Below are 115343 nucleotides of genomic sequence, written 5' to 3' on the forward strand. Positions count from 1 at the left end.
ACGGTGGCCGTCGAGCTCGTTCCGGGCGCCGGCGGAACCGCAAGGAAGTACCGCAGGATTTCCGTCCGTGCGCCGATGCCGAACATTGCACGGAGCCGAAGCCATACCCGGGATTGCCGATCGAGGGAATCGAGATTCGATCGACCGGTCGGCTGGTACCGATCCTCCTGGGTGGCCATCGGCCACCGAACGTTCGAGTGGGCATTGATCGTCGCCGCGAACCGTCCCCAGGCGTTGTTCGGGTCAGGATGATCTCGTAACAGATTCCTTAGCCTCGCCAGGGAGACGTACCGCGGATAGCGAATGCACCAGTCCAGCGCCTCGTCCCGCAGGCGCGGCTCGTCCTCGCCGAGCGACGCAGTACGGATGATGAGGGGTTCTGGATCGACGGCCCAGGCACCGTGCGTTCGCTGCCACCCCGATACCCCCAGTTCGACCCAAGCACCCCAGACAAGGTTCAACTCCTCCTCGGCCAGCAAGTGTTCGGCGGTTCCGCCGCTAGACATCGACATCGTCCAGACCCATCAGGATCAGCATCTTGATCAGCTCGGCCTCGAAGCCTTCGGACGCGTCATGGGTTCGGGTCCACCGGGCCGCCGACCGCAGTTCGTCGGCACTCGGTTCCAGATCTTTGAGATCAGACAGGTGTTTGCTGGTGCGGTAGCCCGACTGATCGACCGCCGCGTAGAGCTTGAAGCAGATCAGGTCGAAGCGTCCGACGACATGGATCTCGAGCGGACCGTATGCACGAACCGAGACGCGCGTTTCGAACCCCGGTGGCAGACCGAAATCGAACAGCGAAGCCGGCCCGTTGTTCAACCAGTTGTCAGGAAGTCCTAGTGCCAGTCCTACATCACGGGCTGCCTCGGCGAGCGGAGCAGGAATCGTCTCGGCCTTCACATAGCGGTCACTGCGAGCGATACCGAGCACGTCCAGGTCTGCGGTGGGACGATCGATCACTCCGAGCAGTAGCAGGCTGCTGCCGCCCGCAACAAGGATCCGACTCGACAGCTTCCTGCTCTCGAGTACGGCGCCGAGGGTCTCCAACGCTTCCTCAAGCTGTTCCCGGCCCATCATATGAGCAGCATACTCGCGCATATCGAGCATGTAAATTGCTTGATTCGCGCGATGAAGCTGCGCGGACCGTTCTTGCTGCGGTCGAGTCCCACTCGACTCCCTGAACACTCGCTCTGGCCAGTCAGTGGTGGAACTACTGACTCCCGGCGTTACGAGAGTTACCGTCGGTGCGTGTTGGGTCTTCGGGTGGGCGGGGTGTTCGACGGGGAGCAGTACGCCGGCGGTGATGCTGTGGTGCTTGTCGATGGGCAGCGGATCGAGGCGGTGTTGCCGGGCGACGCGGATCTTCCGGCTGGGTGCGAGGTGGTGGCGTACGACGGTGCGACGGTGGTGCCCGGGTTGGTCGACGTACATGTGCATCTTTGTTGTGACAGTGGGCCTGCGGCGCTGGATCGGATCCCGGACTGTAGCGATGACGAGCTGGACGCGGTGATCGAGAAGTCGCTGGCGGATCAGCTGGCGGCCGGGGTGACGGCTGTGCGGGATCTGGGCGATCGTTCGTGGGCCGTGGTGGACTGGCGCGGCGGTGGTGATCGGTCCGGGTTCCCTGCTGTGGTGGCGAGCGGGCCGCCGATCACCGTTCCGCAAGGGCATTGCTGGAACATGGGCGGTGCGGTGTCCGGCCCGGACGAGCTGCGGCAGGCGGTTCGCGAGCGGGCCGAGCGAGGGGCTGATCTGGTGAAGATCATGGCCAGCGGCGGCGTCAACACTCCGGGGACGGACCCAGCGGCGGTGCAGTTCGACGTCGAGGAACTCCGGCTCGTGGTCGACGAAGCGCGCGCGGTCGGGCTGCCCGTCATCGCGCATGCGCACTCCCTCAACTCGATCAAGTACGCCCTGGCCGCAGGGGTCGACGGAATCGAGCACTGCTCCTTTCTGGGACCGGACGGCCTCGACGTCGCGGACTCGGTCGTCGCGGACCTGGTCTCCTCCCGTACTACGGTCTGCCCGACCCTCGGCGCTCGGCCCGGCGCCGTTCCGCCACCCGCAGTACTGGAACTGATGCGCCGCACCGGGCTGGACGTCGAGACCCGCGGGCGCCTGTACGCGGACCTTTATCGGGCCGGCGTGCACCTGGTCTCGGGGTCCGACGCGGGCATCAACCCTGGGAAGTACCACGGCGTCCTTCCCGAGTCCGTGATCGCGATGGTCGCCGGAGGAATCCCCTCGACCGCTGCCCTCGCCTCGGCCACGTCCCAAGCAGCCATCGCGTGCCGGTTTCCTCGCAAGGGCCGGGTCGTTCCCGGCTACGACGCCGACCTGGTCGTTGTGCCGGGCAACCCCGTCGACGACATCACCGCGCTGCGCTCCCCGGTAGCGGTGTATCTGATGGGTACCAGAGTTTCCTGACTTTCTTGTCTGTGGGGCTCGTTAGGGTGGCGCTGTGGTTCGAACTGTGGGGCCGTTGAGTTATCACCGGAGCGTGCTGGGGCATGTTCGCCGGGTGGATCAACGCGCGTGGCAAGCCCTGCTGCCGACCGCGGGCAGTGACCCCGGGCTGGACGAAGCGTTGCTGCGCCACACCTACCGGCTCGACGAGGACGGCCACGCCGAGTTGCACGCCGCAGGGCGACAGGCTGCGGAGGCGCTCGGGCTCGACGTGCCGATCGAGTACTACCAAGGCGAAGGGTCCGCGGCCCCCAACGCGAGGTTGCTGCACCAGCCGTCCAAGGCGGTCATCCTGTTCGAGGGTCCGCTGCTGGAGCGTCTGGACGCCGGCGAACTGGCCGCGATCTGCGGTCACGAACTGGCCCACCGGCTGCTCTGGACCCTGGAGGACGGCGCCTATCTCGCCGTCGACCGGTTGCTCGACGCCGCCGCGGGTGACGCCCGGACGCCGGGGCAGTATCTGGAAACCCATCGGCGCTGGGTGATGGCATCGGAGCTGTTCGCCGACCGTGGTGCCCTGGTGGCCTGCGGTGATCTCAGTACTACGGTGCGCGCGCTCCTCAAGACCCAGACCGGCTTGGCCACTGTCGATCCCGAGGCCTATCTGCGGCAAGCCGACGAACTCGACCTGAGCACGGGCTCGCGAGGCACCAGCCATCCCGAGGGAGTCGCGCGGGCCTGGGCGTTGAAGAACTGGCTGGCCGACGAGGATGTCGAGGTCTTACTGACCGGCCCGCTCGATGTGGACTCGCCTGATCTCCTCGATGCCGCCTTGTTGCGTGAGCTGAGCACGGACTTCGCCGCCCATATCGCTCAGACCGAAGGACTGCGGACGGACGCCGTCGCGACGTACGCGGCCGGCTTCGCCGATCCACCCGGGCCTCTCGGCGTACCGGGCGGGGTGATCACCAGGTTCGACGAGCCGCTGGCTGTGCGGCCGGTCGACGGGGCGCCGATCCCGCGGCCGAGGTCGTTGACCCCGGCAACCAAGCAGTATCTGTGCTATCTGCTGCTCGATCTGGCGACGGCCGATCCCGAGACCGGTGACGCAGGGTTGATCGCCTCGATGGGCGTTGCCCGCAAGGCAGGGCTCACGCCGTACGACGATCTCGCGGACGACGAGCTCGGCTGGTCCGACAAGCGTCGCGCCGAGCTCGCGGCCGCCGCGGAGGCGCTCCGATGAGCGGCGCGCGCGACCTGGTGGCCTTGGCGGTTTCCCGGGGTGGGCTGGGCAGCGACGCCTTGCTGGCGGCTGTGTTGCCGTTGTTCCACGCGACGGCAGAGGTGCACGAGCGCGGCCTGGTGGCGCCGTTGCGCGGGCTCGACAAGCTGACCGTCGACGATCACAGCCGGCTCGGCTTCGCACCGGAGTACGCGGCGCGGCCTCGCCTGGTGGCAGCGGAACTCGAAACCAGGCAGGGACATCGGTCCGATGCGGTCGACGTGATCGCGCACCGGCAGGAGGAGATCGACCTCGGCGCGAGCGGCGGCCGGCGCCGGGTCCAGGTCACCGATCCGATGCCGGAGGCCATCACCGCACCGGTGCTGGTTCCCGGCTGGCAGAGCTGGGAGCACGTGATCGGGCATCACGACCCGCTGACCGACATCTTCAGCCTCGGCCAACTGCTGATCGGCCTCGGCGGTGGCCTCGACCTCGACCGCGCCGACGACGTCGCCCGGCTGATCGATGCCCGAGGCAACTTCTACTCGCTCGGCTCAGGGCTGCATCCGGTGATCCTCTCGGTGGCGGCGCAGATGGCCGAGCCGGACCGGCACCACCGCGCTCAGGATCTCCGCTCACTGATCGAGCAACTCGAGAACTATCGCGACCAGCCGCTCGATTTCGATGTCGACGCCATCACCTCCGGCGCCGCGGACCGCCGGGCCGCCGTACTGCGGGCGCTGCGCGACCGGCTGTTCGATCTGTCCCGCCGCAACCGGCTGGTCAACTTCCGGCACACCGCACAGACCGTGAACCTGACCGAGGTCTCCGTCCCGTTGATGCTGGACCTCCGGACGATCCGCGCGGAGCAACTGTTCACCTGGAACGCCGACCTCGCCGCCCGGCTCGTCGGCGGCTCGGCCCAGTCGCTCGGCAAATGGATCCGGTACGACGAGGCGCCGTACGCCGCCGGCTCGCTCGACAAGCTGATCTCGACGGCGCGCCGCGACCGGGCGGAGTACGGGCAGGATCAACTCAGGCTCGTGCCGGCCTTCCTGCGCTGGCACGATCTGAAGAACGACCCGGAGACCCGGCTGACGTCGCCGCTGGTGCTGGTCAAAGTCGAGCTGGCGAAGAAGCGCGGCGTACGGGATTCGTACACGCTGCGGATCACCGATCCGGTCGCGGAAGTGAACCCGACGCTGCGGCACCATCTGCACCAGCTGTACGGGATCACGCTTCCGGTGACGGTCGATCTGACTGAGCCCGACGCCATCGCAGTACTGCATGAGCGGCTGGCCAAGGAGATCCAGGCATCCGAGCCGGGGTTGCAGCTGCACCTGCGGGAAAAGCCGCGGATCGATGTCGTCCGGCAGCGGGCGATGGTCAAACTGCGCAACTACCGGCGTCGCCAGCACGGAAACACGGCGAACGAGTTCGGCGGACGGCACTACTCGTACTCGTATCGCCGCTCCGACTACGAGCCGCTGGGCGTGCAGATCTTCCGGAATCAGCTGGCCGCGCAGGAGTTGCCGCTGAGCATCGCACTCGGTGCCGATCCCGCGCCGCGGCAACCGGGGGCGCTCGAGACGGACACGTACACGATCGACACGGACGGCGGACCGTACTCGTGGGACGTCGACCTGTGCGCGGTCGCGCTGGCGAACTTCAACTACCGCACGCTCGGGCTGGTCCGCGACTACGACGAACTGCTGGAGACAGGCCGGTCCTGCGCTTCCTTCGAGCAACTGTTCTCGGATCGGCCGCGGCCGATCAGCAGTGAGCCGCCTGAGTTGCCGGTTGAAGCAAGGCATCTGGTGGTGCCGGCGGATGGTTCGCAGGTGGCGGCTGTCGCGCGGGCACAGCGTGGTGAGAGCTTCGTGATCCAAGGGCCGCCGGGGACGGGGAAGTCGCAGACGATCACGAACATGATCGCGGACTTCGTCGCGCGCGGGCAGCGGGTGCTGTTCGTGTGCCAGAAGCGCGCGGCGCTGGATGTCGTGCACGCACGGCTCGCGAGTAGGCGGCTGGACGGGCTGTGCACGCTGATCCACGACTCGCAGGCGGACAAGAAGGCGTTCGTCCACGGGCTGCGCGACACCTACGAGACCTGGCTGACCGCCGAGGACGACGCCGACGAACTCTCCGTACGCCGGGATGCCCTGTTGTCCCGCGTCAACCACCTCCTCACCACCGTCGCCGAGTTCGAAACCCTGCTGGAACAACCCTCGAGCACCCACGCGGGATCGGGTAGCCGGTCGGGAACCGGCGATTCGGCCGGGTCGGGTGCTCCGACGCCCTCGCATACCCACGCGGGATCGGGTAGTCGGTCGGGATCTGATGGTCCGGCCTTGCGAGTGGTGGTTGGCAGGCTGGCGGAGTTGCGGGATTCGCGGTGGGGCGACGGACTGGGAGCCTCGGAGCGGCGGTTGGTTCCGTCGGCGGGCGAGTGGTGGGCAGGGCGGGATGCGGTGGAGCGCTTGGGGCAGGCGCTGCAGACGGCTGACCCGGCGAGCGGCGGCGTACTGGCTCGGAGTCCGCTCGCCTTTGTCGCGCCGGAGGTCTGGGCGGCTCCGGCTGCGGACGCCGAGATTCCTGCTCGCGCCGGCGAGCTGCGCGACCACTGGGACGCGGTTTTCGCTGCTCTGCAAGGCGCGGCGGCAGATGAAGAGGTCGGCGACCGGCCGTTGGAGTGGGTGCGGAAAGTTGCCGACCTCGGCGTCGTGTTGCTGCCGCTGGTCGAGCGAGGACTGGGTACGGCGATCGAGCCTTCGTCCAGCGCCGGGCAGAAGTTGGCAGAAGCTGTCGAGCGCCGGGAGGCGCTGATCGCGGCGGAACAGCGCGCTTGGGAGGCGGCCGGTGAATGGCAGGATCCGCTCTCACCTGCCGACGCGCGCTCGGCCCTGACAGTTGCCCAAGGCAAGGAAGGCGGGCTGTTCTCCTTCCTCAGCGGGGACTGGCGCCGGGTGAAGGCGCTGGTTCGTTCGCGGCACGACTCGTCCGGGCGAGCAGTTCAGCCTTCGGTCACCGAGTTGCTGACGAAACTGGTGGCCGCGCACGACGCGGCGGCCGCGGTCACGCAGTACGAGAGTGAGACCGAGCGCGTGTGGGGGACGCGCGATCCTGGCGAGTTGGCCGAGCGGCTTCAGCGGTTCCGGAGGGATCCGTCGCTCGTCGGGCTCGCCGTTTCCGAGCGAGCCGCGAAGCTGGCCGCGGTAGCGACCAGCCTGGAGGCGGCGGACGAAGCGACCCGCGGATTCCTGATCGAGGCGTACTCGGGGTTGACGCTGGCCGCAGTACGGGAGGTTTCGTCGGCTTTGTCCTCGGCGCAGTTGGTGCCGGCGATCCAGGCGCTGGTGCCGGCGATGCGTGCGCTTGCGGAGTGCCCCGCTTCCGTGGCAGTCGCAGTACGGAGGTTGGAGGCGACGCCTGCGCAACTGGAGTACGCCGTGTGTGCGCTGCACTGGGAGCGCGCTCGGGCGACCGGTCCGCGGTTGACGTCCGCTCAGCTGGACGACGTGGTCGGTGAGCTGGGCATGGTGTACGACGAACTCACCGGGGTCAACGCCGATGTGGTCGTGGCCGGCGTACGGCGGCGGTTCCTCGCCGAGGTCGCGCACTCCGAGTTGAGCGTGACCGGGATGTCGGCGGAGGATCGCGCGCGGAAGAAGACCTTCAGTGCCGGTCGGCGGGAACTGGAGCACGAGTTCGGCAAGGTGATGCGGTACAAGTCGATCCGCGAACTTGCTTCGGGCTCGCCCGGTTCGGTGGTGTCGTTGCTGCGGCCGGTGTGGCTGATGAGCCCGTCGTCGGTGTCGGACACGTTGCCGCTGGACGCGACGTTCGATGTGGTGATCTACGACGAGGCGAGTCAGATCCCGATCGAGGAGGCGATCCCCGCGCTGCACCGGGCGCCGCAGGTGATCGTGGTCGGCGACCAGATGCAGTTGCCGCCGACGCAGTACTTCCGGGTGACGACGCCGGCTGTGGACTCGGAGGAGGACGCCGATGACGCGGTCGGGGTTGCGCTGACCGACGACAGCTTCCTTGCGATCAGTGCATTGCGGCTGGCGTCGACGATGCTGACCTGGCACTACCGGAGCCGGTCGGAGGCGCTGATCTCCTTCAGCAACGCCGCTTTCTACCAAGGCAGGCTGGCCACGATCCCGGACCGGCTGCCCGCAGTACCGGCGCCGCCGTGGACCGTACGCGCCGGTGCGCCGGTCAGTTCCGAGATCGCGGACGGCGTACTGGCCGGCAGCATCACGTCGGTGCGAGTCGTCGACGGCACTTACGTACGGCGTACGAATCCGGCGGAGGCGGACTGGATCGCCGGGTTGGTGCGCGAACTGCTCAATCGCGAGACGGGTAAGAGTCTTGGCATCGTGGCGTTCTCGGAGGCGCAGCAGGGCGAGATCGAGCGGGCGCTGGATGAGTTGGGCGAGCAGGACCCGGAGTTCGGCACGCGGTACGAGGCCGAACAGGTGCGGACCCGCGACGACCAGGACGCCGGGCTGTTCGTGAAGAACCTGGAGAACGTGCAGGGCGACGAACGCGACATCGTCATCATGAGCGTCTGCTACGCCGCCGGACCGGACGGGCGGATGCTGATGAACTTCGGCCCGATCAACACCTCCGGCGGTGAGAAGCGCCTGAACGTCATCTTCAGCCGCGCCCGCGAACACATGGTGATCGTCAGCAGCATCGAACCCGAAGCGATCACCAACACCTACAACGACGGCGCCAACACCTTGCGCCGCTTCCTCACCTACGCCAACGCGGTCTCCCAGGCCGACCCCGAAGCCACCCGAGCAGCCCTGGCCCCGTACGCCGTCACGCGCCGCGCGCCGGCCGGCCGCGCCTCAGGCGGCACCGGTACTCCCGCCGGCCGCCACCGCACCGTGGACCGGTCCGCCGTCATCGAGCAACTGGCGCAGCGACTCGACGAACTCGGAGTCGTGGTGGCAACACAGGTCGGCGAATCGGTCTTCCGGTGCGACCTGGCTCTCCGCCGCCCCGAAGACGAGGGGCACCGAATCGCCGTACTGGTCGACACGCCGCAGCGAGTAGCCGCCGACTCGCTCCTGGAGCGCCTCACCACCCACCCCCGCACCCTCACCACCGGCGGCTGGCAGGTCCACCACGTCCTCACCACAGAGTGGACCGACTCCCCCGACAAGGTCCTCAGCCACCTGACCGAAGCCCTGAACCGACCCACCGACCGATAAGTCCGCCATCAGCCGAAGATGCGAGCCACCTCGGTCTCCGGAGCCAGTTCGCGCTCAGAGCACGACTTCGTGGGTCCATTCCGTGGGTGGTTGGCTGTGGAGGCGCCAGTAGTGGTCCGCGATGTCGTCCGGGTCCCACACCGAGCCGGGCGCGACTCCGCCGCTGACGGTCACGGTTGCTGCGTGGATGCCTGCTCCGCCGTACTGCTGGTCGAGCATCGTCACGAGCGATCGCACCCCCGCCTTGCCGAGAGACAGGCTCAAGTAGCCGGCCTTCGGTTGCGGCATCCCGCCGGTGATGATGAAGGTTCCGCCGCCGCGCTCGACCATGGCCGGTACGACGTGCGCCGCGGTGGTGATCGCACCGACCACGTTGACCGCCCACGCGTCCAGGTGCTGCTGGGCCGTCAGGTCGCCGATCGCGTCGGCTTGGATCACCGCCGCGTTGTAGACGACCACATCGGGGACGCCATGTTCCGCGATGATCCGATCCAGCGCCGCCCGCAGCCGGTCCTCGTCCGAACTGTCCGCCGCGACGGCGACGACCTCGGCGCCCGCCAGAGCATCCGCGGCGAGCTTCAGCTTCTCCTCGGACCGCGCGATCAGCCCCGCGCTCATCCCTTCCCGGACGAACCGTCCGGCCACCGCGACGCCGATCCCCGGCCCAACTCCGACAACAACGACTCCGCCCATCCCCCGACCCTAAAGCCTGCCCCCGAGGTCAAGGTCAAGAGTGGGCGGGGAACTACAGCGAACTGCGGAGGTGCCAGAGGTGGGGGTAGTAGCGGAGGTCGAGGCGGGAGCGGAGGTAGCCGGCGCCGGAGGAGCCGCCGGTGCCTGGTTTGGTGCCGATCATGCGCTCGACCATGACGACGTGGCGGGCGCGCCAGGCGGCGGCCAGTTCGTCGTGCTGGAGCAGGGCTTCGGCGAGTTCCCAGGTGGCGGCGTACTGCGCGCGGTCGGTCGCCACCGTCTGCAGGGCCTTGCGCAGGTCTTCGTCGGAGCCGACGGAGAAGCCCGCCGCCTCCAGGACGACGAGGAAGGCCTCCCACAGCGTCGGCTCCTCCAAGCGCCGCTGCAGCCGGACCTTCTCGTCCTCCGACAAACCGCGGAACCGCTTGACGAACGAGGGGTCCTTGGCCCCGGACAGGAACTCGATCTCCCGGAACTGCACCGACTGGAACCCGCTCGCCGGTGACAGCCGGTGCCGGAACTCGCCGAAGTCCTGCGGCGTCATCGTCTCGAGGATGTCGACCTGCTGGGTGAGGGTCCGCTCGATCGTGTGCACCCGCCGGAGCAGATGCTGGGCGAGCCAGAGTTCGCCGGACAGCATCGCGTCCCGGGAGGCGGTCAGCTCGTGCAGGACCTGCTTGAACCACAGCTCGTACACCTGGTGGATGGTGATGAACAGCAGTTCGTCATGCGCGGGCGGATCGGATTCCAGCCGTTGCTGGTCGAGCAGAAGCCCCAGCCGCAGGTAACTACCGTAGGTGAGCCGGCCGCCTTCTTCGCCGAAGTTGACGTCGACCCCGTCCCATCGCCCGGTCACCGCTTCGCCGCCGGTATCGGCTCCCTCTGTCTCGCTCACGCTGGTCACGAGGCCGAGGATAGCCGTCTCACGGAGAGTGAACGCGCGGAGCGAAAATCGCGACCCGGGTGACCGCAGCCTCAGTCGCTCGTTGCTTCGGAAGAGAGTTTGTTCGGGCAACGAGGAATGGCGAGCCGGTCATGAGCGACACCACCACCCTGCAAAGGCCCCTGCTGACGGCCCGCTCCCCGATCAGCTCAGCCGACGTCGAGGCGATCAGCCCCGCGGACGCCGAGGCAGCTCTGCTCGCCAACTATCCCGACCTGGTCCGCATCGCCTACGCCCTCTTGCCGGCGTACGTCGGACGCCATCGCCGTGTCATCGCGGCTCACGGCGTGGTCCAGCGCGCACTGCCCGATCACCGGCGCCTCGAAAGGCTTTTGCGCGGCGCCACCGACGCCAGGTCCTTCGTCCGCGACCGCGTGCGACAGGAAGCGATCAAACAAGCACAAGCCCGTACGCCGTGGTGGGTGCTGCCGCAGGTCTGGGGACTTCGCCTCCTCGCGTGGTTCGCGGCACCCGACAACACCTCGTTCGACCCGTGCTCGCTCCAGCCGGTTCGTCGTACCGAGCTGGCCCGCCGCAACGCCTGCGGCCGCACGGTGGCGATCCTCGTGACGTCATTGCTGGCGCTCGGAATCCTGGCAACGCTCATCGCCGAGGCAGTCAACAGCGCCTGATCAACCAGCGCTGTCCTCTGCGTTCTTGTCTCACGTTTCCCCCGAGCTGCCATCACGCGACGTATTGACCCCTTCACGAAACGCGCCTTACCTTTCGATGGAAGCGCTCTCTTCCTACCGCCCCAGGGAGAACGACCATGATCGTCGCAGTCGTCACCACTGCCTTGCTGACAGCGTTGTCGCTTCCGGCCGGCGCGCCACCTCCCCCAGTCCCCTCCACTCCGGCGGTGCCGATGAGCTCGAGTGCGACCATTTGCAACAAGTACTGCGACGCCCGCGACCCCGCGCTCTCCCCCGGCGACCGCACCCCGGTCAGCGCGACGATCTTCGGCCGCACGCTCCGGCTGCACTTCGACGACGCCGACGCGATGGGCTGGGCCTCGATCGAGAACGGCAGCCCCGGCGACGAGGTGTGGCTGGACCGCTCGATGGACGGCGGCCGCACCTGGTCCGGCGGCAGCCGCCTCGGCAACACCGCGATCCCGTCCGGCCAGAGCGGCTGGCGAACGCTGATGTACAACGTCGACGACTGGAACAACCTCGGCGTCGGCGCCCTCCGCGCCTGCGGCAAGGCCGGCGATCGCCCCGACATCGCCTGTACTGCGTGGGCCCGGACCACCTGGAACGCGGGCGACCGGCGTACGGCGGCCGCGACCGCGCAGATGCAGTTCTACAACCTCTCGACCGGCAGGTTCGACACCACCGGCTGGTGGAACACCGCCAACGCCCTGAACGCGATCATCGACAACGCGCGCATCACCGGGATGCCGAGCTACAAGTACGCGATCGCAAAGACCTACGACCTCAACGTCAACGCAGCGGAAGGCCAGTTCCGCAACGACTACCTCGACGACACCGGCTGGTGGGGGCTGGCATGGATCGCGGCGTACGACCTCACCGGGGAAGCCCGCTACCTGCAGACCGCGAGAGCCGACGCCGACCACATGGCGGCGTACTGGGACGGTACCTGCGGTGGTGGCGTCTGGTGGAGCGAGGCGAAGACGTACAAGAACGCGATCTCCAACTCGCTCTACATCCAGCTGAGCGCCGCTCTGCACAACCGGATCGCCGGCGACACGACGTACTTGCAGCGGGCGCAGAACGGGTGGACCTGGTTCCAGCAGACCGGGATGATCAACAGTGCGCACCTGGTGAACGACGGCATCAACCTGTCCACCTGCAAGAACAACGGCGACACGGCGTGGACCTACAACCAGGGTGTGTTGCTGGGCGCGCTCACTGAGTTGTCCAGGGCAACGAACAACACGGCGTACCTGACCACTGCACGCCAGCTCGCGGATGCCGCGACGACTTCGAGCAGCCTCAACACCTCCGACGGAATCCTCAGGGAGCCGTGCGAATCCGGCGACTGCGGCGGCGACGGACCCACCTTCAAGGGCGCCCACGTCCGCGGCCTCGGCAAGCTGAACGCGGCCCTGTCCGATCACCCGTACACAACCTATCTACGCCGCAACGCCGACCGCGCCTTCGCAGCCGACCGCACAGCAATGGACCAGTACGGCCTGCACTGGTCCGGCCCCGTCGACAAACTCGACGCCGCCCGCCAACAAAGCGCCCTGGACCTGATGAACGCCGCCTCCTGAACTCCCGCCCACACGCACTCCAGCGTCGCCCGCGGTTCCGCACCTGCTTCGGCGGACCCCATTTGCCAACTGTTGCTGTTAGCAATTGATTGCAGGACACACCACCTCAGGCCCTCCTTGCCCGGATGACTCCTGTCGCGCGGGGAGCTACGGGAAGACAGGGGGCTGAAGTTCAACTACTCGCATGAGATGGTTCGAGGCGGCCGGGGTGCCGGCCGCCTCGGGTACTTGGTCGTGGATGAATTCCGTCTGAGTTACTTGTCCAGCTTGGGATCGGTGAGGAGTTTGAGGAGCTGGTCCTTGCTGATCGCGCCGGCCGGGACCTTGTTGCCGGGGTAGAGGATGCGGACGTGCGCGGAGTCGCCGTCGGGTTGAAGGTAGGTGCCGCCCATCACGTACATCGGGCCGCCCTGATAGGTCATCGCCCGCTCGCCGAACATCACCTTCTTCCCGTTCGGCAGGGTGATCGGACCGCACTCGACCAAGATCGAAAGCTGTTGATCACAAGGGCTGACGCCGGTCGACGCGTCGACACCGACTTCGATCGTCGCCGACACCGTGCCCTGACGCCAGGTCAGCTTGTAGTCGACTTCCTCCGTGACCTTCTCCAACGCCCCGCCGGTCAGCGTGCCACCAGGCACCGCCCGCACCACAGCGGCGCGGAACTCCTTGGCCGTCGGGTAGAAGCCCCTCAGCGCGTTCTCGTGGTTCTGCTCGTTCCCGGTCAACTTCGGCAGGTTGAGCCGGTCGTCCTGGACGAGCGCGAGCAGCATCTGGTCGGTGATACCCATGTTGTGCACGGGAATCTCGGTGTTGTTGCCGAACAGGGTGCTGACCGAGACGCTGACCCATTCCCCGTCCGGCTGCTGGTACAGCACGTCCGCGGCGTCGCCCTTGCGGCCGAGTTGTGCCGTCCGGCCGTTCGGCAGGTTGACCGCGTGACAGGTCATCCGAGGCTCGGAGGTGGTGCCACACGGCCTGGGCGTCCTGTTCTTCGGCTCGATCGAGAGAGCGACGTACCCCTCGGCTCCCATCTGGCCCGGCATCCGCCAGCCGATCCGGTTGCCGCCGCTCAGGATGGTGCCGAGCTGCCGGTCGACCTTGAACCCGCCCGAACTGAAGTCCAGGTGCACCTTCTGCGGATCGAGCCGGGCGTAGATGGCAGCGTTCAGGTTCCGGACGAACACCGCGTCCGCACCGGACCCTTGCACCGGAGTGGCCGGTACCGGCTTGTCCCCCGTCGTGTCGGGACCAGGGCCGATGCTGGTCGGCGGGATGCTCGGCGTCGCCGACTGGCCGGCGACGGGTCCGCTGTCGGGGGCCGGGCTCGCGTTCGGCGTCAGCCAACTCGTGACGCCGACGGCCAGTACGGCGACCGCGGCCGTCGCGCCGAGCACGCTGCCACCGGCCAGTACGCGGCGGCGGCGGAGCCGGCGGCGACCGGCGGAGAGGTCGTCGTCGAGTGCCCTTGGCAACAGGTCGTCCTGCTCGGCTGCAGCCGCTGTGAGGCGTTGCTGCAGTAGTTTCTCGTCGATCATCGGTCGTTTCCTCCTACGGCCCCGAACTGCGGGGCGAGCAAGTCGTTGAGGCGCGCGAGAGCGCGCGAGTTCTGGCTTTTCACCGTGCCGGGACTGCACTGCAGGTCCCCCGCGGTCTCCTCGATGGACATCCCGAGGAAGTGCCGCAGGACGACCACCCGGCGCTGGCCGAGCGGCAACGTCGCCAATGCGTCCATCAGCGCGGTTCTGTCCTCGACCGCCGGGCCCTGGCCCGCTTGGGGATCCAGGCCTTCCAGCCCGGCCTCCTCGCGGCGCCACGGCCGGCGGCTCTCGTCGATACCGGAGTTCACCAGGATCCGGCGTACGTAGGCATCGACGTTGCCGGTCCGTTGGACCCGCGGCCAGGCGACGTACAGCTTCATCAAGGCCGTCTGGACCAGGTCCTCGGCCTTGTGCACGTCGCCGCAGAGCAGGTACGCGATCCGCCGGAGCTGGGTTCTTCGTTGCACGACGTACTCGCTGAACTGTTCGTCGCGTCTCGTCTCAGCCATCCACTGTCCCCTCGATCGTCCCGTCACCGATGAATACGGAACTCTCAGGCGTGAGGTTGTCAGGCTCTCACGACGGTGGTGACCGACGGGCAATGCCATGATGTCGGCCATGGAGCTGAAGATGTCGGCGTCGTACGACGCGACCCCCGAGGAAGTATTCGCCATCGTCACGGACGCCACGTTCCGCGAGCAGGCCTGCGAGAAGACCAAGGCGCTGTCGTACGACGTGAAGGTCACCACGTCGGGCGGCGACACGGTGGTGCGGGTGCAGCGTGAGATGCCGTCGGACGACGTACCGGACATCGCCCGCAAGTTCGTCGGCCAGACGCTGACCGTGGTGCAGACCGAGACCTGGCACCCGGCGAACGCCGACGGTTCGCGCAACGCCGACGTGAAGGGCGAGATCGCCAACACCCCGGTCACCCTCAAGGGCACGGCGACGATCAGCTCCACCGGCGGCGAGACGGTTCAGGCCATCGACCTCGACGTGAAGGTGGCGGTGCCGCTGATCGGCCGCAAGATCGAGCCGTTCGTCGTCGAGGCGATCCGCAAGGGCCTGCAGAAGGAGCACGAACTCGGCCGCGACTGGCACGACGGCACCAACTGAGCTGGCCGGTGGCCGGTCGCTGGTGACCGCCGTGTCGCTGCGCTGAGTCCGGGCCCTCCGGTGGCACTCTGAAAGTGACGAGTTGCCACCGGAGGTGAGCCTGCTATGCGGAAGCGCCGGACCGTCGCGCAGTCGGAGGATTCGCAGTACTGCGTGTTCTGCGACGCTGTCATGCTCTTCGAGCGGATCGAGGCGGCCGATCACCCGGTGGACGATCCCGCCGGCGAGTGGATCTGCGTCAGTTGCGGTACTGCCTTGCTGATCGGCCCACCCGTGCAGTACCTGCACCACACCGCCTGAGGAGTTACAGCGGCGGACCGAAGCCGCAGATCACCGGGTGCGCGTGCGCAGGATCGAGCGCGTTCGCGACCAGTTGGGCGACGCTCGGGTCGAAGGCGAGGCCGACATGGCCGACCGGATCGAGCGGGCAGGAGTCCTGGACGAACTCGTTGCGTACGCCGGGCTCCCGGATGAACGAGGTCTCGTGCGGCGTCACGAGCGCATCGAAGCGCGACGCGATCACCGTGTATTTCACGCCCGGCTGAGCGATCGGGCCGGCGGTCAGCTTCTGTACTTCGGAGCCGCCGACGATGATCTCGTCGCAGGCGGGGCAGCCGAAGTCGCGTAGTACCTGGTCGACCTGCGGCCGGAGACCGAGGTAGTCGCCGACGCTGACCAGCCCTGCGAACGTCGTACCGTGCGTGGGCGGCGCGAGCGCGACGACGCTGGCGACCTTGCCGGCGTACCCGCGGACCTTCGGGCCGTAGATGCTCTGGAAGCCGCCCTCCGAATGACCGACGATGCTCACCTTCGCGGCGCCGGTCGCCGTCCGGACCCGGTCGATGAAAGCCTCGATCTCGGCGGCGGACTGGACCACCGACACGGTGCCGCCGACCGGGATGGCCGGGGTCACCTGGCCGTAGGTGAGGGTGAAGGCGCAGTACCCCTTCGCGGCGAGGTACGGGCCGAGGTACGAGTAGTTGCCGCCGAGGCCGTGCAGCAGGACCAGGGGTTCCGGGTGCGCGGCGGATGGTTTGCAGGACCAGTCGTCGAAGCCCGCGGCTGTCGATGACTGGGTGGCGGCAGTCGCCGCCGTTGCTGAGGTGGCGAGCATCGCGGTGGCCACGAGGGTCACGGCGGCTCGCCTGAGGACTTTGCTCATGACGGCTCCCGGAATGGCGTACAGTCCTGTGCCTGAGGGTAGTGACAGGATGACGGACAGTTGAGCACGGGGTTCGGGTTACGAACAAGACCTCGTGTTCATAACAGACCAATTGGTTACCGGGCGTGGCAGCCGGGTAACGTGCACGCATGGGGCGACTGATCAGAGGACTGGACGCGGACGAGCGCCGTGCGGAACGCCGCGAGCAACTCCTCGACACCGCGCTCGACCTGTTCGCGGCCAACGGTTACATCAACACCACCATCGAGCAGATCTGCACGACGGCGTTCATCGGGACGAAGAGCTTCTACGAGGTCTTCGAGAACCGTGAGTCCTGCTATCTCGCCCTGCTGCAGCGCACGTCGGAGCGACTCGAGGCCGACATGATGGCCGTCGCCCAGAAGGGTGTGGGCAACGAGAAGCAGGCGGTCCCCTCGCTGATCGCCGCCTTCGCGCACGCGCTGGTCGACGACCCGAGGGTCGCCAAGGTCACCTTCGGGATCGCCGCGGGGATCTCGGAGACGGTCGAGCGGCAGCGCCGGGCGAACCGCCGCTGGGCCGCCGCATTCCTGGAGGGCATCTGGGACCGGTACGACGAGGTGCCGGTGCGCGACCCGGCCGACCAGCGAATGCGGCACGCCGTCGCGATCGGCCTCGTCGGCGGCCTCTTCGACCTGATCTCCGACTGGCTCCTGGACGCGAACCTCAAGTCCCCGACCCAACTCGAAGCCCTCATCGACGACATGACGACCTTCTACATCGTCGTCCGCCGAGGCCTGGGCACCTAACCCGGCCCCGGCGGCACGCAGTACTGACCAGCTTTGGTTGGCCCCGCCTCATTCAGCCCTGGCGGGACCCTCCACCACGCCTTTCTTTCTTCCCTTGTTCAGCCCTGGTGGGGCCCTGCACCACGCCTTTCTTCTTCCCTTGTTCAGCCCTGGTGCGGGTAGCGGTAGTCCGTGGGCGGAGCGAAGGTCTCCTTGATCGAGCGGGGGCTGGCCCAGCGGATCAGGTTCCACATCGAGCCGGCCTTGTCGTTCGTACCGCTGGCCCGCGAACCGCCGAACGGCTGCTGCCCGACGACCGCGCCGGTCGGCTTGTCGTTGACGTAGAAGTTGCCCGCCGCGAACCGCAGATAGTCGCTCGCCTCCGCGACCGCGTGCCGGTCCTGCGCGATGACCGCACCCGTCAGCCCGTACGGCGCTGCGCTCTCCATCTGCCGCAGGACCTTCGAGTAGTCACCGTCCTCGTACACGTGCACGGCCAGGATCGGCCCGAAGTACTCGGTCGTGAAGATCTCGTCGGTCGGGTCGTCGGAAACCAGCAGCGTCGGCCGGACGAAGTACCCCTCGCTGTCGTCGTACGTGCCGCCGGCCAGCACCTCGATCCCGTCGACCTGCTGAGCCCGGTCGAGCGCCGCCTTGTGCTTGCCGAACGCGCGGTCGTCGATGACGGCACCGATGAAGTTGGACAGGTCGGCGACATCGCCCATCGTCAGCGAGTCGGTCTCCGCCGCGATCTCGTCGCGGATCTTGCTCCACACGCTGCGCGCGACGTACGCGCGGCTCGCGGCCGAACACTTCTGACCCTGGTACTCGAACGCGCCGCGGACCATCGCGGTCTTCACGACAGCGGGATCCGCCGACGGGTGCGCGAGGATGAAGTCCTTGCCGCCGGTCTCGCCGACCAGCCGCGGGTAGGTCTTGTAGCCCGCGATGTTCTGGCCCACCGTGGCCCACAGGCTCTGGAACGTCTTGGTCGAACCGGTGAAGTGGATACCGGCCAGGTCGGGGTGGGTCAGCGCGGCCTTGCTGACGTCGATGCCGTCGCCGGTCACCAGGTTGATCACGCCGGCAGGCAGTCCGGCCGCCTCGAACAGCCGCATCGTCCAGTGCGCCGCGAACTGCTGGGTCGGCGACGCCTTCCACACCACGGTGTTGCCCATCAGCGCGGGCGCGCTCGGCAGGTTGCCGGCGATCGCGGTGAAGTTGAACGGGGTGATCGCGTAGACGAAGCCCTCGAGCGGGCGGTAGTCGGTGCGGTTCCACACCCCCGGCGAGGAGACCGGCTGGTCGTTGAGGATGGTGCGCGCGAAGGCGACGTTGAAGCGCAGGAAGTCGATCAGCTCGCAGGCCGCGTCGATCTCGGCCTGCTGGACCGTCTTCGACTGACCGAGCATGGTCGCCGCGTTGAGGGTGTCGCGCCAGGGACCGGCCAGCAGGTCGGCCGCCTTGAGGAAGATCGCCGCGCGGTCGTCGAAGGACAGCGCCCGCCACGACGGCGCCGCCGCCAGCGCCGCGTCCACGGCAGCCTTGCCGTCGGCCTCGGTCGCGTTGCCGAGCGTGCCCAGCACGTGGGCGTGCTTGTGCGGCTGGACGACGTCGATCCGCGCACCGCCGCCGAGCCGCTCCTCGCCGCCGATCGTGCAGGTCAACTCGATCGCACCGGCCGCGTTGAACTCCTTGACCTTCGCCTCCAGGCCGGCCCGCTCGGGCGAGCCGGGCGCATAGCCACGGACGGTCTCGTTGACAGGTGTCGGGACGGCGGTGACGGCATCCATGGTGCGGTGCTCCTCGATCAGCTCAGGTGTACGCCGGGACAGGACAGCGGGTCGCGCGGGGATCGCCCACGCAGGTCCGCGCACCCCTCATGCTGCCACGCGAAACCCGCAGACCACGAACCCGACTGGTCCGGTCAAGGTAATTATCAACGACGCTTACACCCCTGGCACCACCGGCCCGGCGTCAGGTCACCCGGACCGTTCCCGCGATCGGATGAGTAGCGTTGGTCCACCACCGCAGCGACCCGTCCGCGTCACTCCCCGTCAACGTCCACGAATACGTCCCTTTCGGCACGAGATGCCCCGCCGAGTCGAGCCCGTTCCAGCCGGGGCGCGCCGATCCCACGCTGGTCGGACAGGTGAGGACGCGGCGCACCGTAGTACCGGACCTGATCGTCAACAGGCACGTCGTGAGCGCCTTGCTGATCCCGAACTCCGGCCGCCAGCTACCGGTTGCCGGATGGAAAGAAGTGGGCCCGATGGCGTTGCCCAGGAAGCGCGGCGCCGCAACGAAGGCCGAGTTCGGCCCGATCCGCGCCACGTCGTCAGCCCCGACCCAGCCCAAGGTCTCGTCGTGGACGTCGAACCTGGCGTTCGCCTTGACCGGACCGACGACCCCGGTCGCCGTCGTGCCGAGCCGAAGGACCTTGAGCGTTCCGCTCTCGGGGTAGTTGCCGACGTAGTCGTCGAACACCACATGTCCCCCGGAGAGCGAGATGTGCAGCGTGCTCGTGGTGGTGATCTTGATCGCGGCCGCCTTGGTAGCCATGTTGCGGAAGGCAACGGTCGACGGTGCGCAGTAGTTGCTGGTGCCGGACACACAAGTCGACCAGGCGACGTAGTCGTCGTGCACGGCGATGTTGGTCACTGCCGGACCGCCCGCCGCCTTCACCTGGATGAGCGCGTTGCTCGACAGATCACGCCGCCAGATGGCGTTCGAGTTGTCGGCGTACGCAAGGTAACTCCCCCACAGCGAGGCAGGTTTCTCAGGCACTGGTCCGGTCAGCTGACTACTCGTACCGGTGGCAAGGTTGTAGACCATAGGCACTGCCGCCCGGTAGTCGGGCCAGCAAGCCGCTAGGTCGCACGCCTCGCCGTCGTACGCCATCCGCGACCACAGCAGCCGGCTGCCCGACAACTCCAGGTAGGAGCCGACGATCGCCGTCTTCGTCTCGCCGTCGAACACGCGGGTCTTGACCCCGTCGTCGGTGACCAGCCAGAGATCGCCCCCGTTGTCCACGTACGCCGTACGCCGGCCGTCCCGGGACAGCTGCTGTTGCCAGCGCGACCCGGACTGAGCGAGCCGTAGCTGGCTCCCGAGGGCGATCGTGGACCCGGACTTGGTGTACGTCCTGCGGTTCACCGAGGGTGCCGCGAGCTGGCTGTCCACATACGCCACGCCACCGGCTCCGAGCGAGACTGCGTAGGCCAGCGGCGGCAGGTAGGGAACCGTGACGATCCGGGTCCGTGGTGTGGTCGCGTCGACCGCGAGGGCCGCATCGATCGCGTCCGGGCTGCCGTGGGTGTCGAAGACGAATCTGGTCCCGTCGGCGGCGACCGTCACAGTCCCGCTCAGCTGGTGGTGAGTCCCGTTGGCGTCGATCGATCCGCCCGTACAGGTGTCTTGGACGCAGGAGGACCAGCCGGTGGCGCCACCCAGGATCGCGGTCGACATGATGGCGCCGTCGATGGTGTCGAGCAGGATTGTCGAGGTTCCATCGGTCTTGGCCCGGACGAGGTCGGAGCGCAGCACCGGCGCGGTGACCCGCTCGAAAGATCGCCAGGTGATCGTGGCGCCCCGCAGCGACACTGCTTCGATCCACCAGTTGGAACTGCCGGTCGGAATCTGCCGCGGGTGCTCCGGGTCGGCGTACGAGTAGTAATACAGCGCCCTGGTGCCGGTGCCGTCGAGGTCGCGACGGTCGACGTACCCGACGTCGTCGGCGGCGACCACCCGTCCCTGGTGCGGGAGCTGCGCGATGACCTCACAGCCGGAGGCACCGGCACGCACGCGCTGCCCGCCATCGTCAATCCAGCCGTCGGGGGTGACCGCGACGGACGCTCCGGACACCTCACAGGTCTGGGTGGCCGGTGTCCCGATGAGCTGGTAGCTGACTTTGGCGGAGCCGTAGTCGTCATTGATGACCACGTTTCCGCCCAGCTTGTCGAAGCCCCGGGGCACCACGTACGCCGGTGCGCCGGCCGGCTTGACGTACGTCGTCTGCTCGGCCGTGCCGCGGTCAGCCGGAACGACCTGGTACAGCACCCCGGCGGCCGACGCCCCGAAAATCTCGATGCGGGGCGGCCGGGTCGGAACCCGGTCGAGATCGAGCACCGCCCCGCTCGCCGGACCGGCCCCGCTCGCCGTCATCACCACAGCGACAACCAAACACCTGACACCGCGACGCCTCATGGCGATCACCACCCCTTGCTCTCACGATGCGTAAGAGCGGGCGGAAGTTGCGGTGATCGCTCGGGGCGAGCGAAGCTCAGGCGGACTTCTTGGCGGTTTTCTTTGCGGCGGTTTTCTTGGCGGGAGCCTTCTTGGCGGCTGCCTTCTTTGCCGGGGCTGCCTTTTTGGCGGGGGCCTTCTTGGCGGCAGGTTTTTCGTCGGTGGCGTCGCCCTTGCCGCCGCCGCCTGTGCCGCCGCCGGCGCGGCGAGCCTTGGCTGCTTCGACCGAGGCGCGGAGTGCGGCCACCAGGTCGACGACCTCGGCGCCCTCCTGCTCCTCCTCCTCGGCTTCCGGGATCGGTACGCCGGCGGCCTTCGCCTCGACGACCTGCTCGAGCGCGGTCCGGTACTCGTCGTGGTACTGGTCCGGGTCGAACTCGCCGCGCAGGGTGTCGATGTACGACTCCGCCATCGCCTTCTCCTGCTTGCGGATCTCGACGTCCTCCGACGGCGCGGCGAACGAGGAGTCGCGGACCTCGTCCGGCCACAGCATCACCTGCAGGACGAGCACGTTGTCGTGCGTACGCAGCAGACCCAGCGATTCCCGCGAGCGCAGTGCCACCTTGACCAGCGCATACAGCTCGGAGCCTTCGAGCGCGTCGCGCAGCAGCACGTACGGCTTGGCGCCGGGGCCACCGTCGGCGGCCAGGTAGTACGACTTGCCCAGGTAGAGCGGGTCGACCTGGTCGGCCGGCACGAACTCCAGGACGTCGATGACCTTCTTGCTGGACAGCGGCAGGTCGGCGAAGTCCTCCGGCTCGAGCACCACCATCCGGCCGTCGGCCATCTCGTAACCCTTGCCGATGTCGGAGTACGGCACCTCCTCGCCGCACTCGGAGCAGACCCGCTTGTACCGGATCCGGCCGCCGTCGGCGACATGCACCTGACGGAACGAGATGTCCTTCTCCTCGGTCGCGGAGAACACCTTGATCGGGATCGTCACCATCCCGAACGAGATGGCACCCTTCCAGATCGCCTGCATCGCCATCAGCTCCCTAGCTCAGCCCGTCAAGCCTTCGTTCCCCGCGGTCCCTCGGCGGCCAGCAGATCCGGGATCTCCTGCGTCGCGTACCACAGCAGGTCTTCACCCTCGCACGAGTCGAGGGCGAAAACAGCGTCCTCGTCGCCGTTTCGGGCGGCTTCCCACAGCTCCGCCGCCTTGCCGACCACGTCGGTGGCCCTGGTCGCGTCGAGGTGCACCGCCGCGACCGCGGTCCACGGCACCACCACGTGCAGCTCCAACTGGGCGTCGCCGAGCTCCATCGTGCCGTTGGCCGGCGGGATCGCGCTCACCTCACACGCCACCACCACACGCCGCCGTGGTGCGTTCGGATCCGCCGCGAGCAGGCCGACCGACGCGCGGGCCGCCTGCGCCATCGCGGCGTACTCGAGCTCCTCGTCGTCGCCTTCGGTGTACCACTCGCGCAAGGCCGGCGTCACGGCGTACACGGTCAGTGGTGCCGGGCCGAACTCGCCCGCGTGGCAGGCGAGATCGAGGAGCGGAAACGTGCTCGGGATGTAGACCCTCATGAGCCTGCCTTCTTCGGAGTGCGAGGTTTCTTCCGGCCGCGCGCAGCACGGCTCCTGCTCCCCTTGGTGGTGTCCAGCAACTCGTCCAGCGCATCGGTGACGCACTGGGCGAAGACGACGAGGTCCGGCATCGCGGTCCGGTCCGCGTTCAGCCCGAACGAGACCTTGCCGTCGTACGACGTGACGCCCACGGACAGACCTTGCCCCGGCATCAGCGGCACTACCGGGTACGACGCCAGCATCGGCGCGCCTTGTGCGTACAGCGGGAACTGCGGCCCTGGCACGTTCGTGATCACCACGTCGTCGATCGGCCGGACGGTCGCCGTGGCGACCCGGGCGGCAAGCGCGTGCAGCGTGGTCGGCGCGAACCCGGCGATCCCGACCAGCGAGCGGGCGCTGACCGCGCGACCGGTGTCCTTGTGCACCTTGGTCTGGTAGGAGATCTGGTGCAGTCGCATGACCGGCGAGTTCTCCCCGACGGGCAGGTTCACCGTCGAGGCGATCACCCGCGAGCCGAGCGAGGTCGGCTCCTCGTCATCGTCGTCGCGGATGCTCACCGGAACCACCGCGCGTACGCCGCGGGTCGGGCTGACCGACTCGCCCCGGGTCATCATCCAGGCGCGCAGCGCGCCCGCGACGACCGCCAGGACGACGTCGTTGACCGTGCCGCCGTGCATCGCGCGGACCGTCCGGTAGTCCTCGAGCTCGGTCTGGACCGTGCTGAACCGGCGCTGCCCGGACGTCTTCACATGCAGCGAAGACTCCTGGACATGCCGTTGCGCGACCACCGAACCGACCACGTCGCCGAGCACCTCGCGGACCGAGGTCGATCCGGTCAGGCTGGCCATCTCGGCGCGCGCCAGCTCCAGCACCGCGGCCGGATGACGGGTCGCGTCGGCGAACACACCGGCGAGCAGCTCGAGCGCGGACGGCGGATGGGCCGGCTGCCAGGTGTCGGTCGGGGTGTCGCGCGGATGCGCGGTGGAGTCGAGCACCACCTGGCCGATGTCGACCGTACTGTTGCCGTCGACAAGTGCCTGGTGCGACTTCGCGATGATCGCGAACCGGTCTCCCTGCAGGCCCTCGACCAGGTACATCTCCCACAGCGGCCGGGCCCGGTCGAGGCGTCTGGACATGATCCGGGCGACCAGCTCGAGCAACTGGGCATGTGTGCCGGGGCGGGGCAGGGCGGACCGGCGTACGTGGAAAGTCAGGTCGAAGTCCTCGTCGTCGACCCAGATCGGACCGGCGAACCGGCCCGGGACCTGCTGGATCCGCTGCCGGTACCGCGGGACGAAGGCGATCCGGTCCCGGATCAGCGCGACCAGGCTCTCGTAGTCGAAGCCGTCGTCACCGTGCACCGGCGGCTCGAAGATGTCCACCGTGCCGACGTGCATCGGCGTTGCCGCGCTCTCGGCCTTCAGAAAGGTGAGGTCCAGCGATGTCAACCGGTCCGGCATCCGGGTCCTCCCTGTCCTGGTCGTTCTTTGTGCAGTCACCCTAACCGGGTCCGCCGACAGCGGCTCGCGACCTGGCCTGCCACACTGGCTCCGCGTGGCGACTGTCGCCCTCAGCGATCGTGACAGAACCGATGGTGCATACCGGGAACACTGGACCGGGCACGTTCGTCAGGCAAGAGGGCGTGCTGCACGCCCTGACCACTGAACCGTTGTGTTGCTGTTGTCTGAATCTCTGGTGAAAGGGCCCCTCGTCTCATGCGTTCGACGCTCTCCCACGGCACCGCGCTCGCGCTCCTGCCCGCTCTCGGCATGCTCGTCCTGGCCGGCTGCGGCGGTTCCGACAGCGGTTCGAGCCCCAGCCCGTCGAACACGCCGACATCGGTCCCGACCTCCGTCCCCACCTCGGCGCCGACCTCCGCGCCGACGCCGGGTGGCCCCAAGACGGACACACCGTCGAACACCGCCGACCCGTCCCATGACCAGGCCGACGTGACCATCAACGTCACCGTTGCCAACGGCAAGGTCAGCCCGAGCGGCGCCTCCATCAAGGTGGCGGCCGGCCAGAGTGTCCTGGTCACCGCGGTCTCCGACACGGAAGAGGAACTGCATATCCACGGGTACGACAAAGAGCTCGAGCTCTCACCCGGCAAGACGGCCTCGGTCAAGTTCACCGCGAACATGAAGGGCACCTTCGAGGTCGAGACGCACAAGAGCGGCAAGCTGGTCGCCAAGCTCGTCGTCTCCTGATCCGCCGTGATGCCTCTTCTCCTGCCGCTCCACGGGATCGGCGGCCGCCAGGACCTGCCCATTCCGTTCGGCCTCGCCGTCGGTGGCGCGGCGGTGGCGATCGCGCTGTCGTTCGTCATCCTCGGCTTCGCCTGGCGCAATCCGAAGTACCGCGGCAACGCCTCCGGCAAGCCGTTGCCGGAGGCAATCACCCGGACGGTCGACTCGAGCGGGTTCCGCTGGTTCGTCCGGATCGTCGGGCTGGCCACGTTCCTGTACGCGATCGTCGCCCTGATGTTCGGTGTCGACCGGCTGACGAACCCGATCTTCGGCTTCATCTACATCCTGGTCTGGGTCGGCCTGGTACCGATCTCGCTGCTGCTCGGCCCGGTCTGGCGCACGCTGAACCCGCTCCGCACCCTGCACCTGCTGCTCTCGAAGGCGCTGCGGCAACCGCCGTCGAAGGGGCTGTTCGAACTGTCGCCGCGGCTCGGACTCTGGCCGGCCGCGCTCGGCATCTTCGCCTTCACCTGGCTCGAACTGGTCGCCCCCGACCGCGCCACGCTGCCGGTCCTGCAGGGCTGGCTCGCCCTGTACGTCGTGATCACCATGTTCGGCGCCATCCTGTTCGGGGACCGCTGGTTCTCCACCGCTGACCCGTTCGAGGTCTACGCCACCCTGATGGCCCGGTTGTCTCCGTGGGGCCGCCGTACCGACGGCGCGCTGGTGATCCGCCGCCCGCTGGAGAACCTGGACGGCCTGAAAGCACAGCCCGGCCTTGTCGGCATGGTGGCGGCACTACTCGGCTCCACGGCGTACGACGGCTTCTCCAACTCGACGGCCTGGATCGGCTGGGCGCAGAACACCGACTACTCGATGACGACCCTCGGCACGCTCGCGCTGATCTGCTTCATCCTCTTCGTGCTGGTGACGTACTCGAGTGCCACGCTGCTGGCCGGCCGGTTGTCGAGCAGCTCACGTACCTCGCTGCCGGGGTTGTTCGCGCACTCCGTCGTCCCGATCGCCTTCGGGTACGTCGTGGCGCACTACCTCACCTTGTTCATCCTCGAAGGCCAGCGGACCCTGATCTACCTCAGCGACCCGCTCAGCAACGGCGCCAACATCTTCGGCACCGGACTCCTCGGCCTCAACACCTCGATCACCAATCACAGCACGACAATCGCGGTGATCCAGGTGCTCGCGGTCGTCGGCGGTCACCTCATGGGCGTCATCTCCGCCCACGACCGAGCAGTAGCCCTCTTCCCCCGCCACAAAGCCCTAGCCGGCCAACTCCCCCTCCTGGTAGTCATGGTCGGCTACACAGTGGGCGGCCTGATCCTGCTGTTCTCTGCTTAGTACTGGGCGCCTGGCTTCGGGACGTCGTGGGCCAGGTCGTAGGAGTAGTCACCGTCGTACTCCGGTGTGGCGGTGGCGACGGCCTCGCGCTGCGCGGCGTCACGTGGAGTCTCGGCCGGGCCTCCGACGCCTGCCTCGTGCGCAAGGTCGTAGGCGAAATCATGGCCGAGGTCCGGAGCGGGCTCCTTGACCACCTCTGGATCCAGCCGCGGATCTGTCGCCGGGCACGGCTCGAACGCTTGATCACTCACCACTGACCCCCTCCGGTCGGTTCCGTCCAGTATGAGCCACCGCGGGTTTCGGCAGGTTGCGGCTGGTGAAGGCCAGCAGGAGAAAGGCAAGCATGCCGAGGATCAGGTGCGAGTTGCCGGGGATGGACTGCCAGAAGCTCCAGGACAGCTCGCGGTCGTCGCGGAACGGGACCCACCAGATCGAGCGCAGTACGAACAGCCCGTACCAAAGGACCCCGGTGACGACCGCCGGGTTCAGGCCCCACTGCCGGTTGACCGCGCGGATCAGGCTGACGCCGAGCGGGATGATCCACACCCAGTGGTGGCTCCACGAAACCGGCGACGCGTACAGGACGGCCAGCGCCATCACGGAGATCGCCGTCACGCGCTCGTCGGCCAGCCAGAACCGGCGCGCCAGCCACAGCACGGCGAGGCCGAAGACGGCCGACAGCACGAACCACGTCGGCTCGACCCAGGACGAGTCGTCGCCGAGCCGACTGAGGAACCCCATGAACGACTGGTTGCCGGTGTAGGCCAGCCCGCCGACCCGGTTCGCGTCGCGGATCACGACGGTCCAGTAGTGCCAGGACTGGTTCGGCACCACGGCGAACCCGATCGCCATCGTGGCCAGCAACCCCAGTACGGCGTTGCGGAAGGCGCGCCACTGCTTCGTGATCAACAAGAAGGCCAGGAACGGCAGCGGCGTCAGCTTCACCCCGATCGTCACGCCGACCCAGAACCCGCGCCACTTCGCTCCGGCCGGCCGGATCAGATCCAGCAGAATCATTGCCGTCAGCAACAGGTTGATCTGGCCGAACTGCAGCGTCTGCCAGACCGGCTCCAGCAGCAACGACGCGGCCGTCAGGGCAACGAGGATGACCACCCGCTTGCGCTCGGGGAAGTACGACCATGCCGACGCCGGCAGGCTGTTGCGCCAGATCGCGGCGATGCAAAGCACTGAGAGCGTCGTCCAGGCGACGAGCGCGACGCCCCACGGAACCGCCGCGAGCGGCAGCATCGCGATCGCCGCGAACGGCGGGTAGGTGAAGGGCAGACCCGAGCCCGCGAGCTTGGCGTCGTACAGGGATCCGCGATCGAGCAGCACCGAGCCGCCCATCCGGTACACCCGCAGGTCGATCATCCCGTCGAACAGCCCGTACGCCCAGGCGCCGAGCGCGACCAGGGCCGCGCAGACGAGGACGCCGATGACGATCCGGCGCGGATTGGCGGTTCGTACAGTGGTGGTCACGCTCACGTCAGCTCTACTCCGAACACCGATTCCAGTTCCTGCCGCGTCTGTTCGTACGACGTGTGGTGGACCGCGGTCATGCCGAGTTCGCGGGCACCGACGACGTTCGGCTCCATGTCGTCGATGAAGACGCACTCGGCCGGGGCCAGCCCGATCCGCTCGGCGGCAAGCAGGAAGATCTCCGGCTCTGGTTTGCGCAGGCCGACCTCGCCGGAGATGACGATCTCGTCGAACATCCCGTCCCAGGTTTCGCGGGGATAGGAGTTGCCCCACGAGTTCGACAACAGCGCGGTCCGGATGCCGATCGCCCTCGCCCGGCGGATCAGTGCCGACATCTGCGGCTGGTGCTCGAAGTGCGCGAACATCCGCTCGATCAGTCCTTCGGCAGGCACGTTGGTGCCGTCCTCGCGGACCAGCAGGGCGGCAAGTTTGCGCTCGAAGTCCGGTACGGCGAGCTGCCCGCGTTCCAGCGCGTGGATCGGGTTGACCTCGGCCTCGACCGGGCTGGCGCCGAGCCAGCCGACCATCGCGCGGTAGTACGCGTCGAAGTCGAGACCGTCCAGGTCAGCCCAGCGACGTAGCGCCTCGTCGAGACCGGAAGTGAGCACTCCACCCCAGTCCACCAGCAGGCCACGCGGCACAGGCTTGTCGTCAGACATGCGCGCAAGACTACTCAGGACAAACAGTCCACCTTGCCCCCGGTCAAGCGCCGCACTACGGAACCCAAGCGTCGCAATGGGCGGTGAGTGTCAGTTGTCGTAGTCGATGGTGGTGTCGCCGGAGGACGATTTGGCTCTGATTTCGCGGGCGGACGCCGGGTCGGTCTTCACGGTGGTCTGTTCGTCGCCACTGCTCGTCTTGGCGTCGACCTTGTAGGTCTCGGAGCCGTTCGGCAGGTGGATCTCGACGTCGCCCGAGCTGGTCTGCGCCTCGACTTGCTGCGGTGCCAGGTCGAAAGCCAGCTCTACATCGCCGGAGCTGCTCTGCCCGGTCACCGCGGAGGCGCTCAGGTTCTCCCCCTTGATGCTGCCGGACGACGATTTCAGCGTCACTTGACCGCCGATGTGGTCCACGGAGATGCGGCCCGACGACGTCCGCACTGTCGCGCCGCCGGACAGCTCACTGACCTTCAGATCGCCGCTGCTGCTCTCGATCGTGACCTTCAGGTCCTTCGGCACGGTGATCTCGTAGTGGGTGTCGCACCCGAAGGAGAGGAACCCGCAGCCGGTGTCCTTCAACTGCAGCTTGCCGTCGCTGTAATCCTCCTTCGGATCCGAGCCGAACAGGTTCCGGTTGTACTTCCTGCTCACGGTGACCTCGGAGACGTCACCGGTACGCAGCTCCACGTCGGCCGAGACCGCCTGGATCGTGATCGCGTTGTTCTCCACCTGGTACGAGCCGTTGCTCGTCCGGCTGTCGTCGGTGAGACCGGTCAACGCCCAGTACACCCCGCCGAGGATGAGGGCGACCGAGATCGCGATGCCGTATCTGCGCTCGGTGCTCATGGTGCCGGCCGGTCGGCCCTGGACCTCGGACATGCTTCTCCCCTGGTGCTGCGTGGTGCCGGAGCCACTGGCGGTGCGCTCCGTACCGACGGTGCTGGTGGGGTCAACCCTGGCATATCCCGGGCCACTTGTCGGTGGGGTTTACCCCCATCTTCAACTGAGGAGATCCGCCGTAACCCCGGCTGCCAACCCTTGCATCGCCTTGCGCAGCTTGCTCGATTTCGCCGCATCGGCCAGGCTGCGCCCGTGCGCCGTCGCGGCATCACAGGCCGCCTGGTCGAACGGCAGCAGCGCGGCGGCCTGCACACCGGCGTACCGGCTGAGGGCCTCGGCGACGGCGTCGGCCGGGGCGTTGCCCAGTGGGCCGGATCGGAGCCGGTTGACGACGACCCTTGGATTCGCCGAGGGCACGGCCGCGCGCAGCTCGTGGAGTGCCCTGATGAGGCGGGTCAGGCCGATCGGGTCCGCAGTACCGACGACTACGACTTCATCGGCCTCTTCGAGCGTTGCCAGAGTTGCGCCGTTGCGGCGGGGTGCGAGCGTGTCGAAGGAGATCTCCTCATCGCTCTCGATACAGAAGCCTGCGTCGACAACGGTGCATGGAGCGAGCATCCGGGCTGTGAGCCATACCGACTCGATCGCTGTCGGCCGCAGCTCGGTCCACCGATCGGCGCGGCTCAGTCCGGTCAGCACCAGGAGATGCGGGCTGAGTTGGCGTGCGTGGCGTGCGAGCACGGTGACATCGAGCGATCCGCCACCAGCTGAGCGGGCAGCAGCGGCCAGCCCGGAGGTTTCGTCGAGCATGCCGAGCTGCTGCGCCACGGTCCCGCCGTACACGTCGGCATCGGCAAGCAAGGTGGGCATCCCACGTGCCGCCAACTCCGTGGCCAACCCGACCGCGACCGTACTACGGCCTGGTGCGCCCGTTGGTCCCCAGACGGCGATCACCCGGCCGGTCCCTTCGCCGTACGGGCGGGGCGGCTCGTTCGGCGGGGTGTCGCCCTGGTACGGCACGAATCCGCCGGCGAAGTGGGAGACGGTCGCCGGTGGGCCCGACTCGACCGCGTCGACGATCGCCCGGCCGAGGTCTTCGGCACTGACGTCCGCCGGGAGAATCCGCTCGATGCCCATCCGGCTGAGGCGGTCCTCACCGCCGGCGAACTCGCCGTTGTCCGATGGATCGACCATGGCGACCACCGCGATTCGCCGGGAGTGCAGCGCGGCTACAGCGTCGGAGGTCAACCGTGGAAGGTCTTCTGCGAGCAGCACTGCCCTGGCCTGCCCGCTGGCGGCGGCTGCCATCACATCGGCGATGTCGACACATCTGCGAACGATCCGGATGCCCGGAGCGCGTTCGGCCCGGCGTACGACGTCAGCCTCCCAGGGTGCACCGGTCACCGCGAGGAGGAGCGGAACCGCCATCAGCGGCCTCGCCGGACGAGCACCGGCTCGCCTGTGCTCATCGCTGCCAGCGCGGCAGGAAGCTTGGGCAGATCCGCAGGATCGAGGCCGACCAGGACCTGCCGACGCGCGGATCCACCGGCCACGCCCTTGACCGAATCGACCTGGACCACACGGATGGTGTCCCACAGCTTCTTGGCTGGTTGCTCCGCGTCTTTGGGGACGACCCAGACATCCACCTGATCACCAGCGGCGGTGTCGCCGGGCAAGCGACCGGCCGCGATGGACAGCGGCAACTCGGTGCGGTCGTTCTCGGTCTGGGTGACGGCGGCTTCACGCGGTACGAACTCGCCTGCTCCGACTGACCTGACGATCACCAGGCCCTTCAGGTTCGCGGCTGCGTCGACGTACCGACCGGCTTCCTCGCTGGTGGTGAAGCGGACCCGGACAGAGGTGAGGTCGTCGCTGGTGAGCTTCGTGCCGGCCGGGAGATCGCGGTCGGCGGCCCAGACGGTCGTCGTGTCGTCCGCGGACGCGAGCAGCTTGGCACCCGCCAGCGCGGTGATCGCCACCAGCAGCACGCCGAGGACGAGCCTGCCGTCCTTCCACCGGGCCCGCCGGTTCCGCACGGTCGGGATCGACGGTGCGGCGAATCCGCTCCGCACCGCTGGATTGTCGGCCACTCGAACTCCCCAGTCATTCGCTGTCATCGCTTGGTCGCGCTCAGAGAGCGTCATTCTGCCGTGTCCGCCGGTTCTCCGCAGATCGTCATCCACAGCCTGCGCCGCTGTGGACAAACTGGCTCATCCGGAGGCCAACCGTGGCAAACTGAAGCAAGCAGCTCCAGTCCACTCCCTCCCGAAAGGGCGGCGCATGCCGGCACCGCGCTTCCTCCAGCTCTCCGACGTCGCGGAGGTGCTGAACATCTCCGCCAACCAGGTGTACGCACTGGTCCGCCGCGGTGACATCCCCGCGGTGAAGATCGGCGGTCGCGGTCAGTGGCGGGTGGAGTCGTCCGAGCTGGAGAAGTACATCGAGCGGCTCTACACCGAGACCAAACAATTCATCGACACCCACCCCTTCGGCGAAGAAGCCGACCTCCCCGAAGACGCCAACACCTGACCCCTTCCCTCCCCGGCGGTGTTTCGGCGGTGGACTGGGCGGTGAGCGCTGCCTCGGGTCGGCGCTGGCGGACTGGTGGCGCTGCCGCAGGTCAGCGGCGGCGTACTGCGGTGAGGGCTGTAGTGGGGACGAGGCGGGAGCTGTAGACCTCGGTACGGCGGCGGGGCGCGTCCAGGGGGTGTTCGGCGATCTCCAGGAAGTCGGCGCCGACGCGGTCGATCGTGCCGGTGATGGGGTGCGCCCCCGAGGCGGCGCTGAACAGCGTCACCGGTGAGCGGTCCCGGGCGATACCGCGGAGCAGATGGGCCAGGCCGAGCTTCGCCGCGATGGCGCCTTCGGCTGGTTCGGCCCACGGTCCGAGCCCATGCACGGAGGCCAGTGCGGTGACTGGGATCAGCCATTCCTCGTAACGCTCGGCCTCCAGCAGCAGGCAGTCCTTCCCGACCCTGCTGAGCGTGCCGGCGACCGGCTCGGCGTGAGTCAGCTCGACCCGTACGACGGTGCCGACCGCGCCCCGGAGACGGTCGAGCACCGTGATCTTGCCGACCTCCGCGCGGATCCGATCCGCCACCTCGCCGTACAGGTCGCCGTCCTGCAGCGCGTCGAACTGCGACTCCAGGTCCTCGAACAAGGCATCCAAGCGCATGACCCAAACCTACTTCATCAGCACTCTGCGTGGTCGCTCTCACCTTGCGTGACGCCCCGATCGCAGATCGGGCTTGCCAAAGCGTCGGTAGGTAGGTCTATATTGATCAAGCGGACGCAAACTCAAGCAAACTCATAGATCCGAGGGTAAAGCAGATGAACGCGATGATCCGAGGGTTCAAAGGGCTCCTCGCGCTGGCCACGCTGACTTCAGTGGGGCTTGGGTTGCGCTGGGCGACCGCTGGTTCGATCGAAGCGGCGACGACGCGGGATCTGATCTCGATGGCGGTGTTGACCGTCGGCGCGGTCGCGTGGGTCGCCTATGTCTGGCTGTTGATCGCCGTCCTCGCGACCGTTCTCGAGCAAGCACCCGGCGTCGTCGGGCGGGCCGCCGCGCAGATTGCAGCCCGGATCACCTCGCAAACCTCGCGAGCCTTGCTCCGCTCCGCGCTGGGCGTTGCTGCGGTGACCCCACTCACCATCGGAGTCGCGCACGCCACACCCACCGACAACTCCCATCCCGACTGGGCTCCCCTCGAACCCGCCTCGTCCCTCCGCCTCACCACTCCCACCGACTGGCGAGCAACCGAGAAGCCCTCAAGCGTTCGGCTGACCGACGAACCGCGCCTGGCACCCCACGCCGACCAGCGCTTCCGAGCTCTTCCCACCACAGACGCCCAAGACCACCGCACCGCCGTACCAGCCAAGCCAGCGCAACCGCGCACCTCCGAAACAACGGAGGCCGGGCAGCGCACCGACGTACCGGGAAAGCTGCCCGCGCAGCCGCGCACCTCCGAGACGGCGAGCGACTGGCGCGCGACGGAAAAGCCCTCGAGCGTGCGGCTGACTGACGAGCCCCGCCTGACAGCGGACGCCGGGCAGCACACCGTCGTACCGGGGAAGGCGCCGGCGCAACCGCGGACCTCCGAGGCGGCGGGTGACTGGCGGGCGGTCGAGAAGGCGTCGAGCGTTCGGCTGACTGGGGAAGGACGTCGGTCGGAGCAAGGCGACTCGTTGGGTGAGCGGTCGGGGCGGCCGAAGGCGGGGCGGGTTGGGGTGCCGGATCGGCCGACGGTGGGGGCTCCTACTCGCTACACCGATCTGCGGTCCGGGCATCCGGTGCGTCCTGCGACTCGGGTCGTCCAGTACGGCGACACCTTGTGGGACCTGGCCGCCGCCGAACTCGGGCCGGAGGCGACCGACGCGGCCGTCGCGGCGCTCTGGCCGCAGTGGTACGCCGCCAACCGGGCGCTGATCGGGCCCGACCCAGACCTGCTCTATCCCGGCCAGGTGCTGCGTATCCCAGCCACCAGCCATCCCGTGCCGCCAACCCACCAGGAGAAGTGACATGAGTGCCCACGCAACCCTCGCTACCGTTCATTCCCTTCCGGAAACTGATCCGCCGTCCGCCGGCCCGGCCGTCGCGGGTACGACGCACGCGGATTCCGTTCGCACCGGGCCGATGACGCAGGGCGCCTTGGCCTTGCGGTACGAGGTCGAGCTCGACGTCGTACCGGCACCGTCGTTGCGATTGGTACCGGCGGGGCCGCGGTTGCCGGATCCGCAGGCGTGGGCATCGAAGTTGGTGCAGGCGGTCGCGGAGGTCCTGGCCGGGGATCGTCCGATCTCGCAGCTGGTGCGATTCACGGACTCGATCGTCTTCGGTGAGCTGAATCGTCGGGTCCGGCTGCTCGGACTGACCACCACGGCTACCGCTCGCGGCTCGAAGGAGCGCAGCTCGATCCGCTCGGTGCACGTGTCGACCCCAGCGACCGAGGTCGCCGAAGTCGCCGCCCACGTCCGGTACGGCGAACGCTCGCGCGCGATCGCCCTCCGCCTCGAGGTCCACCGAGGCCGCTGGATCTGCACCGCCCTCCAACTCGGCTGACCCCAGCCGTTCGTCGATCCAGAGCACCTGAACCACCCCGAACCCGGGCGACTCCACCAGGTCTCCGTCCACCGACGGGCGACGGGCGCGCCGAGGCGGCTGATCGATCCACCAGGATTCCGTCGGCTCCGAGCCGGTGAACTGCTGCGGAGTCGGCTGATCGATCCACCAGGACTCGGTCGACCGGGGGCGGGTGAGCTGCTGCGGAGCGGGGTGACCGACCCACCGGGTCCCCGTCGGCCCGAGCCGGTGACTGATGCGGAGTCGGGTGAGCGGTCCGTTGAGGGCGGTCGGTTGGGGGTGGGGGAATTGATTCGAACTTTGGTTGGGGGAGGTGGCGTCATACCTGGCGCAACTCGATCGTGTGCTTGCCGTCATGTGGCTGGTACGCGGCCGGGCGTAGCGTTTGCCGGATCGATCAGGGGGATCGATCGTGTCCCGTTCCGGGGGAACGAATGACTGAGAGCATCATGATGACGAACCTGCAGGCACCCGAGGTCGGCGAGACCGCGGAACTGGGGCTGGCCGAGAAGTTGGGCCGGGCTGAGGGATCCGAGCCGGTTGCGGAGCTGAGCGCGGCCGAGCCGGCTGCGGAGTTGAGCGCGGCCGAGCCGGCTGCGGAGTTGGGCGCGGTCGAGCCGGTTGCGGAGTTGAGCGCGGCTGAACTTGCGCGGGTGTTGCCGCGGGTGGGGGCGCGGCGTTGGTCGCAGCGGATCCCGGCGCTCTATCCGGTCGCGGTCAGGTATCACCGGGCCCGGCGGCGGATCGAGTGGATGCGTTCGGACACCGCGTTCGCGCAGACGCGGCAGAGCGCGGACCTGCCCGTGCGGGTGAAGCGGCACAAGTCGCTGTTGCTCCGGCAACTCGGCGAGACCGAGATGTGGATGCAGCACAACAAGGTCACCAATCTGAAGCTCGCGTGCGCCCAGGTCGACGGTCTGGTGATCCGGCCGGGTGAGACGTTCTCCTTCAACAAGCTGGTCGGGAACGCGACCCGGCGCAAGGGATACCTGAAGGGCATGCGGCTGTCCAACGGCCAAGCGCGGCCGGGCATCGGCGGCGGCATCTGCCAACTGGCGAACTTGCTGCACTGGATGGTGCTGCACTCCCCGCTGACTGTGACGCAGCGGTCGACGCACAGCTTCGACCCGTTCCCGGACAACGGCCGTGTGCTCCCGTGGGGTGTCGGTTGCAGCATCGTCTACAACTACGTGGATCTGCAGTTCCGCAACGACACGGACCGGACGTTCCAGCTCAAGGTCGGTGTGGGCGAGCGGTACCTGGAAGGTGAGATCCTCGCCGACGAGAGCACTTCCTCGTCGTACCGCGTGTTCGCGCGGGGCGAGCGGTTCTTCCGGGCCGGTTCGGAGTACTTCCGTCGCAACGAGATCTGGCGCACCGTGATCGATCGGCGGACCGGAGCTCAGGTCCGCGACGAGCTGGTGCGGGAGAACGTTGCCTTGGTCAAGTACATCCCGACGGGTGTCAGCGTGATCGACATCGACGTCACGCAGTACCCGCCGGCGAGCTGACCGCCCGGCGCGCAGCCGGGCGACGACCTCGTACGGCGGTATCTTCTGGGACGCCTCGCGTTTCCCGGAAGGATCCCAGCATGTCGTCCCACGGCCCGACCGGCCAGCCGCCCCAGCAACCACAGCAGCCCTACCCGCAAACTGGTTGGCAAGGGCAACAACAACAGCCCAGCCCCTGGCCGGCACAAGGCGCTCCAGCACAAGGCGGCCCCGGCTACAGCGGGCCGGGGCCGAGTGGACAGGGGTACGGCGGGTCCGGCGCACCGGGGCCGGGCGGACCGGGGTACGGCGGACCCGGCGCACCGGGGCAGGGCGGACCGGGGTACGGCGGACCCGGCGCGCCGGGGCGGGGTGGGCCTTTTCGGGGGGCTCGCGGGGTGGGGGTGTGGTTTGGGGTTGGGTTGGTGCTCATTTTGATTGTGGGTGGCGTTGCGGTGTGGTTGACGCAGCGGGGTGGCGACGACGGTGGGTCTGCGGCGGCGCCCGCGCCGAATGTCGCTCAGGCGGGTGGCGAGACCACAGGTCAGGCGAAAGAGCTGACCGACGCGCTCATCGGCAAGGGCCTGGAGTGCAGTGTGCGGTTCACGATCGCGGCGGGCGGGAACGCGGGCTGCTTCAGCTGGGCGGACAAGGGGACGACCTCGGCTGAGGTGCTCTTCCAGTACGACAGCGGCGGCACCGTCATCGGGCTGAACCTCAAGACCTTCAGCCAGAAGGAAGGTGTGGCGTTCGTGACGCTGGCACCTGTGCTGCGGACGGTTTCGGAAGTGGTGTTCGGCGCCGATCAGGACAAGGTGGCTCGGGCCGTCGCCGAGCTGCCGACCACCGACGACGCCACGTTCGACGGGGCGTGGGGCAAGTACCACGTTCGCGAGGGCGCGAGCGGGACGACCGTGAGCGCGGCGAAATCGGGGAAGTACCCGCTCACTGTCCCGCGCATCGAGATGGCCAGTTCGCCGGCCAAGCTTGCCGACGCCCTGACCGCCAAGGGCTTCACCTGTGACGCGGCTCGGGAGGACTGTTCCGGCAGCTTCCGCGACGGCAAGGGGCGCACCTCCGTTCTGAGTGCCGGACTGGGTTCGGGCGGCATCTCCACCCTGATCATCGGAGCCGCCGACACCTCGCGTGACGCGGATGCGGAGACGACCAAGGAGACCTTCGCTGAGCTGGTGGGCAACACCCTGGGGACCGCCGGGGGCAACGGCCTCTCGGACGTGCAGAAGTGGTCCGCGGATCACTTGGACGGGCAATCACACAGCGCTTATGTCGGAGGCTGGCGCGTGGACCTGGTGGTGAAGTACGGAACGGCCTACGGCGACGCGGAGCTGGCAAGCAGCTTCGGGCTGACGGTGTCGACCGACAGCCTCTGGACCGTGCCCGGCCAGTAATTGTCGGTGGGGCGCGCAACACTGACAGGGTGAGCCACGAACCAGAGCCGTACCGCGAGCGCGCCGCCCGGTTGCCCGGCGCCGTGCTGTGGACCCGTACGGCGGATGGCGGGGCGTACCGGATTCTCCCCGACGGCTGCATGGACCTGCTCTGGATCGAAGGCGAACTGCTCGTCGCCGGCCCCGACACGAAGGCGTACGTTTCGTCCTCCGCGCGCGGAGCCCGATGCGCGGCGATCCGGTTCGCGCCGGGCACAGCGCCCGGCTTCCTCGGCGTACCGGCGCGGGAGGTCGTCGATCACCGGGTGCCGCTCGCTGACCTGTGGTCGCGAGGCCGGGCCAGGCGGTTGGCCGATCGGATCGCAAGAGCCGGCCACCCGGCGCCCGGGCTGGAGGAAGCTGCGGTCATGTTGTTCGACGAGCCACCGGACCGGCTGGTAGGCCAAGTGGTGCAGGGAATCCGCCGGGGAATCGCCGTCCCGGCACTGGCCGGCAGTGTCGGACTGAGTGAGCGGCAACTCCATCGACGCTGCCTGGACGCGTTCGGATATGGGCCGAAGATGCTGGATCGCGTACTGCGAATGAATCGCGCCCTCGACCACGCCCGCACCGGACTCACCCTGGCGACTGTCGCAGCACAGACCGGGTACGCCGATCAGGCTCACCTCACCCGCGAGGTCAAAGCGCTGACCGGCGTACCGCCACGCGTTCTCCTGCAGGCCTAACCGACGACAGTGAAGCCGCCCGGCAGTACGACGGCCCGCGCGCCGTACTGACGCGAGTGCAGGCGCCCCGAGCTGTCATAGCTGGCGAACGTCGCCGCGCGAGGCAGGTCCACCGATCTCGCGTGAGCGTCGACGCTCGCCAGGAGCAGTCCGCGCCCAAGACTGAGCGAGGAGATCATCGGCAGCAGAAGCACAGCATCGATCTGCACCGAAGGCCCGTTCGCAACAGCGGTGAAGCTCGTCGCACCAGCGGGCAGGACTCCACCCAGGGTGACGGGTAGCAGCGCACCAGGCGCAGCGGAGACGCCCTGTGGCCCCACTTTGCCGTGGTCGACAGCTCCCAGCGCGACAGAACCGGCCTTCCACTCCGTGCTTCCCGCACCTGGAAGCAGATTGACGACAGGCAGAACCAGCCGTGGTTGCGCGGCACCACTGACAGTCCAACTCGCGCGAGCCGCAGGCGGAAGAGAAACATAGGAGCCGTTACTCCATTGGGATTCCCCGGTCCACGCAGACGACGGTGTGACCACAACGCCACCGCCGGCAAGGGCCGCCGCCTCGGCCTCGACCCACGCCAGACCGGACAGCGTGCGCTCACCGTCACCGAGGTCTCGAGCCAGCCGGGCGACGTCTGGATGTTCGTCGAGCGCGAGCATGGACAGCAGCCCGTGAATGGTCGACTCGGCACCGGAGTTGCGATTGATCACGCCGTCTCCGGACACGCCGTCGAAGGTGCGACCCGTCGCGGGATCGTACGTCGGTTCGCCGGCCCGGTTGGCGCCGAAGTACCAGGCTGCCGCAAACGCCGCGACCTGGCGGAGACCGGGGCGACCAGCGGCGCGAGCCACTCCCAGCAACCCCTGCACCCGAGCGTCCACGCCGTACGCGATCTGCGTTCGGTCGATCGGCACCGGGAGCCAGCCGTTGTCGGGTCCGCCCGCGGTCAACAGCAGCGGGGTGAAGCCGGCTGCGTCACCGATGGCCGGTCCCAGCAGTGATCGGTCCCCCAGCGCCGTAGCCGCAGCGGCCAGCGCCGACGGCATCTGGGCGCCCCAGGCATGCCAGTCCGAGACCGACTCGCCCCAGGGCAACAGTGCACGGAACGGCCACGTCCGCGTGTCACCGGCCCCCATCGCCGCAACACCGGAGGCGAACTGAGCCAAGGCCTTCCGAGCCCGCGGAGATCCACCACAGCGCACATAGGCCGACAGCCCGAGCACAGCTTCGGAAGTAGCGTCCGCACCGGCCACTATCAACCACGCCGGTACCCGTCGGCCGTCCACGACGTTCCACTGCCCGTATCGCACCAGCACCTGCCGCTCCAGCGCCGCGATCGCCAACTCGAGCCGCGATCGCAGGAAGGCGGCAAAGCGCACGTCGACCGTCCGGAAGACCGCGTACCCCTCCCCCAACGCCCACACGGTCCGGGCCAGCCAGTACGCCGGGCCGGAGTCCGATGGGTCGGGAAGCTCCGGCGGATCGGCACTCGGGTTCAGCGTGCCGTCAGGCTGCATCCAGAGCACGACGTTCCCGGCATGAGGTCCCTCGGCGGTCTGGAGGAACGTCAACCCGCGCAGCAATCCACGGGCCGCCGCAAGGCTGTGGGAGTCGCGCCGGAGCTGGTAGTGGCGCAGGTAGACCACGGCGGCCCGGGCGATGTCGTCAGCGTTGAAGGCTCCTTGCCCGTAGGTGTTGGTAGCCGGGTCATAAGCGCCACCACCGACTCGCGCATAGGAACCGTCGTCGCGGTGGTCGGCGTACGTCCAGAGCACGCCCACCGGTTCATTGCCGTAAGCAACGTGCCCGGCTGCGGGCGGTGGTGTCACAACCGCACCGAGGAAGTCGAGATGCGCCAGATTGGTCAACCCCGCCGCGGAACCCGCCGCCGCGGAAGCCACCCCTGCAGCCGGAGCCGGGCCGGCAGAAGCCGGTATGACACCCGTCGCAGCGGCAACCGCGAGAGCGCCGCCGCCCGCCAGAACCGTGCGCCGCGAGGCGATCACGGTAACCGGTCCAGTCTGGCGACACCGATCTTCGCGTCCGCCATTCCGTAGAAGACATACCTCACGCCGTCGACCTCCTCGATGGCCGTCGGGAACACCACGTTCCCGACGGTGCCGATCCGTTCCTCTTCGGTTTCCGGCACCAGGATGGGCTCGGCGGTGCGAGCGATCACCTTGGTGACGTCCGTGGGATCGAGCAACAACGCCCCCGCCGCGTAGCTGACCTTTTGCGTCGTCGGGTCGAAGCCCTTCGGCTGCTCCCCGGTCACCCCGTGATGGATCACCAGCCACCCCTCCGGTACTCGCAGCGGCGCCGGCCCGGCCCCGATCTTGAGTTCCTCGAACGGGTACTCCGACATCGCCACCAGCCGGTGCTGCCGAAGATGCACCAGGTTCGCCAGATCCTGTTCCACCGCGCCGACCGGAACGAACGACACCCAGATCCCCGGCCGGTCGTCCGTCACCCCGGCCGGCAGATGGATCCCTTCACCTTCGCGGAACCAGCCCAGGTCCCACATCGGCCGGTGCAACATCGCGTACGCCGGTTCGCCGTCCGGCCCCGGCACCGGTTCGGGGAAGAACACCGTGTCCTTGTTCGGGAACAGGTTCAGGTCGGTGTCGAGGTCGGCCTGGTACTCGAAGTGCAACGGACCCAATCGGGTCCAGTGCCGCAGGTCTTCCGACACCGCGAGCGCGGGCTTCGGCCCGAGCGGTCCATAGGCGACGTAAGTCATCACGTGCTGACCGAGCGAAGGAATCCAGGTGACGCGGGGATCCTCGACCCCGGCGTTGTTCAGGCCGCGCTCCCAGCCTTCGTCCGGAGCGAGCACGACCCCTTCCCGGCGTACGCCGCTGGGAACACCGTCGGTCAGCTCGACCGCCGCGAGGCCCACCCGCGAAATGTTGCCGGGTGCAACCAGCCGCGGCAGCAGGTAGAGCTGCCCGTCCGGTCCGTAGCCGCTGGCCGGATTCAGGACCCCCTCGGACTCGAGGTCGTTGCCGGGCTCCGGCGTCATCACGACACCAAGGCGGGTGAGGGTATAAGGAACAGTCACGACAAACCTTTCAAGATCTAGCCCTTGACCCCGGATTCGAGGCTGGAGGAGATGAAGCGGCGCTGGAAGACGATGAACAGTCCGACCGCCGGTGCGGCCAGTACGCAGGCGCCGGCCAGGACGGCCCCGAACGGGTTCGCCGCGCGCGCCGACACGGTGGTGATGAAGTTCGTCAGCGACACCGCCAACGGTTGGAGGCCCTGCTGCTTGGTGATCAGGAACGGCCAGAGGAACTCGTTCCACGGCCCGATGAAGGTCAGCAGTACGCCGGTCAGCAGGGCCGGCCGCACCAACGGAACCGCCACCCGCCAGAGAATCGCGAGTTCACCGGCACCGTCGATCCGGGCAGCGTCGAACAACTCCTGCGGCAACTGCAGGAAGTACTGCCGGAACACGAACACCGCGGTCGAGTTGATCAGGAACGGCAAGATCATGCCCAGGTACGAATCGGCGAGCCCGTAGCTGCGCACGATCAGCACGTAGAGCGGAATCGTCAGCAACTGGAACGGGATCACCTGGACCAGCAGCATCAGGTTGAACACCGTCCCCCGGCCGCGGAACTGCAGCCGGGCGAGCGCATAGCCGGCCAGCACCCCGAACACCAGCGTGCCGAGGATGACCCCACCCGTGAAGATGCCCGAGTTCAGCAGGGACTTGCCGAGGTTGATGGCAGCGTTGATCGCCTGGTAGTTGTGCAGGGTGAGGTTGCCCGGTCTCGGGAAAGCCCCACCGACCGAGGAGTCGGGTTCGGCCTGCAGGCTGCCGATCAGCATGTAGTAGAAGGGGAACAGGAAGACGAATGCCCCCAGCAACAAAGCGACGAACCGCCACGGACTCTTCATCAGCTCTCCCGATCCAGTAGCCGGCGCTGGACCAGCGCCAGGATCAGCACGCCGATCACCAGCAGTACGCCGATCGCCGAGCCGACGTCGGGATTCCCCTGCTCGATCCCGCGCTGGTACATGATCAGCACCGGCGAGGCGGACGCTCCGTCCGGACCACCGCCACCGGTCAGCAGGTACGGCTCGGTGAACAGGTTCGCTCCGGTCACGGTGGCCAGCAGCACCACCAGCGTCGTGGCCGGCCGGACCCCTGGCACAGTCACGTTGCGGAACGACTTCCACCGCCCGGCGCCGTCCATCGACGCCGCCTCGTACAGGTCCTTCGACACGTTCTGCAACGCGGCCAGGTAGAGCAGGATGAAGAAGCCGAGTTGCTTCCAGGTGACGTAGATCGCCACGGTCGGCATGGCCAGCTTAGAGTTCACCAGCCACGACGGATCAGGAGCCAGCGGCCCCAGCACAGAGTTCACCAGACCGTCGGAGTTGAACAGGAACAACCACACACCGACCACGGCCACCGAAGCCGTTACGTACGGGACGTAGTAGCTGACCCGGAAGAACCCGCGCCACCGGATGGCTGCGTTCAGCGACCAGGCCAGTAGCAACGAGAGCACCACGGTCAGCGGCACGTTGATCAGCAGGAAGATCCCGACGTTCGCGAACGACCTGCGGACCGCCGGGTCCGACAGCACGGTCGCGTAGTTCGCGAACCCCACCCACGGCCGATCCACGATCGCGCCCGGCGCCGCGAAGAAGTAGTCGTGGAAGGACATGTAGACCGCGAACCCGAGCGGATAGGCGAACACGGCCGCCAGGAACACGACGTACGGCGTGACGAAGGCCGTCCCGATCGGCTGCTTGCCGATCACCCGGCCGACCACCCGGGTGACGCCGCCGCCGGTCGCCCGGTCGCGCGGCCTCATGATCCGGAGGCGAGCTGATCGACCTTCTGGACTGCTCCGTCGAGTGCCGCACCTGGATCCTGCTGTCCGAAGATGACCGACTTCGACCAGGCGTCGCGGAAGGTCTGCCAGATCGTGATGGAGTTCGGGACGTTCGGCACCTCGACCGTACGGGCCGCCTGGTCGGCGAACCCCTTGTAGTCAGGGTTCTTGGCGAAGTACTCCGGGTAGGCGGTGGACACCCCGTCGCGGAGCGGCATCTGGCCGGTCGCCTGCAGGAACTTGCCGTCCTGCTCCTTGCTGGTGGCGAACTTCAGCACGTCCCACGCGGTACCACGGTTCTTGCACGCGGAGTACATCGCGACGTTCTTCGCGTCACTGAACGTGTAAGTCTCGGCGGCCGGCTTGCCCGCCGACGTCGGCACCGGCACGGCGCCCCACTCGACCTTGCCCTTGTACGTCGCGATCGCCCACGGTCCCACGATCGCCATCGCGGCCTTGCCGTCGACGAACGAGTCGCCGTTGTACTTCTCCTGGGAGGCCAGCTTGTCGGCGTACAGGGTCCGCCAGAACGCCGCGACCTTCTTGCCCTCCTCCGAGGCGAACTGAGACTTGCCGTCGGCAATCAACTGCTTGCCACCGGTCTCGGCCGCGAACAGCGGATAGAAGTCGAACCAGGACTGGAAGAACTCGTTGCTCGGCGCGGGATAGATCGCGAACTTCGCGCCGCCCGCGGCGACGACCTTCTTCGAGGTGGCGAGGAATTCGTCGTACGTCGACAGCGGCGGCTTGGCGGTGTCGATCCCGGCCTTGGCGAACGCCTTCTTGTTGTAGAAGATCATCACCGGGTTGGCCTTCCACGGCAGCTGGTAGTACTTGCCGTCGGTCGACTTGTACTGCTGCGCGACCTTGCCGCTGCGTTCCTCGATGTACGACTTGCCGTCGGAGAAGCTGTCGAGCGCCACCAGGCCACCCTGCTTCTGGAACTGCGAGACCGACGCCGGCGAGGTGTTGAAGATCAGGCAGGGCGCGTTCCCGGCCGTGATCGCGGCACCGATGACCTCCTCGGACGACTTGCCGGTCGGGATCTCCTGGCCGGTCACCTTCTGGTCCGCGTGCGCGGAGTTCCAGGAGGCGACCATCTGCTTGGCCCAGGCGACTTCCTCGGCGTTGTTGGAGTACCAGACCGTGATCGGTCCCTTGGCCTGCGCGGCTGCGTCGGAGCTGCCGCCACCGCCACCGCCACAGGCGGCCGCGGTACCGGCCAGTCCCAGCGCGAGCAGGACGGATGTGACTTTTCGCTTCATTACTCCTCCAAAAGAGCCGTGGAGCCCCGGACGACCAGTTGGGCCGGTGGGAGTTCCACATCGGCGACGTCACCGTCGCCGTCGATCGACTGGATCAAGGTGGTGGCCGCGGTGGCGCCGAAGGCGAACGGATCGGCGCGCACGGTGGTCAACGCGGGATGGACGAACTCGGCGAGTTCGCTGTCGTCGAAGCCGGCGACGCTGAGGTCGTCGGGCACGGTCAGGCCGGCCTGGTGGGCCGCCCCGATGCCCGCGATCGCCATCCGGTCGTTGGCGTAGACGATCGCGGTCGGCGGTTCGGGAAGGGCGAGCAGCCGGCGGGTGGCCTCGGTTCCGCCGGCGGCGGTGAAGTCACTGACCTCGACCCCGATCGGCTCGAGCCCGGCCGCGGCCAGGGTCTCGGTGAAGGCTTGTGAGCGGGCGGTCGCGTGCACGAAGGCCGGCGGCCCGGCTACGTGGGCGATCCGCCGATGCCCGAGCTGGAGCAGGTGCTCCACGACGGCGACCGTGCCCGGGCGGTCGTCGAGGCAGACCGCCGGGAAGGGCGAGGAACCGACCGGACGGTTCAGCGTGACGGCGGGCAGGCCGAGCTCCACCAGCAGCTCGATCCTGGGGTCCTCGTGCCGGAGGTCGGACAGGAAGACACCGTCGACCCGGCCGTCCTGAGCGAGCCTGCGATACCCGGCCGCCTCGTCCTCGCCGGCCGTCACGACCTGCAGGACGAGAGCCTGCCCGCGCGGCGCCAGCACACTCTCCACCCCGGCGATGAAGGCCGGGAAGAACGGGTCCGACGACAGCACGGCCGGGTCCCGGGTGATCACCAGGCCGAGCGCGAACGCCTTCGAGACCGACAGCGAGCGAGCCCGGCTGCTGGGCCGCCAGCCGAGCTCGTCGGCGGCGGCGAGGATCCGGTCGACCGTCGTCCGGGCCAGGCCCGGACGGCCGTTCAGGGCGAACGAGACAGCACCCTTGGACACGCCTGCCCGGGTGGCCACGTCCGCGATGGTCGGCCGTTCCTTGCTCATCCGCACCTCGTTCTGAGTGTTTAAACCGGTTTAATTGCTCACTAAACCGGTGTAAACGCACACAGTCAAGAGGTCAGTCGCAACTGCGCAGTAACGCGCTCTTCGAGAAGTTCCACGCAGTCGTTTGCAGTCTCTCCCTTGACGAGGCGGCTACCGCATCGCTTAACTAGGGCGCCAGGCACCAAGGAATTGGTGCCGAGTGACGCACCCAGCCGGTAGAGGGCCCCAGCGTCCGAAGTCCGGTACTCCGGCGCCAGGGCTCGTGCCCGAGGCGGGGTAGCGTCCACGGGACCGATGGAGCCAATCGTGTCCGAATCTCGCCCGCTCTCCCGCCGCCTGCTGCTCGCCGGTCTCGCTGCCGCCCTGGCACTGACGGCCCTCGTCTCGGTGCTCAGCCGCAACGACGCCTCGGCAGCCGCCACCCTCCCGCCGACCCACGCCAAGTTCGACTACCAGATCGGCGGCGCCTACAAGCCACCGTCGGGCGTCCAGGTCGTCACCCGCGACCGGACCGCCGCACCCGCTGCCGGCCTCTACAACATCTGTTACGTCAACGCCTTCCAGGTCCAGCCCGGTGAGCAGAGCCAGTGGGACTCCGACCTGCTGCTGCGCGACGCCCAGGGCAACGTCGTGATCGACGAGGACTGGGGCGAGGCGCTCCTGGACATCCGCACCACCGCCAAGCAGACCCGGATCGCGGCCAAGGTCAACGGCTGGATCGACGGCTGCGCAGCCAAGGGCTACCAGGGCATCGAGCCGGACAACTACGACAGCTACAGCCGCTCGAAGAACCTGATCACCACCGGCCAGGCCAAGGCGTACCTGAAACTCCTGGCCACCCACGCGCACACGAAGAACCTCGCCATCGCCCAGAAGAACACCGTGGAACTGGCCGGTTCGCGTCAGTCGGTCGGCCTGGACTTCGCGGTCGCCGAGGAATGCGGTCAGTACGACGAGTGCGGCGACTACACCGCTGCCTTCGGCAACAACGTGATCGTGATCGAGTACACCGACAGCGGCCGGAAGAAGGCCTGCAGCGGTTTCGGCACCAGGTTGAGCATCGTGCAGCGCGACGTGGACGTCTCCGTCCCCGGCGACAGCGGCTACGTCCGCAAGACCTGCTGACCCCCATCCTCCACCAGTAGTCCTCTCAGGAGGTCACCCATGTCATCACCATCCCGTCGCGACGTCCTGCGCGCGGCCGCCGTCCTCGCCGCTGCCGGCACCCTCGGCGCCTGTGGCAAGTCCGGGAACGACGGAGCCGGCGCCGACGGCGTCGTCACGATCGATCTCTGGCACGGCCAGGTCGACACCGGCAAGAAGGCGATCGATGCCTTGGTCAACGAGTTCAACAAGACCCATCCCAAGATCAAGGTGGTCGGTGGTGGTGGCGGGGTGACCGCCGACAGCATGCTGCAGAAGGTCACTGCGGGGCTGGCGGCCGGGTCCTTCCCGGACATCGCGTACATCTTCGGCTCGGATCTGGCCAGCATGACCCGCAGTCCCCAGGTGGCCGACCTGACCTCGGCCGTGGATCTCAAGGACTACTGGCCGGCCGCGAGGGACGCGGTGACCGTGCAGGGCAAGGTGCGCGCGATGCCGGCCCTGGTCGACTCGCTCTGCGTTGTCTACAACAAGAAGCTCTTCGCGGCGGCCGGGGTGCCGGTGCCGAAGGCGGGCTGGACCTGGGACGACTTCATCGCCACCGCGCAGAAGCTCACCAATCCAGGGAAGGGCGTCTTCGGCACCGGCTGGCCGGGCGTCGGCGACGAGGACACCGTCTGGCGGCTGTGGCCGATGATCTGGGACCTCGGCGGTGACGTCGTCAGCGCGGACGGCAAGACCGTCGGTTTCGACAAGGTCGGCGAGCAGGCACTCGGCACGCTCGACCGCTTGCGCACCGACAAGTCCCTGTACGTCGACCCGAAGCCCGGTGGCGAGCAGCTCTACCAGGTCTTCCTCGGTGGCCGGATGGGAATGGTTGCCACCGGCCCCTGGCAGCTCCCCGACGTGATCGACAAGGGCCTCGACTACGGCGTCGCCCCGCTCCCCTCGTACTCCGGTAAGCCGCTGACGATCTCCGGGCCGGACACCTGGACCGTGTTCGACAACGGCTCCGCGAAGGTCAAGGCCGCGACCGAGTTCCTCACCTGGCTGACGAATCCCCAGCAGGACGTGCGTTGGGACATCCAAGGTGGCAGCCTCCCCCTGACCACCGCGTCGGCCGCACTGCCCGAGTGGAAGAAGCACGCCACCAGTACTACGGGGTTGCAGGTCTTCGTGGATTCGCTCGAGACCGCCCGGGTCCGGCCGACCATCACGGCGTACCCGAAGATCTCCCAGCAACTCGGCCAGGCGATCGTCGCGGTCCTGCTGGGCAAGAAGTCACCGGCCGACGCGCTGAAGGACTGCGTCGAGCAGTCCAACTCCATCCTGGCTGTGCCGAACTGATGGCCAGCGTCGTCGGCACGTTCACGATCGATCCACGAGCCCGGCGGGCCGCGGCGAAGCGTCGTACCAGGGGTGAAGGGGCGACCGCCTGGGCGTTCGTCAGTCCGTCGGTGCTGATCATCCTCGGGCTCAGCATCGTGCCGGTGCTGTGGTCGTTGTTGCTGTCGTTCCAGGTCAACGACCTCGTCTCGCCGAGCCGGTGGGTCGGATTCGCCAACTACAAGGCATTGTCCGCCGACCCGGCGTTCCAGGCGGCGGTCGAGCACACCTTGGTCTACACGGCGCTGTACGTTCCGCTCAGCGTCGTCGGCGGGCTGGGGATCGCCTTGATGCTGGACCGGCAGATCCGGTTCATCAGCATCTACCGCACGCTGGTGTTCGTGCCGTTCGTGGTGTCGGCGGCAGCGCAGGGCGTGCTGTTCTCGTTCGTGCTCGACCCGGAGTTCGGGGCGGCGAACTCGGTGCTGCACAAGTTCGGCCTGCCTGCGCAAGGGTTCTTCAGCGATCCCGGCCAGGCGCTCTACCTGCTGGTCGCGATCTCGTTGTGGAGCGGGACCGGCTTCTGTGTGATCGTCTATCTCGCTGCCCTGCAAGGGGTTCCGGGCGAGTTGGTCGAGGCGGCCAGGATCGACGGAGCAGGACGAGCCGGCGTACTGCGGCATGTGGTGCTGCCGACGCTCACTCCGGTCACCGTGTTTCTCGCGCTGTTTCAGGTGATCAACGCGTTGCAGGTGTTCGATCTGGTCTTCGTCACCACCAAGGGCGGCCCGCTGGGATCGACGACGGTGATCGTCTACTTCATCTGGGAGAAGGCGTTCAAGAGCTTCACGGCCGGCTACAGCGCCGCGGCGGCGTACGCGTTGGCTGTCGCACTACTGCTCGCTGGACTGGCTCTGCAGTTGTACCAGCGCCGACGGAAGGGGGTCCGATGAAGAAGCTGCCGTTCAGCCCGTGGCACTTCGTCCTGGCTCCGCTGGCGTTGCTGTTCGCGCTGCCGTTGATCTGGTTGCTGGTCAGCTCGGTGATGAGCAATGCGGAGATCAACAAGTTCCCACCGGCGCTGTGGCCGTCGGGGATCAAGCTGGACGGCTACCGGTTCGTGCTCGGGAACGCCTTGTTTCCCCGGTGGTTCCTGAACTCGTTCATCGTCTCGGCCGTCGCGGTGACGGCGAACCTGGTGTTCGGCTCGCTCGGCGGGTACGCGTTCGCGCGGATGCGCTTCGCGGGCTCGCGGCTGCTGCTCGGGCTGATGCTCGCGACGATGGTGATCCCGTTCCAGCTCACGATGATCCCGACCTTCCTGGTGATGAAGGATCTCGGCCTGATCGACACCCTCGGCGCATTGATCGTGCCTTCGCTGGTGACGCCGTTCTCGGTGTTCCTGTTCCGCCAGTTCTTCGTCACGCTGCCGCGCGAACTGGAGGAGGCAGCCTGGATCGACGGCTGCGGCCGGCTCCGGATCCTGGTCTCCGTCGTCCTCCCGCTCGCCCGGCCCGCGCTCAGCACGGTCGCGGTCCTGACGTTCCTGAGCACCTGGAACGACCTGACCTGGCCGCTGATCGCGATCAACCATGACTCGAACTACACCCTCCAGCTCGGACTGACCACCTTCCAGGGCCAGCACCACACCCAATGGGCGGCCGTGATGGCGGGCAACGTCATCACCGTGCTGCCGGTGCTGCTCGGCTTCCTGCTGGCCCAGAAGGCGTTCATCCGCTCGCTGGCCGCTACCGGACTCAAAGGCTGATATGAAGACTTTCGACCTGCTCGTCATCGGCGACGCCAATCCCGACGTGGTGATCGGCCCGGTGAACCAACCCCTCACCTTCGGACAGCGCGAACGCCTGGTCCCGACGGGATCGCTGTGCCTGGGTGGATCCGCCGCGATCATGGCCTGCGGTGCCGCCCGGCTCGGCCTCAGCGTCGCGTTCGCCGGCCGGATCGGCGACGACCCGGCCGGCGCCTTCGTCCGCGCGGCGCTGGAAGAACGCGGCGTCGACACCACCGCGCTGGTGGTCGACGCCATCCTGCCGACGCCGCTGACGACGGTGCTCACGTCGGCCGGGGATCGCGCGATCCTGACCGCTGCCGGCTGCCTGCCCGCCACCACGGCGTACGACGTACCGGCCGAGTTGCTCAGGTCGGTCCGGCATGTGCACGCGGCGTCGTTCTACCTGATGCCGGAGCTGGCCAGCGGGCTGGCCGGGTTGTTCAAGGAGGCGCGGAGCAACAAGGCGACCACCTCGCTCGACACCAACGACGACCCGGCCGACCGCTGGGACCGGATGGTGCTCGACCCCGTTCTGCGCGTCACCGACATCCTGCTGCCGAACGCGGCCGAGGCGCACGCGCTCACCGGCCACCCCGTCCTCGCCGACGCCGCCGGAATTCTGGCCCGGCGCGGACCGCTGGTGGTGGTGAAGAACGGAGCCGACGGGGCGATCGCCCACGACGGATCCTCCGTACTCCGGGCCGAGGCGCTGCCGATCGAACCGGTCGACACGGTCGGCGCGGGCGACAGCTTCGACGCGGGCTTCGTCACCGCCGTACTGCGTGGCTTGGGCCGGCCGCAAGCGCTCGCGATCGCGGCTGCCTGCGGCTCGCTGTCGACCCGTGCAGCGGGCGGTACCGCGGCCCAGCCCGACTGGGACCTGGCGCTGGAGAGTGCCCGATGACCAGGATCGCGTTCATCGGCGCGGGCAGTGTCGTGTTCACGCAGGGATTGCTGGCCGACCTGTTCAGCTTCACGGACCTGGGCGAGCTCGAGATCGCGTTGCACGACATCGATCCCGAGCGGCTCGACACAGCCGCCCGAGCCGCGCAGTACATCGCTGACCAGCGTGGCGCGCAGCCGCAGATCAGCGCGCACCTCGAACGACGGGCGGCGCTCGACGGCGCCGACTTCGTGATCAACATCGTCCAGGTCGGGATGAACGACGCCACCCGGATCGACTTCGAACTGCCGGCGAAGTACGGCGTACGGCAGACGATCGGCGACACGCTCGGTGTCGGTGGCGTCTTCCGGGCGCTCCGGACCTTTCCGGTGCTCAAGGGACTGGCCGAGGACATCGCCGCGACGTGCCCGGATGCCTGGCTGCTGAACTACACGAACCCGATGGCGATGAACGTCTGGTACCTCGGGGCGCTCGGCGTCCGCAACGTCGTCGGCCTCTGCCACTCGGTCTACTGGACGATGAACGACCTGTCCCACCTGGTGGGAGTCCCGTACGGCGAGGTCACCTACCTCGCCGCCGGCGTCAACCACCAGGCCTGGGTACTGCGGTTCGAACGCGCCGGCGAGGATCTCTATCCCCTGCTGGACGAGCGGATCGCGCGGGAGCCGGAGTTGGAGCGGCGGGTCCGGGTCGACATGTATCGGCGGCTCGGCTACTACCCGACCGAGACGAGCGAGCACTCCTCGGAGTACGTGCCCTGGTACTTGTCACACCAGTCCGAGGTGGAGCGGCTGCGATTGCCGATCGGCGACTATCTGCGGATCGTCGAGGAGAACGTGGCGCTGTACGAAGGGACCCGCGATGCGCTGAAACGCGGTGAACCTCTGGCGGTCGAGGGCACCATGGAGTACGCGCCGCAGGTGATCCACAGCATCGTGACGGGGACGCCCCGGACGATCTACGGGAACGTCGCCAACCATGGAGTCATCCCCAACCTGCCCGGTGGTTCTGTGGTCGAAGTCCCTTGCCTGGTTGACGGTTCGGGTGTTCAGCCCACAGCGGTCGGCGCTCTGCCGGCCCAGTGCGCGGCGCTGAACCGGTCCTATGTGAACGTCAACGAACTGGTCGTCCGCGCTGCCTTGGAGGACGACCCGCTCTCGATCCGGCAGGCGTTGCTGATGGATCCGGCCACCGCTCTTCCGGCGGATCAACTATGGGCCCTGTGCAACGAGTTGGTGGATGCTCATAGCAACTACTTACAGCCGTCGTTGCGGACTTTGCTTTAGAGGGCCTGCTCCAGATAGGTGCGATAGGTGGCGAGGTCGGCCAGGACGTCGGCGGCAGTGCTGTTCTTCCGCAGCGCGCCCACGCCCTGGCCGGCGTACAGAGAGGCGGTGGTCGGGTCGGCCGCCTTAGTGGCCGCGACGTACTCGTCGTGACCGGCGTCGTCCGACTTGAGGGCCGGCTCCTGGCCTTCCCAGCGGTCATAGAACGCGTTACGGAGAGCGCGGCCGCCGAATTCGTCCGGCCAGCCGGCTCGTGATGCGGCGTCGAAGACCGTGCCGTAGACGGTGGCGGTCTCGTCGGCCTCGATCAGGGCCCGCCGCGACGGCTCGGGCGTCAGCGCCTCCTCGGCCGTGAGGAACGCGGTACCGATCCAGCCGCCGGCCGCACCGGCCGCGAGTACGGCGGCCAGACCACGCGGGCCCGAGATGCCGCCGCCCGCGAGGACGGGGAGGTCGGTGAGGTCCAGAATCGCTTGCAGCAAAGGAAGTGCGCCGACCTCGTTGCGGCCGTGCCCGCCGGCTTCGGCGCCGCGGGCAACGATCACGTCGACACCGGCCGCGATCCCCGCCCGCGCGTCCGCGACGGTGCCGGCCTGCATCGCCACGACGATCCCGGCCGCCCGCAGCGGTTCGACGTACGGCGTGAGGTCGCCGAAGCTGAGCGACACGAGGGCGGGCCGCAGTTCGAGCACCGCCTCGAGATGCTCGGGACGGTCGGCGACGGACCAGGCCATCAGGCCGACCCCGTACGGCTTGCCACTCGCCGCGGCGATCGCGCCTTCGGTCCGGATCCAGTCGGCGGTGACCGCGGAACCGGCGCCGAGCATGCCCAGTCCGCCGGCCGCCGAGATCGCGGCCGTCAGCCGGCCGCCGCTCACGTTCGCCATCGGCGCACCGACCACCGGCACGGTGAGCCCGAACTTCTCCGTCAGCCAAGTCCCCATCAGCGGCTCCTTTCGCAGGTCACCAGAGCACCACATCGCCGCGCCCCGGGGCCATGTCGGGGGTCACAAACGGCGAAAGCCCGCCCCGATACCCGGGACGGGCTTTCGTTGCCTGCGTCAGCTCTTGTAGACGTCCGAGGCCGGGTCGCCGTGGCACCGCTTGTACTTCTTGCCGGAGCCGCACGGGCAGACCGCGTTGCGCGGCGTACCGGCGTACTCCAGGGCGCCGCCCTCGGTGGCGTCCATGTGCACGGACACCTCGTCGTCGCCATCGATGGTCGGCGCCGAGTAGGACAGCTTCTGCGGACGGCTCGTTCCGCTCAGGCCCTTGGCGCGCAACTTCGGGGCGTCCTGCGGCCGCGGCGTGTCCTGCGGCCGGTCCTCGTCGTCCTCGCCGGACTGCCGGCCCGGGAACTCGGCGACCGGAGCACCCGGCACCAAGATGTCCTCGGCCTCGGTCTCCTCGAGCTCGGCCAGCTCAGCCTGCGCGGCGAGGTCGGCCTGCATCGCCTCGATGTCGACCTCGACGTTGAAGATGAAGGCGACCGACTCCTCCTTGATGGACTCCATCATGGCGGCGAACATGTCGTAGCCCTCACGCTGGTACTCCACCAGCGGGTCGCGCTGGGCCATCGCGCGCAGGCCGATGCCCTCGCGCAGGTAGTCCATCTCGTACAGGTGTTCGCGCCACTTGCGGTCCAGCACGCTGAGCACCACCCGGCGCTCCAGCTCGCGCATCGCGTCGCTGCCGAGCAGCTCCTCGCGCCGTGCGTACGCCTCGCGGGCGTCGGTGACGAACCGCTCGATCAGGAAGTCCGGGGTCAGGCCGGCCCGGTCGCCGCCCGCCTCCTCGACCAGCTCTTCCTCGGTCAGCTCGGTCTGGTACAGCGTCTTGAGCGCGGTGAACAGCGCGTCAAGATCCCAGTCCTCCGCGAACCCGTCGGCGGTCGCGCCCTGCACGTAGCCGGTGACGGTCTCGTCCAGCATGTCCAGCACCTGCTCCTGCAGGTCCGCGCCCTCGAGCACGCGGCGGCGCTCGGCGTACACGACGTGCCGCTGCCGGTTCATCACGTCGTCGTACTTGAGGATGTTCTTCCGGGTCTCGAAGTTCTGCGCCTCGACCTGGGACTGGGCCGACGCGATCGCCTTGGTGACGACCTTGTTCTCCAGCGGCACCGTGTCGTCGTCGTTGCGCGACATCGCCCAGTCGACCATCTCGCGCTTGAACAGGCGCATCAGGTCGTCCTCGAGCGACAGGTAGAACCGGGACTCGCCCGGGTCGCCCTGACGGCCGGCGCGACCACGCAGCTGGTTGTCGATCCGGCGCGACTCGTGCCGCTCGGTGCCCAGCACGTACAGACCGCCGGCCTCGCGGACCTCGACCTGCTCGTCCTTGACCTGCTGCTCGAACTTCTCCAGGACCTTCGGGTACTCCGCCTCGTACTCCTCCGGGCTCTCGACCGGGTCGATCCCGCGGGCCCGCAGGTCCTTGTCGGCCAGGTGCTCGGGGTTGCCGCCGAGGATGATGTCGGTACCACGGCCGGCCATGTTGGTGGCCACCGTGACGGCGTTCTTGCGGCCCGCCTCGGCGACGATCGCGGCCTCCCGCGCGTGCTGCTTGGCGTTCAGCACCTCGTGCGGGATGTTGCGCTTGCGCAGCTGGTTCGAGAGCCGCTCGGACTTCTCCACGCTCGTCGTACCGACCAGGATCGGCTGCCCGGTCTCGTGCCGCTTGGCGATGTCCTCCACCACGGCGTCGAACTTGGCGTCCTCGGTGCGGTAGATCAGGTCGCGCTGGTCGGCGCGGACCATCGGCTTGTTGGTCGGGATCGGGACCACGCCGAGACCGTAGATCTTGGAGAACTCGGCCGCCTCGGTCATCGCCGTACCGGTCATGCCGGCCAGTTTGTTGTAGAGACGGAAGTAGTTCTGCAGGGTGATGGTCGCGAGCGTCTGATACTCCTCCTTGATCTCGACCTTCTCCTTGGCCTCGATCGCCTGGTGCAGACCCTCGTTGTAGCGGCGGCCGTGCAGGGTGCGGCCGGTGTGCTCGTCGACGATCAGGACCTCGTTGTCGACGACCACGTAGTCCTTGTCGCGGCGGAACAGGTCCTTGGCCTTCAACGCGTTGTTCAGGTAGCTGATCAGCGGGGTGTTGGCCGACTCGTACAGGTTGTCGATACCGAGCCGGTCCTCGACCTTCTCGATGCCGCGCTCGAGGATCGCCACCGTGCGCTTCTTCTCGTCGACCTCGTAGTCGGCGACCGGGCGCTGCTCCTCGGGGATCTTGTCGTCGGCGAACCGCGGCTTCAGCTGGGCCGCGAGGTTGGCCATCTCGACGTACCAGCGCTGCGAGTCCTCGGCCGGGCCGGAGATGATCAGCGGGGTCCGGGCCTCGTCGACCAGGATCGAGTCGACCTCGTCCACGATCGCGTAGTTGTGCTCGCGCTGCACGCAGTCGGCGATGTCGCTCGCCATGTTGTCGCGCAGGTAGTCGAAGCCGAACTCGTTGTTGGTGCCGTAGGTGATGTCCTTGGCGTAGGCGATCCGGCGCTCGGCCGGGCTCATCTCCGGCAGGATCACGCCGTAGTCGAGGCCGAGGAAGTGGTACACCCGGCCCATCCACTCGGCCTGGAAGCGGGCCAGGTAGTCGTTCACCGTGACCACGTGGACGCCCTTGCCGGACAACGCGTTCAGGTACGTCGGGAGGGTGCCGACCAGGGTCTTGCCCTCACCGGTCTTCATCTCGGCGATGTTGCCCAGGTGCAGCGCCGCGCCACCCATGATCTGGACGTCGTAGTGGCGCTGGTGAAGGGTTCGCTTGGCCGCCTCGCGGACCACCGAGAAGGCCTCCGGGAGCAGCGCGTCGAGGGACTCCCCGTTGTCGACTCGCTGCTTGAACTCGGCCGTCTGGCCGCGCAGCTCCTCGTCGGTCATGTTCACGAAGTCGTCCTCGATCGAGTTGACCAGCTTCGCGATGCCCTCGAGCCGGCGGACGATCTTGCCCTCGCCGATTCGCAGTAACTTGTCGAACGCCTTCATCGTGGGGGGTCCACTCCTTGACTGTGCAGCCTTCAATGCGGCGGGTGCCTGACCATGCGTGCCCAGTGACGAGGGCAGCACGGACTGCCCGCCTGGCGGGCACCGCCCATCGTACTGGGCCGAGCGCGTCAACCCACCGCCCGGCGTGAGCCGCACCCTTCCCCAACCCACGAGTGGGAGCCGCGAAAAGTTCCGGTACTACGGCGAGCAGGGGCGCGCGGCGCCGCGGTCAAACCAGGTGATGAGCCCTCTCGGCGTGCAGCAGTCCGGCCAGTTGCCGCTTGGCGCGCTCGCCGTCGGCGCGGGCTCAGGAGCCACGGAGGGCGTGGCTGAGGGCGGGGGCCAGGTCGCCGCCGCCTACGACGCGGACCTGCGTGAGGCCGAGCCAGCCTGCTAGCTGGATCAGCTCGGCGGCGAGTTCCTCGGGGGTCTCGGCAGGCGCCTTGGGCTCGGAGTGGGCGGATTGGACCAGTAGGACGCCTCCCGTGCGGTCCGCCTTGAGGTCCACTCGGGCGACCAAGCGGTCACCGAGCAGGAACGGCAGCACGTAGTACCCATGGACGCGCTTCTCCGCCGGGACGTAGATCTCGATGCGGTAGTAGAAGTCGAAGAGCACCTCCGTGCGGGTGCGCTCGAAGACCAGCGAGTCGAACGGGCTGACCAGCGCACGGGTGTTCACGCGCCTGGGCAGTCGCGCGTCACGGTGCAAGTACGCCGCTCGCTTCCATCCCTCGATCGGGACGGGCAGCAACTCACCCTCCTCGACCAGTTCGCGGATGGCCTGCGCGGTCGGCGCGGGCGACGTACGGAAGTAGTCCTTCAGGCATTGCGCCGTCGCGACCCCGTGGGCCCGGGCCGCGATCGACACCAGCCCGCGATGCGCCTCCTCCGACGACGGCGTCGGCGTAGCGAGCACCGCGGCCGGCAGCACCCGCTCCGGTACGTCGTACATCCGCTCGAACTGCTGGTTCCGCCGGGCCACCGTGATCTCGCCGGCGAAGAACAGGAACTCCAAGGCGCGCTTCACGTCTGACCAGTTCCACCCCCAGTTGTCCCGATCGCGCTCCACGTCGTCGTCGATCTCGCGCGCGGTCAGCGGCCCGTGCTCGCGAACATCAGCCAGCACCTGCTTGACCAGATCCGGCCGCTGCACCGCGATCGCCCGCGGCCCGCCCCACGCCTCGGTCGTCGCCCGAGCCATCCGCCACCGCATCAACGGATGCGTCTCGACGGGAATCAGCGACGCCTCATGCGCCCAGTACTCCACCAACTTCCGCGGCGCCTTCCCGGCGGCCCGGTCGAGCAGGTCACGCGGATACGGCCCCAACCGCGAATACAACGGCAAGTACTGCGCGCGGCTCAGCACGTTGACGGAGTCGATCTGGATCAACCCGATCCGCCCCAGCACCCGACTCAGGGCACGCATATCCGGCACCCCCCTCGGCCGGGCATCCATGAACCCCTGAGCAGCCAACGCCACCCGCCTGGCCTGCGCCACCGACAACCCCTGCGTAGTCACCCTCCAATCCTCTCTGCCGCCACCGACAAAACTCGCGTACGCCGACCCGCCCCGTCCCAGCTCCTACCGTCGCCGGCTCCCGCCCACCCTCCACGCGGCTCCTCCGTCGCCCGCTGAGCTGCGCCCCCAAGCGTGCCCGGCTCGCGGGGCGGCCTCCAGGTCAGGTCATAGCTTTCGTGTTACCGGAAGTGGGAGGTGCGCTACCGAGGGTGGTCGGGAGAGTGTGCGGGTAGGCCGCGACGCCCGCGCGGCCCTTATCTGCTTGGAGTGTGAGGCATGGCAAGACTTCAGCTGGTTCGCGCCCTTTTGGCGGCCGGTGTTCTGACGACGGCATCGATCGGCGCGCTGTCCGCGTCGGCCGCGCCGGCTCCCGGCGAACCGGAGACGGGGATCGTCGGTGGCGACATCGCCCACACGGCCGATGCCCCGTGGGCGATCCAGCTGTCCAACAGCGCGTCGCCTGATCCGACTGGTGAATACTGCGGCTCCACGCTGGTAGCGGCGAACAAGATCGTCACTGCTGCGCACTGCTCCACGGAAGCCGCCAGCACCTACACCGCAATACAGGGGCGTGACGTGCTGAGTGACAAGTCGACCGGCAAGGAGTCGAAGATCAGCAGCATCTGGGTGGATCCGGCGTACGGCAAGGAGGGCGGGCACGACGTCGCGGTGATGACGCTGGCCACGCCGTTCACCGGCGTACCCACCCTGGCGCTGGAGACCAGCACTGCGGCCGACACCGCCGGAGCGGCTTCGGTCGTCTATGGCTGGGGCGGCACCGAGGGCACCGGGCCGGACGACACGTTCCAGAAGGTCGCCGTGCCCGTGCTCGGTGACCCGTACTGCTCGGACGTCTACGCCGGCCAGGGCTACACGCCGGCGGGCGAGATCTGCGCCGGCTACGAGAACGGCGGCAAGGATTCCTGCCAGGGCGACTCGGGCGGTCCCCTGGTACTGAACGGGCGCCTGTTCGGTGTCGTCTCCTGGGGCATCGGCTGCGCGGACGCCGGCAACCCGGGCGTGTACGCCGAAGTCGCGACGTACGCCGCCGAACTGCAGGCGCAGATCGGCTGACGAAGACCTTCGCAGGGGAAGGAAGAGAGGGGCCCGGGCGCTGCGTCCGGGCCTTCCTCTTCGGCTCCGGACGGTCAGACGGCGCCGAACCGCTCGGTGTGGATCTTTCGCAAGGGCACTCCGAGCTCGGCCAGTTCGGTGCTCACGGCACCGACCATGGACGGCGGGCCACAGATGAAGTAGTGCAGCCGGTGCGGCCGCCGCGGCAGGTACCGGCCGAGCAGCCTCCCGTCGATCCGGCCGGTCTCGCCGGTCCAGTCCGCGGCCGGCCGGCTCAGCACTTCGACGACCTTGAGGTTCAACCGGGTGCGCAGTTGCCCGATCTCGGGCCTGAGCATCAGTTGGTCCTCGGTGCGAGCGGCGACGATCAGGCGGTGTCTGCGGCGGTCACCGCGATCCGCCAGAGTCCGGAGCATGCTGAGCAACGGCGTGATACCGACGCCGGCCGCGATCAGCACGAAGCCCGGTACGTCGTCGTACCCCTCGATCGTGAACCCGCCGTACGGGCCGTCGAGGAAGACCCTGCGACCGGGCCGCAGGGCGCCCAGCAACTCCGTGAAGTCGCCCAGCGCCTTGATCGTGAACTCGATCCGCTCCGGATGCTCGGCGGTGGAGGCGATGCTGAACGGATGCTCCTCGAAGACGAACGGGGTCGACCCGATCTTCAGCCAGGCGAACTGACCGGCGTCGAACGGCAGCCCGGCATGACCGTCGGCCAGGATCGTCAGGGTCACCCCGTCCCCTGGCACCGGGCGGACCGTCTCCACGACGTACGCGTATTTGCGGGCCCGGATCGGCAGCAGGATCCAGCGCCGGGCCGCCAGCGCGGCCAGCAGCAGACCGGAGCCGACGAACCATGCCGCCAGCAGCGGATGGCTGACGAGGTGGCCCAGCCACCAGACATGTAGCCACGCGGTCACCACGACGATCGCGACCAGCCCGTTGTGGAGCAACCGCCAGCCCTCGTACCGCGGGAGTCTGCGGGGCCGCCGGATCGCGAGCAGCACCACCAGCAGCAGGGCCGCGGTGGAGGTGATGGCCGCCCGCGCCGCCCAGGTGGTCAGGCGCAGGTCGAGGATGCTGAAGCCCCTGGGATCGACCACCAGGACCGCCGCGGCATGGAGGAGCACCAGAGCGACCGCGACGATCGCGATCAGCCGGTGGATCGCCAGCACGGTCTCGATGCCGAAGGTCGCGATCAGCCGGGGCAGCCGGGCCGGCAGTGCGACCGCCACCACGAGCGCGGAGAAGGAGACCAGTCCTGCGCTGAGCGCGATCGCTTCGCCCGGCGCGGTGCCGGGTGACCCCACCACGGTCCACGTGAGCAGCAGCGGTACCAGCAGCACCCCCAGGTACACCAGGAACCAGGCCAGTCGTGCGGCCGGACCCTGAACACGGGCGGAGATTCTGTGGCGAGGCATGGCGTTCTGCTTCCGGAACCAGGAACGATCCTTCGGAACGCTGGAAACCTACGCTCGTCTCCGACCGCCCGGAACACCTTCCGGCGCGGATGACAACACTGTCACGCAGCAGCCGCGAGAGCCGGTACGACGGACCGGGCACTCCGCTTCGCTGCTCTGTCGCTCGAGTACTCGTGGGTGGTCAGTCGCCCGTCGCCTCGTTTGTACCGGGGCACGAGCGAGCTGACCGCAGCGACCGGGCCCACAAGCCGGGCACGCTCCCGGCACAGCAAGCGGCGACGCCGGAGCCGCTTGAGGGTGGGTGGGATCCAGCACGCAAGACGGGCGCCGGGGCGGCGCACAAGCCCAGCACGCCGACAGCGCAGCACCAAGCGGCAACGCAGGAGCCGCGTGCTTGGGGTGGGTGGGAGCAGCGACGCAGGAGCAGGGACGGGGTTGGGTGTACGAGAGAGGCCCGGACCGGGGTCCGGGCCTCTCTTGTGTTGCGGCTCCTCCCAAGTACTGCTCCGGGGTCAGACGGCCAGCCGGATCACGCCGTAGTCGTAGCCACGGCGGCGGTAGACGACGCTCGGTTGGTTCTCGTCGGCGTCGACGAACAAGTAGAAGTCGTGCCCGACCAGTTCCAGCTCGTAGAGCGCCTGGTCCAGCGACATCGGCTTCGCGGTGTGGGTCTTCTCGCGCATCACCAGCGGCCCGTCCCCGGTCACCGTCAGCGAGCCGAACTTCTGGGTGACGACCGCGTCGTCGGCGGTCTCTTCCTCGACCACCGGCGCGTGGCCGTTGGGCGCCTGCTTGGCGGCGACGTGGCGCAGGCCCTCGGGGGCGTGCTGACCGGTGTGCACCCGGCGACGGTCGGCGGCCTTGCGGACCTGGGCCCGCAGCCGGTCCAGGCTGACGTCGAACGCCGCCTGCTTGGTCTCACCACATGCTTCCGCCCGGACCACCGGGCCCTTGGTGTACATGGTGAGCTCGACTCGCATCGCCCGATCGTGCTGTCGCGGGTTCTTTTCCTGACTGACTTCTACCTCGCATCGCAGTACCCGGTGATCGACCTTCTCGATCCGCTCGAGTTTTTCCTCGACGTACTGCCGGAAGCGGTCACTGACCTCGCAGTGATGACCCTTGACAACGACGTCCACGGAAACCTCCATCGATCGGCGACTCTGTTACGTCTCCGGACCCCCGTTACCTTCGGTCGGGCGCCCGAAACGACAACACCCGCTGTGTGGCCCGTCGGACTCCGTGGTGAGGATTCCGGCTGATCCGGTCCTCGCCCACATCCCTGTCCGACAAGCCCAAGCGGGTGTCATGACCCAACGCTAGTCGGCTTCGGCGAAAACCGGTAGGGAAGTTCTCATGAACCGGATGCCGTGCGTCGGGGTGTCGCGGCAACGACCGCGCAGCCGAGCACCGGAATTCCCCGCAGCGACAAGGCGCGCGCCGCCTCCACGAGCGTGGATCCGGTTGTCAGGACGTCGTCGACGAGCAGGACCGGTTGATCCGTCAGCCTTTCAGCCCAGCGCGAACGGGCCGCGAAAGCGCCGGCGAGGTTGGCCGCGCGCTCCTCTGCGGACAGGCCGGCCTGGTCCGCGGGACGCCGTACGACGGTCAGTGCGTCCGCCAACCGGACGTCGTACCCGTCTCGGCGCAGCTCCCGCGCAGCAGACGACACCAGCCGCCGCAGCGGATCGTGTCCTCGTTTCCGTACTGCGGTCCGTGCCGACGGGACCGGGCAGAGCCATGCGGCCCGCCTCGCGCCGAGCGCCGCTCGCACAGCGCCGGCGAGGACGTCGCCGAGCGGACGGGCGAGCGCGTAGTGCCCGTCCTCCTTGTGCGCGAGGATCACCTTCCGCAACGCACCGGCGTACGGCGCTGTCGCGGTCGGCACCGGCAGTCCCGCGGGCACCGGGTCGGGCCACGCCGTGAACGGCACCGCAGCGCTCAACTCCGCCCGGCACTCCCCACACACCGCCGCCCCGGGCACTCCGCAACCCGCGCACACCCCACCGAGCACGAGATCCACGAACGCATCCCGCAACCCCACCCCGACAACCCTGCGCGATCGCCCCCTCCACCCGCAACCGCCCCCGACCACCCCTGTGGACAGCCCGGCCGATCCACCCCGCGGCCGCTCACCGCCGGCCCCGCCCGCGCAGCCGGCGGCGAGGGTGTTCGGGCCGGCTAGGGCTCAGCCTGGGTAGACCGGGACGATGTACGGGGTTTTGCTGGTTTCGTCGTCCATCTGCCAGCTGAGGTCTTTCAGTTGCCAGTGCAGCGCGCCGGAGGTGTCCTCGACGACCGGGAAGGTGTCGGCGCTCGGGTTCGAGGCGATCAACTTGGTCGCGAACTCGGTGCTGGCGCCCGGCAGCAGGTGGGTCTGGGAGCCGTCGGTGTTGACCTGCCAGGGCTGCGCCAGCGCGTTCGGGCTGGAGCGGCCGGCGACCAGGATGCCGGACTGGTTCCAGGAGACGTCGGTGATGTTGGTGAGTGGCAGCTCAAGCGGGCGGAACCCACCGAGCTTCGGCTGCTTGGCGTCGTTCAGCTGGACCGTGGCGGTCTCGACGTAGTTCTGGCCGGTCGACGCCTTCCGCATCATCAGCAGTGCCCGGACACCGTCCGGTGCCATCCGCAGGGCGACCGGGGTGTCACCGTGGAAGTCGGTGACCACGTCGCTGAGCTTGCCGTCCCGGTTGCGGACCCGGAGCCGGGGGTTCGCGGACTCGGCCCGGTCCAGGATCCAGAGGTTCTCCTGGTAGTCGTAGCTCGGCCGGAGCACCTTCCCGGAGGTCTTGATCGTGATCAGTTTGTCGGCCTTGTCGGTGGCGTCCAGCCGGGCGTACGCCACCAGCGGCTGGTTCCGGACCACGATCGCCCCGGCGTCCCCGCGCAGGTTCACCGCCAGCGATTCGGCGGTGTTCTCGTACAGCAGGCTGTCGTTGAGCGGCACCGCGGCGATGTCCTTCGCGCCGTCCAGGCCGGTGATGTGCTGCACCTTGCCGGCCCGCAGGCCGTAGAGCTCCTTCAGCTGCGGACTGGAGGCAGCCGGGTCGTACTGGCTGAAGCTGCCGATGGACAGCACGTCCGGCTGGTCGTCGAGCAGCGGCGCACCGCCAACGGTGATCCGGACCCGGGGGCTGACGTTCCGCAAGGTCCACAGGATCTGGGCCGCGAGCTGGTGGCGCTCCTGGTCGCCGAGCACCTGCGCCGCGTCGCTGAGGGCGACAGTGGCGGTCGTGAGCTCCACCGGCACCGACACGTTCACCTGCGTGCCCGGTGGAGCAGCGGTGACCACGCCGCCGGCCAGTCGGCTCGTCGGGCCTTTCAGCAGTTCCTGGATGAGCTGGGTGGCGGCCTGTCCCGGCGGCAGGTTGATCGGCAGGAAGACCGGGTCCGGCACCAGCGTCTGACGGTCGGGCGTCAGGAAGTACAGCGAGCGGGCCGTCAGCCGCGACTCGAACTGGTTGCTGCCCAGATACGCCCCGTCGGGTGCGTTGGACACGCGCTTCTGCCCGTCGACGTCGGCCAGCCGGAACACGACGTCGACGGACTCGCCTTGTTTTGCGGGCGTCCAGGAGCCGCGGTCGTCGATGGACCCGATCAACCGCGCCTTGAGCTCGACCGAGCCGTTGGACAGCAGGCTGACCGCATTGGCGGAACTCTGGTCGTAGACGGACAGCTTCGACTCGGGCTTCCAGGCGGCCGCTGCCTCGGGCGTCATGTACTGGCGCGCCTGGTCGAAGTTGCTCGAGTCCGACATCGCCTCGAGATAGCCGTTCACGAGCGCCAGCGGAGGCGTGTTCGGCCGCGGCGGATTGGCCTTGACGTTGACACCCGCCTGCGGAGGCGCCAGTCCGGCCTGGCTGCCGCTCCTGATCGGCCCCTTGGTCGGCACGGTCGAGCAGCCGGCCAGTACTACGGACGCGGCGACCGCGATCGCCAGCAGCTTCGTTCTCACAGGTCGTCACCCCCGGTCAGCTTCTGGTACGGCGCTCCGACGTCGACCAGCGACAGCTCCGACACGACCCGGGGAGCATCTGCCGGTCGTGCAGGCAACGGCGATCCCGACAGGCTGACGTCCGGCCGGCGCGGCAGCGTGAGCCGGAAGTACGCACCTTCACCCGGTGATCCCCAAGCGTCCAGCCGGCCGCCGTGCAGCCTGGCGTCCTCCAGCGCGATCGACAGCCCGAGCCCGGTACCGCCGGTCGTGCGGGCGCGGGCCGGGTCGGCCCGCCAGAACCGGCTGAACACCATCTCCGCCTCGTCGGCCCGGAAGCCGATGCCGTGGTCGCGGACCGCGACGGCCGCGGCCTCGTCGTCGAACGCCGTACTGATCTTGATCGGGGCGCCCTCGCTGTGCTCGATCGCGTTGCCGATCAGGTTGCGCAGGATCCGCTCGATCCGGCGCGAGTCGACCTGCGCGCGGCACGGCTCGGGCATGTCGAGCTGGATCTCGCAGCCCTTGCGGTGCAGCAGGGTCTCGTGGTTCTCCAGCACCCGGGCGACGATGTCGCGCAGGTCGATGTCCTCCAGGTCGAGCGCGGCCGCGCCGGCGTCGAACCGGCTGATCTCGAGCAGGTCGGCGAGCAGTTCCTCGAACCGGTTGAGCTCGTTCTGCAGCAGCTCGATCGAGCGCCGGGTCATCGGGTCGAAGTCGTCTTTGGCCTCGTGCAGCAGGTCGGCCGCCATCCGGACCGTGGTGAGCGGCGTCCGGAGCTCGTGCGACACGTCGGAGACGAACCGGCGCTGCAGCCGCGACAGCTCCTCCAGCCGGCGGATCTGCTGCTGCAGGTTGCTGGCCATCTTGTTGAAGGAGACCGCGAGCCGGGCCAGGTCGTCGGTACCACGGACCTGCATCCGCTCCTCCAGCTTGCCGGCCGCGAGCCGCTCGGCGATCCGCCGGGCCATCCGGACCGGGGTGACCACCTGGCGGGTGACCAGCCAGGCGACCGCACCGAGCAGCAGGATCAGCAGCAGACCGGCCGTGACGAGGGCCCGCTGGACCACGTCGAGGGTCTGCTGCTGGGCCGTCAGCGGGAACAGGAAGTACACCTCGTAGTGCTCACCGGTCGAGTTCACCCGCAGTTGCGCGCCGATCGCGAGACCGGGCTGACTCGCCTCGCCGTCGTAGTCGATCCGCGTGTAGGTGTCGTACAGCTTCGAGTCGTCTACGGCCACGCTGGCCTTCAGCGAGTCCGGGATCGACTCGCTCTTGACCAGGCCGGTGGTCCGGATCGCGTTGGACCCGGTCGAGGCGGTCGGCATCAGCACCACGTCGTACAGGCCGGCCCGGTTGGAGCCGAGGACGAGCTGGGACAGGTTCTGCGGGATGGCCGCCGGGTCGGCCGCGTTGATCGAGTTGGACAGCGACGCGAGCTGGGCGACCGCCTCCTGCTGGGCGCTGGTCCGGCGCGACTCCAGCACCCCGTCGGTGACCTGGCTCATCATCACCCAGCCGACCAGGATCAGCACGACGGTCGACATCAGCAGGGTGCCGGTGACGATCCGGGCCTGGATCGACCGGCGCCAGACGTCCGGCCAGTGCCTGATCGGCGTCCGCCACAGCGGCTGCGGCTGGGCGTGCCAGTCCACCCCGGCGGCGGTGAGCTCGATCTCGGTTCCGCGGGGTTCCGGTTCGTGGTCCGGCTTCTCCGCCTGCGACGCCTCGTCGCGGCCGTACTCGATCAGTCCGCACCCGCCTTGTAGCCGACACCGCGGACCGTCACGACGATCTCGGGGTGCTCGGGATCCTTCTCGATCTTGGACCGCAGCCGCTGGACGTGCACGTTCACCAGCCGGGTGTCGGCCGCGTGCCGGTAGCCCCAGACCTGCTCGAGCAGCACCTCACGGGTGAACACCTGCCAGGGCTTGGAGGCCAGGCAGACCAGCAGGTCGAACTCCAGCGGCGTGAGCTGGATCGTCTCGCCGCTGCGCTTCACCGAGTGGCCGGCCACGTCGATGGTCAGGTCGCCGATCGTCAGCGACTCCGGGCCGGGCTCGTCCATCCGGCGCAGCCGGGCCCGGATCCGGGCCACCAGCTCCTTGGGCTTGAACGGCTTCACCACGTAGTCGTCGGCGCCGGACTCCAGGCCAGCACCACGTCGACGGTGTCGCTCTTCGCGGTCAGCATCACGATCGGTACGCCGGACTCGGCCCGGATCGCCCGGCAGACGTCGATCCCGTCCATCCCCGGCAGCATCAGGTCGAGCAGCAGCAGATCGGGCTTGAACTCACGGAAGGCCGGCACCGCCTTGTCGCCGGTGGCGACCAGATAGGTGTCGTAGCCCTCGTTGCGCAGCACGATGCTGAGCATCTCGGACAACGCCGTGTCGTCGTCGACGATGAGGACTCGGCCCCGCATCGTCCGATTACCTTCAGCCACGCCCTGCTCCTTGCCGGTCCGGATGGTAGCGCGCCCGGCGGCTGCCGGTCGTACGCACTACGGATAGTGTCCCATTCCCCGGGTAGTGCACACGCCGGATCGCCGGACGGGCACCAGTTGACGGCCGGTTTGGACCGCCCGGGCTGTGATCATGGTCCCCGGAAGGTACACAGCCGTGGTCAGCGACAACCCGGCGGGTTCGGGGAGGAGGCACGGCATGCGCGACGACATCGGCGTCCGCGAGGGCTCGGGCGAGCCGTTGCGGCCCTGGCTGCCCGCCGATCTGCTCGACAACGCGGCCCGGACCATCTCCGAGAACAAGGCGATCATGCTGGGCCTGCCGGTGCTCGCCGGGATCGGCCTGACGGCCGTCCAGGCGCTGCTGACCCAGCTGACCGTGCCCGGCGGCATCAGCGGCTTCTTCGGCGCCGAGGCTCCGCTGGAGCAGGCCGGAGCGGCGATGCTGCTCATGTACGCCGTGCAGCTGGTGCTGTTCACGATGGTCTCCAGCATGATGGCCGGGATCATCGCGCTGGCCGCGGTGCGCAGTCAGCTGGCGCACCGGGTCGGGCCGAAGGAGCTGCTGCGGCTGGTGCGGCCGTCCTTGCCGGCCCTGGCCGTGGTCGGCGTACTGCAGTCGTTCTCGGCCGTGCTGCTGATCGCCGGCTGGGGGCTGGCGGTCTTCGGGATCGGCTCGGGGACGGACGCCGTCCTGTCCTCGGAGGCGGCCGGATTCATCGCGGTCGTGTTGATCCTGGGCGGCGGTCTGCTCACGTTGATCGTCGGGCTCCGGCTGATCCTGGCCGGCACGGTCGTCCTGCTGGAAGGCAAGCACGCCCCGGACATCGGCCTGTACGTCCCGGCCCGGGTCGGCGTCTGGGGTTCGCTGAAGCGGTCCTGGCAGCTGGTGCGAGGCCGGTTCTGGCGCGTCTTCGGCATCCTGCTGTTCGCCGGTGTGGTGGTGAACATCGTCAGCTACGCAGTGCAGTACGGCGTCGTCACCTTGTTCTTCACTCTCGGTTCCTGGACGTCCGACAGCGACAGCACCAGCGCCGGCATCATCGCTCTCGCTGTGGGAGCCGCTGCCGGCACCGCCACCGTACTGACGCTGATCGCCAGCCTTTCCTTCATCTCTGCCGTGCAGGCACTGATCTACCTCGACCTCCGGGTGCGGCGCGAGGGACTCGACCTCTGGTTGCGTCCGGTCCTCAAGCCGCCCACACAGCCGACCGAACCGAGCTGGTGAGGCCCTGATGGAACTGGACCCGTTGATGCGGCTGGAGCCGCCGGTGGACATCAGCCGCGGCGACGCGGCCGCAGAGGCCGCCAAGGAGCTGTCCAAGCCGGTCTACGGCCAAGCGGGCGACTCGCTGGTGGCACGGATCGTCGGCAAGGTGCTGGACTGGATTGGCGACCTGCTCGGCAACATGGCCGGCAACTCGTCCGACGGCCACGTTGGCCTGATCCTGCTCGTCGCGCTGGTCGCCCTGATCGTCATCGTGGTCCTGTGGCGTGCCGGAGTCCTCCGTACGACACGCAGTACGCCGCGGACGGTCTTCGACACCGACAAGCCCCGTACTGCGTCCGCCTACCGCTCCCAGGCTGAACAAGAAGCTGCCGCCGGCAACTACGCGGCCGCTGTCCGAAGCCGGTTCCGTGCTTGCGTCGCGGAGCTCACCGAGCGCACGGTGCTGGACGAACGCGCCGGCCGGACGGCGTACGAGGCTGTCGCGGACGCGGGACGCGCCGTACCGGCTCTGCGGGACGTACTGCAACCGGCAGCGCTGGTCTTCACAGAGGTTGTCTACGGCAACCGTCCTGGTACGCCGGAGCGGTACGCGCTCGTGGTCGCCGCGGACGAGGCGGCTCGCAAGGTCTCCACACGAATGCTGGTCCAGGGATGAGTGCGACCACCGCCGTCGGGCGTAGCGGTGCCGAGAGCTGGCGGGTACTACGGCTGCCGCTGCTCATCACCTGCGTCGTCGTGCTGGGTGTGCTCGTCGTCCTGATCGCCACCGCGGCACGGACCTCGGGACCGTTCAGCCCGGACTCGGCAGAGCCGACGGGCGCCAGAGCCTTGGCAAGCCTGCTGGAGAACCACGGTGTGAACGTGGTCGGCACGGAGGAACTACGGGATGCTGTCGGTGCTGGAAGCGACCGGACGCTACTGGTCGCGCCCGGCGGTTCACTGAGTCGCTCCGACTGGCAGCGGATCGCCGACGCCCGGTGGAGCCACGTGGTCCTGCTACGGCCGAGTGCCCGCGCACTCGAGGTGCTGGCGCCCGGAGTACAGGACGTTTCCCTCGGACTGCCGAAGGGCAGCCGCGCGCCGGACTGCGACCTGAAGGCAGCCGTTCAGTCCGGTACTGCAACGGTGTCGGGTACGTCGTACTCCGCGCCCGACTCCGCTCAGGCCTGCTACGGCGACGGGATCAACCACACCGTCATCCGGCTCGAGACCGAGGGCCGGATCGTCGATGTCATCGGCTCGCCACGATCGTTCACCAATGCGGAGCTGGCCACGGACGGCAACGCCGCGCTCGCGCTGAACCTGCTCGGCACGCATCTGGAACTCGTCTGGTACGTCCCTCAGTACGAGTCCTCCAACGCCTCCGGCGACGAGAACGACGGCGGCAAGCCACTGATCCCACCGGACGTCCGGTACGTCGCCTGGGCGCTCGCCTTCGCCGTGTTCGTCGTAGCGCTGTGGCGTGGCCGCCGGCTCGGTCCGGTCGTCGCCGAACGACTCCCGGTCATTGTCCACGCAGCGGAGACCACGGAAGGCAGAGCGCGGCTCTACCGGCGCTCCCGTGCCAGAGACCGTGCTGCCGCGGCGCTGCGCGAGTCGGCGATCGGCAAGCTGCACAAGGCGCACGGCATCCCCCGACGTGCCGAACCCGCGGCAGTGGTCACGACTGTTGCCGCCCGCACCGGTCGCGATCCGGCGATGCTGTACGAACTGCTCTACGGTTGGCCACCGGTCGACGACGCCGCCCTCATGTCCCTGTCCCAAGAGCTCGACCTGCTGACCCAGGAGGTAAGACGCCCGTGACTGCACAGTCAGCGTCAAGTGCTGATTCCACCACTGCCGAGGTGACTCCGGAGCGGGCTCGGCAGGCCCTGGTCGAGCTGCGGACCGAGATCGGCAAGGCAGTGGTCGGTCAGGACACGGCCGTCACCGCCCTGGTGCTGGCGCTGCTGTGTCGTGGTCATGTCCTGCTGGAGGGCGTCCCCGGTACGGCGAAGACGCTGATGGTGCGGGCGCTGTCGATGGCGATGCGGCTGGACACCAAGCGGGTCCAGTTCACGCCGGACCTGATGCCCGGTGACGTGACCGGCTCGCTGGTGTACGACGCGAAGACCAGTGAGTTCGAGTTCCGCCAGGGTCCGGTCTTCACCAACATCCTGCTCGCGGACGAGATCAACCGGACGCCACCGAAGACCCAGGCCGCGCTGCTGGAGGCGATGGAGGAACGCCAGGTCACCGTGGACGGTACGCCGCGCAAGCTGCCGTCGCCGTTCGTGGTCGCCGCGACGCAGAACCCGATCGAGTACGAGGGCACGTATCCGTTGCCCGAGGCACAGTTGGACCGGTTCCTGCTCAAGGTGACGCTGGACATCCCGCCGCGGGATGCGGAGATCGCCGTACTGGCCCGGCACGCAAGAGGGTTCGATCCGCGCGATCTGGTGGCTGCCGGGTTGCGTCCGGTCGCCGGTCCGGAGGACCTGCTGGCCGGACAGGCGGCGGTGCGGCGGGTCGCAGTACGCGACGATGTGCTCGCGTACGTGGTGGACCTGTGCCGGGCTACGCGGCAGTCGCCGTCGTTGCAGCTCGGGGTGTCGCCGCGTGGCGCTACTGCGTTGCTGGCGGTTGCTCGTGCGTGGGCGTGGTTGTCGGGACGGGATTACGTGATTCCCGACGACGTCAAGGCGATGGCGCGTCCTTGCCTGCGGCATCGAGTGCAGATCCGTCCTGAAGCAGAGCTGGAAGGGGTCACGGCGGACGCCGTACTGGAGAGCGTGCTGGCTACTGTGCCGGTCCCCCGGTGATGGTGGGCTGATGGTTGTCACCGGGCGGGCTGGTGCGCTGGCTGCGGCGGGCGTGGTCTTCGTCGCGCTGCTGATGCCACGGTGGGCGGGCGTCGGCGTAGTGGTTGCCGTCGTTGTGCTGGTGTGCTTGGTCGACATACTGCTTGCTGGATCGCCACGGCGGCTCCAGCTGAGCCGCGAGGGCGATACCGCAGTACGGCTTGGTGAGCAGGCCGTGGTGACGTTGCTGGTCGCCAATCCGCGGCGGCGGGTCAAGGGGTTGCTGCGGGACGCTTGGCCGCCTTCGGCCGGAGTACAGGATGCGCCGCATCAGCTGGACCTGCCTACCGGTGAGCGGCGTCGGCTGACGACGCATCTGGTGCCGACGCGGCGTGGGGACAGGCAGGCGTACAGGGTGACTGTGCGGTCGATCGGGCCGCTCGGCTTCGCGGGACGGCAGGGTTCGCACAACGTGCCGTGGACCGTGCGGGCGCTGCCGCCGTTCAAGTCGCGCAAGCACCTGCCGTCGCGGCTGGCCCGGCTGCGTGAGCTCGACGGCCGAACCGCCTTGCTGGTAAGGGGTCAGGGCACCGAGTTCGACTCGCTGCGCGACTACGTGCCGGGCGACGACGTGCGCAGCATCGACTGGCGAGCCACCGCCCGACGCGGCAACGTCGTACTGCGTACTTGGCGTCCCGAGCGCGATCGGCAGGTCGCGATCGTGATCGACTCCGGCCGGATGTCGGCCGGCCGGGTCGGCGACGCACCCCGTCTCGATCACGCCATGGATGCCGCGCTTCTGCTGGCCGCTCTGGCGACCCGGGCGGGCGACCGGGTCTCGTTGCTGGCTTGCGATTCCGAGGTACGCGCCGACGTACGACGGCCCGCTCCGGAGGACGTCCTGCCGTCGTTCGTGAACGCCTTGGCGAACGTGGACGCCGAGCTCGTGCAGACCGACTTCCGGGTCGTCGTCTCGCAGGTCCTGGAACGGCTCGGCCAGCGCTCGCTCGTAGTACTGCTGACCGGCTTGGACCCCGCCGTCATCGAGGAGTCCCTGCTGCCCGTCATCGGCCCGCTCCTGCGCCGGCACGTCGTCGTACTGGCCTCCGTCGCCGATCCTCGCCTCACGGAGATGGAAGAATCCCACGCCGACCTGATCGAGATCTACGGCGCCGCCTCAGCCGCCCGAACCCGCCTCGACCGCGAACGCGTCACCGCCGTCCTGACCCGAGCCGGCGTCACAGTCGTCGACGAGAACCCGGACCACATCGCCCCAGCCCTCGCCGACACCTACCTAGCCTTGAAGAAGGCCGGCCGACTCTAAGGCGTCAGGTGGCAGGCCGACTGGGGTTCGGGGACGGCTGGGAGAACGGGCAGGAGGGTAGTTTGACACGTGGTGGCTATTGGGTTGCCGGCGGCAACTACCTGGCAGCGGGGGTGGAAGCGGCAGCCGGTGGGGATTCGAGTGGGGTCCGGGGGTTCGCCGGTGAGGACGATGCGTTCCGGTGACTCCGGGAGGACCGAGAGGAGCGCCTGGGTGTAGGGGTGCTGGGGGGCTCGCAGGATCTCTTCGGTGGGGCCGGACTCGACGATGCGGCCGAGGTACATGACGGCTACCCGGTCGGCGATGTTCCAGGCGAGGCCGAGGTCGTGGGTGACGACCAGCGCCGACAGGCCGAGGTCGTCGCGGAGGCGGAGCAGCAGGGCCAGGATCTCGCCGCGGACGGAGGCGTCGAGCGAGGCGACCGGCTCGTCGGCGATCAGCACCTTCGGATCGAGCGCGAGTGCGCCGGCGATCACGACTCGTTGCCGTTGGCCACCGGAGAGCTCGTGCGGGTACCGCAGGAAGAAGCGTTCCGGTGGGCGCAGACCGGCGCGGGAAAGGGCTTCGGCGACCACCTTCTCCTCATCGGGAAGGCCGTGGATGCGGGGACCTTCGGCAACGGCCTCGTAGACGGTCTGGCGCGGATTGAGCGAACCCATCGGGTCCTGCAGGACGAGTTGTACCTCGCGGCGATAGGCCTTGAGCGCCCTGGCCCGGTACGACAACGGGGTTCCGTCGTACGAGACGGTGCCGGCGGTCGGGCGTTCGAGCCCGAGCAGTGTGCGGGCCAGGGTCGTCTTGCCGCAGCCGGACTCGCCGACCAGGGCGACGATCTCGCCGGCGCCGACCGCCAGGTTGACGCCGTCCACCGCGCGAGCGGCGGGTCGGCCGCGCGAGGCGAACTCCACTCGCAGATCGGTTGCCGTTAGCAAGACTCCTCCAGAACCAGCACACAGGCCGCCGTACGCCGGTCGCCCGCAGGGCGGAGGTCGATGTCGACGGTCGAGCAGGTGTCGAGCGCCACCGGGCAACGCGGATGGAACACGCAGCCGGACGGGAGCCGCTGCGGATCCGGCGGATCGCCGCCGAGGCCTTGCGGCGCGAGGCGAGAGGCGGGATCGCCGACCGTCGGGAAAGCCGCCGCGAGCGCCTGGCTGTAAGGGTGCCGGAAGGTGCCACTCGAAGGACCGGTCTCCACCACGCGTCCGGCGTACATGACCGCCAGCCGGTCGCAGGTGTCGGCCAGCACGGACAGGTCGTGCGAGATCATCAGCAACGAGATCCCCTGCGACGCGATCAGGTCCTTGATCAAGGTCAGCACCTGCGCCTGCACCATCAGGTCGAGCGCGGTGGTCGGCTCGTCGGCGATGATCAACTGCGGTTCGCAAGCGAGTGCCATCGCGATCATCACCCGTTGCCGTTGGCCACCGGACACTTCGTGCGGATAGCTGCGGGCACGCCAGGCCGGGAGTCCGACCTGTTCGAGCAACTCCACGACCCGCAGGCGGGCCTTCTCAGGCGTGGCGAGTTTGTGCACGAGCAGGGGTTCCGCGATCTGGTCACCGATCCGCTGCACCGGGTTGAGCCCGTGCTGCGCACCCTGGAACACGATCGACGCCTCGGCCCATCGCACCGCGCGCAACCGTCCCCACTTCATCGCCAGGACGTCCTCGCCACCGAGCAGGATGCGTCCTTCGGTCCGGGCATCCTTCGGCAGCAACCGCAGCAACGCCATCGCCAGCGTCGACTTCCCCGAACCCGACTCGCCCACGATCCCGACCGCCTCACCGGCCTCCAGCGACAACGACACACCCCGTACCGCGGGTACGTCGCCCGACGCGATCCGATAGGTGACGGACAGGTGGTCCACCTCGAGCAGACTCATCAGACCGCCCTCCGGAGTCGCGGGTTCAGCACAGTCTCCAGCGCCCGGCCGCAGAGCGTGAACGCCATCACGACGGTGACGATGCACAGACCCGGGACGAGGATGTACCACCACGCACCCGAGGTCGCCGCGCCCCAGTCGTACGAGCCGCGGAGCATCGTTCCCCAGGAGGTCTTGTTCGCGCTGACGCCGAGGAACGCCAGGGTCGACTCCGTGACGATCGCGCTCGCCACCTCCAGCGTCGTACTTGCCAGGAGCAACGGTGCGACGTTCGGCAGCACATGCCGGGTGGTGATGTGCCAGTGGCCGCCGCCCAGAGCCTGTGAGCGTTCGATGTACGGGCGCGCCTCCACCGCCAACGTCTGCGCGCGGATGAGCCGGGCCGTCGACGGCCAGGAGGTGACGCCGATCGCGGCGATGATCGTCAGCGTGCTGCCGCCCAGGATCGCTGCCAGCACGAGCGCGGTCACCAGCGATGGCAGCACCAGGAACCAGTCGGTGATCCGCATGACGATCGCGCCGATCCAGCCGCGGAAATGGCCGGCGGCGATCCCGAACACCGTGCCGATCACCATGCTGAGCAGGGCCGCCAGGAATCCGATCAGCAACGAGGTCCGCGATCCCCACCAGATCATCAGCAGGATCGACCGCCCCGACTCGTCGGTGCCGAGCGGGTCGTCCAGATTCGGTGGCGCCAGCTTCGCGCCGGTTCCGCTGACCACGTTCGTCACTCCGGCGTCGATGAACAGCGGCGCGACCAACGCCAGCAGCACGGCGACCACCAGTACGATCAGGCCGGCCACACCGGCCTTGTGGGTCCGGAAGGAGGCCCAGAACCGTCCGAATGCAAGGCGTCTGCGGGTCCACGCGATGCTCATGCCGACCTCACCCGCGGGTCGAGAAGGTGATAGACGACGTCGGCCAGGGTGTTCATCAAGATGACGGACACGGTGATCAACAGGAAGGTGCCCTGCATCAACGTGAAGTCCGGCACCCGGATCGCCTCGTAGAACAACTGCCCGAGCCCCGGCCAACTGAAGATCGCCTCGACCGTGACGGCACCGCCGACCACGAAGCCGATTCGCATGAACACCAGCGTCACCGTCGGCAGCAGAGCATTCGGTACTGCGTGCCGCCGGCGGATCTCGTCGTCGCGCAATCCCTTCGCCCGCGCCGTCGTCACGTAGTCCTGCCCCACCTCGTCGATCACCGACGACCGCATCACCAGCAGATACTGCGCGTACACCACGGCCACCATCGTCAGGCACGGCAACACCATGTGCTTCGCGACATCGAGCACATAGCCGAAGCCCGACGGCGCATCCACACTCTCGATCCCCCGCGTCGGGAAGATCCCCGGGATCGGCCCGATCCCGGCCGCGAACACCATCAACAGCAGCAGCCCGAGCCAGAACGTCGGGACCGACCAGAGCACCAGCGAGATCCCGGTGGAGATCTTGTCGAACCGGCTCCCCGGCCGCCAGCCGGCCCGGGCGCCTTGCCAGATCCCAAGGCTGACCGCCATCACCAGCGCGGTACCGGTGAGCAGCAGCGTCGACCCGATCCGCTCGCCGATCAGGTCGACCACCGCCCGCTTGTACTCGTAGGAGACGCCGAGGTCGAAATGCACCGTCTGGTTGACGAAATGGACGAACTGCTCGGGCAGCGACTTGTCCAGGCCGAGCCGGTGCCGCTCGAGGTCGAGTTGCTCCGGCGTCATGTTGCGTCCCTGTGCCAGCGCCCGAACCGGATCGCCCGGCAGCAGGCGGAAGGCGAAGAACGTCGCGACGATCACCATGGCGATGCTGAGCAGGGCCCCACCCACCTTGGCGGCGGCATACCGCAGTACGCCGTGCCGGGCGGGGCCCTCCTCGATCGCCTCGGCCGCGGGCTGCGCGACCGTCATCGGCTCACTCGCAAGAGACCGGTCATTCGCGGTCGTCCGCAACACCCTGGCGACGACGAGCCAGGAACAGCCCGGCTCCCGCCAGCACGATGACAGCGGCACCCAGTCCGACGTACAGGCCCGTGTTCGAACCGCTGTCGTCCTTGCCGCCGGACGTCACCGCTTCCAGCGTGTAGAACGGCCAGTAGCCGCTGCCGCCGTACAGCATGCCCTTGTCCTCGGGGATGGGAGTCACCTTGGCGATCCGGTCCTTGCGGTAGCCCTCCAGGTCGTTCGGGTAGTAGAGGGCGATCACCGGCGCGTCGGTGTAGAGCCGCTGCTCCATCTGCTTGATGATCTCGGCCCGCTTCGGCCGGTCGAGCTCTTTCTGCTGTTGCTGATAGAGCGCCTCGTACTGCGGGTCGCAGTAGAACGACTCGGTGCCGCCGCCCTGGCCCGAAGCGGTGGGACGCCTGCTGCAGAGGTGCGTCGCCAGCACCTCCTCCGGGTCCGGGTTCACCGACCAGCCGCTGATGGCGAGGTCGAACAACGCCGTCGTACCGGTCTCCTCGGTGAACTTGCTCGAGTCGAGCCGCTTGGTGGTCAGCGTGATGCCGATCTCCTTGAACCAGCCGGTCAGGTACTCGGCGAGCTTGTCCTCGATCGGTGTGTCGGTGTGGATGCTGAACCGGAACTGCAGTTTCCGCGACCCGTCCGGCATCGTCCGGATGCCGTCGGCACCTTTCTTGTAACCTGCGTCGTCGAGAATCTTGTTGGCCTTGGCAACATCATGGGTGACCTTCTGATCGCCGCTGGCGGACCAGAAGAAGTCCTTGTACATCGGCGGCACGATCGACCCGTCGGCCGGTACGGCGAGACCGTTCTGCACCTCGTCGACGAGCTTCTGCTTGTCGATCGCGTAGTGCAGCGCCTGCCGGACCCGCTGGTCCTTCAGCGCGGGATGGCCGTCGCCGATCGGCTTGTTGTCGCTGGTGGTGGCGCCGAGATTGACCTGCAGGTACGACGACCGGCGGCCTTGGGTGTTCCACTGGACGATGTTCGGGTCACCCTTGAGCGCCTCGAAGTCCGGCGGTGCCAGCCGGCCGATCAGGTCGATGTCGCCCTTCTTCAGCCCGACGACCGCGGCGGCCGGGTTGTCGTAGAAGATCACCTGCAACTCGTCGATCTTCGCCGGCCCGCGCCAGTAGTCCGGGTTGGCCTTCAGCTTCACGTACTGGTCCTTCTTCTGCTCCACCGCGATGTAGGGACCACTGGTGACGGCGGGGAAGTCGTCGGCCTCGTACTTCGAGATGTCGCCGACCTTCTCCCAGACGTGCTTGGGCATGATCGGGACCGGGTTGTCCAGCATCGACGCCTGCGGGGCCTTCAGCTTGATCGTGAGGTCCTGGCCGGCCGCGGTGACGCTCGCGAAGTTCTCCACCGCCGGGCCGTTCGCGGTCTTCGCCCCGTCGTCGGTCATCATCTTGGTGAACGTCCAGGCGGCGTCGTCGGCCGTGACCGGCTGCCCGTCCGACCATTTCGCGGCGCGGATCTTGAAGGTCCAGGTCAGCCCGTCCGGCGAGGTCGTCCAGGACTCGGCCAGGTCGGGGCTCGGCTGGAGGGTCTTCGGGTCCGGCACGGTCAGGAAGCCGTACATCCAGCGGTGGATCGACGAGGAGACCAGCCGGACCGCCAGAAACGGGTTCATCGAGTCCATCGCCTGGGTCGCGCCGACCCTGATCACCTTCGGCTTGGCCGGCTCCGCCGCCACCGCCGGGGATGTCAGCCCGCCGAGCGCCAGTAGCCCCATCGCCGCCAGTGCACAGATCACTTTCCGCATCCGCCGCACGCACCTTCCGCCCTGGTGTGGTTGTGGGAGAAAACCACACCATCGAGCGGTAGTGCGTCAACGATTTACCGGTTTTGTCATACTTCCGTTGCTTGGCACCGCCGGGCTGGATCAGTGCCGGGCGTTGCGGGACCAGACGAAGCAGTAGACGCCGAAGCAGGCGAAGCCCAGTGCCACGAGGGTGAGCAGGCCGGTACCGAACGGTTGGCCCTTCAGTGTGCGCAAGGCGGTGTCGAGGCCGCCGGCCTTCTTCGGGTCGTAGTCGATCGCAGCGAAGACGAAGAGCACACCGGTGACGGCGAACGCGATTCCCTTGGCGAGGTAGCCGAGCCGCCCGAGCAGGATCGTTGTCCTGGAGACACCACCGTTGAGGTCTTCGAGGAACTTCTTCTTCCAGGCCTTGTAGATCTGGTAGAGGCCGATCCCGAGGATGACCAGGCCGGCGACGGCGATCAGGAGGCGGCCGGAACCATGGGCCATCACCCGCGCGGTCAACGCCTTCTGGTTGCCGCCGCTACCGCCGGTGGCGATCTTGATGGCGCTGATCCCCAGCACGAGATAGACGATGCCGCGGCCGACGGCCGACACCTTCCGGTCGGTCTTCAGGTGTCCGTAGACAAGCTGCAGCACCCGCCAGATCACCAGCGCGAACAGGCCGATGGCGGCGATCCAGAGCAATGCCGTCCCGAACGGCTTGCTCGCGAGTTCCTGCAGGGCTCCTTGCTGGGAGGCCTGTTCCGACGTGCCGCCCCACGCGATCTGCAGGGCGATCCAACCGATGAGCAGATACACCAGACCGTAGGCGATCAGGCCGACGGTGATCGACCAGTCGTAGACGCGGCTCTGCTGGGCTTGCTGGGCGGTCCTCATACGGTCTTGGTACCCCCCTGCAAACGCCTGCTCAGGCCGAGACCGGCGCAGTCGCCTCGCGATCGGCTTCCTCGACGTCGCCGTACTCGCCGGCCTTCCAGGCTCGCCGGCCGAGCGTCCAGACGTAGACGAAGAACCCGGCCTCGGCGAGCACACCGATCCCCACCCGTACGGCGGTCGGCAGCGGCGACGGGGTGACGAAGGCTTCGATCATCCCGGTGACCAGGAGGATCACCGCCAAGCCGATCGCCATCCCCACCGTCGCGCGGCCGGTCTGGGCGAGTGCCTGCATCCGGGTCCGTGGACCCGGTGCGATCCACGACCACCCGAGCCGCAGACCGGCCGCGCTGGCGACGAACACGGCGGTCAGCTCGAGCAGGCCGTGCGGAGTGATCAGGCCGAAGAACACGCCTGCCTTGTCGTGGCTGATCATCACGCCGGCCACGACGCCGAGGTTCTCCGCGTTGCTCCACAGCACGAACATGGTGGGCACCAGCAGCACACCGATCGCGAGCACGGCGGCGGAGATGGTCGCGTTGTTGATCCAGACGTGCAGCGCGAAGTCCTGGGCCGGATTCTCGGAGTAGTAGCTGGCGAAGTCCTTGTCGACCAGTTGCTGGATCTGCGCCGGTGTCGCGACGGAGTCGAGCAGCTCCGGGTGCGCGATGATCCGCCACGCGATCCACGCGGCAACTACGTAGAACAACAGGCCGATGGTCAGCCACCAGCGACGTGAGGCGTACAGCGCTGCGGGGAAGCTCACCAGGAAGTACCGCGAGATGTCACGCCAGACAGGAGCCTGTACGCCGGTGACGGCACCCCTGGCGTCCGCTATGAGGCCCGACAGCCGCCCGACCGTGACCGGGTCGGCTCCCCCTGCTCGCAGGGCCGACAGATGGGTACCGACGCGCTGGTAGAGCAGCACGAGCTCGTCGGCCTCGGTACCGGTCAGCCGTCGCTGCCGCCGGGTGAGCTGCGCCAACCGGTCCCACTGAGGCTGGTGAACCGACACGAATGCCTCTACGTCCATCCCGCCCCCTCCGTCCGGTCCCGCCCAGTCTCCCGTACGGCGGGGTCGGGGGCACGCAGCGGCCCTGCTATGCAGGACACTGGTCGCAGGAGGGAGGCGGACGTGTCTCAGCTGGTCACGGGGGAAGCAGTCGTCCTCCAGGTGCGGATCGCGCGGATGCCGACCCGCGCCCTCGCCTGCGCGATCGACGTGGTCATCCAGGGGATCGTGCTGGCCATCTTGTTCACCACGTTGTTCGGCTTCCTGCTCACGAGTGCCAGCCCGGCGCTGAGGGGAGCGATCGTCTTCTTCGTCCTGCTGCTGGTGCTGGTCGGCTACCGCGTGGTGATGGAGACGCTCACCCGCGGCCGCACGCTCGGCAAGCTGATGCTCGGCCTCAAGGTGGTCCGCGACGACGGCAGCTCGATCCGGTTCCGGCATGCGCTGGTCCGGACCTTGCTGTGGCTGTTCGTCGACTTCGCGCCGTGGTTCGCCGCCAGCCCGGGCATCGTGACGAGCCTGATGAACAAGCAGGGCAAGCGGATCGGCGACCTCGTCGCAGGCACCGTGGTGATCCGCGAACGGCACCAGCCGATGGCCTCCCCGCCGCTGTTCGTACCGGCGCATCTGGTGCAGTGGGCGCACTCACTGGAGCTGTCCCGGCTCTCCGACGAGCTGGCCAACACGGCCCGGGAGTACCTCGCCCGCTACACCGAGCTGGAGCCGGGCGCGCGGATCGCGCTCGGCGACGCGCTCGCCTTCCGTGTCGGCGGAGTGACGGCACCAGCACCGCCCGTGCAGCTCTCGTCGCCCGCGTTCCTGTCCGCAGTACTGGCCGAGCGCCGTCGCCGCGAACTGAACCGGCTGGCAACCCAAGGCCCTCGATTCGTGGCCTACACCGGACCCTTCGGCACCGCGTACGCACCGCCCAGCCCGTACGGCGCCCTGCCGCCGGCCCCACAGCCCCAGCTGCACCCGCAAGGCATGCCCTACCCCCAGCCGCCTGCGCGCGTAGTACCGCAAGGTGAGCCGACGAAGGTCAACGCGCAGGGCTGGCATGCACCGGGTAGCGAACCCGATCAGTGGTCGTAACTGTCTGAGGCGCCAGGCAGACTGCGTGGGGTGAACTTCTCTCAGGCCCTCCGGTCGGCCCGGCAGGAACGACACCTCAGCCAACTCGACCTCGCGCTCCGCGCCGGCACCACCCAGCGGCACCTCAGCTTCATCGAGTCCGGGCGTTCGCAGCCGGGACGCACCATGGTCGTCCGCCTGGGCGAATCGCTGGAACTCTCACTCCGCGACCGCAACGACCTGCTGCTCGCCGCCGGCTACGCCCCGGTCTATCCGCAGACCGGACTGGACGACCCCGCACTGGAGCACGTGCGATCGGCGCTCGACCACATCCTCGCCGGACACCTGCCGTACCCCGCAATCGTCGTCGATGCCGACCACAACCTCGTGCTGGCGAACGACGCCTTCAGCCTGTTCACGGAAGGCGTTGCGGAGAAGCTGCTCGAACCACCGGTGAACGTCCTGCGGTTGTCGCTGCACCCCGACGGCGTGGCGCCGCGGATCGCCAATCTCTCCCAGTGGGCCCAGCACATCCTGGACCGCCTGCCACCGGGCGAGTTCCGCGACGAACTGGCCGCCTACGTCCCGCATGTCGAGCCGGGCCCCGACCATGTCGGCTTCGCCGCGCCCATGCACCTGCGCTCTCCCCGCGGCGACCTGCACCTCACGACGACGATCACCACCTTCGCCACCGCCCTCGACGTGACCGTCGCCGAGTTGAAGCTGGAAGCCTTCCTCCCCGCGGACGCCGAGACCGCCGCCCTGCTGACTCAGGGATTGGGGAACTGATAGTCGGTGCGAATGCGCCGATCGCTGTCGATCAGCAGGATCTCGAGTCCTTCGCCGACGACCTCGCCGTCGGCGGTGGAGACCATCTCCCAGCTGAACCTGACCAGGTCGTCCAGCCGTACGGCGTTGTCCCGCGGCCGGAAGATGTACTTGCCGTCAGCAACGAACTCCTCGTAGCTGCGGGCGACCCGGGCCTCGAGTTCGTCGTACCCGGTCGCCGTCAGCGTCGTCGCCGCGAACCCGAGCCCACCCGCGGCCGCGCGGATCTCCTCCGGCGGGTGCAGCAGGTGGGTGCCGTTCTCGGTCCAGAGCTCCTCGATCGTCCGGCGGCGCCGCTCGGCGTCGGGCTCGCCCCAGACTCCGACGTACCGGGCGACCAGGTCACGCGTGCTGCTGTCGATCATCGATTTCTCCTTGCCTGACAGTGTTTTCTCGACAGCACTGATCCTGCTGTGCGGTCGCGGCACTCTCAATTCCCGGCAGGGAATGGCCCGGAGAACGCAGCGACGCCCCGCGAGCAGCTCGCGGGGCGCCGGTGCGTACGTCGTACTGGTGACTCAGTAGCGGTAGGCGTCCGACTTGTACGGACCCTCGACCGGTACGCCGAGGTACTCGGCCTGCTCCTTGGACAGCTCGGTGAGCTTCACACCGAGTGCGTCGAGGTGCAGCCGGGCGACCATCTCGTCGAGGTGCTTGGGCAGCACGTAGACGTCGGTCGGGTACTCGTTCGTCTTCACGAACAGCTCGATCTGCGCGAGCACCTGGTTCGTGAACGAGTTCGACATCACGAACGACGGGTGACCGGTGGCGTTGCCCAGGTTCAGCAGCCGGCCCTCGGACAGGATGATCACGGTGTGACCGTCGGCGAAGCGGAACTCGTCGACCTGCGGCTTGATCGTGACCCGCTCGATGCCCGGGGTCTTGTACAGGCCGGCCATGTCGATCTCGTTGTCGAAGTGGCCGATGTTGCCGACGATCGCCTGGTGCTTCATCCGCGACATGTGGTCCGCGGTGATGACGTCCTTGTTGCCGGTGGTGGTGACGAAGATGTCGGCGATGCCGACGACGTCGTCCAGCGTGGTGACCTGGTAGCCGTCCATCGCCGCCTGCAGCGCGCAGATCGGGTCGATCTCGGTGACGATGACCCGGGCGCCCTGGCCGCGCAGCGACTCCGCACAGCCCTTGCCGACGTCGCCGTACCCGCAGACGACCGCGACCTTGCCGCCGATCAGCACGTCGGTCGCGCGGTTGATGCCGTCGATCAGCGAGTGCCGGCAGCCGTACTTGTTGTCGAACTTCGACTTGGTGACCGAGTCGTTGACGTTGATCGCCGGGAACAGCAGCGCGCCGGCCTTGTGCATCTCGTACAGCCGGTGCACGCCGGTGGTGGTCTCCTCGGTGACGCCCTTGATGCCGGCCCCGATCGTGGTCCAGAGCTGCGGGTCTTCCTTCAGCGTCCGGGTCAGCGTGGTCAGGACGACGGCGTACTCCTCGGAGTCCGCGGTCGACGGGTCCGGTACGGCGCCCGCCTTCTCGAACTCGGTGCCCTTGTGGACGAGCATGGTGGCGTCGCCGCCGTCGTCCAGGATCATGTTCGGGCCGTCAGCACCGGGCCACTTCAGCGCCTGCTCGGTGCACCACCAGTACTCCTCGAGCGTCTCGCCCTTCCAGGCGAAGACCGGGACACCCTTGGGCTCGTCCGCGGTACCGTCCGGGCCGACGACGACCGCCGCGGCCGCGTGGTCCTGGGTGGAGAAGATGTTGCAGGAGACCCAGCGCACCTCCGCGCCGAGCGCCGTCAGCGTCTCGATCAGCACGGCGGTCTGGATGGTCATGTGCAACGAGCCCATGATCTTGGCGCCGGACAACGGCTTGCTGTCGCCGTACTGCGCGCGCATCGCCATCAGGCCCGGCATCTCGTGCTCGGCGAGCCGGATCTCCTTGCGACCGAACTCGGCGAGTCCGAGATCTGCCACCTTGTAATCGAACGTCATGCGGTGCCGCTCCCTTGAGGGTGTCGGTTGAGGTCAACGGGTCGAGCCTAGGGGTCGCGCGGGTGGCAGGTGCACCGGAACGGGCTTTCCTGACACTGAAATGTCAAGATTGGTGTCATGCGGATCACTGAGGCAGCCCGCGGGCTGGGCACCACCCCCAGAATGTTGCGCTATCGCGAGGCGCTCGGCCTGCTCCCCCGCTCCCGCGCCAGCCGCGGCACCCAACGCCAGTACGACGCCCGCGACCTCGCCGCGGTCCGGCTCGCGCTCGAACTGGAACACCGGTACGACGTGACGCCGGCCGCCCTCGCCTTCGCCCTCCGAGCCCTCGCCGAACCCTCGGTAGCCGCCGACATCCGCAACCTCGGCTACCGAACCGGCCGCCTCTCCACCCCACCCAGCCCCGCCGAAATAGACCGAGAACGCGCCCTCCACTGGCTCGGCCGCTCCGGCGTTCTCCCACCCCCACACAACCGCCCCCGCTGAACCCGCGTCGCGTCCTCCTTCGTCAGACGCTCGACCCACCCACCCCAGGACGCCGCTCCTCCGTCGCGGCTAGACGCTTCACCAGCACCCCGCCTGCCGCTCCCGCAACCGCCGCTGGCTTCAACGGCTACTGCGTTGCGGGTCAAGCCCAAATCCCCCGGGGAGCTGGCGCTTGTCGACGACCGGAGCGTTCACGGCAACGACTGCCGCGAGCGTCGCTGGCTCCGACTGTTACGGGGGTTGTGTGTTGAGCGCCAGTCCCGCAGGAACTGGTTGTTGGGGCCAGCGCGCCGTAGTACTCACGGCAACGGCAGGAGGTCGTCCCTGTCGGACGGAGCCGGTCCTCACGCACTCTGAGCGGTGCTCATCCTCGGGCGTTGGGTGAAGGCGGCTCGGTAGGCGGCTGGGGTCATGCCGAGGTGGCGGTTCAGGTGCTGGCGGAGGGACTCGCCGGAGCGGAGGCCGCTGCGGCGGGCCACGTGGTCGACGGTGAGATCGGTGGTCTCCAGCAGTTCGCGGGCACGCAGCAGCCGCTGCTGGAGTAGCCACTGGAACGGCGTCACACCAGTTTCGGTGGTGAACCGGCGGGTCAGCGTCCGCACACTGACCTGGGCCCGGCCGGCCAGGTCGTGCAGGGAGATGGGCAGGTCCAGATGCTGCAGTGCCCAGATGCGGGCCGCGTCCAAGGAGGAGCGCTGTTGTCCTTCACCGATCCGCTGTGGCGGGAGTTTGCCGAGATGAGCTACATAACCGAGCGCCCGTTTGTCGTGGACGACAGCGCTATCCGCGACACCTTCGGACAAGCCTTCCACCCTCCGCGAAGCACTGGCGGCCTGAGACCGCTCACCACCACCATCGTCGGTGGGTCGCCAAAATCTCGGTTGCTCTGTAGCCGGGCGTAGGAATACTGGTTGTCGTTCCTTGAGCTGGGCTGCTTCCGGCTGTTCGGATTGGGCTAGTGGAAGGGCCTGCGAGAACCACATGCACGTTGACCAAGTGGACGTGACCGCCGAAGTTGTTGCGACCTTGATCCAGGAGCAGTTCCCGCAGTGGAACGGCCAGGCGATTCGACGCCTGCCGTCGACGGGGACGGTCAACGCCATCTTCCGGATAGGGGACGACCTGTCTGCGCGCTTCCCGCTGCGGCTGGCCGATGCTGCCGAGGTGCTGGCGGTTCTGGAACGGGAAGCCCGGGCGAGTGCGGAGCTCGCACAGGTGTCTCGGTTTCCCGTCCCCGAACCCGTCGCGTTGGGAAGGCCGGGAGCGGGGTACCCGATGCCGTGGTCGGTGCAGACCTGGCTGCCGGGAACGATCGCCTTCCACGCCGACGCCAGTGGGTCGAACGCTTTTGCCGAGGACCTTGGGGCGTTCATCGCAGCCCTGCGAAAGGCCGACACACGAGGACGACTCTTCAGCGGCGAAGGTCGTGGCGGCGTACTCGCCGACCACGACGAATGGATGGCGAAGTGCTTCGAGGAGAGCGAGGGGTTGCTCGACGTGCCCCCGCTGCGCCGACTGTGGAGCCGTTTCCGGGAGCTGCCGCGCACGAGTGCCGATGTGATGAGCCATGGTGACTTGATTCCCGGCAACGTACTGGTCGAGGGAGACCGGCTCAGCGGCGTACTGGACACCGGCGGCTTCGGCCCGGCCGATCCCGCGCTGGATCTGGTCGGCGCGTGGCACCTGTTGCAGGCCGGCCCGCGCGATGTCCTCCGACGGACACTGGCTTGCGACGACCTCGAGTGGGAGCGCGGCAAGGCCTGGGCATTCCAACAGGCGATGGGCGTCGTCTGGTACTACGTCGACACCAACCCGACGATGAGCAAAATGGGCTGCCAAACCCTCGACCGCATCCTGCAGTCGATGGAGTAACACCTCACCCCAAGACGCCTGCACCGAACTACGACGCCTCAGCGGCTGGACCAACTCCACGAGCACACCCACGCGAACACAACGCAGTAGCCGTTGGAGCCAGCGGCGGTTGCGGTAGCGAGCCGGCGGACTGCTGGTCAAGCAACCAGCTGCGACGCAGGAGCAGCGACCCGGGGGTGGGTGGGACCAGCGGCCGACGCAGGAGGGCGCGAAGCGGGTGCGTTTAGTGGGAAGGGGCCTCGGGGACGGCGGGGCGTTCGTCTGGGGTGTAGGTCTCGCTGTAGATGTCCGGCTCCAGGTAGATCTGTTGCGCCATCGGTTCCGCCGCGCGGATCGCTCGTTCGGCTGCGTCGATGGTTTCGGCCACCACAGCCGCGTCCGTGGTGGGGGCTACTGCGAGCTTGGCCGCGACCAGGAGCTCCTCCGGGCCTAGGTGCAGCGTCTTGATGTGGATCAACCGCTGTACACCGGGCACGCTCTCGATGGCGGTGACGATGTGCGACTGGACCTCGCGGGTCGCGGACTCGCCGAGCAGCAGCGACTTCATCTCGATGGCCAGGAAGATCGCGACGCAGACCAGCAGGGCGCCGATCGCCATCGAGCCGAGGCCGTCGAAGACTCCGTTGCCGGTGGCAAGAGTCAGCACGACGCCGATCAGGGCCAGCACCAGGCCGGTCAGCGCGGCGAAGTCCTCCAGCAGGATGACCGGCAGCTCAGGAGCCCTTGCGTTGCGGACGAAGCGGGTCCACCCGACCGAGCCGCGCAGTTTGTTCGCCTCGACGATCGCCGTACGGAACGACAGCGACTCCATCGCGATCGCGGCGACCAGGACGGCGACCGGCACCCACTTCCAGTGCTCGATCGCGTGCGGCTCGTGCACCTTGTGGTAGCCCTCGTACAGCGCGAACAATCCACCGACGCTGAACAGCACGATGGCGACGATGAAGGAGTACACGTACCGCTCGCGGCCGAAGCCGAACTGGTGCAGTTCGTCGGCCTCCCGCTTGGCCCGCTTCGCACCGACCAGCAGCAGGACCTGGTTGCCCGCGTCGGCGAGCGAGTGGATCGCCTCGGCCAGCATCGAGGCGGACTGGGTCAGCCCCCAGGCGGCGAACTTCGTGACCGCGATACCGGTGTTCGCCAGCAGCGCCGCGACGACGGCCTTGTTACCGCCACCTGCCATTTCGGTGATCCTCCAGTGAAATAAGGGGCTTCAGCCTGTGGACACGACGAAAGCCGTGCCGGAACCCCGCAGATTACAGGGTCCTTCGGGTCCTCGGAGGAACGCCGACTGACCGGTGGACAACTCGACGGTGTCTTCGGTGCCCTCAGCACCTACCGTCACCGTTCCCTCAACGCACGCGACGATCCGGGGACCTTCCGCGCGCACGTCCACCTCGCCGGCGACCTCGACCCGGCGGACGGCGAAGTACTCACAGCCGGTCTCGTACGCCGTGACGCCGGCCGCCTCGTCACTGCCTTCCAGCACGGGCGAGGTGAGCGGCTCGAAGTCGACCACGGAGACGAGCTCCGGTACGTCGACATGCTTGCGGGTGAGCCCGCCACGCAGGACGTTGTCCGAGTTCGCCATCACCTCGAACCCGGTGCCGTGCAGATACGCGTGCACGTTCCCGGCCGGCAGGTACACCGCCTGGAACCGCTCCAACCGGACCCGGTTGAGCAGCAGGGCGGCCAGTACGCCGGGGTCGTCGGGGAAGTCCACGCAGAGCTTGTCGAGCGTCTCGATCTCCACGGCCCACGCAGTACCGTCGTACCGGCGGCACGCCTCGCCGAGTGCGGCGACCAGCGGCCGGATGGAGTCCCGGTCGGAGCTCATGAAGTGCGTGAACGCGTCGCGCAACTTCCCGTCCCGGAGCAGATCGGCCAGTTCCTGCAGCTCCGGAGCGCCGAGCGCCTCCAGCAAGGCGACCGACTCGTCGAGCGGCCGGAACCCGACCAGCGCGTCGAACGGTCCGAGCGCGATCAGGATCTCCGGCTTCGGCCAGGAGTCCTTGTAGTTCCGGTCGGCGGCGTCGCGCGGAATCTCCGCCGCCTCGTCCCGGGCATACCCGTCGATCGCCTGCGACCGCGACGGGTGCGCCTGGATCGACAACGGCTGCTCGGCGGCGAGCAGCTTCGCCAGGAACGGGAACCGTCCCTCGAACCGCTCGGCCGTCTCCTCACCCAGTACTGCGGCGGGCTCGGCCGACACCAACTGGTACAGCGACTCGCCGCCGACCAGCGACGACGCCGACTCGTGCGCGCCCATCCAGAGCTCCGCCTGCGGGTTCCCGTCCGGCTCCACCCCGAGCAGCTCGGGGAGTGCGGTCCGCGAGCCCCAGGCGTAGTCCCGGATGGTGTTCTGCAGCCGAGCTACCACGCCGGATCCTCCGCGGGGTTGCCTGGCGCCGACCGGTCGTCGACCGGCGTGCCGTAGCGGCCGAGGCCGATCCCCAAGTACGCCGCGGCGTAGCGGCCGTGCTGGGTCAGGGCCGCGTAGCGCGCCACGTCGGTGCCGTTGGCCTGGGTGACGACATGCACCCGGACCTCGTGCCGCTCGGCCTTCTCCTGCAGCTTCCGCTGGGTCTCCATGACGCCCTCGTCCTCCACCCCGTCGTCCAGGATGATCAGACCGGGGCGGAGATCCTCCTGCTTGTCGAAGGGGTCCGCGAACACGTCGCGCGGTGGCTGGCTCGCAAGCACAGGCAGCAGGTGTCCCGCGTCGGCAGCGAGCGCCGGGCGCCCACTGGCCAACCGCATCGCCTCGACGACACGACGGGCAGCACGAGCCGCCAGCACCGAGCCACCCCACACCAGGGGCAGCGCGTCAGCCAGCATCAACGACAGATCCTTCGCCGGGTTCGACGCGACGTCGTTGTTCGGCGAGCACTCGATGGCGACCTCGTCCAGCATCGCCGCGACCGCGTCCGCGTCCACCGCGGGCCCTAGCTCCATCTGGTGCAGCGCCTGCAGTACTGCGACGGCGGCGGCCAACTGGTCGTCCGACTGCGACGGGAGCCGGATGGCGTGCCGCGAGCCGGCCGAAGCCTGCGCGACGGGCGAGTCCTCCGGCGACGCGACCATCAGCCCGCAACCACGGCGTACGGCCTCGGAGGCTGCCGACATCGCGCCGGAGTCCTCCGACGTCCCGCCGAGGACGATCACCAGGTCGAGCGGGCCGGTCCAGCCCGGCAGGCCGGGACCGGGCCAGGCCACGAACGGCACCGGGCAGACCGGCTCGAGCACGGCTCGCACCAGCCGGGCATCGCGACCGGCGGCCACGATCGCACGGGGCCGGAAGCCGTCGCTGCCCAGACCGGCCAGCACGTCCGAGGAGAACGCGATCTCGGCCCGGACGCGAGCGCCCGCACCCGCCAGGCGGCGCAGCAGATGATCGGTCGCCCGGAGTGCGGCGGGGTCGTCCAGCCGCGAGTCGTCGAAGAGGCTCATGCCTGCGAGTTCTCCTGGCGGGTCTCGCGGGCCTCGTCGATCAGCAGTACGGGGATGTCGTCACGGACCGGGTACGCCAGGGCGCAGGTCGCGTTGGTGCAGACCAGCTCGTTCGCCTCGTCGTCCACCCGGAACTCCGAGCGGCACTTCGGGCAGACCAGGATGCTGAGCAGGTCGGGGTCCAGGTTGATGTTAGGGGGAGTCATCAGTTTCCTTCTCGGGTGGATGCGCCGGTGATCAGGGCCAGTACCTCGTCCCGGACCCGCTCCATGGTGGCGGCGTCCGGAGCCTCGACGTTCAGCCGCAGCAGCGGCTCGGTGTTCGACGCGCGGACGTTGAACCACCACGTCCCCGCGTCGACCGTCAGACCGTCCAGATGGTCAACGGTAATCCCGTCAGTGCCGGAGTAGGTGTCTTCGATCGCGGCGACTGTCGCGGCCGCGTCGTCCACCCGGCTGTTGATCTCGCCCGAGGCCACATAGCGCTCGTAGACGGCGAACAACTCACTGGCCGGCAGGTCCTGCTCACCGAGCGCCGCGAGCACGTGCAGTGCCGCGAGCATCCCGGTGTCGGCCCGCCAGAAATCGCGGAAGTAGTAGTGCGCCGAGTGCTCGCCGCCGAACACGGCGTCGGTCTCGGCCATCTTCTGCTTGATGTAGGAGTGCCCGACCCGCGCGCGCACCGGCGTACCGCCGTGCTCGGTGATCAACTCGGGCACCGCCTTGGACGTGATCAGGTTGTGGATCACCGCCGAGCCCGGGTGCTTGGCCAGCTCCCGTACGGCGACGGCGCCGGTGACCGCGCTCGGCGAGATCGGCGCGCCCTTCTCGTCGACGACGAAGCAGCGGTCGGCGTCGCCGTCGAAGGCCAGCCCGAGATCCGCGCCCACCTCGACCACCTTGGCCTGCAGGTCGACCAGGTTCTTCGGGTCCAGCGGGTTCGCCTCGTGGTTGGGGAAGTTGCCGTCCAGCTCGAAGTACATCGGCACGATCTCGACCGGGCCGGTCGCGAACACGGCCGGCACGGTGTGCCCGCCCATCCCGTTCCCGGCGTCGACGACGACCTTGAGCGGGCGGATGCCGCTCAGGTCGACGAGGTCGTTGAGATGATCGGCGTACGCCGTCAGCAGGTCCTTGTGCACCACCTTGCCGGGCACCGCGACGCTGATCGGTCCCTCGGTCACCGCCTTGGCGACCAGGTCCGCGATGTCGCGCAGGCCGGACTCCGAGCCGACCGGGGACGCCCCCGCGCGGCACATCTTGATCCCGTTGTACTTCGCCGGGTTGTGGCTCGCGGTGAACATCGCACCGGGCAACTGGAGCCGGCCGGAGGCGAAGTACAGCTGGTCGGTGGAGGCCAGGCCGATGTCGATCACGTCGGCGCCGGTGCTGGTCACACCCTCGGCGAACGCGGCCGCCAGCCCGGGGCTGGACGGGCGCATGTCGTACCCGATCACCACCGACCCGGGGCCCGCGAGCACGTCCAGGACCTCGACGAACGCCGCCCCGGTCGCCCGGGCCACCGCCTCGTCCAGCTGGTCCGGAACGACCCCGCGGACGTCGTACGCCTTGAAGATCGCAGCAACGTCAACCATGAGGTGGACCCTATCCGGCCCCGGGCCTCTACCGTGTTTCAGGCTTGGTCGAACCAGCCCGGTGTCTTCCGGTGGTGCACGTCCGGGAGCTGCCGCGGTACGACCGGAGCGGCCCACTGGACGGCGTTCGCGAGGATCTGCTGGACCTCCGGCTGGTGGTAGGTCGGGTACTCCTGGTCGCCCGGGCGGAAGTAGAACACCCGGCCCTGACCGCGCCGGTAGCAGCAGCCCGAGCGGAACACCTCGCCACCGGAGAACGAGCTGACGAACACCAGCTCATCCGGCTGCGGTACGTCGAACAACTCGCCGTACATCTCCTCCTGCGGGATCACCAGCGGATGCGGTACGCCGGCCGCGATCGGGTGCCCGGCGGCGACGGTCCAGAGCAGCTCGCGGTCGTCCTCCGACCGCCAGTCGAGCGAGCACGTCGTACCCATCAACTTCTTGAAGATCTTCGAGAAATGCGCCGAGTGCAGGGCGATCAGGCCCATCCCGGACAGCACCGCCTCCTGGACGCGCTCGACGACGGCGTCGTCCACGTCGCCGTGCGCGCGGTGCCCCCACCAGGTGAGCACATCGGTCTCGGCGAGCACTTCCTCGGTCAGCCCGTGCTCGGGTTGCTGCAACCACGCCGTACGGACCTTCACCTCGTCGCCGAGCTTCGCCCGCAGGCCGGCGGCGATCGTCTCGTGCATGGTGTCGGGGTAGATCTTCTGAACCGCGGCGTCGTCCTGCTCGTGGACGTTCTCGCCCCAGACGGTGACGTTAAGCATCGAGTACGACCTCTCGTCCTGCCTGCGCCGAGGCGTAACAGGCGTCGATGACCTGGGTCCGGACGAGTGCCTCGGACCCGATGTGCGCCGACCAGTCGCCGCTCAGCACGATGGCGACGAACTCGCTGACGACCGCGCGGTGACCGAGTCCCGCGCCGGTGGCGGGCCGCACCTCGGCGGGCACGCCCGCGACGTCGGTGAAGATCCGCAGCGTGTCGGTACTGGTGTAGTTCTGTACTTCGATCTTCGCGCCGCCCTCGGTACCGAACAGCTCGATCCCGAAGTTGTCGCCGGGAGCGCGGTACGTCGCCCAGCTCGTCTCCAGCTGCAGCGCACCGCCGCCCTCGAGCCGCAGGTACGCCGTGGCGAGGTCCTCCACCTCGAACTTGGAGCCGAGCGTGTCGACGGTCGGCCGGATCACACTGGCGGAGCTGCCGCGGCCGCGCGGACCGAGCTCGGCGAAGGTGTTCGCGCTGACCGTGGTCACCTTCGGCTCGTTCAGCAGGTGCAGGGCCAGGTCGAGGATGTGCACGCCGAGGTCGATCAGCGGGCCGCCACCGGACAGCTCGCGGTTGGTGAACCAGCCGCCCATGCCGGGGATGCCGTTGCGGCGCATCCAGTGCGCCTTCGCGTAGTAGATGCGGCCCAGCTGGCCCTCGTCGATCTGGTGCTTCAGGGCCGCGACGTCGCCGCGCTCGCGGTGGTTGAACACCACCTTCAGCACCTTGCCGGCCTTCTTCGCGGCCTCGACCATCGCCTGGCCTTCGGCGACGGTCCGGGCCAGCGGCTTCTCGCACAACACGTGCAGGCCCTTGTCCAGGGCGGCCAGCGCGATCGGCGCGTGCAACTGGGTCGGCGTCCCGATGCTGACGGCATCGAGGCCGGGGGTCTCGACCAGGTCCTCCCACTTCTCGAAAAGCTGCGGCACCCGGAACTTCTCACCGAGGTCGGCGAGAATGTCCTTCTCCAGGCCGGCGAGCGCGACCACCTCGACATCGGGCAGCTCGGCGAAGGCTTCCAGGGCGGTCCGGCCGGCGAATCCCAGCCCGACGACTCCGACGCGTAGTTTTTGATCGTTCACAGCGCAAGAGTCTTGTCAGTCGATGACAACGTCGTCAACCTCATCCCACGCTACGGAACGCGGTCGTGCGTCCGCGCTCGGGGGAGTTCGTCGTACGCCAAGGTCGGTGGGAGCCGGACCGCCACGCCATCAGTACCAGGTGGTGTGCGGTGAGTCGGCGGCCCTTTCAGGCGCGAAGAAGCGCAGCCGGAGCGCCTACTGATGGTGTGGCGGTCCTGCCCCAGCCTGGTTCAGGCTTGTTCTTTGTTGTCGTGGCCGGGGGTGTCGTCCGGGTCGCGCAGCATGCGGAGGTGACCGCGGCGGGCGACCTCGACCGGAGCACCAGGCACCGGCTGTCCGGGGCGAGTCGGCGGCAGCGGGCGAGCCGCTTCCCGTACGGCGTTCGCCAGCGCCTCGAGGTCGTCGTTGGACGGGCCGGCCGCCGCGGGATCCGGAGCCAGCCGGATCACCTCCCAGCCGTTCGGGGCGGTGAGACGGTCGGCGTGATCCGCGCAGAGGTCGTAGCAGTGCGGTTCGGCGTACGTGGCCAACGGACCGAGGACGCAGGTCGAGTCGGCATAGACGTAGGTGAGCGTCGACACGGCCGGCCGATGGCAGGCGGCGCGCGAACAGATCCTGGCGATGCTCACGTCCAGACGCTACCCCCACTAGGCTGATCGCGTGACCGAGGCTCGCCGTCATCGCAGGCACATCGACCGCCATGGGCGCGGCATGCTCGGACCGATCAGCCGGCCGAGCAGCTTCGCGCCGCGTGGTCTACCGCTGCAACGGTCGGCCGCGGCCCAGTTCGACGAGGTCGTCGCGATCGAGGTGACCCGCCTGGAGAAGCGCCTCCCCCAGGTCGTCGCCCGGGTCGAGTTCGCCATCGAGGACGTCCCGAACCTCGACCTGCACGCAGGTCAGATCCCCCTCACCCACTCCACCGGCGGCACGTCCCACGAGCCCTACCGCATCATCGTCTTCCGCCGCCCCATCGAACTGAGAGCCGAACGCTCCGGCACCAGCCTCGCGTGGCTGGTCCGCTCCGCCCTCGTCCTCGAACTGGCCGACGTCCTGGCCCTCTCCCCCGAACAAATAGACCCCGACTTCGACACCGACGAAGACTGAGCCTCCGTACGCCGACCCGCTTCGCGCCCTCCTCCGTCGGCCGCTCGACCACCCACCCCGGATCGCCGCTCCTCCGTCGCGGCTCGAACAGCGGTAGGCAGCACCTCGTGCCTGACGAACAGGTGGCCTGGTCGTTCGGCATACACGCCTCACGCCTTCACCGTCGGGCGCCTGACCCGCCCGCCGCAAGTCGCTCGACCTCCGCCGCCAGGTAGCCGGTCCTTCGTCGCGGCTCAAGCGGCAGCGGGTTTTTCCGGGATGCCAAGTGGAAACTTTTCGTCGCCATTTGCAAGTTTCTTTCCAAGCAAGGCGCGCGAAGCTGGCCTGTTAGTTGAGCGCAGCCTTGGTGTCCGGTTCTGCGCCCAGCTGTGCGCGGAAGACGAGCGACGTGGTCAACGGCCACGCGGCTACCTGCGGTGTGTCTTCGGGGTCCGCCTTCGCGGCGGGCATCAAGGTGGCGCCGGCGACGATGTCGCCCCGAAGCTGCTCGACCATCAGGTACGTCGGCTTCGTCTGCGGTTTGAAGGTGATCACGTTGGTGGCCCCGCCGATGACGTCGAGGGAGCGGGTCTGGATCACCTTGTCGGTCGCGTCGCGGAGTTCGAAGCGGACGCCGGCCGTGTCGCCCGGTGCCGTCACCTGCAGGACCACTGGCTGATCGTGGGGCGGCAGGACGACGTACGCCGGTCCGCGCAGCGGCTCCGTCGCGCCCAGGGTCGAGAACTCGGTGACCGCGGAGTTCGTCATCCGGGTCGCGGCGGTGATCGGCTGGTCGGCGGTGACCGTGATGGCGGACGCGTACTTCTTCAGCACGCCCTCCAACCGGATCACCTTGGTCGACCCGGCCGGGATCTGCATGGTCGACAACTCGGCCGGCTTGAACGGTCCGTTCGGCCCGTTGATCGTCAGCGTCGCGGACGCCTGCAGGTCGCCAGGGTTCACCACAGTGAGAACCCGTACGCCGCTCCCGCCGGCCAGTGCTGGCACGGTCACCTTCAGCGCCGGCTGGGTCGAGGTGTTCAGCCAGTCGACTCCGGCCGGGGTCTTGCCGCTGCTCGCGTTGTCCCGGAGTGCCGGGGCGACCCGGCCGCCGGTGGAGACCACGTGGAGGGCGAGATCCGGGAGCTTCACCACCTGGCCCAGGTAGATCTCGGCGGTGCCACGAGCGGGCACCACGACGCCGCGCGCGTTCGGAACGTCCTGGACGCCGGTGGCCGAGTAGAAGGTGACGTTCACCTCGGCGTTCACGCTGTCCAGGTTCGTCAGCACCAGCACGTCCCGGCGATTCACAGCACCCGAAGCACCCACGAACCAGAAGTCGGATCCCGGCAACTGACACGGCACGCTCGCCATGCCGCGATTGACGCCTTCCTCGGCGACCGTCGTACTGGTCGCTACCGCGCCGGCGGCCAACGGCCCTGTACCGCGGATCGACAGCGGCTGCAGATTCGCCGTACGCGCAGTGGAAGCGATCTTGCCGCGCGCGAGCACCGAGCCGACCGGGTCGGATGTGGACGGCAGGGGCGCGATCGACAGCGGCGCCGAGTCGCCCGCGGCCGTCGGGGTGTCCTCGGGAAGGCTCGGCGCTACTGCGTTCACCCAGGAAGCCACTTTGCCGCCGAGACCGGGCACCGGGCAGGCCAGCGCAGTGCGGTTCACCACTGTCCGCGTGGGCTCCTCGACGCCCTCTGCTCGAGTCACCGGCGCCTTGGCGTGCGTGATCGCTCCCAGCCCACCGACGACGGCCAGCGCGAGCACGCAGGCACCGATGCGGACACGGAGGTCGGACAGCAGGCCGGTCATGAGGACCTCCTGGCGTGCGTCCCGTGCGGCACCGCGACCGTTCGGCGGGCCGTCGGCATGCAGGAGATCAGCGCGATGATCCAGGCGATGATCCCGAGCACCCGCCACAGGTTGCGGGTGGTGTCGTTCAGTGGTGCCTTGCCGTCGATCGTCGACCGGTCGATCAGCCAGGACGCGTCGTCACCCTCGGCGCTCGCCCTGGTCAGCCCTGGCAGCGAGTCGAGCGTCGACATGAGCGTCGGGTCGACGGGCGCGGGCAGGTACAGGTAGTCGACGTCGAGTGCGGCCAACTGCCGCCCCTCCTCGCCGGTCCCGCCGCCACCGAGTGTCGACAGTACGTCGGTGAGTGGCTTGGTCTGGGCCGCTGTCGGCGCAGCCTCCAGTGACCCCATCCGCGGCCCGCCGTTGCGCACCAGCGAGTACCGCATCGGACTGTTCGGCACCTTGCGCACCACCAGGATCGACGCGTACTGCGGCGGGCCCTGCGATGACTGCAGGTACGCCGGGAGGTCCTGCTCCGGTCCTAGCCGGAGCGGGCCGTCGTCGCCACGTACCAGCCAGAAGCCCGCCGTGACGATCGTCGTCACCAGAACCACACCGAGCACACCTTGGATGATGAGTTCGCGAGACTTCCCGACGGAGTCCCAAGCCACGGTGACCGCGACGATCCACCCAGCGCTCATCAGGAACATCAGCGGCCCACTGCCACCACCGAGACGGCTCGCGATCAACGTGCCGGCCAGGCCGGCCAGCGCGACGAGCCAGCCGAGCAACTCGTACCGCTGACGCGACTCGCGGGTCAGCGCCAGCAGGGCCACCAGAATGAGCGGCACCGCGAACCACCAAGGTGCAGGCGCGCCAACCGGCGTACCGGTCAGCAGGCGGGCGATGCTGTCGCCAGGACCCACGGCTGCGGTCGGCGGACCACCGGCCTCCTGGCCGAGGCGGGACGGATGCAGCACGAGCTGGATGGTCCAGGGCAGGACCAGCACCAGCCCGAGGAAGACCGAGAAGACGAGCTGGCGACCTTGTCGCCGCCAGCCGAGCCCGAGCAGTGCGCCGGCCACCAGCGCGATCCCGGCCAGCAGTCCCAGCGCCGGCGTGAAGGCCAAGAGGACGGCCTGGCAGATCCCGGCGAACCAAGCGGCCCGCCAACTGCCCTGAATGACGACCCGGCGACGCCTGGCGACGGTGTGCACAGCGGCACCGAGCAGGGGCAGCACGATCGCCGCCACACAGGTCCCGAGTCGCCCCTGCGAAACCGCTCCGTTGGTGAAAACCGCCAGCCCGTACGCCGCTGCGCCCCACGCTCGGGCAACCCTGTCGACGACAAACGCGCGCAGCAGTCCCCATGCCGCCAGGGCAGCCAGCGGAATCGCGCCCATTAGCAGCACGTTCGTGGCTCCGGCCGGGCCGAAGGTGACAGTCGAAAGAGCCCAGAACTGGGAAAGCCAAGCGGGCGGAGTCACTCCGGGCGGCGCTGATGCGGCCGCGTGCCAGAGGGACCCGAGGCTCTCGTGCGGAGGCAGCAGCAGGTGCGACCGCAGGACGCCGCTGCCGATCAAGCTGCGGGCGGCGATGAAAGCGCCGAGGAACAGGACCGCCCAGACCACCAGGAACGGCCGGCGAATCAACTGGCGGCGCCAGCGCGGCTGGTCGACCGCGACGCGGGCCGTGCTCTTGGCCCGGCGAGCCGTGGTGACGACCTGCTCCTCGGGCTCGTCGGCCCAGGCCTCGCGCAACCGCTCGGAGATGGTGCTGCCGGTCTCTTCGAGGTTGTGCCGCAACGCGTGCACGGAGCGGCCGAAGAGCGACTTGATGTCGTCGTACGGGACCTGGTCCAGATTGCGGCGGTCCTTGCGGGCCTGGGTCCAGCCGCCCGCGAGGACGGTGCCCAGCAATGCGGTCCACTCGTCGACGGCACCCGAGGGTGTCTTGCCGAGCAGGAACCACAGCGACCGGAAGGTGGCGCCGAGGAGGAACCTGAGGATCAGCAGCGGAAGCAGTCTGCTCGGAGCGTTCGCGAGCACGGTGTAGTAGGCGTGCGCGCGGTCGAGCTGGTAGGCGTGCCGCCTGGTGCCGGCCAGCGCCCGCTCACCCGTCGCGGCGGCCTGGGCGTGGTAGACGACCGCGTCCGGCGCGACGCCGACCTTGAAGCCGGCCCGGCTGGCCCGCCAGCCGAAGTCGATGTCGTCGCGGAACATTGGCAGTCGCGGGTCGAAGCCCTTCAGTGACTCCCAGACGTCGCGGCGGACCAGCATCCCGGCCGAGCTGACCGCGAGCACGTTCCGCGGCTGGTCGTGCTGGCCCTGGTCGAGTTCGCCGACCTCGATCCCGGTGTCGCGCCGGCCGCCGAGCGACGTGGTGACGCCGACCTCGAGCAGTTCGCGATCCCGCGGCCACAACCGCAGCTTGGGTCCCCAGACGGCCGTGTCCGGAGACATTGTGGCCTGCAGCAACAATTGTTCGAGCGCCTTCGGAGCCGGCGCGCAGTCGTCGTGCAGCAGCCAGAGCCACTCGACCACCGGCATGTGGCCGTCGTCGCCGTACGGCCCGACGGCGGACGGGACCGGGGCGAACCCGACCGTCTCCAGTCCGCGAGCGACCGCCGTACCGAAGCCCGTGCGGGCGGACAGGCTCACCACGGGCTCGACCGCGGGCATCGTGGCCAGCAGTTCGGCGGTCTCGTCGGTGGAGCCGGTGTCGACCGCGATCAGCCGTTCCGGCCTGCGGCCGAGGGCCCACAGGGCCTCGGTCAGCCTCGGGAGCCAGGCGGCACCTTCGTGCCCGACCACGACCGCGGTGACGACGTGCCGGACCGGTGCGCGACCCATCGGGTCGCCTGTGAGGTCGGTCGGGAAATCGACGGAGTCGAAGAAATCCCAGCCGGCCGGAGCTTCTGGTTCCATGCGGAGCAGTGACACCTCAGGGGTAGGACGGTCTGCCTCGACCCGCTCAGGCCGCGGCGAGGACTGAGCTTACGCGAACCCTGACAGTGCCCCTACACAACCGCGGGACCCGTACACAGCCGCGGGCCCCGGTGGACAGAGTCCGGCCGGGGCCTCACACGAAGTCTGTGTTCAGTTTTCCGTTGCGGCGCAGCAGCCACCGGCGACGGCGGGGTGGCAGGGCACCACCACGCGTCGAGGGATCAGACGGCCCTCTTCTTCAGCTTGCGGCGCTCCCGCTCCGACAGCCCGCCCCAGATCCCGAAGCGTTCGTCGTTCTGCAGTGCGTACTCCAGGCATTCGCCTCGTACGTCACAACCGAGGCAGACCTTCTTCGCCTCGCGGGTGGAACCGCCCTTCTCCGGGAAGAAAGCCTCTGGATCGGTCTGGGCACACAGTGCCCGTTCCTGCCAGTTCGGCTCCTCCTCGATCGCCTCACCGTCGACAATCGCCATCAGCGTTTCTGTCACGGTACGACCTCCTCGACCCTGTTCGTTCCCCTGTACATATGGGCTTGCGGTCCCACATGCCTGACCTCGACCGTTCTACTAGCTTGAAAACGGTCCCCGATACCGAGTGTCCAACGAACGACACGGTTGAAATTACATTCCTGCAATCCACGAAAGTCAAGCCGTGGTCTGCTATTGGCATCATCCGCAACACGGCTGCAAAAGAACGAGAGGCCTGTGTTCACAGGCCTCTCGCTCCGAACCGGTGCCTCGCGAAGGCGTCCGGAGAAAGTTCCGGCGGACCTTCGGCAAGGGCTTGCTGCCTTGTCAGGAAGGCTGCGACCACCAGCCCTGCTGGTTGCCCTGACCCGGCTGCTCCGGCTCGCCGTCCTTCGCCGGGTCCGAAACCCTCGGTTCTACACGGGTTTCGTCGGCTGCCTCGGGCTCCGGCTGCGCGTCAGCGGCAGGAGTCGCGGCAGGCGCCTCCTCGGCCTGCCAGGACTGCTCGCCCGGCTGCCAGCTCGCTTGCTCCGCAGACCAGCTCTCGCCCTGCACTGCCGGCGCCTGGCCCTGGTCGGCGCCCTGCCACTCGGGCTGACCCTGCTGACCGTACTCCTGGCCTGCCCACTGCTGGGCGGCCTCCTGCGGGTGCTCCTGGCCGTGCTCCTGACCGTGTTCCTGACCGGCAGACCACTGCTGCTCCTGCGGCCACTGCTGCTGTGCCTGGTCCTGACCGCCCCACTGCTGTGCGCCCTCGGGGCTCCACTGCTGGGTCGGCTCGGTGCCGTGACCTTCAGCCGACCAAGCCTGCTCGGCCGGCTGCTGCTCGGCGGCACCGGTGTGCGGCTGCGCCTCGGCGTCGGACGCCGACCAGGTCTGCTGCTCGCCACCAGCGTTCCAGTTCTGCTCCTGCGGCCATTGCTCGCCGCCCTGCTGGGCTGCCGCGTAGCCACCGGCTGCACCCGCGGCCGCGCCGGCACCCGCGCTGTAGGCGCCGTACTGACCGGCCTCCTGCCCGTACGGAGCGCCACCCTGCTGTGCGCCGTACTGGCCGTACTGCTGCTGGCCCTGCGGACCGTACTGGCCGCCCTGCTGACCGTACTGCGCGCCAGGCTGGCCGGCGTACTGGCCGCCCTGGCCGGCGAACTGGCCCTGCTGGCCGACCTTCGGCGCGCGGACCGGAGCCGGCAGCGCCTGGAAGTGCCGCAGGATGTAGAAACCGACCACGCCGTACAGCGCGAGACCGGCGAGGCCGTAGAGGAAGTTCACGAACTTGACCGCGGCCGAGTCCGAGCTGTCGCCGAAGACGGCGAACACGACGATCAGGCCAAGCAGCACGTACAGACCGGTGACCACCAGCGCCACCAGGGTGACGAGGCGGGCGTTCCGCGTCTGCTCACCTGCCTCGGTGACCAGCCAGACCGAGGCGGCCAGGGCGATCATCAGCAGGACGCCGGGGAAGGCGGGTGCGACATTCGTATGCAGCACCACGGAGCTGTTGGAGCTGAATCCGGCGTCGCCGACGAAAAGGGAGATCAGCGAAGCCAGCGCCCAGAGGGCGGCGAAGGCGAGCAGGATGTACGCGACCGGCTCTCTGAGCTTCTTGGTTGCGTCGGTAACCACGAGGGCTCCTCGGGATGTTGGGGGCCGTGCAACTTGATTGACACACTGTGCACATAGTTCGGACCCTCGGCAGCATAGTCGTGCGGTGGTTCGTTGCTTTGACGACTCGTGGAGACTGTCCTCATGCGATTGACAGTGCTTGCCGGCGGCGTCGGTGGATCCACCTTCCTGCGCGGCCTGCTGGCGGCCCGGCCGGACGCCGAGATCACCGTGGTCGGCAACACCGCCGACGACATCACGCTGTTCGGCCTGCGGGTCTGCCCCGACCTGGACACGGTGATGTACACCCTCGGCGGTGGCATCTCGAAGGAACGCGGCTGGGGCCGCGAGGACGAGACCTGGGTGGTGAAGGAGGAACTCGCGGCGTACGGCGTCGAGCCGACCTGGTTCGGCCTCGGTGACCGCGACATCGCCACCCACCTGGTCCGGACCCAGATGCTCGACGCCGGCTACGGCCTGGCCGCGGTGACCGAGGCGCTCTGCGCCCGCTGGGAGCTGCCGGTCCGGCTGCTGCCGATGAGCGACGACCGGGTCGAGACCCACGTGGTGGTGGACGATCCGGAGAACCCGGGCACCCGCAAGGCGATCCACTTCCAGGAGTACTGGGTCCGGCTGCACGCGGAGGTCCCGGCGCACCAGATCCTCGCCATCGGCCAGGACAAGGCGAAACCGGCCCCCGGCGTCCTGGACGCGATCGCCGAGTGCGACGCGCTGATCCTGCCGCCGTCCAACCCGGTGGTCTCGGTCGGCACCATCCTCGGCGTCCCGGGGATCCGGGAAGCGGTCCGGGAGACGGCCGCCCCGGTCATCGGGGTCTCGCCGATCATCGGGACCGGCCCGGTCCGCGGCATGGCCGACAAGGTCCTCGCGGCGATCGGGGTGGAGTCCACCGCGGGCGCGGTAGCCCGGTACTACGGGTCGCGCGCGGCCGGCGGCGTACTGGACGGCTGGCTGATCGACACCTCCGACGCGGCGCAGCTCGAGTCGATCGCCGCGGCCGGGATCCACGCGCAGGCCGTGCCGCTGTGGATGGACGACGAGCCGAAGACGGCCGCGATCGCGACCGCAGCGGTGGTCCTGGCCGAGGCCGTCCGCCGATGAGGAAGCAGCTCGAGATCTACCCGGTCGTCGGCGTGCCCGAGATCGGCGCCGGCAGCGACCTGGCCGGCCTGATCGGCGATCTGGCCGACCTCCGCGACGGTGACGTCGTCGCGGTCACGTCGAAGATCATCAGCAAGGCCGAGGGCCGGCTCACCCACGGCACCCGCGACGAGGCGATCGACGCGGAGCTCGTCCGGGTGGTGGCCCAGCGGGGCGACACCCGGATCGTGCAGACGCGGCACGGCCTGGTGATGGCCGCCGCGGGCACGGACACGTCCAACACCGCGCCCGGCACAGTCCTGTTGCTGCCGGTCGACCCGGACCTGTCCGCGCGCGCCCTGCGAGTGGCCTGGAAGAAGCGGTACGACGTGAACGTCGGCGTGGTGATCACCGACACCCTCGGCCGGCCGTGGCGCAACGGCCAGACGGACCTGGCGATCGGCGCGGCCGGGATCCAGGTGCTGGAGGATCTCCGCGGCAGCACCGACACTCACGGCAATGTGCTCGCCGTGACCGAGCCGGCCATCGCCGACGAGATCGCGGGCGCCGGCGAACTCGTGAAGGGCAAGGCCGACGGCGTACCGGTCGCCGTACTGCGGGGGTTGTCGGACGTGGTGCTCCCCGTCGGGGAGCACGGGACCGGGGCGCGGGCGCTGGTCAGAGATGCGGAGCTGGACCTGTTCAGCCTGGGCACGCGGGAGGCAGCGCGGGCCGCAGTACTGGCTCGGAAGGCTCCGACCGGGCCACGGGAGGTGGATCCGGAGCTGTGGGCGGGGCTGCTGACCGACGACGAGGACGTCCACATCGAACTGCTGGACAACTCGATCGCCGTGTTCGGGGACGAGCCGGTGGCGGTGGGCGTGATCGCGGAACGGCTCGCGGTGCTCCTGCACGCCGAGGGGTACGGCGTCGCCGTACGGACCGGTCCGGGCAGTGAGGCGACGGTCACGTTCGGCTCACGGTCCAGATAGTTTTCTAGGCAACTTCTCAGGGTGGCTCAGTACACTGCACGCGGACGGCGGCGCCCGAGACCGCCCATGATCAGGGAAGACCATTCACTGTGGGTAAGTCTCAGAAGCAGGATCGCCGCGAGCTGATCGAGAAGATGCAGCGTGAGCAGGCCCGGTCCGACAAGCGCCGTACGCTCATCATCGTGGCCGTCTCGATCCTGGTCGGCCTGGCGATCATCGCCTACCCCGCGATCCGGTTGATCCAGGACTCCAGGACCAAGAACCTGTCGATCTCCGACCTCGGGGTGGCCGCCGCGTCCGCGTCCTGCGACAAGCCCACCGACGACAAGGCCTCCGGTACCCAGGACCACAAGCCGGACGGCACCGTCATCCAGTACCCGGTCTCCCCGCCGTCGTCGGGCCCGCACTACGCGGTCTGGGCGCCGTTCGGGAAGAAGTTCTACACCTTCGAGGACCGCCCGCCGGTGCCGAACCTGGTGCACAACCTCGAGCACGGCTACACGATCCTCTGGTACAACGAGGCGACCTCGAAGAACAAGGACCAGCTGGCCCTGATCGAGAAGATCTCCAAGGCCAAGCTGCCGGACAGCTCGAACGGCAAGTTCATCGCCGCGCCGTTCCGCGCCTCCGACGGCCAGCTGCCCTGGCCCGACGGCAAGAACATCGCCTTCTCGCACTGGAGCGGCATGGGCGCCGACGGCAAGACGGCCTTCGGTCACCGCCAGTTCTGCGGCTCGGTCAGCGGCGCCGCGCTCGCCGACTTCATGAACAAGTACCCGTCGACCGACGCCCAGGAGCCGAACGGCGGCTGATCCCCGGTTCCGGGCCGGTGCGGACGGACAGGCACGGATCCGGTCCGCTGGGTTAGTCTTCGGCCTTTGCGGACCGATCCTGGGAGTGGCATGGCCAAGGCAACACAGTCGCGGCGCGAGCTGATCGAGAAGATGCAGCGCGACCAGGCCCGGTCCGACAAGCGCCGGACGTGGGCGATCGTGGCTGTCTCGATCGTGGTCGGGCTGGGCATCATCGCGGTGCCGGCGGTCAAGCTGATCGAGGACTCCCGAGCCAAGAGCCGGCCGATCGCCGCCCTCGGTGTCAAGGCGGCCGCGGCCTCCTGCGACGCACCGACGAACGACCCGGCCGGCAAGTCCGCGGACCACCGGCCGGACGGCGAGAAGATCGCGTACGCCGTCTCGCCGCCGTCGAGCGGGCCGCACTACCAGACCTGGGCGCCGTTCAGTAAGAAGTTCTACTCGGCCGACGACCGGCCGCCGGTGGAGAACCTGGTGCACAACCTCGAGCACGGGTACACGCTGCTCTGGTACAGCGACGAGATCGCCAACGACAAGAAGCAGGTCGCCGAGATCGAGAAGCTCGCCAAGGCGAAGCTGCCCGACGCGGCCGACGGTGGCTTCTTCATCGCCGCCCCGTTCCACGCCTCCGAAGGCGCCGCCTGGCCGGCCGGCAAGAAGATCGCCTTCGCGCACTGGAGCGCCGGCCCGGAAGGCCAGTCCTTCGGCCACCGCCAGTTCTGCGGCGACCTCAGCGGCGAGGCCCTCACCACCTTCATCAACAAGTACCCGGCCCAGGACACTCAAGAACCAGGTCTGCGCTGAGGTAGCTGCGGGTCAGACGTAGCGGGCCGCGTGGTCGGACTGGACCTGGGCGACCAGGTCTTTCACCCGTTCGCCGTCCGCGAGCGGGCAGACCAGGGTGACGTCGTGGGTGTGGACGATGATGTGGCCGGTGAGGCCGACCGCGGCGATCAGGTGGTCGGGGTCGTCGGTGACGATCACGTTGTCGTGCGAGTCGAGCAGGCAACTGAGCGCGGTCCCGTCGTGACGGTTGCCCTCGGCATCGACCTCGTAGGTGCCCGCGAGTGCCGCCCAGGAACCGACGTCCAGCCAGTGCACGGGCATCGGGATGACGACCACGTCCGCGTCGACCTTGCCCTGCGAAGCAGGCTCCATCACCGCGAAGTCGACGCTGATCTTGCGCAGTCCCGGGTAGATCGCGCCGAGTTCGGCGTCGCGCTGCGGGGTGTCCCAGACCGCCGCGACCTGGCGCAGTCGGGCGGCCGACTCCGGCAGCAGCGCGTCGAGCACGCTCAGCACGGTCTCGGCCCGCCAGACGAACATGCCGGAGTTCCACCAGAACCGCCCGGTCGCCAGGTACTCCTCGGCGGTCGCGCGATCCGGCTTCTCCCGGAACCGGTCCACGACGTACGCCGAAGTGCCGTCGATGGCCGCACCGCGTTCCACGTACCCGAGCCCGGTGTGCGGGTGGGTCGGCTCGATCCCGAAGGTGACCAGTGAGCGCGGCCGCTGCTCGACCAGCTCGAAGCCGCTCTCGATCGCGGCCCGGAACTCCGCCTCCGGCGTGATCAGGTGGTCCGAGCCGACGATCGCCAGCACCGCGTCGGGATCATGCCGGGCGACCACCGCCGAGGCCAGGCCGACCGCGTTCGCCGTGTCCCGGCCGACCGGTTCGCCGATGATGTTGTGCTCGCCGAGCTCGGGGAGCTGCTCGCGGACCAGGTCCGTGTGGGCGGCCACCGTGCAGACGTAGATGTTGGCCGGGTCGACCAGGCCCGCGAGCCGGTCGTACGCCACTCGGAGCAGGGAGTTCCCCGCTGCCAGCGGGAGCACCTGCTTGGGCTTGTCGACCCGGGACAACGGCCACAGCCGGGTCCCCGAACCGCCGGCCAGAATCACCACGTTTCGCATGAGGACGAACCCTACCGGGCGAACCGAGCCACCCGCCGCCGGAGCCGACCAGTAGCCAGCTGGTATCTAGTCAACCTGCGTTGGAACCGGATGGCAGCTAGTCAGCGGCGGGCGCCTCGGCCGGCGTACCGGCGGTGGGGCTGACCGGGCAGGGCACCGGCCGGGCGGTCTCCTCGGCCGCGGTACGAGCGGTCGGGATGCGCAGGTGGGCGAGGTCGGCGGGCACCGGGCTGTCGGGGACCCAGAAGCGGTCCGACTCGCCGTCGATACCGGTCGCGGGGGCGTCGGTGAGCCGGAAGCGGTCGCGCAGGCGCCCGTAGAAGTCGGTGGGACGAAGCCGGACCAGCCGAAGCCGCCGTACGGAGCCGTAGACGCCGATCCAGTCGCCCGGGTCGAGGATGCCGCGCAACTGACCGTCGATGCTGACCGCGGCCTGCCCCGAGTGCGGCAGCACCCGCAGCGCCACCGGCTCGTCCGGCGCCGCCACCACGGTCCGGTTGAAGGTCATGTGCGGCGCCACCGGCGTGAAGACGACCGCCTCCAGGTTCGGCGACAACACCGGCCCACCGGCCGCGAAGCTGTACGCCGTACTGCCGGTCGGCGTCGCCACGATCAACGCGTCAGCCGAGTACGACGCCAGCAGTCGCCCGGCCAGGTAGACGCCGATGCTGACCTGGTGGTCGCGGGCCAGCTTCTCCAGCACCACGTCGTTCAGCGCGGTCACGTCGAGAGCCACGCCCCAGCCGTCGCCCTCGACGGTCTCCGGCCGCACCGAGGGCGGCGGGAGCGCGGGACCGTGGCCGTACCGCAGCAGCGCGTCGATCCCGGTCGGGATCTCCAGCGGCCGCGAGGCGCGCATGGTGAGCGTCATCCGCTCCTCGATGGTGGCGCCGCCGTGGTGGACCGCTTCCAGCGCCTCTTCGACGTCGCTGCACGCCACCTCGGTCAGGAAGCCCACCTTGCCGAGGTCGACGCCCAGGACGGCGGCGTCGTTCTTCGCCGCGATCCGGGCACCGCGCAGGAAGGTGCCGTCGCCGCCGAGGGTGACGACCAGGTCGGGATTGCCGGCGTGGTGCAACTCGTCCATCCCGCCGCGGCGGCCCTCGTGCTGCTTCCAGACATCGATGTCGGTACAGCCGATGTCATGCCGGCGGCACCAGTCACGGACCACCTCGGCAGCCTGGACGGCGAGCGGGCGGCCTTGGTGCACAACGAGACCGAGACGACTGACAGGCACTGTTCTACTCCTCCGACTGGTTGCGACAACGGTAGTCCGCCCGTGCCGCGGGACCGGGAGAGCTGCTCCGCCGCGAGACCCGAGGGCTCAGCCGGGCGGCCGGCGGGTGGCGCTGATGATCGGATCGGTCTCGTCGTCGAACTCGCCGATGACCTCTTCCAGCAGATCCTCGAGAGCGACCACGCCGATCGGTTCGGAACCCTCCTCGACGACGGCCAACTGGGAGCGTTCGGTCCGCATGAGGCGGATCGCCGCGGCGACCGGAGTACCGGCCGGCAGCCGGAGCGGCTCGGTCATCAGCTCGGCGGCGCGAAGCGTGTGACCGCCTCCGGTCGTCGCGCGGGCCGCGTCGCGGACGTGCACGATGCCGCAGATCGCAGTACCGGAGCTGACCACGGCGAGCCGCGAGCGTCCCTCGCGCCGGCTGACCAGTTCGACCTCGCGGGCCGGCGCGGAAGCCGGCACGGTGGACAGCCGCGAGGTCGGCGTCATCACCTGGTCGACCGTGGTGTTCTGCAGGGTGAGCATCGCGGTGAGCAGCTCGTGCTCGGGCGCCGGCAGCGTGCCGTGTTCGGCGGACGACTCGATCAGCAGCCGCAGCTCGTCCGGACCATGGGCATTCGCGAGCTCGTTCTGCGGCGTCACCTTGAGCAGCCGTACGCACGCGTTCGCCAGCGTGTTCAGTACGACGAGCAGCGGCCGGAAGACGAAGGTGAACCCGCGGAACGGCATCGCCAGCAGCAATGCCGACCGCTCGGGATCGCTGATCGCCCACGACTTCGGTGCCATCTCGCCCAGCAACACGTGCAGCAGGCCGACGCCGCCGACGGCGAGGATCAACGCGATCACCTCGCCGACGCCGTCCGGCACCCCGATCAGCTCGAACAACGGATGCAGCAGCTGCGCGACCGCGGGCTCGGACAGCGACCCGAGACCCAGCGTGCACAAGGTGATCCCGAGCTGCGCGCCCGCGAGCATCAACGACAGCTCACTGATTCCGGCAAGGGCAGCACGCGCCGTACGCCGGCCCTCGGCCGCGAACTGTTCGAGCCGGTGCCGCTTCGACGCGACCAGCGCGAACTCGGCGGCGACGAAGAACCCGTTGAAAACAAGGAGCAGCAGCGAGATCAGGAGAGCGACGGCGGTGTTCACGAGAGCCTCTCCAGGACGACAAGGCCGGGGACATGCCGCAGTACCGTCTGCACTGTCAGTTTGCCGTGCTCGCGGGGTGCGGGGCGGCCGTCGTGGTCGAAGCGCTGCGGCAGCTCCACGACCACCTCGTCGCCGACCACCGGGATCCGCCCGAGCCGGGCCATCACCAGTCCGGACACGGTGTCGTAGTCGTCGCCGTCCGGCAGAGCGATCCCGGTCGCCTCCATCACCTCGTCGAGACGCCGGCGACCGGGCACGACCCAGGTCCCGTCCGGGTTGGCCAGCAGCCCGGCTTCGGGAAGGTCGTCCTCGTCGCGGATCTCGCCGACCAGTTCCTCGGCGATGTCCTCCAGCGACACCACGCCGGCGAACCCGCCGAACTCGTCCACGACGATCGCGAGCTGGCGATGCGCCGTCCGGAGCTGCTCGAGCACGCCGGGCAGCGAGAGGGTGGCCGGTACGACGACCGGCGGTGCCGCCAGCGACCCGATCGTGACGTGCGAACGGTCGGCCGGTTCGACCTCGACCACGTCGCCGATCGCGATCACGCCGACCACCTCGTCCACCGAGGCGGCGATCACCGGGAACCGGCTGTGCCCGGAGTCGAGCAGTTCGACCACCCTGGTCAGCGGGTCGTCGGTGTGCACGGTGATCACGTCGACGCGCGGGATCATCACCTCGGCGGCGATCCGGCCGCGGAAGTCGAGGCCGCGATCGAGCAGCCGGGTGGTGTCCTCGTCCAGCAGGCCCTGCTCGTACGACGTGGCGATGATCCGGTCCAGCTCCTGGGCGGTGGCGCCCTGCGGAAGCTCCTCGACCGGCTCGATCCCGACCCGGCGCAGGATCCGGTTCGACGCGGTGTCGAAGAGGCGGATCAGCGGGCCGGCCACGGTCAGGTAGATCAGGGTGGACCGGGACAGCCGCAGCGCCAGCGCCTCGGCCCGGGCGATCGCCAGGTTCTTCGGGGCCAGCTCACCGAGCACCATCTGGATGATCGTTGCCAGTAGCAACGCAAGGATCACCGAGACCGACAACGACACACTCTTGGGGAGACCGGCCGAACCGAGCAGGTTCTCCAGCCCCGTGCCGAGGTAAGGCTGGGCGACGTAGCCGGCGAGCAGCGCCGTGACGGTGATCCCGACCTGCGCGCCGGACAGCACGAACGAGAGCCGCGAGGTGACCTCGAGCGCCCGTACGGCGGCTGCGTCACCCGCCTCGGCGAGACCTTGAAGCCGGTTCCGGTCCACCGCGACGTAGGAGAACTCCTGCGCCACGAAGTACCCGGTGGCCACGGTCAGCGCCAGGATGAGCGCCAGCCCGACCACGATCAACATGCGCCGACCTTACGAGGACTCCGGGGTCCACGGGATCGCGGGGGTCCTGGAGTCTCGTCGCTCACCCGCGCTCGAGCAGAGCCTCGGACACCGCCCACAAGCGCTCGGCGTTGTCCGGGTCAACGGCGTACCGCGCCACGCCGTACAGGGTTCCGCTGCGCCGATCGAGCACCTCAGCCTCGTTGCAGTCGTTGAAGTAGCGGCCGCCAACCCCTTCCAGCAAAGGAGAAGCAGCGAGCAGGACCGAGGTCGCCGCGCCTTGCTCGACAGTCTTGAACATCTCCGGCGGCGTCTTACCACTCCCCCGTCCATCGGTGTGCCGCTGCAGGTTGGTGTAGATCGCCCCGGGCATCAGGGCGTTGGCGGTGATCCCGTCCGCGGCCCAGCGACGACTCGCCTCGACGGCGAACAGCACGTTCGCCGTCTTCGACTGCCCGTAGGCCAGCCAGCGGTCGTACGGCCGGAAGTCGAAGTTCAGGTCGTCGAACACCACCGGCGAGAGCTGATGACCGGACGAGCTGACCACGACAAGCCTGGCATCGCCCGCAGCGGCCAGCGCCCCGTGCAGCCCAGTCGCCAGCGCGAAGTGCCCGAGGTGGTTGGTCGCGAACTGCAACTCCCATCCCTGCTCGGTGTACTCCTCCGGGCAGGCCATCACCCCGGCGTTGGCGATCAGGACGTCGAGCGGACCTTGCCAGTCGGCGGCGAACCTGCGCACCGACGCGAGGCTCGTCAGGTCGAGCTCCGCGACGTGGACCCTTTCGTTGCCCGTGGTTGCAGTGAGGTCCTTGGCGGTCCGCTCCCCTGCGGCGATGTCCCGTACGGCGAGGGTCACCTCCGCGCGGGCCGACGCCAAGGCGCGCGCCGTCTCGACGCCGATGCCGGACGAACCGCCGGTGACAACCACTCGGCGGCCGTCGAGGTCCACCCCGCGGACGACGTCAGCGGCAGTGCTGGTGAAGCCGAACGGCGTCCTGATCATGCTGACGCCTCCACCGACCCCGTCCACGAAAGCACCTGATGGTCGCGGATCAGTTCGCCGTACGTCGCCGGGTCGACCCGGTCGGCGAGGACGAGATCGACGATCGGTACGGCGGCTTCGGCCGGCGTCCTGGCCCCGCTGAAGTCGTCGAACCAAGGCCGGGAGGCGCGGGTGTCGACGAGGCCGGGACAGACCGAGGCGATCAGCGTGTTCTGGGCCAGATCCGTGGCCCGCCGTTGCGCGGCGACGGCCCGTACGGCGGCGACCTGGCCGACCTTGGAGGGCAGGTTGACCCACTCCGGCCAGCCTTGCCCGGCGGCCGTTCCGGCGTGGATCGACTGCCGCCACTCTTCGACGGTCCGCTCGATCTGCTCGAACGACGGACCGTCGAACAGCGGGTGCAGCTTCGGGTCGAGTTGGTCGAGGGTGCCGAGCGAACTCGCGACGACGATCAGCCGGCCACCGGGCCGGAGTACCGGAGCGAGGGAACGGAGTACGGAGTGCGTGCCGCCGTTCGCGACCGCGATGAACTGGTCGGCCTGTTCGGCCTGCGGCCGGTCGGGACTGAGCGGGGCGATGGCGTTGGAGATGACGATGTCGACACCGCCGTACTGCGTTTGCAGGTCGGCCGCCAACTCGGCGACGGCCGTGGGATCGCTGACGTCGAGCACGCGGCCTTCGACCTGCGCGACACCGTGCACCCGGGCGGCGGCTTCGGCGACCCGCTCGGCATTGCGGCTGGTGAGGAGGACGAGGTCCTCGGGGTTCATCCGGGCGGCGAGTTCTTCGACCAGGGCGAAGCCGAGGCCCTGGTTCGCGCCGGTGACTACTGCGATGCGTCTCATGGAAGCAACGGTAGGAACGAGTCAGCCATGATTCCAACGAGACTTCGGCACAGGTAGCATGCGGAAAAGTCATGGACTTCACCGACGTCTCCCTGGTCGCGCTGCGGGTCTTCCGCGAGGTCGCCGAGCGCGGCACGTTCACGGCCGCGGCGACCGCGCTCGGCTACACCCAGTCCGCGGTCTCCCGGCAGATCGCCTCGATCGAGCGCGCCGCCCAGGCCCCGCTGCTGGAACGCCGCCGCGAAGGCGTCCGGCTGACGCCGGCAGGACAGGTCGTACTCCGAACCGCGGCGCGCGTCCTCGACCAGCTCGACACGACCGCGCGCGAACTCGCCGGCCTGCCCGCGGAGGCCGGCAAGGTCCGGCTCGGCTGGTTCCCGAGCGCGGGCGCCGTACTGGTGCCGAAGGCAATCAGTGCGCTGCGGCGAAATCACCCGGCGCTCGAGGTCACGTCACGCGAGGGATCGACGCCGGCGCTGGTCCGGGCGTTGCGGGCCGGCAGCGTCGACCTTGCTCTGCTCGCCTCGGCGCCACCGTTCCGGCCGGCAGATGCCGAGTCACCCGCCTTCCAGCTCCAGGTGATGGTCGAGCGGGCGCTGTGCCTCGCCGTACCGGCTGGTCATCCACTGGCGGGTGGGGAGGCGATCGACTTCGCCGAGTTGCGCGGGCAGCGATGGATCGCCGGGCCTGCCTCGGGCGAGGACAAGCTGATGGGGGTCTGGCCGGGACTCGACGAGCGGCCCGAGATCGCCCACACAGCCCGGGATTGGCTGGCCAAGCTGCACCTGGTCGCCGCGGGCGCAGGCATCACCACGGTGCCCCCTTCGCTCGCAGGCGCCGCGCCGGCCGGCGTACGCATCCTGCCGGTCCATGGCGGCCCACAGGAACTCCGCCGGATCGTCGTGGCACGGCTTCCCGGCCCGGTCGCGACCCCAGTGGCCCAGCTGATCGACGCGCTCCGTACCGCGGCCGCCGTGGCGGGTTGAGGACTCAGACCGGCGGGCTGTCCTGTTTGGGCTTGGCGGCCTCGTCCTCGGCGGGCGACTCGTCGTCCCCGTTCTTGATCTTCTTGAACTCGGTCAGCGCGCGAGCCGTGTTGCGGGTCAGCTCGGGCAGCTTGTTCGCACCGAACACCAGCACCACGATCACCAGGATGACGATCCACTCGCCACCCTCGGGCATCGCCAGCAGTGCAGCCATGACAGTCCTCTTTCTCGGAACCCCGGACAACGGTACGCCTGGGAGGAAAGGGCACGCATCCCCGACCACGCACGACATAGGGTTGCGCTCATGGCCGCAACGCTTCCCGAACTCTTCAGCGCCGCGGTCCGCCGCGACGGCGCCAGTCCGTTCCTCACGTACTACGACGACGCGTCCGGCGAGCGGATCGAGCTGAGCGCGCTCACCACCGCCAACTGGGTGGCGAAGACAGCGAACCTGCTCGTCGACGAGTACGACCTGGAAGCCGGCGAGACCGTCGCCATCGGACTGCCACCGCACTGGCTCGGTGTCGTCTGGGCGCTGTCCACCTGGTCGGCAGGCGCGAGCCTGACCAGCGGCGAGGGCGCGATCGCGATCACCGGACCCGACTTCGGCCTCCGCGGCAGCCGCGAGACGATCGCGTCCGCGCTGCTCCCGCTCGGCGGCCGGTTCCGGGAGCCGATTCCGGACGACGTGCACGACTACGGCGCAGAGGTCTACAACCACCCTGACGTCTTCGTCCCCTTCGACCCACCCGCGGCCGACTCCCCGGCGTACGACACGAGCACGCACGCGGACCTGATCGCCGCCGCGAAGCCGGTCGCCGAGCGGGTGCTGACGACAGCGAGCCTGGTCAGCCCGGAAGGCATCGGCACGCTGGTCGGAGTGATCGCGGCCGGCGGCTCGATCGTGCTCTGCCGCAACCTGGACGAGGCGAAGCTGGACCGGCGGATCGCCGACGAGAAGGTCGATCGAGTCTTGGAGGACAACTGATGCAGCGGTTCGACGGACGGGTCGCACTGGTCACAGCGGCGGCGCAGGGGATCGGCGCCGCCGTCGCCCGCAGGATCGCCGCCGAAGGTGGTTCGGTGATCGTCACCGACCTGCAGGAGGACAAGGTCGCGGAGCTCGCCGCCGAGCTCGGCGACCGCGCCCTCGCAGTCCGGGTGGACGTCACCTCGCGCGCAGACCTCGACGCGGCGGTCGCGGCCGGGGTCGAACGCTTCGGCCGACTGGACCTGCTGGTGAACAACGCCGGCGCGTGCGTCGTCACCGCGATGCCGGAGGACACCACTGCCGAGGAGTGGCACCGCCAGCTCGATCTCACCCTGGTCAGCGCGGCCCAGAGCATCCAGGCCGCGCTCCCGCACCTGCTGAAGACGCGCGGCAACGTCGTCACCATCAGCTCGGTGAACGGCCTGGCGGCCTTCGGGAACCTCGAGTACTCCGCGGCGAAGGCCGGCCAGCTCGCGATGACCCAGAACTTCGCCGCCCGCTTCGGCTCCAGCGGGGTCCGCTTCAATGTCGTTGCCCCCGGCACCATCCGGACGCCGAACTGGGACAACCAGCCCGACGCGCTGGACCGGCTCGCCAAGTTGTACCCGCTCGGCCGGGTCGGCGAGCCCGAGGACATCGCCGCCGCCGTGGCCTTCCTGGGCTCCGACGACGCCGCCTGGATCACCGGCCACACCCTCCCGGTGGAAGGCGGCGTCCTCACCGGTCCGTCGGCACTGGACCTGACCCCGAAAGGCCCGTTCCGCAAGGAGCAGTAGGAGCCTCCTCCACCGCGACCAGCATGTGGACGATCACGCAGCGTCAAAGTGTAGTGAGTTTATAGTCTTAGTTCATTAAGGGCTCAGTACCCCGAGAACAGGACACCGTGCGATGAGCGAACCCAGCTGGTCCTTCGAGACCCGCCAGATCCATGCCGGCCAGACCTCCGACCCGACCACCTTGGCCCGGGCGCTGCCGATCTACCAGACCACGTCGTACACCTTCGACAGCACCGATCATGCCGCGAGCCTGTTCGGCCTGCAGGAGTTCGGCAACATCTACACCCGGATCCAGAACCCGACCCAGGACGCGGTCGAGCAGCGGATCGCCAGCCTGGAAGGCGGAACCGCCGCGCTACTGGTCTCCTCGGGGCAGGCCGCGACCTCGCTCGCGCTGCTGAACGTCGCCGAGGCCGGCGACCACGTGGTCAGCAGCCCGAGCCTGTACGGCGGGACGTACAACCTGTTCCACTACACGTTCCCCAAGCTCGGCGTCGAGGTGAGCTTCGTCGAGGATCCGAGCGACCCGGAGTCCTGGAAAGCCGCGATCCGGCCGAACACCAAGGCGTTCTTCGGCGAGACGATCGCCAACCCGAAGAGCGAGATCCTCGACCTCGAGGCGATCGCGGGAGTCGCCCACGAGTACGGCGTACCGCTGATCGTCGACAACACCGTCGCCACGCCGTACGCGCTGCGGCCGTTCGAGCACGGCGCGGACGTGGTGGTGCACTCGGCGACGAAGTACCTGGGCGGCCACGGTACGGCGATCGCCGGCGTGATCGTGGACTCGGGCAAGTTCGACTATGCCGCGAACCCCGAACGCTTCCCCGGCTTCAACCAGCCGGACCCGAGCTACCACGGCCTCACGTACGGCACCGCGCTCGGCGTCGGCTCCGATCTCGGCAACCTGGCCTACATCCTGAAGGCCCGGGTGCAGTGGTTGCGCGACCTCGGTACTGCCGTGTCGCCGTTCAACGCGTTCCTGATCTCGCAAGGCCTGGAGACGCTGTCGCTGCGGATCGAGCGGCACCTCGACAACGCGCTAGCGGTGGCGCAGTGGCTGGAAGGCCGCGACGAGGTGGACAGCGTCGCGTACGCCAGCCTCCCGTCGAGCCCGTACTACGCGCTCGCGCAGAAGTACACGCCGCGGGGCGCCGGTGCCGTGGTGGCGTTCGAGATCAAGGGCGGCGTGGACGCGGGCAAGCGGTTCGTGGATGCCCTGCAACTGCACAGTCATGTGGCGAACATCGGCGACGTCCGGTCGCTGGTGATCCACCCGGCGTCGACCACGCACAGCCAGTTGTCCGTCGAGGACCAGCTTGCCTCGGGCGTCACGCCGGGGCTGGTCCGGCTCGCGGTCGGCCTCGAACACCTCGACGACATCCTGGCCGATCTCGAGGTCGGGTTCGCCGCCGCCAAGTCGGCCTGAGCCGGCGCGGCGCCAGATGACTCAGGATCGTCCGTCCGCGTCCGTCAGGGAGTGGAGCATCGGCGCCCGGGGGCGGGACACCGGTGCTCAGGACGACGACGCGCTGCCGGTTCCGGCGGGCGTCGGCCAAACACCAGGTCAGGTGGCCGGTGAGTGGCGGACGGACAATCCTGACCCAAGACCGGCGGCAGGGGGTGAGGAGCCGGCCGGCGGGCGGCAGCTTGCCGGGATCGGCTCGCTGGTGCTGGAGAGTGGCGACTCGCTGCCTGGCGTGGTGATCGCCTATGAGACCTGGGGCCGGCCGAACGCCGCCCGGGACAACGCCGTCCTCATCTGCCATGCCCTGACCGGGGACGCACATGTGGTCGGCCCAGCCGGCCCGGGGCAACCCACCCCGGGCTGGTGGGACGGCCTGATCGGCCCGGGCCGATCTGTCGATCCCGCCGACTGGTACGTCGTGGCCGCGAACGTCCTCGGTGGTTGCCAGGGCTCCACCGGACCGTCGTCACCCGCGCCGGACGGGAAGGCGTGGGGCAGCAGGTTTCCCGCGATCACCGTCCGGGACCAGGTCGCCGCTGAGGCAGCACTCTCCACCCGGCTCGGTATCGACCGCTGGGCGGCGGTGATCGGCGGCTCGATGGGCGGCATGCGGGCGCTCGAATGGCTGCTGCTGTATCCGGA

The 115343-nt window shown here is 68.6% G+C and carries 104 protein-coding genes and 1 pseudogene (2 of these 105 running past the window's edge); 42 read left to right on the forward strand and 63 right to left on the reverse strand.

The features are described 5' to 3' along the window. Positions 1-479 carry the 5' portion of a hypothetical protein gene (locus tag EV138_RS09520; protein ID WP_133978018.1) on the reverse strand. Its footprint begins 466 nt before the window's first position, so 479 of the gene's 945 nt are visible here — the first part of the coding sequence; it begins with the start codon at positions 477-479; the stop codon falls past the left edge of the window. Positions 480-498: 19 nt separating this feature from the next. Continuing rightward, positions 499-1107, reverse strand: a complete 609-nt coding sequence (locus EV138_RS09525; RefSeq protein WP_133978019.1) for a hypothetical protein — start codon at positions 1105-1107, stop codon at positions 499-501. Between the two features lie 141 nt (positions 1108-1248). Here EV138_RS09525 and EV138_RS09530 point away from each other — a divergent pair, with 141 nt between their 5' ends. From EV138_RS09530 to EV138_RS09540, 3 genes are all read left to right on the forward strand, one after another. Then, positions 1249-2427 (forward strand): amidohydrolase family protein, encoded by a 1179-nt coding sequence (locus tag EV138_RS09530; protein WP_133978020.1) that lies wholly within the window; start codon positions 1249-1251, stop codon positions 2425-2427. Positions 2428-2521: 94 nt separating this feature from the next. Continuing rightward, positions 2522-3649: a M48 family metalloprotease gene (locus EV138_RS09535; RefSeq protein WP_166678540.1), complete on the forward strand. Its 1128-nt coding sequence runs from the start codon at positions 2522-2524 to the stop codon at positions 3647-3649. Then, complete coding sequence (locus EV138_RS09540; RefSeq protein WP_133978022.1) at positions 3646-8856, forward strand: AAA domain-containing protein; 5211 nt, start codon at positions 3646-3648, stop codon at positions 8854-8856. The genes EV138_RS09535 and EV138_RS09540 overlap by 4 nt, the downstream gene beginning before the upstream one ends. Before the next feature lie 54 nt (positions 8857-8910). Here EV138_RS09540 and EV138_RS09545 read toward each other — a convergent pair whose 3' ends face one another. Both EV138_RS09545 and EV138_RS09550 read right to left on the reverse strand, forming a co-directional pair. Continuing rightward, positions 8911-9549 (reverse strand): SDR family NAD(P)-dependent oxidoreductase, encoded by a 639-nt coding sequence (locus tag EV138_RS09545; protein WP_133978023.1) that lies wholly within the window; start codon positions 9547-9549, stop codon positions 8911-8913. 52 nt (positions 9550-9601) lie between these two features. Beyond that, the gene (locus EV138_RS09550; protein ID WP_238158039.1) at positions 9602-10453 is read right to left on the reverse strand and encodes a tryptophan 2,3-dioxygenase; all 852 of its coding nucleotides are present in this window, start codon (positions 10451-10453) and stop codon (positions 9602-9604) included. Between the two features lie 131 nt (positions 10454-10584). Here EV138_RS09550 and EV138_RS09555 point away from each other — a divergent pair, with 131 nt between their 5' ends. Further along, complete coding sequence (locus EV138_RS09555) at positions 10585-11124, forward strand: hypothetical protein (protein WP_133978024.1); 540 nt, start codon at positions 10585-10587, stop codon at positions 11122-11124. A 137-nt stretch (positions 11125-11261) separates the two neighbouring features. Continuing rightward, the gene (locus EV138_RS09560; protein WP_133978025.1) at positions 11262-12728 is read left to right on the forward strand and encodes a glycoside hydrolase family 76 protein; all 1467 of its coding nucleotides are present in this window, start codon (positions 11262-11264) and stop codon (positions 12726-12728) included. A gap of 254 nt (positions 12729-12982) precedes the next feature. Here EV138_RS09560 and EV138_RS09565 read toward each other — a convergent pair whose 3' ends face one another. Together EV138_RS09565 and EV138_RS09570 are read right to left on the reverse strand one after the other, a co-directional pair. Then, complete coding sequence (locus tag EV138_RS09565; RefSeq protein WP_133978026.1) at positions 12983-14266, reverse strand: hypothetical protein; 1284 nt, start codon at positions 14264-14266, stop codon at positions 12983-12985. Continuing rightward, positions 14263-14778 carry a SigE family RNA polymerase sigma factor gene (locus tag EV138_RS09570; protein ID WP_133978027.1) on the reverse strand — a complete coding sequence of 172 codons (516 nt, stop codon included), beginning with the start codon at positions 14776-14778 and terminating at the stop codon, positions 14263-14265. The genes EV138_RS09565 and EV138_RS09570 overlap by 4 nt, the downstream gene beginning before the upstream one ends. Positions 14779-14887: 109 nt before the next feature. Between EV138_RS09570 and EV138_RS09575 the strand changes: the two genes are divergently transcribed. Together EV138_RS09575 and EV138_RS09580 are read left to right on the forward strand one after the other, a co-directional pair. After that, the gene (locus EV138_RS09575) at positions 14888-15385 is read left to right on the forward strand and encodes a DUF2505 domain-containing protein (RefSeq protein WP_133978028.1); all 498 of its coding nucleotides are present in this window, start codon (positions 14888-14890) and stop codon (positions 15383-15385) included. Between the two features lie 105 nt (positions 15386-15490). Beyond that, positions 15491-15685 carry a hypothetical protein gene (locus tag EV138_RS09580; RefSeq protein WP_133978029.1) on the forward strand — a complete coding sequence of 65 codons (195 nt, stop codon included), beginning with the start codon at positions 15491-15493 and terminating at the stop codon, positions 15683-15685. 4 nt (positions 15686-15689) lie between these two features. On the opposite strand, the gene EV138_RS09585 is transcribed toward EV138_RS09580, so the two are convergent. Beyond that, positions 15690-16547 (reverse strand): lipase family alpha/beta hydrolase, encoded by an 858-nt coding sequence (locus EV138_RS09585; protein WP_133978030.1) that lies wholly within the window; start codon positions 16545-16547, stop codon positions 15690-15692. A gap of 149 nt (positions 16548-16696) precedes the next feature. Between EV138_RS09585 and EV138_RS09590 the strand changes: the two genes are divergently transcribed. Then, a complete protein-coding gene (locus EV138_RS09590; protein WP_133978031.1) occupies positions 16697-17335 on the forward strand; it encodes a TetR/AcrR family transcriptional regulator in 639 nt (212 codons plus the stop codon). A gap of 143 nt (positions 17336-17478) precedes the next feature. Here EV138_RS09590 and pruA read toward each other — a convergent pair whose 3' ends face one another. The 5 genes from pruA to EV138_RS09615 form a co-directional block, all read right to left on the reverse strand. Beyond that, positions 17479-19107: an L-glutamate gamma-semialdehyde dehydrogenase gene (gene pruA, locus EV138_RS09595; protein ID WP_133978032.1), complete on the reverse strand. Its 1629-nt coding sequence runs from the start codon at positions 19105-19107 to the stop codon at positions 17479-17481. Positions 19108-19291: 184 nt separating this feature from the next. Further along, positions 19292-21520: a T9SS type B sorting domain-containing protein gene (locus EV138_RS09600; RefSeq protein ID WP_133978033.1), complete on the reverse strand. Its 2229-nt coding sequence runs from the start codon at positions 21518-21520 to the stop codon at positions 19292-19294. 76 nt (positions 21521-21596) lie between these two features. Then, entirely contained in the window at positions 21597-22541 is a 945-nt protein-coding gene (gene ku, locus EV138_RS09605) for a non-homologous end joining protein Ku (RefSeq protein WP_133978034.1), read from the reverse strand. A gap of 26 nt (positions 22542-22567) precedes the next feature. Next, the gene (locus EV138_RS09610; protein ID WP_133978035.1) at positions 22568-23089 is read right to left on the reverse strand and encodes a DUF6912 family protein; all 522 of its coding nucleotides are present in this window, start codon (positions 23087-23089) and stop codon (positions 22568-22570) included. Beyond that, positions 23086-24549: a WS/DGAT/MGAT family O-acyltransferase gene (locus tag EV138_RS09615; RefSeq protein ID WP_133978036.1), complete on the reverse strand. Its 1464-nt coding sequence runs from the start codon at positions 24547-24549 to the stop codon at positions 23086-23088. The genes EV138_RS09610 and EV138_RS09615 overlap by 4 nt, the downstream gene beginning before the upstream one ends. Before the next feature lie 255 nt (positions 24550-24804). On the opposite strand from EV138_RS09615, the gene EV138_RS09620 reads away from it, so the two are divergent. Both EV138_RS09620 and EV138_RS09625 read left to right on the forward strand, forming a co-directional pair. Then, positions 24805-25296, forward strand: coding sequence for a cupredoxin domain-containing protein (locus EV138_RS09620; RefSeq protein ID WP_133978037.1), 492 nt, complete (start codon positions 24805-24807; stop codon positions 25294-25296). 9 nt (positions 25297-25305) lie between these two features. Then, a complete protein-coding gene (locus EV138_RS09625) occupies positions 25306-26631 on the forward strand; it encodes a hypothetical protein (protein ID WP_133978038.1) in 1326 nt (441 codons plus the stop codon). Here EV138_RS09625 and EV138_RS09630 read toward each other — a convergent pair. The 6 genes from EV138_RS09630 to EV138_RS09655 form a co-directional block, all read right to left on the reverse strand. After that, positions 26628-26882 (reverse strand): hypothetical protein, encoded by a 255-nt coding sequence (locus EV138_RS09630; RefSeq protein WP_133978039.1) that lies wholly within the window; start codon positions 26880-26882, stop codon positions 26628-26630. The genes EV138_RS09625 and EV138_RS09630 overlap by 4 nt on opposite strands. Next, a complete protein-coding gene (locus EV138_RS09635) occupies positions 26875-28110 on the reverse strand; it encodes a glycosyltransferase 87 family protein (RefSeq protein WP_238158040.1) in 1236 nt (411 codons plus the stop codon). The genes EV138_RS09630 and EV138_RS09635 overlap by 8 nt, the downstream gene beginning before the upstream one ends. Before the next feature lie 2 nt (positions 28111-28112). Then, positions 28113-28769: an HAD family hydrolase gene (locus EV138_RS09640; RefSeq protein WP_133978041.1), complete on the reverse strand. Its 657-nt coding sequence runs from the start codon at positions 28767-28769 to the stop codon at positions 28113-28115. Between the two features lie 90 nt (positions 28770-28859). After that, positions 28860-29648 carry a DUF4097 family beta strand repeat-containing protein gene (locus EV138_RS09645; protein WP_133978042.1) on the reverse strand — a complete coding sequence of 263 codons (789 nt, stop codon included), beginning with the start codon at positions 29646-29648 and terminating at the stop codon, positions 28860-28862. Positions 29649-29768: 120 nt separating this feature from the next. Continuing rightward, positions 29769-31037 carry a CpaE/TadZ family protein gene (locus EV138_RS09650; protein ID WP_133978043.1) on the reverse strand — a complete coding sequence of 423 codons (1269 nt, stop codon included), beginning with the start codon at positions 31035-31037 and terminating at the stop codon, positions 29769-29771. Next, positions 31037-31699 carry an SAF domain-containing protein gene (locus EV138_RS09655; protein ID WP_133978044.1) on the reverse strand — a complete coding sequence of 221 codons (663 nt, stop codon included), beginning with the start codon at positions 31697-31699 and terminating at the stop codon, positions 31037-31039. Before EV138_RS09655 ends, EV138_RS09650 begins: the two co-directional genes overlap by 1 nt. 190 nt (positions 31700-31889) lie before the next feature. Here EV138_RS09655 and EV138_RS09660 point away from each other — a divergent pair, with 190 nt between their 5' ends. Continuing rightward, positions 31890-32138: a helix-turn-helix domain-containing protein gene (locus EV138_RS09660; protein ID WP_133978045.1), complete on the forward strand. Its 249-nt coding sequence runs from the start codon at positions 31890-31892 to the stop codon at positions 32136-32138. A gap of 91 nt (positions 32139-32229) precedes the next feature. Here the strand turns inward: EV138_RS09660 and EV138_RS09665 are convergent, their stop codons facing one another. Next, positions 32230-32784: a hypothetical protein gene (locus EV138_RS09665; protein WP_133978046.1), complete on the reverse strand. Its 555-nt coding sequence runs from the start codon at positions 32782-32784 to the stop codon at positions 32230-32232. Between the two features lie 155 nt (positions 32785-32939). Here EV138_RS09665 and EV138_RS37615 point away from each other — a divergent pair, with 155 nt between their 5' ends. From EV138_RS37615 to EV138_RS09690, 5 genes are all read left to right on the forward strand, one after another. After that, entirely contained in the window at positions 32940-34130 is a 1191-nt protein-coding gene (locus EV138_RS37615) for a LysM peptidoglycan-binding domain-containing protein (protein WP_202866680.1), read from the forward strand. A 1-nt stretch (position 34131) separates the two neighbouring features. Beyond that, complete coding sequence (locus EV138_RS09675) at positions 34132-34671, forward strand: Rv3235 family protein (RefSeq protein ID WP_133978047.1); 540 nt, start codon at positions 34132-34134, stop codon at positions 34669-34671. Between the two features lie 455 nt (positions 34672-35126). Beyond that, a complete protein-coding gene (locus tag EV138_RS09680; protein WP_238158041.1) occupies positions 35127-36203 on the forward strand; it encodes a VanW family protein in 1077 nt (358 codons plus the stop codon). A gap of 404 nt (positions 36204-36607) precedes the next feature. After that, positions 36608-37591, forward strand: a complete 984-nt coding sequence (locus EV138_RS09685; protein ID WP_166678541.1) for a hypothetical protein — start codon at positions 36608-36610, stop codon at positions 37589-37591. A 29-nt stretch (positions 37592-37620) separates the two neighbouring features. Then, entirely contained in the window at positions 37621-38316 is a 696-nt protein-coding gene (locus tag EV138_RS09690) for a helix-turn-helix transcriptional regulator (RefSeq protein WP_238158042.1), read from the forward strand. Here the strand turns inward: EV138_RS09690 and EV138_RS09695 are convergent. From EV138_RS09695 to EV138_RS09720, 6 genes are all read right to left on the reverse strand, one after another. Beyond that, positions 38313-40214, reverse strand: a complete 1902-nt coding sequence (locus tag EV138_RS09695; RefSeq protein WP_238158043.1) for a hypothetical protein — start codon at positions 40212-40214, stop codon at positions 38313-38315. The genes EV138_RS09690 and EV138_RS09695 overlap by 4 nt on opposite strands. 101 nt (positions 40215-40315) lie before the next feature. Further along, positions 40316-41374: a glycoside hydrolase family 130 protein gene (locus EV138_RS09700; RefSeq protein WP_238158044.1), complete on the reverse strand. Its 1059-nt coding sequence runs from the start codon at positions 41372-41374 to the stop codon at positions 40316-40318. Positions 41375-41391: 17 nt separating this feature from the next. Continuing rightward, a complete protein-coding gene (locus EV138_RS09705; protein ID WP_133978050.1) occupies positions 41392-42216 on the reverse strand; it encodes a carbohydrate ABC transporter permease in 825 nt (274 codons plus the stop codon). Further along, positions 42216-43139, reverse strand: a complete 924-nt coding sequence (locus tag EV138_RS09710; protein ID WP_133978051.1) for a carbohydrate ABC transporter permease — start codon at positions 43137-43139, stop codon at positions 42216-42218. Before EV138_RS09710 ends, EV138_RS09705 begins: the two co-directional genes overlap by 1 nt. Then, positions 43136-44425 carry an extracellular solute-binding protein gene (locus EV138_RS09715; protein ID WP_133978052.1) on the reverse strand — a complete coding sequence of 430 codons (1290 nt, stop codon included), beginning with the start codon at positions 44423-44425 and terminating at the stop codon, positions 43136-43138. The genes EV138_RS09710 and EV138_RS09715 overlap by 4 nt, the downstream gene beginning before the upstream one ends. After that, entirely contained in the window at positions 44425-45450 is a 1026-nt protein-coding gene (locus EV138_RS09720) for a LacI family DNA-binding transcriptional regulator (protein WP_133978053.1), read from the reverse strand. Before EV138_RS09720 ends, EV138_RS09715 begins: the two co-directional genes overlap by 1 nt. Positions 45451-45756: 306 nt before the next feature. Here EV138_RS09720 and EV138_RS09725 point away from each other — a divergent pair, with 306 nt between their 5' ends. Genes EV138_RS09725 through EV138_RS09750 form a run of 6 tightly spaced genes read left to right on the forward strand, consistent with a single transcriptional unit; the run spans position 45757 to position 51862 of the window. Further along, positions 45757-46575, forward strand: coding sequence for an endo alpha-1,4 polygalactosaminidase (locus EV138_RS09725; RefSeq protein WP_238158045.1), 819 nt, complete (start codon positions 45757-45759; stop codon positions 46573-46575). Between the two features lie 39 nt (positions 46576-46614). Then, positions 46615-47901, forward strand: a complete 1287-nt coding sequence (locus tag EV138_RS09730; RefSeq protein ID WP_133978055.1) for an ABC transporter substrate-binding protein — start codon at positions 46615-46617, stop codon at positions 47899-47901. Continuing rightward, positions 47901-48833 (forward strand): carbohydrate ABC transporter permease, encoded by a 933-nt coding sequence (locus EV138_RS09735; RefSeq protein ID WP_133978056.1) that lies wholly within the window; start codon positions 47901-47903, stop codon positions 48831-48833. Before EV138_RS09730 ends, EV138_RS09735 begins: the two co-directional genes overlap by 1 nt. Further along, on the forward strand, positions 48830-49648 hold the full coding sequence (locus EV138_RS09740) for a carbohydrate ABC transporter permease (protein WP_133978057.1): 819 nt from the start codon (positions 48830-48832) through the stop codon (positions 49646-49648). Before EV138_RS09735 ends, EV138_RS09740 begins: the two co-directional genes overlap by 4 nt. Before the next feature lies 1 nt (position 49649). Further along, a complete protein-coding gene (locus EV138_RS09745; protein WP_133978058.1) occupies positions 49650-50576 on the forward strand; it encodes a carbohydrate kinase family protein in 927 nt (308 codons plus the stop codon). Then, complete coding sequence (locus EV138_RS09750; protein ID WP_133978059.1) at positions 50573-51862, forward strand: alpha-glucosidase/alpha-galactosidase; 1290 nt, start codon at positions 50573-50575, stop codon at positions 51860-51862. Before EV138_RS09745 ends, EV138_RS09750 begins: the two co-directional genes overlap by 4 nt. On the opposite strand, the gene EV138_RS09755 is transcribed toward EV138_RS09750, so the two are convergent. The 3 genes from EV138_RS09755 to EV138_RS09765 all read right to left on the reverse strand — a co-directional run bounded on the left by EV138_RS09755 (position 51859) and on the right by EV138_RS09765 (position 57304). Further along, a complete protein-coding gene (locus EV138_RS09755; RefSeq protein WP_133978060.1) occupies positions 51859-52806 on the reverse strand; it encodes an NAD(P)H-dependent flavin oxidoreductase in 948 nt (315 codons plus the stop codon). The two genes, EV138_RS09750 and EV138_RS09755, sit on opposite strands and share 4 nt — an antisense overlap. Before the next feature lie 117 nt (positions 52807-52923). After that, a complete protein-coding gene (secA, locus tag EV138_RS09760; RefSeq protein ID WP_133978061.1) occupies positions 52924-55848 on the reverse strand; it encodes a preprotein translocase subunit SecA in 2925 nt (974 codons plus the stop codon). A gap of 307 nt (positions 55849-56155) precedes the next feature. Further along, entirely contained in the window at positions 56156-57304 is a 1149-nt protein-coding gene (locus tag EV138_RS09765) for a winged helix-turn-helix domain-containing protein (protein WP_133981816.1), read from the reverse strand. 339 nt (positions 57305-57643) lie between these two features. Between EV138_RS09765 and EV138_RS09770 the strand changes: the two genes are divergently transcribed. After that, complete coding sequence (locus EV138_RS09770; protein ID WP_133978062.1) at positions 57644-58441, forward strand: S1 family peptidase; 798 nt, start codon at positions 57644-57646, stop codon at positions 58439-58441. Between the two features lie 74 nt (positions 58442-58515). Here EV138_RS09770 and EV138_RS09775 read toward each other — a convergent pair whose 3' ends face one another. The 6 genes and pseudogenes from EV138_RS09775 to mtrA form a co-directional block, all read right to left on the reverse strand. Then, a complete protein-coding gene (locus EV138_RS09775) occupies positions 58516-59862 on the reverse strand; it encodes a ferredoxin reductase family protein (RefSeq protein ID WP_133978063.1) in 1347 nt (448 codons plus the stop codon). A 512-nt stretch (positions 59863-60374) separates the two neighbouring features. Further along, positions 60375-61001, reverse strand: coding sequence for a ribosome hibernation-promoting factor, HPF/YfiA family (hpf, locus tag EV138_RS09780; RefSeq protein ID WP_198676314.1), 627 nt, complete (start codon positions 60999-61001; stop codon positions 60375-60377). Between the two features lie 215 nt (positions 61002-61216). Beyond that, the gene (locus tag EV138_RS09785; protein WP_166678542.1) at positions 61217-61906 is read right to left on the reverse strand and encodes a ComF family protein; all 690 of its coding nucleotides are present in this window, start codon (positions 61904-61906) and stop codon (positions 61217-61219) included. A 144-nt stretch (positions 61907-62050) separates the two neighbouring features. Continuing rightward, a complete protein-coding gene (locus tag EV138_RS09790; RefSeq protein WP_133978064.1) occupies positions 62051-63817 on the reverse strand; it encodes an LpqB family beta-propeller domain-containing protein in 1767 nt (588 codons plus the stop codon). Beyond that, a complete protein-coding gene (gene mtrB / locus EV138_RS09795) occupies positions 63814-65451 on the reverse strand; it encodes an MtrAB system histidine kinase MtrB (protein WP_133978065.1) in 1638 nt (545 codons plus the stop codon). Before mtrB ends, EV138_RS09790 begins: the two co-directional genes overlap by 4 nt. Before the next feature lie 92 nt (positions 65452-65543). Then, positions 65544-66220 (reverse strand): annotated as a pseudogene (mtrA, locus tag EV138_RS09800) (MtrAB system response regulator MtrA). A gap of 238 nt (positions 66221-66458) precedes the next feature. Here mtrA and EV138_RS09805 point away from each other — a divergent pair. The 5 genes from EV138_RS09805 to EV138_RS09825 are packed head-to-tail and all read left to right on the forward strand — an operon-like array spanning position 66459 to position 71594. Beyond that, positions 66459-67487 (forward strand): hypothetical protein, encoded by a 1029-nt coding sequence (locus EV138_RS09805; protein ID WP_133978066.1) that lies wholly within the window; start codon positions 66459-66461, stop codon positions 67485-67487. 7 nt (positions 67488-67494) lie between these two features. Further along, on the forward strand, positions 67495-68145 hold the full coding sequence (locus EV138_RS09810; protein ID WP_238158046.1) for a DUF4129 domain-containing protein: 651 nt from the start codon (positions 67495-67497) through the stop codon (positions 68143-68145). Further along, positions 68142-69293 carry a DUF4350 domain-containing protein gene (locus tag EV138_RS09815; RefSeq protein WP_133978067.1) on the forward strand — a complete coding sequence of 384 codons (1152 nt, stop codon included), beginning with the start codon at positions 68142-68144 and terminating at the stop codon, positions 69291-69293. The genes EV138_RS09810 and EV138_RS09815 overlap by 4 nt, the downstream gene beginning before the upstream one ends. Then, positions 69290-70291 (forward strand): AAA family ATPase, encoded by a 1002-nt coding sequence (locus EV138_RS09820; protein WP_133978068.1) that lies wholly within the window; start codon positions 69290-69292, stop codon positions 70289-70291. Before EV138_RS09815 ends, EV138_RS09820 begins: the two co-directional genes overlap by 4 nt. Before the next feature lie 10 nt (positions 70292-70301). Next, positions 70302-71594, forward strand: coding sequence for a DUF58 domain-containing protein (locus EV138_RS09825; RefSeq protein ID WP_133978069.1), 1293 nt, complete (start codon positions 70302-70304; stop codon positions 71592-71594). Here EV138_RS09825 and EV138_RS09830 read toward each other — a convergent pair. The 7 genes from EV138_RS09830 to EV138_RS09860 all read right to left on the reverse strand — a co-directional run bounded on the left by EV138_RS09830 (position 71591) and on the right by EV138_RS09860 (position 79113). Beyond that, positions 71591-72526 carry an ABC transporter ATP-binding protein gene (locus EV138_RS09830; protein WP_133978070.1) on the reverse strand — a complete coding sequence of 312 codons (936 nt, stop codon included), beginning with the start codon at positions 72524-72526 and terminating at the stop codon, positions 71591-71593. The two genes, EV138_RS09825 and EV138_RS09830, sit on opposite strands and share 4 nt — an antisense overlap. Continuing rightward, positions 72520-73479, reverse strand: a complete 960-nt coding sequence (locus tag EV138_RS09835) for an ABC transporter ATP-binding protein (RefSeq protein ID WP_133978071.1) — start codon at positions 73477-73479, stop codon at positions 72520-72522. The genes EV138_RS09830 and EV138_RS09835 overlap by 7 nt, the downstream gene beginning before the upstream one ends. Next, positions 73479-74357: an ABC transporter permease gene (locus tag EV138_RS09840; RefSeq protein ID WP_133978072.1), complete on the reverse strand. Its 879-nt coding sequence runs from the start codon at positions 74355-74357 to the stop codon at positions 73479-73481. Before EV138_RS09840 ends, EV138_RS09835 begins: the two co-directional genes overlap by 1 nt. Continuing rightward, the gene (locus EV138_RS09845; protein ID WP_133978073.1) at positions 74354-75385 is read right to left on the reverse strand and encodes an ABC transporter permease; all 1032 of its coding nucleotides are present in this window, start codon (positions 75383-75385) and stop codon (positions 74354-74356) included. Before EV138_RS09845 ends, EV138_RS09840 begins: the two co-directional genes overlap by 4 nt. Before the next feature lie 22 nt (positions 75386-75407). Continuing rightward, complete coding sequence (locus tag EV138_RS09850) at positions 75408-77204, reverse strand: ABC transporter substrate-binding protein (protein ID WP_133978074.1); 1797 nt, start codon at positions 77202-77204, stop codon at positions 75408-75410. A gap of 120 nt (positions 77205-77324) precedes the next feature. Then, positions 77325-78083 (reverse strand): DUF1206 domain-containing protein, encoded by a 759-nt coding sequence (locus tag EV138_RS09855; protein WP_133978075.1) that lies wholly within the window; start codon positions 78081-78083, stop codon positions 77325-77327. Positions 78084-78114: 31 nt separating this feature from the next. Further along, on the reverse strand, positions 78115-79113 hold the full coding sequence (locus EV138_RS09860) for a stage II sporulation protein M (RefSeq protein WP_133978076.1): 999 nt from the start codon (positions 79111-79113) through the stop codon (positions 78115-78117). A 102-nt stretch (positions 79114-79215) separates the two neighbouring features. On the opposite strand from EV138_RS09860, the gene EV138_RS09865 reads away from it, so the two are divergent. Then, positions 79216-80184 (forward strand): RDD family protein, encoded by a 969-nt coding sequence (locus EV138_RS09865; protein WP_238158047.1) that lies wholly within the window; start codon positions 79216-79218, stop codon positions 80182-80184. Between the two features lie 30 nt (positions 80185-80214). Beyond that, positions 80215-80952 (forward strand): helix-turn-helix transcriptional regulator, encoded by a 738-nt coding sequence (locus EV138_RS09870; RefSeq protein ID WP_133978077.1) that lies wholly within the window; start codon positions 80215-80217, stop codon positions 80950-80952. Here the strand turns inward: EV138_RS09870 and EV138_RS09875 are convergent. Both EV138_RS09875 and ahcY read right to left on the reverse strand, forming a co-directional pair. Then, positions 80934-81356 carry a hypothetical protein gene (locus EV138_RS09875; RefSeq protein ID WP_133978078.1) on the reverse strand — a complete coding sequence of 141 codons (423 nt, stop codon included), beginning with the start codon at positions 81354-81356 and terminating at the stop codon, positions 80934-80936. The genes EV138_RS09870 and EV138_RS09875 overlap by 19 nt on opposite strands. Positions 81357-81509: 153 nt before the next feature. Beyond that, on the reverse strand, positions 81510-82946 hold the full coding sequence (gene ahcY, locus EV138_RS09880; protein WP_112246711.1) for an adenosylhomocysteinase: 1437 nt from the start codon (positions 82944-82946) through the stop codon (positions 81510-81512). Between the two features lie 117 nt (positions 82947-83063). Here ahcY and EV138_RS09885 point away from each other — a divergent pair, with 117 nt between their 5' ends. Then, complete coding sequence (locus EV138_RS09885; RefSeq protein ID WP_133978079.1) at positions 83064-83432, forward strand: MerR family transcriptional regulator; 369 nt, start codon at positions 83064-83066, stop codon at positions 83430-83432. 344 nt (positions 83433-83776) lie between these two features. Here the strand turns inward: EV138_RS09885 and EV138_RS09890 are convergent, their stop codons facing one another. Beyond that, positions 83777-84235, reverse strand: a complete 459-nt coding sequence (locus tag EV138_RS09890; RefSeq protein ID WP_202866681.1) for a helix-turn-helix domain-containing protein — start codon at positions 84233-84235, stop codon at positions 83777-83779. A 178-nt stretch (positions 84236-84413) separates the two neighbouring features. On the opposite strand from EV138_RS09890, the gene EV138_RS09895 reads away from it, so the two are divergent. Further along, complete coding sequence (locus tag EV138_RS09895; RefSeq protein WP_133978080.1) at positions 84414-85304, forward strand: aminoglycoside phosphotransferase family protein; 891 nt, start codon at positions 84414-84416, stop codon at positions 85302-85304. A gap of 223 nt (positions 85305-85527) precedes the next feature. Here EV138_RS09895 and EV138_RS09900 read toward each other — a convergent pair whose 3' ends face one another. From EV138_RS09900 to EV138_RS09935, 8 genes are all read right to left on the reverse strand, one after another. Continuing rightward, positions 85528-86487: a cation diffusion facilitator family transporter gene (locus tag EV138_RS09900; RefSeq protein ID WP_133978081.1), complete on the reverse strand. Its 960-nt coding sequence runs from the start codon at positions 86485-86487 to the stop codon at positions 85528-85530. Positions 86488-86517: 30 nt separating this feature from the next. Continuing rightward, positions 86518-87684, reverse strand: coding sequence for a mannose-6-phosphate isomerase, class I (manA, locus tag EV138_RS09905; RefSeq protein ID WP_133978082.1), 1167 nt, complete (start codon positions 87682-87684; stop codon positions 86518-86520). Next, positions 87678-88754 carry an SIS domain-containing protein gene (locus EV138_RS09910; protein ID WP_133978083.1) on the reverse strand — a complete coding sequence of 359 codons (1077 nt, stop codon included), beginning with the start codon at positions 88752-88754 and terminating at the stop codon, positions 87678-87680. Before EV138_RS09910 ends, manA begins: the two co-directional genes overlap by 7 nt. Continuing rightward, a complete protein-coding gene (locus EV138_RS09915) occupies positions 88751-88960 on the reverse strand; it encodes a Trm112 family protein (protein WP_166678543.1) in 210 nt (69 codons plus the stop codon). Before EV138_RS09915 ends, EV138_RS09910 begins: the two co-directional genes overlap by 4 nt. Further along, positions 88960-90348, reverse strand: a complete 1389-nt coding sequence (locus tag EV138_RS09920) for a phosphomannomutase/phosphoglucomutase (protein ID WP_133978084.1) — start codon at positions 90346-90348, stop codon at positions 88960-88962. Before EV138_RS09920 ends, EV138_RS09915 begins: the two co-directional genes overlap by 1 nt. A 38-nt stretch (positions 90349-90386) precedes the next feature. Continuing rightward, positions 90387-91121 (reverse strand): ThuA domain-containing protein, encoded by a 735-nt coding sequence (locus EV138_RS09925; protein WP_133978085.1) that lies wholly within the window; start codon positions 91119-91121, stop codon positions 90387-90389. Then, positions 91114-92202, reverse strand: coding sequence for a Gfo/Idh/MocA family protein (locus EV138_RS09930; protein WP_133978086.1), 1089 nt, complete (start codon positions 92200-92202; stop codon positions 91114-91116). Before EV138_RS09930 ends, EV138_RS09925 begins: the two co-directional genes overlap by 8 nt. A gap of 230 nt (positions 92203-92432) precedes the next feature. Next, positions 92433-92831, reverse strand: coding sequence for a DUF3499 domain-containing protein (locus tag EV138_RS09935; RefSeq protein ID WP_133978087.1), 399 nt, complete (start codon positions 92829-92831; stop codon positions 92433-92435). Positions 92832-92862: 31 nt separating this feature from the next. Between EV138_RS09935 and EV138_RS09940 the strand changes: the two genes are divergently transcribed. Then, positions 92863-93309, forward strand: coding sequence for a metallopeptidase family protein (locus EV138_RS09940; RefSeq protein ID WP_238158048.1), 447 nt, complete (start codon positions 92863-92865; stop codon positions 93307-93309). A 327-nt stretch (positions 93310-93636) separates the two neighbouring features. Here EV138_RS09940 and EV138_RS09945 read toward each other — a convergent pair whose 3' ends face one another. From EV138_RS09945 to EV138_RS09960, 4 genes are all read right to left on the reverse strand, one after another. Next, positions 93637-95112, reverse strand: a complete 1476-nt coding sequence (locus EV138_RS09945; protein ID WP_133978088.1) for a DUF5719 family protein — start codon at positions 95110-95112, stop codon at positions 93637-93639. Beyond that, positions 95109-98021, reverse strand: coding sequence for a glycosyltransferase family 2 protein (locus EV138_RS09950; protein WP_133978089.1), 2913 nt, complete (start codon positions 98019-98021; stop codon positions 95109-95111). The genes EV138_RS09945 and EV138_RS09950 overlap by 4 nt, the downstream gene beginning before the upstream one ends. A gap of 242 nt (positions 98022-98263) precedes the next feature. Further along, on the reverse strand, positions 98264-98515 hold the full coding sequence (locus EV138_RS09955; RefSeq protein WP_012919241.1) for a WhiB family transcriptional regulator: 252 nt from the start codon (positions 98513-98515) through the stop codon (positions 98264-98266). A 321-nt stretch (positions 98516-98836) separates the two neighbouring features. Then, positions 98837-100132, reverse strand: coding sequence for a cation:proton antiporter (locus EV138_RS09960; protein WP_133978090.1), 1296 nt, complete (start codon positions 100130-100132; stop codon positions 98837-98839). A gap of 123 nt (positions 100133-100255) precedes the next feature. On the opposite strand from EV138_RS09960, the gene cofD reads away from it, so the two are divergent. The 4 genes from cofD to EV138_RS09980 all read left to right on the forward strand — a co-directional run bounded on the left by cofD (position 100256) and on the right by EV138_RS09980 (position 103820). Next, positions 100256-101233 (forward strand): 2-phospho-L-lactate transferase, encoded by a 978-nt coding sequence (gene cofD, locus EV138_RS09965; protein WP_133978091.1) that lies wholly within the window; start codon positions 100256-100258, stop codon positions 101231-101233. After that, positions 101230-102204 (forward strand): coenzyme F420-0:L-glutamate ligase, encoded by a 975-nt coding sequence (locus EV138_RS09970; protein ID WP_133978092.1) that lies wholly within the window; start codon positions 101230-101232, stop codon positions 102202-102204. Before cofD ends, EV138_RS09970 begins: the two co-directional genes overlap by 4 nt. Before the next feature lie 89 nt (positions 102205-102293). Beyond that, positions 102294-103016, forward strand: coding sequence for a thioredoxin-like domain-containing protein (locus EV138_RS09975; RefSeq protein WP_133978093.1), 723 nt, complete (start codon positions 102294-102296; stop codon positions 103014-103016). A gap of 90 nt (positions 103017-103106) precedes the next feature. After that, positions 103107-103820, forward strand: coding sequence for a thioredoxin-like domain-containing protein (locus EV138_RS09980; protein ID WP_133978094.1), 714 nt, complete (start codon positions 103107-103109; stop codon positions 103818-103820). Between the two features lie 12 nt (positions 103821-103832). Here the strand turns inward: EV138_RS09980 and EV138_RS09985 are convergent, their stop codons facing one another. The 6 genes from EV138_RS09985 to EV138_RS10010 form a co-directional block, all read right to left on the reverse strand. After that, positions 103833-104930 (reverse strand): mannose-1-phosphate guanylyltransferase, encoded by a 1098-nt coding sequence (locus EV138_RS09985; protein WP_133978095.1) that lies wholly within the window; start codon positions 104928-104930, stop codon positions 103833-103835. Between the two features lie 97 nt (positions 104931-105027). Beyond that, positions 105028-106167 (reverse strand): NAD(+)/NADH kinase, encoded by a 1140-nt coding sequence (locus tag EV138_RS09990; protein ID WP_133978096.1) that lies wholly within the window; start codon positions 106165-106167, stop codon positions 105028-105030. Between the two features lie 87 nt (positions 106168-106254). Beyond that, positions 106255-107319 (reverse strand): hemolysin family protein, encoded by a 1065-nt coding sequence (locus EV138_RS09995; protein WP_133978097.1) that lies wholly within the window; start codon positions 107317-107319, stop codon positions 106255-106257. Further along, positions 107316-108653, reverse strand: a complete 1338-nt coding sequence (locus tag EV138_RS10000; RefSeq protein WP_133978098.1) for a hemolysin family protein — start codon at positions 108651-108653, stop codon at positions 107316-107318. Before EV138_RS10000 ends, EV138_RS09995 begins: the two co-directional genes overlap by 4 nt. Positions 108654-108714: 61 nt before the next feature. Next, on the reverse strand, positions 108715-109635 hold the full coding sequence (locus EV138_RS10005; RefSeq protein WP_133978099.1) for an SDR family NAD(P)-dependent oxidoreductase: 921 nt from the start codon (positions 109633-109635) through the stop codon (positions 108715-108717). Then, complete coding sequence (locus tag EV138_RS10010; protein ID WP_133978100.1) at positions 109632-110480, reverse strand: SDR family NAD(P)-dependent oxidoreductase; 849 nt, start codon at positions 110478-110480, stop codon at positions 109632-109634. Before EV138_RS10010 ends, EV138_RS10005 begins: the two co-directional genes overlap by 4 nt. A gap of 71 nt (positions 110481-110551) precedes the next feature. Between EV138_RS10010 and EV138_RS10015 the strand changes: the two genes are divergently transcribed. After that, a complete protein-coding gene (locus tag EV138_RS10015) occupies positions 110552-111466 on the forward strand; it encodes a LysR family transcriptional regulator (protein WP_133978101.1) in 915 nt (304 codons plus the stop codon). A gap of 4 nt (positions 111467-111470) precedes the next feature. Here EV138_RS10015 and tatA read toward each other — a convergent pair whose 3' ends face one another. Continuing rightward, a complete protein-coding gene (tatA, locus tag EV138_RS10020; RefSeq protein ID WP_133978102.1) occupies positions 111471-111680 on the reverse strand; it encodes a twin-arginine translocase TatA/TatE family subunit in 210 nt (69 codons plus the stop codon). A 90-nt stretch (positions 111681-111770) separates the two neighbouring features. On the opposite strand from tatA, the gene EV138_RS10025 reads away from it, so the two are divergent. The 4 genes from EV138_RS10025 to metX all read left to right on the forward strand — a co-directional run. After that, positions 111771-112454 (forward strand): TIGR03089 family protein, encoded by a 684-nt coding sequence (locus tag EV138_RS10025; protein WP_133978103.1) that lies wholly within the window; start codon positions 111771-111773, stop codon positions 112452-112454. Continuing rightward, positions 112454-113233 carry an SDR family NAD(P)-dependent oxidoreductase gene (locus EV138_RS10030; RefSeq protein ID WP_133978104.1) on the forward strand — a complete coding sequence of 260 codons (780 nt, stop codon included), beginning with the start codon at positions 112454-112456 and terminating at the stop codon, positions 113231-113233. Before EV138_RS10025 ends, EV138_RS10030 begins: the two co-directional genes overlap by 1 nt. 112 nt (positions 113234-113345) lie before the next feature. Continuing rightward, positions 113346-114662 carry a bifunctional o-acetylhomoserine/o-acetylserine sulfhydrylase gene (locus tag EV138_RS10035; RefSeq protein WP_133978105.1) on the forward strand — a complete coding sequence of 439 codons (1317 nt, stop codon included), beginning with the start codon at positions 113346-113348 and terminating at the stop codon, positions 114660-114662. A gap of 16 nt (positions 114663-114678) precedes the next feature. After that, a protein-coding gene (gene metX / locus EV138_RS10040; protein ID WP_238158049.1) for a homoserine O-acetyltransferase MetX crosses the window boundary here: on the forward strand, positions 114679-115343 show its 5' portion. It continues 580 nt past the right edge of the window; only the first 665 of its 1245 coding nucleotides appear in the window; the start codon lies at positions 114679-114681; the stop codon falls past the right edge of the window.

It is taken from the genome of Kribbella voronezhensis, from assembly GCF_004365175.1.
GTDB lineage: Bacteria > Actinomycetota > Actinomycetes > Propionibacteriales > Kribbellaceae > Kribbella > Kribbella voronezhensis.

Excerpts from the sequence above, each read along its gene's own strand:
- EV138_RS09675 (WP_133978047.1), top strand. The coding sequence starts at position 34,132 with ATGAGTGCCCACGCAACCCTCGCTACCGTTCATTCCCTTCCGGAAACT.
- EV138_RS10035 (WP_133978105.1), top strand. The coding sequence starts at position 113,346 with ATGAGCGAACCCAGCTGGTCCTTCGAGACCCGCCAGATCCATGCCGGC.
- EV138_RS09715 (WP_133978052.1), bottom strand. The coding sequence starts at position 44,425 with ATGAAGCGAAAAGTCACATCCGTCCTGCTCGCGCTGGGACTGGCCGGT.
- EV138_RS09600 (WP_133978033.1), bottom strand. The coding sequence starts at position 21,520 with ATGAGGCGTCGCGGTGTCAGGTGTTTGGTTGTCGCTGTGGTGATGACG.
- EV138_RS09545 (WP_133978023.1), bottom strand. The coding sequence starts at position 9,549 with ATGGGCGGAGTCGTTGTTGTCGGAGTTGGGCCGGGGATCGGCGTCGCG.
- EV138_RS09900 (WP_133978081.1), bottom strand. The coding sequence starts at position 86,487 with ATGGCAGGTGGCGGTAACAAGGCCGTCGTCGCGGCGCTGCTGGCGAAC.
- EV138_RS09885 (WP_133978079.1), top strand. The coding sequence starts at position 83,064 with ATGCGGATCACTGAGGCAGCCCGCGGGCTGGGCACCACCCCCAGAATG.
- EV138_RS09845 (WP_133978073.1), bottom strand. The coding sequence starts at position 75,385 with ATGACGGTCGCGCAGCCCGCGGCCGAGGCGATCGAGGAGGGCCCCGCC.
- EV138_RS09710 (WP_133978051.1), bottom strand. The coding sequence starts at position 43,139 with ATGAGGCCGCGCGACCGGGCGACCGGCGGCGGCGTCACCCGGGTGGTC.
- EV138_RS09640 (WP_133978041.1), bottom strand. The coding sequence starts at position 28,769 with ATGTCTGACGACAAGCCTGTGCCGCGTGGCCTGCTGGTGGACTGGGGT.
- EV138_RS09910 (WP_133978083.1), bottom strand. The coding sequence starts at position 88,754 with ATGAGCCTCTTCGACGACTCGCGGCTGGACGACCCCGCCGCACTCCGG.
- EV138_RS09755 (WP_133978060.1), bottom strand. The coding sequence starts at position 52,806 with ATGGGGACTTGGCTGACGGAGAAGTTCGGGCTCACCGTGCCGGTGGTC.
- EV138_RS09720 (WP_133978053.1), bottom strand. The coding sequence starts at position 45,450 with ATGAGCAAGGAACGGCCGACCATCGCGGACGTGGCCACCCGGGCAGGC.
- EV138_RS09570 (WP_133978027.1), bottom strand. The coding sequence starts at position 14,778 with ATGGCTGAGACGAGACGCGACGAACAGTTCAGCGAGTACGTCGTGCAA.
- EV138_RS09660 (WP_133978045.1), top strand. The coding sequence starts at position 31,890 with ATGCCGGCACCGCGCTTCCTCCAGCTCTCCGACGTCGCGGAGGTGCTG.
- EV138_RS09950 (WP_133978089.1), bottom strand. The coding sequence starts at position 98,021 with ATGGAACCAGAAGCTCCGGCCGGCTGGGATTTCTTCGACTCCGTCGAT.
- pruA (WP_133978032.1), bottom strand. The coding sequence starts at position 19,107 with ATGGATGCCGTCACCGCCGTCCCGACACCTGTCAACGAGACCGTCCGT.
- EV138_RS10005 (WP_133978099.1), bottom strand. The coding sequence starts at position 109,635 with ATGATCAGGACGCCGTTCGGCTTCACCAGCACTGCCGCTGACGTCGTC.
- EV138_RS09750 (WP_133978059.1), top strand. The coding sequence starts at position 50,573 with ATGACCAGGATCGCGTTCATCGGCGCGGGCAGTGTCGTGTTCACGCAG.
- EV138_RS09920 (WP_133978084.1), bottom strand. The coding sequence starts at position 90,348 with ATGGTTGACGTTGCTGCGATCTTCAAGGCGTACGACGTCCGCGGGGTC.
- ku (WP_133978034.1), bottom strand. The coding sequence starts at position 22,541 with ATGCAGGCGATCTGGAAGGGTGCCATCTCGTTCGGGATGGTGACGATC.
- EV138_RS09555 (WP_133978024.1), top strand. The coding sequence starts at position 10,585 with ATGAGCGACACCACCACCCTGCAAAGGCCCCTGCTGACGGCCCGCTCC.
- EV138_RS09815 (WP_133978067.1), top strand. The coding sequence starts at position 68,142 with ATGAGTGCGACCACCGCCGTCGGGCGTAGCGGTGCCGAGAGCTGGCGG.
- tatA (WP_133978102.1), bottom strand. The coding sequence starts at position 111,680 with ATGGCTGCACTGCTGGCGATGCCCGAGGGTGGCGAGTGGATCGTCATC.
- EV138_RS09560 (WP_133978025.1), top strand. The coding sequence starts at position 11,262 with ATGATCGTCGCAGTCGTCACCACTGCCTTGCTGACAGCGTTGTCGCTT.
- ahcY (WP_112246711.1), bottom strand. The coding sequence starts at position 82,946 with ATGACGTTCGATTACAAGGTGGCAGATCTCGGACTCGCCGAGTTCGGT.
- EV138_RS09765 (WP_133981816.1), bottom strand. The coding sequence starts at position 57,304 with ATGGATGCCCGGCCGAGGGGGGTGCCGGATATGCGTGCCCTGAGTCGG.
- secA (WP_133978061.1), bottom strand. The coding sequence starts at position 55,848 with ATGAAGGCGTTCGACAAGTTACTGCGAATCGGCGAGGGCAAGATCGTC.
- EV138_RS09575 (WP_133978028.1), top strand. The coding sequence starts at position 14,888 with ATGGAGCTGAAGATGTCGGCGTCGTACGACGCGACCCCCGAGGAAGTA.
- EV138_RS09925 (WP_133978085.1), bottom strand. The coding sequence starts at position 91,121 with ATGCTTAACGTCACCGTCTGGGGCGAGAACGTCCACGAGCAGGACGAC.
- EV138_RS09860 (WP_133978076.1), bottom strand. The coding sequence starts at position 79,113 with ATGGACGTAGAGGCATTCGTGTCGGTTCACCAGCCTCAGTGGGACCGG.
- EV138_RS09875 (WP_133978078.1), bottom strand. The coding sequence starts at position 81,356 with ATGATCGACAGCAGCACGCGTGACCTGGTCGCCCGGTACGTCGGAGTC.
- EV138_RS09805 (WP_133978066.1), top strand. The coding sequence starts at position 66,459 with ATGCGCGACGACATCGGCGTCCGCGAGGGCTCGGGCGAGCCGTTGCGG.
- EV138_RS10010 (WP_133978100.1), bottom strand. The coding sequence starts at position 110,480 with ATGAGACGCATCGCAGTAGTCACCGGCGCGAACCAGGGCCTCGGCTTC.
- EV138_RS09855 (WP_133978075.1), bottom strand. The coding sequence starts at position 78,083 with ATGAGGACCGCCCAGCAAGCCCAGCAGAGCCGCGTCTACGACTGGTCG.
- EV138_RS09955 (WP_012919241.1), bottom strand. The coding sequence starts at position 98,515 with ATGGCGATTGTCGACGGTGAGGCGATCGAGGAGGAGCCGAACTGGCAG.
- EV138_RS09840 (WP_133978072.1), bottom strand. The coding sequence starts at position 74,357 with ATGAGCATCGCGTGGACCCGCAGACGCCTTGCATTCGGACGGTTCTGG.
- EV138_RS09665 (WP_133978046.1), bottom strand. The coding sequence starts at position 32,784 with ATGCGCTTGGATGCCTTGTTCGAGGACCTGGAGTCGCAGTTCGACGCG.
- EV138_RS10025 (WP_133978103.1), top strand. The coding sequence starts at position 111,771 with ATGGCCGCAACGCTTCCCGAACTCTTCAGCGCCGCGGTCCGCCGCGAC.
- EV138_RS09945 (WP_133978088.1), bottom strand. The coding sequence starts at position 95,112 with ATGACCGGCCTGCTGTCCGACCTCCGTGTCCGCATCGGTGCCTGCGTG.
- EV138_RS09735 (WP_133978056.1), top strand. The coding sequence starts at position 47,901 with ATGGCCAGCGTCGTCGGCACGTTCACGATCGATCCACGAGCCCGGCGG.
- EV138_RS09985 (WP_133978095.1), bottom strand. The coding sequence starts at position 104,930 with ATGCGAAACGTGGTGATTCTGGCCGGCGGTTCGGGGACCCGGCTGTGG.
- EV138_RS09895 (WP_133978080.1), top strand. The coding sequence starts at position 84,414 with ATGCACGTTGACCAAGTGGACGTGACCGCCGAAGTTGTTGCGACCTTG.
- EV138_RS09980 (WP_133978094.1), top strand. The coding sequence starts at position 103,107 with ATGGCCAAGGCAACACAGTCGCGGCGCGAGCTGATCGAGAAGATGCAG.
- EV138_RS09680 (WP_238158041.1), top strand. The coding sequence starts at position 35,127 with ATGACTGAGAGCATCATGATGACGAACCTGCAGGCACCCGAGGTCGGC.
- EV138_RS09585 (WP_133978030.1), bottom strand. The coding sequence starts at position 16,547 with ATGAGCAAAGTCCTCAGGCGAGCCGCCGTGACCCTCGTGGCCACCGCG.
- EV138_RS09740 (WP_133978057.1), top strand. The coding sequence starts at position 48,830 with ATGAAGAAGCTGCCGTTCAGCCCGTGGCACTTCGTCCTGGCTCCGCTG.
- EV138_RS09850 (WP_133978074.1), bottom strand. The coding sequence starts at position 77,204 with ATGCGGAAAGTGATCTGTGCACTGGCGGCGATGGGGCTACTGGCGCTC.
- EV138_RS09650 (WP_133978043.1), bottom strand. The coding sequence starts at position 31,037 with ATGGCGGTTCCGCTCCTCCTCGCGGTGACCGGTGCACCCTGGGAGGCT.
- EV138_RS09625 (WP_133978038.1), top strand. The coding sequence starts at position 25,306 with ATGCCTCTTCTCCTGCCGCTCCACGGGATCGGCGGCCGCCAGGACCTG.
- EV138_RS10015 (WP_133978101.1), top strand. The coding sequence starts at position 110,552 with ATGGACTTCACCGACGTCTCCCTGGTCGCGCTGCGGGTCTTCCGCGAG.
- EV138_RS09610 (WP_133978035.1), bottom strand. The coding sequence starts at position 23,089 with ATGAGGGTCTACATCCCGAGCACGTTTCCGCTCCTCGATCTCGCCTGC.
- EV138_RS09775 (WP_133978063.1), bottom strand. The coding sequence starts at position 59,862 with ATGCCTCGCCACAGAATCTCCGCCCGTGTTCAGGGTCCGGCCGCACGA.
- EV138_RS09525 (WP_133978019.1), bottom strand. The coding sequence starts at position 1,107 with ATGCTCGATATGCGCGAGTATGCTGCTCATATGATGGGCCGGGAACAG.
- cofD (WP_133978091.1), top strand. The coding sequence starts at position 100,256 with ATGCGATTGACAGTGCTTGCCGGCGGCGTCGGTGGATCCACCTTCCTG.
- EV138_RS09835 (WP_133978071.1), bottom strand. The coding sequence starts at position 73,479 with ATGAGTCTGCTCGAGGTGGACCACCTGTCCGTCACCTATCGGATCGCG.
- EV138_RS09770 (WP_133978062.1), top strand. The coding sequence starts at position 57,644 with ATGGCAAGACTTCAGCTGGTTCGCGCCCTTTTGGCGGCCGGTGTTCTG.
- EV138_RS10000 (WP_133978098.1), bottom strand. The coding sequence starts at position 108,653 with ATGTTGATCGTGGTCGGGCTGGCGCTCATCCTGGCGCTGACCGTGGCC.
- EV138_RS09915 (WP_166678543.1), bottom strand. The coding sequence starts at position 88,960 with ATGACTCCCCCTAACATCAACCTGGACCCCGACCTGCTCAGCATCCTG.
- EV138_RS37615 (WP_202866680.1), top strand. The coding sequence starts at position 32,940 with ATGAACGCGATGATCCGAGGGTTCAAAGGGCTCCTCGCGCTGGCCACG.
- EV138_RS09540 (WP_133978022.1), top strand. The coding sequence starts at position 3,646 with ATGAGCGGCGCGCGCGACCTGGTGGCCTTGGCGGTTTCCCGGGGTGGG.
- EV138_RS09645 (WP_133978042.1), bottom strand. The coding sequence starts at position 29,648 with ATGTCCGAGGTCCAGGGCCGACCGGCCGGCACCATGAGCACCGAGCGC.
- EV138_RS09825 (WP_133978069.1), top strand. The coding sequence starts at position 70,302 with ATGGTTGTCACCGGGCGGGCTGGTGCGCTGGCTGCGGCGGGCGTGGTC.
- EV138_RS09590 (WP_133978031.1), top strand. The coding sequence starts at position 16,697 with ATGGGGCGACTGATCAGAGGACTGGACGCGGACGAGCGCCGTGCGGAA.
- EV138_RS09810 (WP_238158046.1), top strand. The coding sequence starts at position 67,495 with ATGGAACTGGACCCGTTGATGCGGCTGGAGCCGCCGGTGGACATCAGC.
- EV138_RS09730 (WP_133978055.1), top strand. The coding sequence starts at position 46,615 with ATGTCATCACCATCCCGTCGCGACGTCCTGCGCGCGGCCGCCGTCCTC.
- EV138_RS09580 (WP_133978029.1), top strand. The coding sequence starts at position 15,491 with ATGCGGAAGCGCCGGACCGTCGCGCAGTCGGAGGATTCGCAGTACTGC.
- EV138_RS10030 (WP_133978104.1), top strand. The coding sequence starts at position 112,454 with ATGCAGCGGTTCGACGGACGGGTCGCACTGGTCACAGCGGCGGCGCAG.
- EV138_RS09970 (WP_133978092.1), top strand. The coding sequence starts at position 101,230 with ATGAGGAAGCAGCTCGAGATCTACCCGGTCGTCGGCGTGCCCGAGATC.
- EV138_RS09745 (WP_133978058.1), top strand. The coding sequence starts at position 49,650 with ATGAAGACTTTCGACCTGCTCGTCATCGGCGACGCCAATCCCGACGTG.
- EV138_RS09620 (WP_133978037.1), top strand. The coding sequence starts at position 24,805 with ATGCGTTCGACGCTCTCCCACGGCACCGCGCTCGCGCTCCTGCCCGCT.
- EV138_RS09705 (WP_133978050.1), bottom strand. The coding sequence starts at position 42,216 with ATGAAGAGTCCGTGGCGGTTCGTCGCTTTGTTGCTGGGGGCATTCGTC.
- EV138_RS09615 (WP_133978036.1), bottom strand. The coding sequence starts at position 24,549 with ATGCCGGACCGGTTGACATCGCTGGACCTCACCTTTCTGAAGGCCGAG.
- EV138_RS09565 (WP_133978026.1), bottom strand. The coding sequence starts at position 14,266 with ATGATCGACGAGAAACTACTGCAGCAACGCCTCACAGCGGCTGCAGCC.